Genomic DNA, 90,751 nt, shown 5'->3' with positions numbered 1-90,751 from the left:
CAGCGCCGCGCTAGTCGCGCCGTCAACGTCGTAATCGCCGAAGATGGCGATGGCCTCGCCCGCCTCGACCGCGTCCGCGAGGCGCTTGGCCCCCTTGTCCATGTCCTGGAAGACCGACGGGTCGGGGAGGAAGTCGCGGATGGTCGGCAGGCGGTGGCGGGCGAGGTCGTCGCGCTCGACGCCGCGGGACTGCAGCAATTCGTCGATCAGCGCATCGGGCGCCAATCCTGGCTCGGTCCCGGAGCGGCGCCAGCGCCACGGCTGGCCGCTGACCGACCGTTCGACGTTCAGTGCGAAATTCACCTGAGGATTGTAGCCCCGGGCGAGCGCGGGTCCAGAGCTAGCGATGATGTTCGGCGGTCACGCGGCGCACGGTGCCCGAGCTGGCGCGCATCACGATGCTCTCGGTGGTCACGCAAGCCTTGCGGACATGGACACCGGCGAGCAGCGAACCGTCGGTGACCCCGGTGGCGGCGAAGATGCAGTCGCCCTTGGCCATGTCTTCGAGCGCGTAGATGCGGTCGAGATCGTCGATCCCCCAACGGCGGGCGCGGGCGATTTCGTCGTCGTTGCGGAACAGCAGCCGGCCCTGAATCTGACCGCCGACGCAGCGCAAGGCGGCGGCGGCAAGCACCCCCTCTGGCGCCCCGCCGGTGCCCATATAGACGTCGATCCCGGTCTCCGGGTTGGCCACGGCGATTACGCCTGCGACATCGCCGTCGGGGATCAGCTGGATGCCGCAGCTTAAGGCGCGCAATTCGGCGATCAGCTCGGCGTGGCGCGACCGGTCGAGCACGCAGACGTTGATCTCCGACGGGTCGACGCCTTTCGCCTTGGCAACCGAGCGGATGTTGTCGGACGGGCTTCGAGCAAGGTCGATCGTCCCCGCGGCATAGCCGGGACCGATGGCCAATTTGTCCATGTAGACGTCGGGCGCATTGAGCAGGCATCCCTGCTCGGCGATGGCCAGCACGGCGAGCGCGTTGGGGCCACCCTTGGCGGTGATAGTCGTGCCTTCCAGTGGGTCGAGCGCGATGTCGATCTTGGGGCCGGAGCCCTGCGCGCTGCCGACCCGCTCGCCGATGAACAGCATCGGCGCTTCGTCGCGCTCGCCCTCGCCGATCACTACCGTGCCGTCCATCGGCAGTTCGTTCAATGCCGCCCGCATCGCTTCGACCGCCGCATGATCCGCCGCTTTCTCGTCGCCACGCCCGATCAGCTTCGCGGCCGCGATCGCCGCCGCCTCGGTCACCCGCACCATCTCCAGCACCAGCACACGGTCGAGGACGGACGAGGCGGTAACGTGCCGGTTCGACATGGGAGAAAGCGCTCCTTGATTGACGGCTGAGCGATAGGCAGCCGAAACAGGCTTGTCGAGGCGTCCGCGGGGCGGTCTACTCGGGCCGAGGAGGGCAAGCCGATGCGAATTTGGGTTGCCGCTGTGCTGATGGTGATAAGCGGGACTGCAAAAGCGGCACCGCCGCTGCCGGTGCTCGATGTCCACATGCACGCGCTCGCCGCCGACCCGCAGGGGCCTCCACCGATGGGGATGTGTACGCCGTTCGTGGAATTTCCGGCGTGGGATCAGCGCCATCCTTACTCCGAAGCGTTCATGGCCCGGCTGAAGCATCCCAAATGTCCTAACCCGGTGTGGTCACCGAAGACCGACGTCGAAGTGATGAACCAGTCGATCGCGGCCATGAGGCGGCGCAACATCTACGGCGTGTTGTCGGGAACCGCGGCGCGGGTTGCGACCTGGCGCGAGGCGGCGCCCGGCCGCTTCATTCCGGGCTTGTCGTTCGGCATTAGTGACCACATTTCGATCGGCGACCTGGAGCGGCTGCATGCGGCCGGGGCGCTCGACGTGATCGGTGAACTCACCACCCAATACGAAGGTATCGAACCCACTGACCCCCGGCTCGAACCCTATTGGGCACTTGCCGAGCGGCTCGATATTCCGGTCGCCATTCACGTCGGCCCGGGTCCGTTTGGAGTCATCTACATGGGTGCCAGCGGATATCGCGCGCGGATGCACAGCGCGCTGTCTATGGAAGAGGTGCTGGTTCGGCACCCGCACCTTCGCGTCGATATCATGCACGCCGGTTATCCGATGGTCGACGACCTACTGGCCCTGCTTTACGCTCATCCGCAGGTTCATGTGGACACCGGCGTGATCGTTTTTACCCAACCGCGCGCCGCCTTTTATCGCTTTCTTCAGCGGATCGTCGAAGCGGGGTTCGCCAACCGCGTGATGTTCGGGTCGGACCAGATGGTATGGCCAGTAGTGATCGAGCGTTCGGTCAAAGTGATCGAGGACGCACCATTCCTAACCGCGCGGCAAAAGCGCGACATTCTTTACAACAACGCGGCCCGGTTTCTGCGACTGACCCCGCAGGAGCGCGCGCGACAGGCGAAAGGCCTCTAGTCGCGCCGGACGTCCTTGGGGTCGATAGCTAGGAACATGCGCGGTCGCGCGGATCTAGCCGTCCAGCCCGCCGCGCTCGCAGCTCGCAACCTCAAGCAACAACAGGCCGGTGGCGACGAAACTCAGCGCGACGATCCAGGCGAAGCTGGCGACGACGGCCGGGGTCGGACCGAACAGCAGGACGACCACGCTGGACAGTGACAGGCCGACGATCAGGACCAGAGCGAGCAGGCAATCGGTCGCCGCCGCGACGCTAGTCCAGGTCCGGACGGAGCCGTGAACGCGGCGACTTTTGACGCCCAGGATGATGCTCCGCAAGGCCAGCCAGCCGATGACGATGTTGACGGTCGGGAAGAATTTCGATTCGCTATTGAGGAGGAACAGCAAGCCGGCGAGGACCGTGACGGCCCCGGCCAGGATGGCGAGGTAGCGGGTTTCGCGGCGTATCCGCCCGGCGGCAAGCTCGATCAGGCCGGCGAGCAGCAGCAACACGCCGACGACCGAGCTGGATATGCCTTTTTCGACCGGCAGCAGCGCGGCGCCGGCGCTGAGCACAATCATCGCCACGCCCGCCGCGCTGATCCACCGCGAGCGATTGTCGTCGGTGGTGCGGGTTTGATCGATGGCGGTCACCGGCCGCAGTGTAGCAAAGTCTCGCGCCGGCAACCATGCGGCTTGTCAGCTCTTGGCCAGCATCCGCTTCACGCCGCGCGCGGCTTGGCGCAGGCGTTGCTCATTCTCGACCAGGGCGATGCGGACGAAACCCTCGCCTTCCTCGCCGAAGCCGACACCTGGCGCGACCGCGACTTGCGCTTCGGTGAGCAATCGCTTGGCGAACGCCATCGACCCGAGCTCGCGGAACGCCTCCGGAATCGGCGCCCAGGCGAACATCGATGCTTGCGGCACCGGGATGTCCCAGCCGGCGCGGCCGAAACATTCGACCAGCACGTCGCGGCGCTTTTTGTAGAGCGCTCGGTTATAGGCGACGATTTCCTGCGGGCCATTGAGCGCGGCGGTCGCGGCCGCCTGGATGGGGGTGAAGGCGCCATAATCGAGATAGGATTTGACCCGCGCCAGCGCCTCGATCAGCCGCGCGTTGCCGACCGCAAAGCCGATCCGCCAACCGGCCATCGAATAAGTCTTGGACATTGACGTAAACTCGACCGCGACCTCCTTGGCGCCCTCGACCTGGAGGATCGACGGGGTCGGCACGTCGCCGAAGTAGATTTCGGCATAAGCGAGGTCGGAGATGACGATCAGGTCGTGCTCGCGGGCATAAACGACCAATCGCTCGTAAAAAGCCAAATCGGCGACGTAGGCGGTCGGGTTGGACGGATAGCCGATCACCAGCACCTTGGGCCGCGGGACGGTGTAGCGCATTGCCATTTCGAGCCGGCGGAAAAAGTCTTCGCCAGGCGCGGCGGGGATCGAGCGCACCGCGGCGCCGGCGATGATGAAGCCGAAGCTGTGGATCGGGTAGCTCGGGTTGGGCGCCAGAACGACGTCGCCGGGCGCCGTGATCGCCTGGGCGAGGTTGGCGAGGCCCTCCTTGCTGCCCAGCGTGACGATCACTTCCGTATCGGGATCGACGGAGACGCCAAACCGTCGCTGGTAATAGGCCGCCTGCGCCTTCCTTAAGCCGGGGATGCCGCGGCTCGCCGAATAGCGATGAGCGTTGGGCTTGGCCGCGACTTCGGCGAGCTTGGCGATGACATGGGCCGGCGGGGCGCCGTCGGGGTTGCCCATGCCGAGATCGATGATGTCCTCACCACGCGCGCGCGCCGCCGCCTTCATCGCGTTGACCTCGGCGAAGACGTAGGGCGGCAGGCGCCGGATGCGGTAGAAAGTCTCGTCCATCGCGCCATTCATAGAGATTATGCTGCAGTGCGAAAGGGCGGCTCAACCGTTGTAGGCAGGCAGCGACCAGCCCCTGTGGATTGCGGCGCCGCGCAGGGCGAATCCGGCCGCGGCGGCGATGATTGCGGCCAATATGCCGGAGGCCCCGAGCAGGACCAAAGCGACGAACAAGCCGGCAGACAGAGCGGCGGCGGTGACGTAAAGTTCGGGCTTCATCAGGATCGATGGCTCGTCGGCCAGAACGTCACGGATGATGCCGCCAGCACAAGCGGTCATGACGCCCATGGCGAAGGCGGGGACCGGCGCGATGCCGAAGCTCAAGGACTTGGCCGCGCCGAACGTGGCATAAGCGGCAAGCCCGGCGGCATCGAACCAGGCCAAAGCGCGGCCCCTCCATTTCTGCTGCGACGTCAGCCACACGCCGAGCGCGGCGAAAATGCACAGCAGCAAGGTCCAATTGGTATGGACCCAGAACACCGGGGCGCCGATCAACAGGTCGCGGATGGTGCCGCCGCCAACCCCGGTGACAACCGCGAAGAAGATGAAGGTGACGAGCGTCTGGCGTTTCTCGGCGGCGAGCAGCGCGCCCGATACGGCGAACACCAGGATACCGAAATAATCGAGCAGCTCGAGCGTACCGTGGATTGGTGTCAGGCCCATTGGCCGTCTTTTGCGAGGAGTGCCGCGGCGAAGCAATCCAGGATTGCGCTGGATTGCTTCGCTTCGTTCGCAATGACGCGTAAAGGGAAGGGCATGACCGAAGAAACAAAAGCCGGTGCGGCCGGCATGCCAAGCCTCGAGGATTGGCAGCATTGGACGCTGGTGATGGGCCGCGCCCAGCAAATGCTGATGCAGGCCTGGGCCGACAGCCTCGACAGCAGCAGCAGCAAGAGCCAGCCGTTCGCCGGCTGGGACGCGATGCCCGGTATGGCCAGCCCGAGTGCGTTCGGCTTCAGCATGCCCGGCGGAACTGGCGCCGAAGCAGGAATGACCCAGGACCCGATGGCCCTGATGACCGCCGGCGCCCAGGCGTGGGCCAAGGGTCTGGAAGCCTGGGGTCATATGCTCGGCGTCGATCCCGCCAAGGCCGAGGTGAAGGATCGCCGCTTCGCCGCGCCCGAGTGGCGCGACAACCCGCTATTCGACACCATTCGCCAGACCTATCTCGCGCTGTCGGACCGGATGCTCGGGTCGGTCGACGAGATCGAGAATGTCGACGACGAAACCCGTCACAAACTGAAGTTCGCGGCCAGGAATTTCGTCGATGCGATGAGCCCGTCCAATTTCGCGCTGACCAATCCGCAGGTTCTGAAGCGGACGATCGAAACCCGCGGCGAGAATTTGCTCAAGGGCCTCGCCAACATGCTCAAGGACATCGCCGCCGGGCAGATGACCCAGAGCAAGCTAGGCGCATTCGAAGTTGGCCGGAACCTCGCGACGACGCCGGGCAAGGTCATCCACGAAACACCGTTGTACCAGCTGATCCAGTACACGCCGACTACCGATACGGTGCTGGCAACCCCGTTGGTCGTGTTCCCGCCGTGGATCAACCGCTTCTACATTCTCGACCTCAACCCCGAAAAAAGCTTCGTCAAATGGTGCGTGGATCAGGGCCTGTCACTGTTCATGGTCAGCTGGAAATCGGCCGACGAAAGCATCGCCGACGTGTCGATCGACGATTATGTGCTGGGCGGGCAGATCGACGCGATCGACGCTATCCGCGACATTCTCGGCGTCGGACAAGTCCACGCCATCGGCTATTGCGTCGCCGGCACGACGCTCGCCGCGACGCTCGCTTACCTCGCCGCCAAGGGCGAGGCGGCCAAGGTCAAATCGGCGACCTTCTTCACCGCCCAGGTCGATTTCGCCGAAGCCGGCGATTTGAAGATGTTTCTCGGCCCCGAAGTCATGGGGCTGCTTGAGCAATTGACCACCGACAAGGGCTTCCTCGACGGCCGCTACATGGCCGCGACCTTCAACCTGCTGCGCGGCCGCGATCTCATTTGGAGCTATGTGGTCAACAATTATTTGCTGGGCGAGGAGCCGCCGCCGTTCGACCTGCTGCACTGGAACAGCGACACCACCAATCTGCCGGCCGGCTGGCACCGCAACTATCTCGAAACGCTATACCAGGGAAACAAGCTGGTCGAGAAAGGCGGGATCAGCGTCGCGGGGACGCCGATCGACCTCGGTAAGGTGGCGACGCCAAGCTACATCCAGGCCGGCCGCGAAGACCATATCGCGCCGCCGCAAAGCGTGTGGAAAATTATGAACCACTTCACCGGCGACAAGCGCTTCGTGCTTGCCGGGTCGGGCCACATCGCCGGCGTGGTCAACCCGCCTGCCGCGGGCAAGTATCAATATTGGGTCAATGACAAACCGGCCGGCACGCTGGAGTCATTCGTCGACGGCGCCACCGAGCATAAGGGCAGCTGGTGGCCGGACTGGCTGGCGTGGCTCAAGGAGCAGGATCCGAAGAGCGTCGCGGCCAAGGGCGCGCGGGTTCCCGGCAAGGGAAAACGCAAGGCCATCGAGGACGCCCCCGGCCGCTACGTCAAGGAGCGCTAGAAGATTCCACCGCCGAGCATAAGCCGGACGATGCCAACGACGATCACGAACAGGTTGAGGTTGCGCCCCGCCGTCCCGCGCGAGGCCATGCCGACGGCGGCGCCGATTACCGCCAATGGAATGATCAACCAGTTCGCCCAGCCGAGTAGGGGCAGGAAGGCGACCACCGCGAAAATGAGGGCGACGACACCGATGATCAGCGAGGCGAGGTTGAGCATGACGCGTTGCTTAGCAGCTAACGGGCGGTTGCCACAGGCGTGATGTTCGCCAGCGTTTCATTGCCGCAGCGAATTTCCACCGTCCTGATCGGCTGCCGCAGCGGCCATTCGCCGCGAAGGTCGTGGGTAACCGGGGCCTGGCCAGCGTCGCCCGACGGCGGATAAACGATCACCGTCGCGAAGGCTTGAGCTGGATAGGTCTTGCGGACCTGCAAGGTTCGATCGAAGGTGACTTGATAGCCCCCGGTTCGCGTTATCACTTTGCCAGTCACGATCAGGGTCGGCGCCACGCCTGGACCAGACGTCATATCGACCCGTGCCGTCCAGTCCCGCGAGGACGTTACCGGACAGCTTAGTTGCGGCCCCGGCGGATAGCCGGCCGGCGGATAAGGGTTGGGCGCGGGATAACCTGGACCCGGCGGATACGGGGCAGGCGGGTAGGCGTCGCCGGGATAGGCGGGCGGATAGGGCTGGCCGGACGGATAGGATTGGCCGGGCAGCATTGTGTCGCACCCGGCGAATAGCAGCGCCGCGGCGCTGACAAGAAGCATGCGTTTCATGCCGCTAGCAATGCGGCAAGGGCGTTACGGTTCCCTCATTCCGGTGCTTGCGGTGCCTGGGACGCACGCGGCGCGCGGATCAATTCGACCAGGTATAGCGCCAGCGCTGCCCAAATCGCCCCGAAGGCAATCGCATGGGCGCGGCCGAACGGTTCGCCATAAAGCCACACCGCGCACAGGAATTGCAGCGTCGGAGCGAGGAATTGCAGCATCCCAAGCGTCGAATAAGGCAAGCGCCGCGCGGCGGCGGTGAACAGCAACAGCGGCGTCGTCGAAACCACGCCGGCAGCGATCAGGAGCGTCGTGTCGCTGGTTGTGCTACCGAGTAGCGGTGCACCGACCGCGAAGCGCCAGGCCAGCCAACCGATCGCCAGCGGGAACAGCAATGCGGTTTCAATGCCGAGCCCGGCGACCGCGTCGACCAGGGCAATCTTGCGCAGCAGGCCGTAGGTGGCGAAGCTGACGCATAAAGTGAGGCTGATCCACAGCTGGCCAAGCGCACCGACGGCGAGGGCAAGAATGCCGGCGGCAGCGATGGCGATGGCGACCCACTGTAGCGAGGACAGGCGCTCCTTGAGGATAAATCTCCCCAGCAGGACGTTGGCTAGTGGGTTGAGATAATAACCGAGGCTCGCGGCGAGGATGTGACCGCTGGTCACGGCGTAGACATAGAGCAGCCAGTTGATGCCGATCAGCGTCGCGGTCGATAGCAGGAGCAGCAGCGTTCGACGGCGCCGGATGGCTTGCCGAATTTGGCTCCAGCCGCGGCTGACGAACAATAGCAGCGCAAGAAACGGCAGCGACCAGACAATGCGATGGGCGACGATGTCGACGGCCCCAACTGCGGTCAGCGCCTTGAAGTAGATCGGCAGGACGCCCCACAGGCTGTAGGCGGCGACGCCGAACGCAAAACCGCGCCGGGCTTCCGGATGCGGCTGGGCTCGAGTGGCGGCGGCGTTCATTCGACGCGCGCCTAGCCGCGCTCAGCGCGAAGTGAAAGCTCATGCTGAACGGGGCGTTGGTTGAAACCAGGGGCGCAGCCTGTCACTTTGCACCGTCGCGTTTCGTAATAAGGTCCGATGCCCGTGCAATTGCTGTCATCCTTCCTGCGAATCGCTTGCCTGTTGGGCTTCGTCGCCATCACGTCCGGGTGCGCCATGCAGCCCAAACCGGTGCAACGGACGGGCGCAACGGTGGTGGTTGAACCCCCGCCTAAGTCTGAAGCCTGGACGCAAATCGCCACGACGGCCGACGAGACTCGGATCTCGCGGCTTGGACTGGCTTGGCAGCAAGCGCTGGCCGAGGCCAAGCCGGGCTTTGCCGGAGATATTCGAAGAGAAGGGGTGTTGCTCGATCCGCGCGGTGCGCTGCCGCGCCCGGCGCCAACGCCTGGGAGCTATAATTGCCGCCTGATCAAGCTCGGCAAAGCCAATGCGAAGGCCGTGGCGTTCGAGCGCTTCAAACCGTTCTTCTGCTACGTCCAGGTCGAAGATGATTTGCTGACCATCGTCAAACAGACTGGCAGCCAGCGACCGGCGGGGCGATTGTGGGAAGACGACCAGCCAGACCGTCTGATCTACCTTGGCAGTCTGGCGCTCGGCGACCAGCAGCAGCCGCTGGCCTATGGCGACGATCCCAAGCGCGACATGGCCGGCGTGTTCGAACGCATTGCCCCGTTCCGCTGGCGGCTGGTGATTCCCTGGCCGCAAAGCACGTCGAAGCTCGATGTGTTCGAACTGACCCCGGTCGCCGACCAACCAAAATGAGTGCGGCGGGACGGCTCGCCGACCCCGCGGAAGTTCGCGCGCACTTGCTCGCCGCGGCGGCCGCCGGCGAATCGATTACTTACTCCGAACTGTTAAACCAGCTGGGCCACGCTTTCTCCCGGCCCAAGATGCGGGCGCTGTGCAAAGTGCTGGGCGCGGTCGATCGCGATGGCGCGGAGCGCGGCGAACCCGAGCTTGCGGTGCTGGTCGTGCGGCAGTCGGACGGCATGCCCGGCCAAGGCTGGTGGGTCGACGGCGGGGCGTCCAGCCATAATTATGCCGGTCCGTGGGAAGGCCCGCTGGCGCGACGGCTGATCGACAACCTGCAGCGCCAGGCGTTCGACTATTGGCGACACAGAAGCTAAGCGCGCGGCCATGGCCGACCCGCGCACCTTTACCATCACCGAGGACGATGACGGCATCCGCCTCGACCGCTGGTTCAAGCGCAACCTACCCGACGTCAGTTTCAACATCGTCTCGCGCTGGGCCCGCACCGGCCAGTTACGCCTCGACGGCAAGCGCGCCACGCCGGGCGACCGGATTGAAGCCGGGCAACAAATCCGCCTGCCGCCACCCGAAGCCGCGCCGGCGAGCGCGCCGCGGCCACAACGCAAGATCGAACTGCTGACCCCAGAAGAAATCGAACTGGTTCGCGAGATGGTGATCTACCAGGACCCGTACGCGTTCGTGCTCGCCAAGCCGCCGGGCCTCGCGACGCAGGGCGGCACCAAGACCCATCACCATCTCGACCGGCTGCTAGACGGGCTTGCCGACGATGCGGGCGCGCGCCCCAAGCTGGTCCACCGGCTCGACAAGGACACTTCGGGCGCGCTGCTGGTGGCGCGGACGGCGCGGGCCGCCGGCCATTTCGCCAAGGCGTTCGCCGGGCGCACCGCGCGCAAAGTCTATTGGGCGCTGATCGTCGGCGTACCGAGCCTCGAGGAAGGCCTGATCGACCTGCCGCTGGCCAAACAGCCCGGCACCGGCGGCGAGAAGATGCACGTCAGCGAAGAGGCGGGGCAGCCGGCCAAGACCCGCTGGCGGGTGATCGAGCGCGCCGGCAACCGCACGGCCTGGGTCGAATTGCAGCCGCTGACCGGCCGTACCCACCAGCTGCGCGCGCATATGGCGGCGATCGGTCATCCGATCGTCGGCGATGCCAAATATGGCGGACCGGAAGCGTTTCTGACCGGCGGGATCAGCCGCAAGCTTCACCTGCATGCCCGCCGTATCCGCATCGACTCACCCGACGGCAAAGCGATCGATGTCACCGCCGAGGTCCCGCCGCATTTCGCCGAAACGCTCGCGACACTGGGTTTCGAGCCGATGGCCGGCGACATGCTGCCGCTCGACCGCCCTGATCCGGCCAAGTCGCTGGAGGTCAAGCAGCGCCGCGAAGCCGCCGCCGCCAAGTCCCGTCGCCGCGAGCGCAAGGGCGAGCGGCGTAGCCGCGGTGGCGCCAAGCCGGCGCGGGGGTCGACTGGTCGAGGCAAAAAGACGTGAACCGCCTCGCGATTTTCGATTGCGACGGGACTTTGGTCGATAGCAGTGCAACGATTTACGCGGCGGTCACGGAAGCCTTTGCCGAACATGGCCTGGCCGTGCCCCCGCTCAACGAGAGCCGCCGGGTGATTGGCCTCAGCCTGATTGAAGCGATGGCGGCGCTGATCCCCGAAGCCAGCGGCGACGTGCATGCGCGACTGACCGAGACCTACAAGGCCAAATTCTTCGCCGCCCGCGCCGAAGGCCGGGTCGAAGAGCCCTTGTTCGACGGTATCGTGGAATTGCTCGACGCCCTCGAAGCGGACGGCTGGCGGCTCGCCGTCGCCACCGGCAAGTCGGCGCGCGGCCTCCAATATTGTCTTGAAAATCACGGGCTCACGCGGCGCTTCATCTCGCTGCAAACCGCGGATTTGCACCCGTCAAAGCCGCATCCTTCGATGGTGCTGCAGGCGATGGCCGACGCCGGCGCCAGGCCGGAGATGACCGTGGTCATTGGCGATACGTCCTTTGACATGGGCATGGCCCGCGCGGCTGGCGCGACGGGGATCGGCGCCGGTTGGGGCTATCATGACGCGCATGAATTGCTCGACGCCGGCGCGGCGGCGGTCGCCGATCACCCGCTCGACGCCCTCGCTGTGATCGAACGGGCCAAGGAAAAACTCTATGGATGACGAAGCCATCTGGAAGCGCCGCTTTCACCTTTTTGCCTTACTACGCTTGGCGGGGCTGGCCTTGATCTTCCTCGGGGTCGCGATCGCCTACACCGGCCTGTTACGCGAAGGCGGCTGGCCAGCGGTCGGCCTGATTGTTGCTGTCGGCGGGCTGATTGACGCCGTGTTCGCGCCGCGTTTCCTCAAGAAACTATGGGAGCGCGAGGACGTCCAGTGAAGCGGATCTGGCGGTGAAGCGTTTCTGGAAAGTCGCGCGGACGGTACCGGTAGGGAAGGGATGGGGCGTCGAGCTCGATTCCAAGCCATTGCGCACCCCGGGGCGAGCGATGCTCGCGGTTCCCACAGAAGCGCTCGGTCTAGCGGTCGCGCGCGAGTGGTCGAATGCCGAGACAACGATCAGGCCCCGCGCGATGCCGCTTACTGGCCTGGCCAATGCCGCGATCGATCGCATCGAGCCCGATCGCGCCACGTTCGCCGCTCACCTGGGCCAATATGCGCAAGGCGATCTCGCTTGCTATCGCGCCGAGGGCCCCGAGACTTTGGTCGGCTGGCAAAAAGACAGCTGGGATGCACTGCTCGCCTGGGCGCGGCGGCGCTATGATGTCGATTTCTCCACCACGACCGGCATCGTCCACGTCGATCAGCCGCAGGCGACGGTCGACCGGTTGGCCCATGCCGTCGGCGAGCTCGATCCATTCCATCTCGCCGGCCTGTCGCCGCTGGTGACGATCGGCGGTTCGCTGATCGCTGCACTGGCCGTGCTCGAGAGCGCGCTGACGCCCGAGCAGGCGTGGCATGCGGTCAGCATCGACGAGCGCTGGCAGATCGAGAAGTGGGGTTCAGACGCCGAAGCCGAGACGGCGCTGGCCAATCGGCATTCGGATTTTCTTGCGGCTGCCCGGTTCCTGGCGCTGCTCGCCTAAGCGGCGCCGCGAGTCCCAACCAGGTCGCGGACGAAGGTTACCAGCCCCGCCTGTCGAGACCGCTTCAGCCGTTCGGCGGCAACGATTGCCCGGACATCGGCGAGACAGGATTCGGTCTCACTGTTGACCAGGACATAATCATATTCGGCCCAGTGGCTGATTTCGCCGGCCGCGCGCGACATGCGATCGCCGATGACTTCGCCGCTGTCGGTACCGCGCTGGTGCAGGCGCCGCTCGAGCTCGGCTAACGACGGCGGCAACAGGAAGATCCGGACCAAATCCTCGCCCATCGCCGAATGGAGCTGCTGGGTGCCTTGCCAATCGATGTCGAACAAAATGTCGCGGCCGTCCCGCAATGCGTCCTTCACCGGCACCTTGGGCGTGCCATAGCGGTGGCCGAACACTGGTGCCCATTCAACGAAATCGCCGGCGGCGATCATCGCATCGAACTTGGCATCGCTGACGAAGTGATAATCGACATCATCCTGCTCGCCGGGCCGGATCGGGCGAGTCGTGGCGCTGATCGACATGGTGATGGTCGAGTCGGATTCGAGCAGCATTCGCGAAATCGTCGACTTGCCGGCCCCCGACGGCGACGACAGCACGATCAGCAGGCCACGGCGGCGGCGCCCGGATTGTTCGTCGATCGGCAGGTCCATGACCGCTCTTGCTTCGGGTGAGCCGTGGCCGTCAAGCGGTCAAATGTTGCACTGCACCATTTTTCGCTTGAAATGCCGCAGCGCAATGCTTATTGTGCACTGCAGCATATAGAGGAAATGACCATGACCACACAAACCCAGATTCAGTCCGACGCCGCCGTTGATGCACCTGCGAAGGTCGTCAAGGCCGTCACCGATACCGCCAAGCAGGTTGTCGCCGAGACGACCAAGACCGCCAAGATTGCCAAGCGGGCGACTGCTCGCCGCACCAAGCGGGTCGCCAAGCGCGTTACCAAGACCGCCAAGTCGGCCATCGCCGCTCGCAAGAGCCGTCGCGCCAAGACTGTTCGTACCACCAGCACTGCGGCTCGTAAGCCCGCCGCGGCCGCTTTCAACCCAAGGATCCCAACCATGAACTTCACGCCCACCAACATGTTCGAAGGCTTCAATGCTTTCACCGGCAATTCGCCCTTCCAGGCGATGTTCACCCAGACCGGTGAGCGCGGCCAGGAAGTCGCCAAGAAGTCGCAGAAGGTTGCTCAGGAACTGACTGAGCTCGCCCGCGCCAACGTCGAAGCAATCGTCGAGGCCGGCCGCGTGGCCGCCGAAGGCGCACGCTCGATCGGCCAGGACGCCGTTGCCCGCACCCGTGAGGGCGCCGAGCAGGCCGCCGACGCGATCCGTTCGCTCGCCGAAGCCAAGTCGCCGACCGAGTTCGTGCAGCTTCAGAGCGAGCTTGCCCGCACATCGTTCGACCGCATGGTCGCCGAGACCTCGCGCATGACCGAATCGATGGTCAAGCTCGCCGGCAAGGCGTTCCAGCCGCTGTCGAATCGCGCGACCGCCAATGCCGAGCGCATCAACACTATCGTTGCCTGACACCCTCCCCTCCTGAAGTCAGGTAATGCCGGCGGCCGCCCTTCCCCAAGGGCGGCCGCCTTTTTCATGTCCGCTTTGCCTGCTGTGGCTTGCAGCATGTTAAGCGGTTGCCATATTCATGGGTCAGGATGAGCATGCGCTGGACAATGATGGCCAACGAGCCCGGAAATGACGACGGCCTCGATGATATCGAGACCGGCGTCGCTACGAAGACGCGCCCGCGGACCAAAAAACCGTCCAATTACACGGTGCTGATGCTCAACGCCGACTATACGCCGATGGAGTTCGTCGTTCTGGTTCTGCAGAGCTTCTTTGCGATGAGTATCGAAGACGCGACCCGGGTGATGCTCCAGGTGCATCAGCAGGGACTCGCGATTTGCGGCGTGTTTACCTACGAAGTGGCCGAAACCAAGGTCACCCAGGTGATCGATTTCGCCCGCGAGAATCAGCACCCGCTACAGTGCACGCTGGAGAAGGCGTAACCTTCCCCTCTCCTTAAGGGGAGGGGCTAGGGGCGGGGAATCGATCGTGCGGCTCGATGCCGTTCGATCGATGACTTCCCAAGGCTCGCTGACCGCTCGCACCCACCCCCAACCCCTCCCTTGAAAGGGAGGGGAGTTCGACCTAGGCCGCGGCGGTGGACAGCATCTGGATCAAGGGCGGCCAGCGCCTCGAAGGTAAGATACCCATTTCCGGGGCCAAGAACGCGGCGCTGACACTGCTGCCCTGCGCGCTTCTGACCGACGAGAAGCTGACGCTGGGCAATCTGCCTCGATTGGCCGATGTCGACAGCTTCGGCCACTTGCTCAACCAGCTTGGCGTCTCGACGATGATCGAAGGCGTCAAGAAGGGCGAGATCGGCCGCAGGATGACGCTCCAGGCGGCCGAAATCGCTTCGACCATTGCGCCCTATGACATGGTCCGCAAGATGCGCGCGTCGATCCTGGTTCTGGGGCCGATGCTGGCACGGGCCGGCGAGGCGACGGTTTCGCTGCCCGGCGGCTGTGCGATTGGCGACCGCCCGATCGACCTCCACTTGCAAGCGCTCGAAGCGCTGGGCGCGGACATCGAGCACGCCGCCGGCTATGTGAAGGCGTCGGCGCCCAAGGGCCGTCTCGCCGGCGGCGACTTCAGCTTTCCGGTGGTGTCGGTCGGGGCGACCGAGAACGCGCTGATGGCCGCTGTCCTGGCCAAGGGCCGCAGCCAATTGTTCAATGCCGCGCGCGAACCGGAAATCGTCGATCTGTGCAACTTGCTGGTGGCGATGGGCGGCCAGATCGAGGGCATCGGCTCGGGCCATTTGATTATCGATGGAGTCGAGGGGCTCCACGGCACCGCCTACGAAGTCATGCCCGACCGCATCGAAGCCGGCAGCTATGCCTGCGCGGCCGGGATCACCGGCGGCTCGATCGACCTCATCGGCGCCCGGCCCGACGACATGCTGGCGATCACCAACGCGCTCGCCCACGCCGGGCTGATCGTCGAATTCCACGACAAGGGCATCAAGGTCAGCGCCGACGGGAAACTGAAACCGCTGGCGCTGTCTACCGCCCCGTTCCCGGGCTTTCCAACCGACATGCAGGCGCAGTTCATGGCCATGCTTAGCCTCGCCGAGGGTGAAAGCTTCCTCGAGGAAACGATCTTCGAGAACCGCTATATGCACGTTCCCGAACTGCGCCGGATGGGCGCCAATATCGAGGTCCGCGGTCGCTCGGCCTTGGTTCACGGCGTCGAAGGCTTGACCGGCGCCGCTGTGATGGCGACCGACTTGCGCGCGTCGATGAGCCTGGTGCTGGCCGGGCTGGCCGCCGACGCGGAAACCGAAGTGCTGCGCGTCTACCACCTCGACCGCGGCTACGAGCGGCTTGAGGAGAAACTCTCCGCCGTCGGCGCCACTATCGAGCGGCGGACGAGCGGCTGATTTTCCCCTCCCCTGAAGGAAAGGGGAGGCGATCTAGAGCCGGTCCAGCCCGTATAGGATCACCCCGACCAGGCCGCCGACCAAAGTACCGTTGATGCGGATGTACTGGAGGTCGCGGCCGACCGCGCTTTCCAGCCGGGCGGTGATCGTCCGGGCGTCCCAGCCGCGCACCGTTTCCGACACCAGCTTGACGATCGAGCTGCCGTAGCTCGCGGCCAGGCCGGCGACGGCGCGGCGGGCGAACTGGTTGATCGCGCCGCGGATGCGCGGGTCGCCTTCGAGTGTGGTTCCCATCGATTTGAGCACGTCGCCCAATTTGCCGGCCATCGCCGTATCGGGGTTGCGGGCGGCGCGGATGATCGCCTCGCGCCCCTTCTGCCACAACGTGTCGAGCCACAGGCTGATCGACCGGTTGGCGAGCAATTCATCCTTGAGAGCCTCGACCCGCTCGCGCGTTTCGGGCTTGGTCTGAAGATCGTTGGCGAGCTGCGCCAGCGCCTCCTCGATCTTCTGGCGTACCGGGTGGGCGGGGTCGGTCGACATTTCGACCGTCAGCTTGCGCAACCCGTCCATGATCGAATCGGCGAGCTTGGTGTCGATCCCGGCGAGCTTGAGGATCCAGCTGGTGCGCTTGCGAACCATTTCGCGGATCAGGCTTTCGTTCGAATCTAGCACGCGAGCGGACCAACGGATCGCGGCTTCGAGCATCGGCACGTGGCGGTCTTCGTTGATCGCCGATGCCAAAGCGTGGCCAAGCACCGGCGAAACATCCATGGTCTTGAGCCGCGACGAAATCGCGCTTTTGATGATCCCGCCCAGCCGTTCGTCGTCCAATCCTTCGAAAATGTCGGCGATCAGCCGCGACGCGCCATGGCGGATGCGGGTGCCTTCGCCTTCGGGCGCGCGCAGGAAGCGGCCGGCGGCGCCGGCGAGGTCGATGTGGCGCATGCGCCGCGCCACCACCGAAGCGATCAGGAAATTTTCCTTGAGGAACGATGCAAGTGCTTCGCCGATGCGGTCCTTGTTGCGCGGGATGATGGCGGTGTGCGGGATCGGCAGGCCGAGCGGGTGGCGGAACAGGGCCGTTACCGCGAACCAGTCGGCCAGCCCGCCGACCATGGCGGCCTCAGCGAACGCCTTGACCCAGCCCAGCTGGGGGTAGCCGGGTTCGAACGCGCGAGCGGCGACGAACACCACCGCCATGACCACCAACAGGCCGGTAGCGGCCGCCTTCATGCCCGCTGCGCCAGGCTGTGACGGGTTGAACCGATTGCGTGCGGTTGAGGTCATCGCATCGCCATAGCGGCGTCGATAAGTGAAATCACTCCGCCGGGACGGGGTCGCTACCGCGATGCGCGTCTTCGCCGACGAACCGGTTGAACAAGCGGGCGACCCGCGCTTCGACCGAGATCGCGATCGAGAAGTAGGCGGGCACCAGGAGCAGTGTCAGGATGGTCGAGAAGATCAGCCCGCCGATCACCGTGATGCCCATTGGGGCGCGCCAGCTATTGTCACCGCTGATCGAAATCGCGGTCGGCAACATGCCGGCCACCATCGCCACGGTCGTCATGACGATTGGTTGAGCGCGCTTGTGCCCAGCTTCCCAGATCGCCGCGTTCTTGGGCATGCCGTGGTTCATCATCTCGACCGCGAAATCGACCAGCAAAATCGAATTCTTGGCGACGATTCCGAACAGCATCAGGATGCCGATAAGCACGAACAGCGACACCGGCTGGTTGGCGATGTGGAGCGCCGCCGCCGCGCCGAGCGGCGCGAGCAGTAGCGATCCCATGTTCACGAACGGCGCGAGGAAGCGGCGGTAGAGGAGGACGAGCACTGCGAATACCAACAGCACGCCCGAGACGAGGGCGATACCGAAGTTGACCAACAGCTCCGCCTGCCATTTCTGGTTCCCCAGGTTCATCTTCTGGATGCCCTGCGGCAGGTTTTTCATCGTCGGCAGTTGATTGACCTTCGCCGACACGTCCCCTTCGACGACGCCCGGGGCGAAATCCGCTCCGACCGACAGCCGGCGAAGCTGATTGGATCGGTTGATCGCCGTTGGCCCAGCACCAAAGCCGATAGCGGCCACTGATTTTAGCGGCACGGAGCCGCCGGACGATGTCGGGACTGGCAGGTTTTCCAGAGTCTGAATGTCGCGACGAGCATTCTCGGAAAGCGACACGGTTATCGGGACTTGCCGGTCGGATAGCGAGAATTTGGCGCTGTTCTGCTCGATGTCGCCAAGCGTTGCGATGCGGATGGTCTGGCTCAACGCCGCGGTGGTGACACCAAGATCCGCGGCGAGATCGAACCGCGGCTTGATGGTGATTTCCGGCTGCGCGAGGTTGCTTCCAACCCGCGGCGCCCGAAGCCCTGGTACCGTGGCCATTTCCTTGACAAGCTGGTTGGCGACCTTGGTCAACTGATCCGGATTATCGCCGCCAAGGTACAGCATGATGTCGCGTGAATCCCGGTCCGGCCCGCCGCCGTTCTGACTTTCGAAGCTGACGCGCGCATCCGGAATTTCGGCCAGGGTTGGCGACAGCGACCGCTGCCATTCGGTGCTGGTGAGCTTGCGGTCTTTCTTGAGGACAATGCTAACCCGGCCATTGCCGACATTGACCCGTTCGAATACCCGCTCAACACTCGGATCTCTGCCAATGATCTTCGCGACGTTGTCGACCACAACCTCGGTCTGCTTGATCGTAGATCCTGGCGCCAAAGTGATGTTGACCCGCGCAAAGTCGTCATTCTCCGGCGGGAAGAATGATAGCGGCAACGTGCCGAAGAGGACGATGCTAAACAGGAGCGTGGCGATACCGCCGCCGACCATGGTCACGCGGTGGTCGTGCAGTCGCGCATTCCAACGCGCCGCCATCGTCGCTTGCCAATCGGCGAAATGACCGCCGACCATCTGGACCAGGAATCCGATCAATTTGCCGGCGCCGTAAGCAATAACGCCACCGACCAGCAGCGCGATCACGAACATGATCGCTCCGTTCCATCCCAGCGTGCCAAGCAGCTTCATCGCGCCGGCGGTTCCGGCCCCGAAGGTGCCAACGATGAGCAGCACCAGCAGCCCGCCAAGGACATAATAACCGGCCTTCCGCGCTGGCTTCGGCAGCCTTGCCAGCAGCTTATTCGCCTTGGACGTGTCGAGGCTCCAGTTGAGCACCTTGAGGTAGACGTCCATCCATTTGAACGCCGCGTGCGGCTGGACGCCGTGCGAGCGCAGGAAATAGGCGGCGACGAGCGGCGTGATCATGCGCGCGACGAGCAGGCTCATCAACACCGACAGGACGATGGTGAAGCCGAACGCCTTGAAATATTGACCGGCGATGCCGGGCATCAGCGCGACGGGCAGGAACACCGCGACGATCGCCATGGTGGTGGCCAGGACGGCAAGACCGATCTCGTCGGCGGCGTCGACCGACGCCTGATAGGCGGATTTGCCCATGCGCATATGTCGCACGATGTTCTCGATCTCGACGATCGCGTCATCGACCAGAACGCCGGCAACCAACCCCATGGCCATTGTCGACATGAAGTTCATGGTGATGCCCATCATGCTCATGAATGCGAAGGCAGGGATCGCCGACAGCGGGATTGCCAGCGCGGAAATCAGCGTTGCGCGGATATCCCGGAGGAAGAGGAACACGACGAACACCGCGAGGACGGCGCCGATGATCAGTCCTTCCATCGCCGATGTATATTGGGCCTTGGTATAGTCGATCCGGTTGACGATCTCCGTGAAGCGAACCTTCGGATTCTCCTTCTCGAGCTTCTTTAGCTCGGCCATTCCGGCGGTGTAGTCCGTCACCGCGGACGAACCTTTGGCGCGCTGGACGTAAAAGGTGACGACCTGGTGGCCGTTCATCTTGGTGATCGAGCGCTGCTCGGAGTTGCTATCCTTCACCTGGCCAAGGTCCACGAGCCTCACGAATCGGCCACCCGGCAACGAAATCTGCGTCTGTGAAAGCTGGTAGGCGTCCGGGGCATTGCCGAGCACTCGAACCGACTGTTCGGAACCGGCGATTTCGGCTCGGCCGCCAGCGCCGTTCATGTTGCTCTGGCGAAGCTGCTGATTGACTTGCGCGGCGGTAATACCCTGCGCCTGGAGCGCCGCCGGATCGAGGATAACGCGAATCGTGCGATCGACTCCGCCGCCACGCTGGACCGCCGCAATGCCTTCGACGCCCAGGAGGCGCTTGGCGATCGTGTTGTCGATGTACCAGCTGAGTTGCTCAAGGGTCATGTCGGCGGTTTGCGCGGACATGACCATGATCGGCTCGTCCTCGGCGTCGACGCGGGTGATCTGAGGCTCAACGATGCCGTCGGGAAGACTGCCGCGAATCTGCGAAATCGCATTTCGGACGTCGTTCACCGCCCGGTCCGTCGGCGTGCCGAGCGCGAAGGATACGAAGGTTGAACTGTTGCCTTCGCTAATGGTGCTGTTGATCTCGTCGACGCCGGTGATCCCGCGAATCGCCGATTCGACGCGCTGCGTGACCTGCGTTTCCATCTCGTTCGGTGCGGCGCCAGGCTGCGAGACCGAGACGATCGCTGCCGGGAAATCGATATCTGGCGCGTTGTTGACCTGCATCCGGGAGAACGCGATCAGGCCGGCAAGCATCAGCCCGACAAACAACACGATTGGAAAGACCGGGTTGCGGATGCACCACGAAGAGATGTTGCGAAAGTTCATGCGGTTTTAGCTCTTCTGTTCATGCCGGAAGGTCAGGGTGCGGCTTGACGTTTTGGTGAGATCTTCTGGCCGGGGTTGAGGAACGGGCCGGCTGACAGAACAACCGCTTCCTGGCCGCTCAGCCCTTCGATGATTGTCACTCCCGAATCGTCGACCGCCCCAATCTTGATTGGGCGTCGTTCGACTTCGTTCTTGGTGTTGATAACGTAGACATAATTGCCTTGCTCGTCGCTCAGCACGGCGCTCTGCGGCAGCAGAGGCGCGGTTGTCGTGCCGCTGCTGATCCGCGCTTCGGCAAAACCGCCCGGCCGGATCGCCGGATCGTAGGCCACGGCAATGCGAACTTCGCCCTGGCGCGACTGCGGATCGATCACCGGCGAGACGAGCCGTACCGTGCCTGCAAATGTGCGATCAAGCCCGATCGGGGTGACGCTGGCGGGCATGCCCACCCGAAGCGTGGCGATGTCCTGTTGCGGAATCTGCGCGCGCATCTCCATCGCGCCCCCAGCGGCCAGCCGGAACAGCGCGCCGGCACCGGCGCCGACGACCTGGCCGACTTCGACCGAACGGGCGAGGATCAGGCCGCTGGCGGGCGCCCGGATGTCGAGGCGGCCGACGCGGGCGCGACTCGCCCCGAACTGAGCCTGGGCGACGCGGACCCGTGCCGCCGCTGCGTCTCGGGCGGCACGCTTGCGATCGAGATCGGCCTTGGAAACGAACCCGCGGGAAACCAGTGCCTGGGCGCGTTCAAGCTCGTTCGCGGCCAGCGCGGCATCGGCCCGCGCGACCTGAATCTGGGCGCCGAGCTGGGCCGCTTCCTGGCTCTGCACCGAGCGGTCGACGGTCGCTAGTACTTGGCCTTCGCGGACCCAATTGCCGGCATCGACCAACACGCGCGTGACCAATCCGCCTTCGCCGGCAATACCGATCGGCTGATCGCGTTGCGCCGCCAGGGCGCCGCTGGCGGTGACGAGGCGGGCAACCTGGCTGCGGCCGGGGACGATCACCGTGACGGTAGGAACCTGGCCCTTGCTATTGGCGGCCTCGGCCGCGGCGGCGCTTTCCTTGCTGCTGCGCATCATCATCATCAGCGCGAACGCGACCACTACCAGGGCGGCCACGGCGACACCGATGATCCACATGCGCTTGCGGCGCGCGCCGTCGACCACGAGCAGCGTGTCGGACGAATGAAACCCCGTTTCCCGATTCATGTTCAAATCTCTAGCCCTGATCGCGAATCCCACGGCCTTGATGTGCCGCAGCTGTATTACCGCAATAACTCACCGACCGCAACCTCAGGATGGCCGGCTTGCTTTTGCCACGGTTTTTCTACCAACGGCGGCACTTGCTCCGCGAAGGCGCGTTGGCGCATGTACTAAATTCGACGCCGCCAATGTGGGGTGGTCGCCACGAAAGGGAAAGCACGATGATGGAGAATTACGGGATTATCGGCTGGATTGTCATCGGCCTTCTGGCCGGCGGTGTCGCCAAACTGCTGATGCCAGGGCGCGATCCGGGTGGCTGCATTGTCACAATCCTGCTCGGCATTGCCGGCGCGCTTGTTGCCGGCTTCCTCGGTCGCGCGATCGGCTGGTACAAGCCAGGCGACGGCGCCGGCTTCGTCGCGGCAGTCGTTGGCGCCTTCATTATCCTGTTGATTTACCGCCTGATCGTCACTCGTCGCCGCTAGCGCAAAGTCGTTTCACTACCGTTCAGGGAACAGCCATGGCACCTCGTCAAGGTCCGCCGGCAAGTTGAACTAGAGGATTGATTCGATGAAACAGCGATTCCTATTGGCTTTGGCGCTGGGCGCCTTGGCCATTCCCGCCTCCGGCTCCGCGCAAGTGACGGCAACTTTCGCGCAGCCGATTTCCGGCACCAAGCTAGATATAACCGCGACCGGCGAGGTCACGCGCGTGCCCGACTTGGCGACCATTTCGGCCGGAGTCGTGACCCGCTCGGTAACCGCAAGCGCCGCCATTCAACAAAATGCCAGTCGCATGGAGCGCGTTCGTGCGGCGCTGAAGAGTGCGGGTATTGCGGATCGAGATATTCAGACGTCGACCATCAGTCTCAACCCGGAATATCGTTACGAGAACAACTTGCCGCCCAAGCTCACCGGTTACACCGCGTCGAACCAGGTCAACATCCGTTTCCGCGACATCCGCAACAGCGGTCAAATCCTCGATGCGCTAGTCAGTGAGGGCGCCAACCAGATCAACGGTCCCAATCTGAGCATCGATCATCCCGAGGCGGCGCTCGACGAAGCGCGGGCCAAGGCGGCGACGGCCGGCCGCGCCCGCGCCGAATTATATGCGCGCGCATTGGGCATGCGGGTCGTCCGCTTGCTCTCGGTCAGCGAAAGTGGCGGCTATTCCGCTCCGCCACCTAGGGCGATGGAAATGCGCGCGCAGTCGGCGGATGCATCGACCAAGATTGATCCGGGTGAGCAGCAGCTCCAAGTGACGCTGGCGATGACGTTCGAGCTGCAATAAACAAAGAAAAAGGCCACGCGGCGGATACCGCGCGGCCTTCGATATGGTCGATTCAGTCGCGACTTAGCGGACGGAACCCCGGCGAACCAGGTTGACCACTGCCAGAAGAATGATCGCACCGAGCAGAGAATAAAGCATGTTGGTGAGATCGAGCGGGTCCGAATTGTTGATGTTGCCACCGCCAAGAATGAGACCGGCAATAACCGCGCCGACGATGCCGACAACGATGTTCAAGATGATGCCTTGTTGGCCGTCAGTTCGCATAACCAGACTGGCGAGCCAGCCGACGACACCACCAACGATCAGCCAAATGATGAAACCCATGAGCAATCCCTCCTGTTTCGTGACCGCCAATCGCTACGCGGCAGCCTTCCGGCATCAAGACGCGTGATGCACGAGTCTTGTTCCGGAATCCGAGGGCTGTGTCTAGGGTATGGTTAAATGGGACGGCCAAAAACAGTGGAAAACTCTCGTTCGATTGATATCCGTAACTGAGAATTCTTCAGTAGCGCTGCTGGCGCTCGTAAACGTCGCGATAATGCTTGATCCGGGTGACGCGCAGGCCGGGCATGCCGCTGCGATCAACCGCGCGCTGCCAGCCGGTGAATTCCTCAAGGCTCAGTGTATAGCGCTCGCAGGCCTCATCGACCGTCAGCAGCCCGCCGGAAACCGCGGCCACGACTTCGGCCTTACGGCGCACGACCCAACGGGTCGTCATGGGCGGCGGCAAACTGTCTAGCGTCAGCGGCTCACCGAGTGGGCCGATGACCTGGGCTGGCCGAAACTTCTGGTTCTCAAGCATCTGTGATCAAACCTGCTTAATCATTGTCGCTGGCAGCAGGCTTAAGCGCCGGCCATTGAAGATATTCTGAATTGTGCTGGTTAACGGCGCGCTTATTTGGCTTAACGTCTGCCACTTCGGCGCCTTCGGTGGCGTCGCTGGCGAACGCGCCGCGCAGGGTTTTCTGGGCCTCATCCCAGCCTTCGCTGGCCGAGAGGTAGCAGGCGATCGCTGCCTGGCGCTCGCGGCTGGTCAGGCCCGCGCTGGCGCTAAGCAGGTTCAACAGTTCGGCAGTGCTCAACGAAGCAGCGCCGGCCGCTGAAATATCGCCTTCGAAACGTGACAATTGAAGCCTCTCCCCGGCGCGAACGTCGCCAACCGTCTTCCCGTCTAGCGATGATGGGTGAACTTCGGGTAAAGAGCCGCCATGCCGATCAGCTTCGATCTTGGACGCCCAGCGGCGGATGCGCGAATTGTCGTCGCCATGTCGGGCGGCGTCGACAGCTCGGTTGTCGCTGCACTCGCGGCACAAAGCGGGGCGGAAGTGATTGGCGTGACGCTCCAGCTTTACGATCATGGTGAAGCGGCCAAGCGATCGGGATCATGCTGCGCGGGTCAGGATATCTACGATGCCAGGACGGTCGCCGACCGGCTCGGCTTTGCCCATTATGTGCTCGACTATGCCAGCCGTTTCAGGACCGGCGTCATCGACCTCTTCGCCAATGAATATGCGCTCGGGCGGACGCCAGTGCCGTGCAGCCTGTGCAACCAGGGCGTGAAGTTCACCGACCTGATCGCCTTCGCGCGTGAGCTTGACGCCGATTGCTTAGCCACTGGCCATTATGTGCGAAGGCTGGTCCGCAATGGACAGGCCGAACTCCACAAAGGTGCCGATCCGCACCGCGACCAGAGCTATTTTCTCTACGGCACGACGCGCGAGCAGCTCGACTTCCTGCGTTTCCCGCTCGGCGGTTTGGCCAAAAGCGAGGTTCGCCGGTTGGCGGAAGAAGCCGGGCTGTCCGTCGCGGCCAAGCCCGACAGCCAGGACATCTGTTTCGTCCCCGACGGCGACTATGCCAGCCTGGTGAAAAAGCTTCGCCCCGAAACCGCGGCGCCCGGCGACATCGTCGACCTTGAGGGGCGAGTCCTGGGGCAGCACCGCGGCGTCGTCCACTTCACCGTTGGCCAGCGGCGCGGCGTCGATGTCGGCGGCCAGTCCGAGCCGCTCTATGTCGTGCGGATCGAGCCCGACACCCGGCGGCTCATCGTTGGTCCGCGCCACGCGCTTGCGGTTGAAGCCATGCGCGTCGAGGATTGGAACTGGATCGGCGAGGAGCAGCGTTCGGTCAGCGTCAAGGTGCGCTCGCTGGCGCCGCCGGTCCGCGCCGAGATCGACGGCGATCGAGTCTGCCTCGATCGTCCCGAATATGGCGTCGCGCCCGGCCAGGCCGCGGTTTGCTATGATGGCTCGCGCTTGCTCGGCGGCGGCTGGATCGCCGAAACGGAGGCCGCGGACGCGAAGGTGGCCGCTTAATCTTAGGGCATGGTCGCTAAAGAACAGCCATCAGCACTGCGACGATCGCACCCAGAACCGCGACCGTTAAGACGATGGTGACGAGCCAGGCCGCCACTTGGCCGAAGCGGCCCTCAACCTTGTCGTAGAGCCATTCCAGCCCAAGCAAAGAGACGATATCCATCGGCTTATTCCAACCCCCCCATCGATTGCACTTGTCACCCTGAACTCTCAGTCAAATCCGATGACAGCATGGTTTCGCGGTCGGTGTGGCCTTCGGGGTCGAGGTGGATGAGGATCTCGGTCCCCGGAAAGCGCTGCTGAAGCTGCTCTTCGATATTGTCCATGCAATCATGGGCTTCGCGCACCGTCCAGTCGGCTGGCACCCAGACGTGGAACTGGGCGAAATGATGCGTGCCACTGGTTCGTGTGCGCAGATCATGCAGGCCGGCAAGCTCGGGATATTCGGCCGCGGCGGCGAGGAACGTCGCGCGCTCCTGTTCGGGCCATTCGCGGTCCATCAGCTGGTTGACCGCTTCGCCCGACGCGCGCCAGGCGCCAAACAACAGCCACAGCGCGATAGCGATGCCGAACGCCGCGTCGGCGCCGCTTATGCCCAGCCACTGGTCGAGCAGCAGCGCCGCGATCACCGCCGAATTGAGCATCAGGTCGGACTTGTAATGGACGTTGTCGGTCCGGATCGCGATCGATCCGGTGCTGGCGATCACCCGCTTTTGAAAAGCGAGCAGCGCGAATGTCGCGGCGATTGCAAACAAGGAAACGCCGATGCCGATCCCCATCTCCGCCGTTGTGCCGCCATGGATCAGCCGGTCGATCGCGCGCCAGGCGATGCCGATCGCGGAAACGGCGATCAGCACCACCTGGCCAAGCGCGACCAAAGCTTCGGCCTTGCCGTGGCCGAAGCGATGGTCGTGATCGGCCGGCTGGGCGGCGATCCGCACTCCTGCCAGCGTGGCGAGGCTCGCCACAAGGTCGAGCGCCGTGTCGGCGAGGCTGCCGAGCATTGCCGTCGAGTCGGTTGCCCACGCTGCCCAACTCTTGGCGATCAGCAGAGTCAGCGCGAGCGCCACGCTGGCCAGCGCCGCGCGCGTCGACAGCTTGCCCCGCAGGGCATCCAACGCCCGGGTCACGGGTACAACAACCCTTCGGCCCAGCCGTCTTCAGTCCGCACGAATAGCCGCCGTTCGTGGAGCCGGTGGGCGCCGTCGCTCCAGAACTCCATATGTGACGGGACCACCCGGCGGCCCTTCCAATGTGGTGGACGCGGCACTGGCTGACCTTCGAACCGCTTGGCTAGCTCAGCAAAACGGGCTTCCAGGGTCTCACGATGATCGAGCAACTGCGATTGGTCCGACGCCCAGGCACCGATCTGCGAATCCCGAGAGCGGGTTGCAAAATAGGCATCGGCCTCGGCGCCGAGCACAGGCTCTGCCAAGCCTTCGATCCGGACCTGGCGGCGCAGCGCCTTCCAGTGGAACAGCAAGGCGACATTGGGATTGGCGGCGAGTTCGTGGCCCTTACGGCTGCCGGCGTTGGTGTAGAATACGAAACCGTCAGGGCCGTGGCCCTTCAGCAGCACCATTCGTACCGACGGATTGCCGGCCACGTCGGCGGTCGCCAGCGCCATCGCTTCGGGATCGTTGGGTTCGCTGGCTTGCGCTTGCGCGAACCACTCTTCGAACAGGGCCAGGGGGTCGCTAGTCATTATCAGGTCCGCTTAGGCTTGGACCAAGCCGCGCCGCAACCCATCTGGAAACATCGCATTCGATACGGCATGGGGAAGCCATGGACCTTTACCAACGGCTCGGGATCAAGCGCGGCGCGAGCGAGGAGGAGGTCAAAAAGGCCTACCGCAGCCTCGCCAAGCAGCTCCACCCCGACCGCAACAAGGACAATCCCAAGGCGGCCGAGCGCTTTTCCCAGGTGACTTCCGCCTACGATTTACTGTCCGACAAGGACAAGCGTGCGCGCTATGACCGCGGCGAGATCGACGAGGACGGCAATCCCAAGATGCCGTTCGGGGCTGGCTTCGGCGGCTATTCGACCGGCGGCGGCGCCGGCCCGCGCCCGGGGCAAGGCAATCCGGGCGGCGGGTTCGAAGGTTTCCCGGGTGGCTTCGCGTCGGGCGAAACGGCCGATCTGAGCGACCTGTTCGAAGGCCTGTTCGGCGCCGCCAATTCGGCTCGGGGACGGCGGCCAGGCGGCCCCGGCGGATTTCGCCAGCGCGGCCGCGCGCCGCAAAAGGGCGCTGACGTCGCCTATCGATTAAAGGTTCCGTTTATCGACGCCGCGATCCTCGCGCCGCAACGGATCACGCTGGCCGACGGCAAGTCTATCGACCTCCAGCTGCCCAAGGGGCTCGAAGATGGCACGCGCATCCGGCTGACTGGCAAAGGCGAGGCTGGCCCGGCCGGCCATGGCGATGCGATCGTCACCATATCGATCGCGCCACATTCCTTTTTCTCCCGCGACGGCCACCAGATCCGCCTGACCTTGCCAGTGACGCTCAACGAAGCAGTGCTCGGTGCCAAAGTGAAGGTGCCGACGCCGGAAGGGCCGGTGATGCTGACCATCGCCAAAGGCACGACGTCGGGCCGGGTCCTGCGTTTGAAGGGGCGAGGGTTCACCGACAAGAATGGCAAGCGCGGTGATCAGCTGGTTACGGTCGATGTCGATCTGCCGCCGGCCAACGCCGAGCTCGAGGAATTTGCCAAGGGCTGGACCGACGACCGCAACCCGCGCGCGGCGCTGGGGGTTTAACCAGACCGAACCATGAAGGACATCTCCCCCCAATCACCGGAAGCCCGGCGCAAGCGGCTGGCCAGTATGGAAGCGGCGTTCGGCCATGACGTCGTCGTCAAGCTCAAGCCCCGCGCCCACGCGCTGGAAGTGCTCAAACGCGTCCTCATTGGGGTCTATAACGACGGCTTCATTCACGCCGGCAATCTCGCCTATCTCGCACTGCTGGCGATGTTCCCATTCTTCATCCTCGCCGCGGCCATGGCGCATCTCCTCGGCCGCACGGAGGATGGCGCGCTGACCGTGGCAACGTTCCTTGCCAAGCTGCCGCCGGGTGTGGCCGGGACTTTGCGCGGCCCGGTCCAGGAAGTGTTGACCGCGCGCACCGGGCCCTTGCTATGGTTCGGCGCGCTGGTTGGCCTGTGGACCGCGGCGAGCTTCATCGAGACCATCCGCGACATCTTGCGCCGCGCTTATGGCGTCAAATTCTGCGCGCCGTTCTGGGAATATCGCCTGGCGTCGATTGCCATCATCTTCGCTTCGGTGGTGATCCTGATGTTTGCCTTCGCGTTCACCGTGATGCTGAGCTCGCTGCAGCGCGCGATCGAACAATTGCTGCCGATTTCCGCCGAAGTCGGCAGTACGCTTGGCACCTTCCAGGCGGTGCCGGCGGCGATGATGTTCTTCACCTTCTACGTTCTGTTTTTCGCGTTGACGCCCGCCCGCTACCGCAAGCAGGGGTGCAGAAAATGGCCCGGCGCCTTGCTGATCACCACCTGGTGGCTGGTGACGGTCTGGCTGCTGCCCCAGGCGATCGGCCTGATCGGCGGCTACAGCTTGACCTATGGCAGCCTTGCCGGCGTGATGATTACCTTATTGTTCTTCTTCGTCATTGGATTGGGCGTCGTCACCGGGGCGGAATTGAACGCTGCCCTAGCGGAAAGCGGCGCGACGGCGCTAAAGGGTGAAATCTACAGCGGGCCGTTCAAGGACGAGCTCAAAGTCGAAGAACCGCAGCCCGGCGAGGATGTGGTTCCGGAACTGGTAACAGGGGAGCCACAGTTTTGACCAAGGCTGCGGGCGGACTGATGCAGGGCAAGCGCGGGCTGATCATGGGCCTGGCGAATGATCGATCGCTGGCCTGGGGCATTGCCAAAGCCTTGGGCGAACAGGGCGCTGAGCTGGCCTTCTCCTACCAAGGCGATTCGCTGGAGAAGCGAGTCCGCCCGCTGGCCGAGCAGCTCGGGTCCGACCTCCTCATCGATTGCGACGTCAGCAGCAACGGCGCCCTCGACAAGGCGTTCGCCGGCCTGCGCAAGAAATGGGACAAGCTCGATTTCCTGGTCCACGCGATCGGCTTTTCGGACAAGAATGAGCTGCGCGGCAAGTTCGTCGATACGACCCTCGACAATTTCCTGCTGACCATGAACATCTCGGTTTACAGCTTCGTCGCGGTCGCCCAGCGGGCGCGGGCGATGATGGACAGAGGCGGTTCGATGCTGACGCTGACTTATTACGGCGCCGAAAAAGTCATTCCGCATTACAATGTCATGGGGGTGGCCAAGGCGGCGCTCGAAACCAGTGTCAAATATCTCGCCATGGACCTCGGACCCGAAGGCATCCGGGTCAATGCCATTTCGGCCGGCCCAATCAAGACGCTGGCGGCCAGCGGCATTGGCGACTTCCGCTACATCATGAAGTGGAACGAATATAATTCGCCACTGCGCCGCAACGTTACGATCGAAGATGTCGGCGGCGCCGCGCTCTATCTGCTGTCCGACCTCGCCAGCGGCGTCACTGGCGAAATCCATCATGTTGATGCCGGCTATAATGTCGTGGGTATGAAGGCCGAGGACGCCCCCGACATCGCCACGGTCTAGCGTGGCCGACCCGGTTGGTCGCAAGGTCCGTTTGTACGGGCGCGTGCAGGGGGTTTTTCTTCGCCAGTGGACGGTCAACCAGGCCCGCGCGCTGGGCGTCGCCGGCTGGGTACACAATGCCCGCGACGGCTCGGTTGAAGCCCATCTCGCCGGCGACGAGGCAGCGGTCGCCCAGATGATCGAGCGAATGCGCCAAGGGCCGGCCGGCGCTCATGTCGAGGACTTCACCATCGAGGTCGTCGACCCCGAAGCGGTCGAAGGCTTCTCGGTCCGGCTCTAGCCCTCGAACGGGTCGCGGACGAGGATCGTGTCGTCGCGCTCTGGGCTGGTCGAAACCAAGGCCACCGGACAGCGGATCAGCTCCTCGATCCGGCGGATATAATCGATCGCCCGCGCCGGCAAGTCGGCCCAGCTGCGCGCCCCCCGGGTTGATCCGGGCCAGCCCGGAATCTCTTCATAGACCGGTTCGACCCGCGCCTGGTCAAAGGCGTGCGGCGGCAGATAGTCGTAATCCTCGCCGTCGATTCGATAGCTGGTACAGATCCGCACGCTGTCGAACTCGTCGAGCACGTCGAGTTTGGTGAGTGCAATGCCGGTAATGCCGGAAACCGCGACCGCTTGTCGCACCAGCACCGCGTCGAACCAACCGCAGCGCCGCCGGCGGCCGGTTACCGTGCCAAATTCGTGCCCACGCTCGCCCAAGCGCTGTCCGATTTCATCTTCGAGTTCGGTTGGAAAGGGCCCCGAACCCACCCGCGTCGTATAGGCCTTGGCGATGCCGAGCACGAAGCCGGCCCCCGACGGGCCGATGCCGCTACCCGCGCCAGTGGTCCCGGCGACCGTGTTTGACGAGGTGACGAATGGATAGGTGCCGTGGTCGACATCGAGCAGCACGCCCTGAGCGCCCTCGAACAGGATGCGCTTGTTGCCGCGTAGCGCGACGTCGAGGTCGCGCCACACCGGGCGGGCGAACGGTAGCACAAAATCGGCGATCGCGGCGAGGTCGCGGCGCAGTCGCTCACGGTCGACTGGGGGTTCGTTGAAACCCGCCCGCAGCGCGTCGTGGTGAGCGCACAGCCGATCGAGCTGCGGTTCGAGATCGTCGAGGTGGGCGAGATCGCACACCCGGATCGCGCGCCGCCCGACCTTGTCCTCATAGGCCGGACCGATGCCGCGCCGCGTCGTGCCGATCTTGCCGGCGCCCGACGCATCCTCGCGCAGTGCGTCGAGATCGCGGTGGATCGGCAGGATCAGCGGGCAGGTCTCGGCGATCATCAGCACGTCGGGCGTGATGGATATTCCCTGGCCGGCGACCCGCTCGACCTCGGCCTTTAGCGCCCACGGGTCGAGCACCACGCCGTTGCCAATCACCGACGGCGTGCCGCGGACGATGCCCGACGGGAGCAAGGACAATTTATAGGTCTGGTCGCCGACTACCAGCGTATGGCCGGCATTGTGGCCGCCCTGGAAGCGCACCACCATATCGGCGCGGCTGGCGAGCCAGTCGACGATTTTGCCCTTGCCTTCATCGCCCCACTGCGCGCCGATGACCGTAACGTTGCCCAAGTTGATTTCCTGTGTGCTGATCGGCCCCGCGCGCTCCTACGGGCCGGGCGGCAATGCGTCTAGGTCTTAGGGAGCGCCGTACCTTTCAGGCGCTCGCGCAATTCCGACAGTTCCCAATAATCGTTGCGGCTGAATGGCAGTAGCGGGGTCAGCGCCGTCAAGGTGCTGCGGCCAAGGTCGCGCTTCAGTTGGGCGAGGCGGGTGAAGCTGGCGCCGATGTCCGCCTCGACCCGGTCGGCATCCGCCGATTGCTGCAGCAAGGTCTCTTCCGAGGTCAGCACGAGGCGCGTCAGGACTTCCCAATATTCGCGAATGCGCTCACCGGTTTCGGCACCGGAGCGGGCGGCGAGGGCGGCAATGCGTTGGCCACCAGGATCGCCGGGAAACCGCCCCGCGCTTAGCGTATCGAGCATGGCGCGGTGGGCGTCGCGCTCGACCGTCAGCCATTGCTGGGCCTCGCCGGCGCCGAAGCGGAAGATGGCCATCAGCGCCAGCGGCGCGATGATCACGGTGCCCAACATGGCCAGCATCGGTTGGTTTGGGAACTGGTTGAATAATGTGTGGATGGCAATCGCAGCGAGGAGCCCGGGGACAAACCACAACGGGTTGAAGTCATATTCGCTGGCGGCGGCGCGCGTTTCGCGCTCGGAAAGTTCGTGGGCGATGGCGGCCATGATCGCCAGCGTCGTGCCGTGCATTACCGCGGTGCCCAAACCGCGCACCATCCATACCGCCGGTGGGAGGTCGGCAAAGCGCATCAGATAGAGAATGTTCTCGACGACCGAGAAACCGGCGCCGACGGCAAAGCCGGAAATAACGGCGTCAAGCTTGAAGCCGATGCGGTTGAACCGGAACAGGCTGATGATCACGATCGCCTTCAGCGCCTCCTCGATCCACGGCGCGACGAAGCGGCTGTAAAGGTTGAAGCCGATCGGCAAGGTATCGAGAAAGACGCCGCTCAGCGGGTAAGCGGCGGCGGCGGCAACACCGCCCATCAACAGTAGGCCAAGCGTTTCCCACCAGCTCATCAGCTTGAACACATCCAGCCAGATGAACACGGCGGTCAGCAACAGCACTGGTACCAGCGCGATTGACCAGTCGATGATGTCGGCAGTTCCCATCGCTTGCCTGACTACATGATTTTTAAGGAAGCGAGCAGTTCTGTCTTGCGATAGTCGCCATCGGCCCAGCCGCCGGCGGCGCCGATCGATAACACCATCGGCAAGCGCAGCGCGACATTGAAGTTGAAGTCGAGCTGGGCGCCCAAATTGACGTAGCGGTGCGACCGGCCGTCCGGTGACTGGGTCGCCAGCACGCCGGTGAACACCGCCGGCCGGACATAACTTAAGTAAAATGCCGGGGTGCCGATCTCGGCGAAGCGAATCGGGGGCAAGTTGATTTCACCGGTCACCTTGCCGAAACGGCGCGCGGCGATCTCGTCGATCGAAAACCCGGGGAAGCTCTCGACTTCGCGATATCGTTTCTCGGGGCGGTTATCGACGTAGTTGTTGCGGAACGAGCCGAAGTAGAAACTCGCCAACGGGTTCAGCCGATCGCCCCAGCCGAGCCCGCCATGGGCGTAAATCCACGCCGACATGTTGGCGACCGGCAGCGGGACGCCATAATCGACGCCGGCGCTGAGTTTGGGGAATAGCTCGCCTTGCGCCGCGTCGAGGTTGGCGATCGTTCGCCAGGCGATGCCTTTCTCATGATCGACGCCGCCCAATGACTTGCGGGTGTTGGTGTAGCGGGCGCCGGCCTCGAGCGAGAAGATGTTCTTGGGGCTGGCGACATTCTGCGCCCCGGGCAGGCGATCGAGCCCAAAATAGGCGGTGGCCGACCCGAACAAGTCGAGCTGGCGCGGCGGATCGTAGATCGTTGTCTTGTTGTAGGCAGCGCTCAATATGTCGCCGCGTCGGCTGCGCTCGACCGGTCCCAACAAGTCATAGAAATCGGCGGCGTTGTGGCGGTACCGAAGCTCCCAGTTGAGCGTCTTATAGTCGATTTCGGCGTGGAGCCGGTCCCGGGTCCGCATCTTGCCGAACGGCGACACGCTCAACGTTGCGCTCAGCTGGTGAAACTCCAGCGGGTCTTCGAAGTGGATGTAATAACCGGGTGACAGCTGCTTCTGGTAACCTTGCAGCATCGGGTAAGCCGCGGCGAGCTTCATCCGCTCCGTCGGACGATATTTGCCGCGCTCGGTAATCAATTGGTCGAGGGGGATCTTGGCCGGTGAGCCAACCCCCCATTGCTTGAGCTCGGGATGGGCGGCGATGACCTTCGTGCCGAGAAATTCCACGGTGCCCAGATCCTGTTGGACTTTCGGCTGGATGCGCACCGGCCGCAGCCCTTGCCCGGAATAATCGTAGACGATCAGCGAGCCGTCGGCCTGCGGCGTCGGCCGGAAGAAGCCGGTCGAAGCATTGCTGACGACGTCATATTTCTGGGTCGCAATGTCGAAGCGAAAGACGTTTGACACGCCGGTATAATAAGCGGTGCCGACTAGCGCCTTGCCGTCAGGAGTGAAGACGAATCCTTCGGGCGTCGCTGGCGGCAGGTCGAGCCGCGCGACCTGCTCTGTGCCGGCTCCCGACTGCAGCGCGTCGGTGTTCCAAACCCGCATCGACTGGGTGCCGTTGATTTCGCCGAACGAGGCCGAGATGAGCTTGCCGTCGGGCGAAATGTCGAGGTCGAACGGCACTTCGCCATATTTGAACGTGTGCATCTGGTTGAAGCCCGCATAGGGCTGCGGAATGCGAACGATCGTGGCGAAGCCGTTCTGGTGACGGATGCCCCAGATCGACTTGTCGGCGGGGTTGACCACCATGTCGCCGATCCGTGCGTCGCGAAGCAGCATGCGCTTCTTGCCGGTATCGACATTGACCGCGATGAGGTCGCGGAAGGCGTAATTATCTTCGGTATAATAGACCGTCCGGGAACTCTCGTCGAAGGCGAGACTGGTCACCTTGTAGAGCATCATGCCCTTGATTTCTTGCAGCTTGCGCAGATGGCCGGTGGCCAGGTCGAGCATGCCGACGAAGCCGATCGTGCCGGGATAGCGAAAGGCGGCGACCAGACTGTTGGTCTTGCTGTCGACGTAGCCGCGCGAAATCGAGCCCAGCCCCTGCCGGCTGAGCGGCACCGTTTCGGTCAGCGGATATTGCGACAGCTTGGCGAGGTTCGCCTTCTGAAAATCCTTCTCGAAGGCAATCCAATCGTTCCACACCGTATTGAGCGGCTTGCCGAACACGCGGCGGAACTGGCTGGCGTAGAACCCCGCGCTGCCGTCGCCGCGCCGCAGCCAGTCGACCGTTCGCTCGGGCCCGTAAGTAAGCGCGAGAAAAGAGAAGAAGCGGGTGCCATAGAGATAGTCGTTGACCCCGACCTGGAAGTCGATCGCGGTGCCTTCGGATTCGAGCCCCAGCGGCGAATAGAATTTGTCGCCGTCGCGGACCTTGGCCCGGAACACCATATCATCATAGGCGCCCTGGCCGCGCCCCAGGCCGCCCGCCATCCACGTCTCGAAGAACACGGCGCTGCCTTCCAAATACCAGCGCGGCACATTGGTTCGCGGTGTCGCCAGGTAACTGTACAGGATCGATTCCGGATGCTCCTGGATCGGCGGCGGCTTGCCTTGCAGGAAATTGCGCCAACCCGCGTCGTGCCGGTTCCACACGTCCATGGTCGCCACATGGGCAATTTCATGGTTGGTCATGGTGAAGAATCGTTCGCCCGGAGTGAACGTCTCCATCGACACCGACAGCGGCGCGACGTCGAGCAGAATGGCGTTATTCGGCACCGATCGCGCGCCCGCATTGCCATAGTCGCCAAAGTCCTTGAGCAGCAGCGTGGTCCGCTCCCACGGCGTCCAGTTGAACTTCTTCATGTGGAAGGCGAGCGCGTTTTCAAAACTGCGGGCGATGTACGGCGTCAGATAGGTTTGCACCGGGTCGAAATAGAGCAAGGAGAGGTTCTTCGTCTCCAACGTGGTCAGGTCGATGCCCGAAGCATCGGGCGGGACGTGCTTGGGTCCTTCGTCGGCCGGTGCCGGCGCGGGCTCACCGGGCGACTGGGGTTGTGGGGCATCCTTGGTCGACGCGGTTTCGGGCGTGGCGGTCGGCTCGACAACGGTCGTCGTATCCGGCGGGGGCGGCGGCGGGTCGGTCTGCTCTTGCGCCAGCGCGGCCGTTGCCGTGCTCCACAACAGCACGGCCATTACGCCGGATGCGGCCGTACCTGGCCGCCGCCATTTAGCCGTCATGCACCCCCCAGGCGGCCCGCCGGCCAATCACGTCAGTTCGCTTGGATCGCCTTCGCGAAACCGTCGGTCCGCATGGCCGCGGCGAACGACGGATTGGACGCTAGCGCCATGAACGACGCATTTTGGCCAAGCTTGGCAAACGCTGCCGAGTTGCGGGAGAAGGCCGCCATCGCGCTCGGGTTCTGGGCCAAGGCCGCGAACGCCGCCGGATTGGCGGACATGGCGGCGAACGCCGCCGGGTTGGCGTTCATCGACGCGGCCATTTGCGCATTCATTTTGCCTTGCGAGCTCAGGGCCGACGCCGCGGCGGCAGAGTTGAACGACTGGGCCGCCATGGCCGCTTTCGACAGGGCAGCGGAATTCTGGGCGAGAGAAGCAAAGGCAGCTTGATTTTGCGCCATCGCCGCAACCGCCTTGAAGTTGCTTTGCATCGCCGCGCTATTGGCCGTCAGCGCCTGGAACGCGGCGGCGTTCTGGGACAGCGACGCGAAGGCAGCGGAATTGAGCGATGCCATCGCTTTTGCGTCATTGGCGAGCGCATTGAACGCCTTGGCATTGCCCGCCATCGCCGGATTGGACCCGCTCAGAGCCGCAGCCTTGAAGGCCGCGAGATTGCTTCCATAAGCACTGAACGCGCTTGGATTCCCGGCCATTGCCGCGAACGCCGCGGGATGACTGGACAGCGCCGCGAACGCCACCGGATTGCCTGCCATCGCTGCGAACGCCGCAGGGTTCTGGGCCAGATTCGCATAGGCTTTGGAGTTGACGGCCAGCGCTTGCACCGCGGCGGCATTCATCATCTTGGCGCTGCCCAACTGGGCATTGAGGTTCGCCGCCGCGCCTATAGCGCTGGCGAGGGACGCCGGGTTTTTCGCCAGGGACGCAAAAGCAGCCTGATTCTGCGCCATCGAGGCGATGGCTTTGGCATTGCCTTGCATCGCCGCGCTGTTGGCGGTGAGTGCCTGGAAAGCCTTGGCGTTTTGGGTCAGTGCCGCGAACGCTGCGAGATTGAGCGCCGCCATCGCTTTGGCATCATTGGCGAGCGCATTAAACGCTTTGGCATTGCCGGCCATCGCCGCATTCGATCCGTTCAGAGCCGCAGCTTTGAAGGCCGCGAGATTGCTCCCGTAGGCGCTAAACGCAGCCGGGTTGCCGGCCATCGCCGCGAACGCCGCCGGATGATTGGACAGCGCCGCGAACGCCGCCGGATTGGCCGCCATCGCGGAGAAAGCCGCCGGATTCTGGCCAAGGTTAGCGAACGACTTGGCGTTGAAGGCCATCACGCCGAGCGCCGCCGCTTGCGAAGCGCTAGCCTGCGAAGCGGCCGAAACCGCCGAAGCGGCTTGCAGGGTCGCGGTGAACGCCGCCGGATTCTTGGCCAGTTGGGCGAAAGCCGCCGGATTGGCGGCCATTGCCGCCATCGCCGCCGGGTTCTGAGCCAAGGCGGCAAAGCCCGGGTCGCGCGCGAGGACGCGGAAATTGGCGTCCTTGGTCATGACCTCGAAGGCGTCGGTTTGCATCAGCAGAGGAACCCCGGTGTCGCCCAGGGTTACGTCGCCCTCGCCAACCTGGCTGGAAACATAGCGACTCGCCGGCGTGATCGTGCCCGATGTCGGACCGAGCGGCGGATAGACGCGCCCCAAGCCATAAGCACCAACCGCAACCAGCGCGACCGCTGCAACGGAGATCATATATTTGTTGTTGTTGGAAACGTTGGTGGCCACGGTGCATATCCCCCTGCAAAAAGCCCAATGGGAAATGGTGAACGCGAAGTTAACTGGAGTCAATCAAACATTGGAATTTGTTCGCTCAAATCCGGCGTAAAACGGACCCGGGCGGCGCGTAATCGAGGATATTAAAAACTTAACGGAACGACGTCGCGGACCCCTGGCAAGCGACACAATGCTTTGGTCAATTCGGGCGTGATCGGGTCGTCGACCGAGACCAAAGCGACCGCTTCGCCACCGGTTTCCCGGCGGCCGAGGTTAAAGGTGGCGATGTTGACTTTGGCTTCGCCCAGCGCGGTGCCCAGGGCGCCGATGAAGCCGGGCTCGTCGGTGTTGACGATGTAGATCATCTGGCCGGTGAGTTCGGCTTCGACCGGCACGCCGAAGATATCGACCAGCCGCGGCGCACGGTTGCCGAATAATGTACCGGCGACCCGCCGCTTGCCCTCGCTGGTGCCAACGGTGACCGCGAGCAAGGTGTGATAATCGCCCTCACGGTCGTGGCGGATCTCGCGCACATCCAATCCACGTTCGCGGGCCAGGAAAGGCGCGTTGACCATGTTCACGGTGTCCGAATAAGTGCCCATCAGCCCGGCCAGTACGGCGCCGGTGATCGGCTTAATGTTCAATTCGGCGGCGGCGCCCTCAACCTCCACGTCGATCGAGCGGACCCCGGTGCCGACGATCTGCCCGACCAACCGCCCAAGCTTTTCCGCCAATGCCATATATGGCTTCAGGCGCGGTGCTTCCGCGGCCGACAAGGACGGCATGTTGACCGCATTGGTAATCCCGCCAAGCAGTAGATAGTCGCTCATTTGTTCGGCGATCTGGATCGCGACATTGACCTGCGCTTCGCTGGTCGAGGCGCCGAGATGCGGCGTCGAGATAAATCCCGGTGTGCCGAACAACGGCGAATCCTTGGCCGGCTCGGATTCGAACACGTCGAGCGCGGCCCCGGCGATATGGCCGGAATCGAGGCCATCCTTAAGCGCCGCTTCATCGATCAGTCCGCCACGAGCACAATTGATGATGCGCACGCCTGCTTTGGTCTTGGCCAGCGCCTCGCGGCCGAGGATGCCGCGCGTTTGATCGGTCAGCGGCGTGTGGAGCGTGATAAAATCGGCCCGGCGGAGCAGTTCGTCGAGTTCGACTTTCTCGATGCCGAGCTCAACCGCGCGCTCCGGGGTGAGGAACGGGTCGAACGCCGCAACCTTCATTTTGAGGCCGAGCGCCCGCGCGGCGACGATCGAGCCGATGTTGCCGGCCCCGATCAGACCCAGCGTCTTGCCGGTGACTTCGACCCCCATGAAACGGTTTTTCTCCCACTTGCCGGCCTGGGTCGACGCATCGGCCTCGGGCAATTGGCGGGCCAGCGCGAACATCAGCGCGATGGCGTGCTCGGCGGTGGTAATCGAATTGCCGAACGGCGTGTTCATTACCACCACGCCCCGCGCGGTGGCGGCGGCAATATCGACATTGTCGACCCCGATACCGGCCCGGCCAACGACTTTCAGGCGTGACGTCCCCCCCAGCAAGGCCTTGGTGACCTTGGTGGAGGAACGCAGGGCAAGACCGTCGTAGTCGCCGATGATCGCCGCCAGTTCCTCGGGCGTCTGGCCGGAGATTTCGTCGACGTGGATACCGCGCTCGCGGAAAATTGCCGCGGCCTTGGGGTCCATCTGATCGGAGATAAGGACGCGTACCTGATCGCTCATTGTGTTTGCTCCCAAGCCCAGTCGAGCCAGGGCCCCAAAGCTTCAATGTCGGTGGTGTCGACGGTCGCGCCGCACCAGATGCGGAGGCCCGGCGGCGCGTCGCGATAAGCGCCAATGTCGAACGCCGCTTGCTCGGCTTCGAGCAACTTGACGATCGCTTTCTGCCGCGCGGCGTTCGCTTGCCCGTCGGCACGGTCAGCGAACTGGAGGCATACCGAGGTGTTGGATCGGATGGCCGGATCCTGCGCGAGATGCTCGATCCAGTCGGCTTGCTGCACCCAGAGATCGAGCGCCGCGGCGTTGGCGTCGGCGCGCGCGATTAGCGCTTGTAAGCCGCCGGTCTGCTCGGCCCAGCCGAGCGCGAACAGCCAGTCTTCGACCGCCAGCATCGAGGGCGTGTTGATCGTCTCGCCCTTGAAAATACCGTCGATCAGTGAGCCGCTTTTGGTCAGCCGGAAGATTTTAGGCAGCGGCCGGGGGGCCGCCTGGCTCTCGAGCCGCTCGACCGCGCTCGGCGACAGGACGATCATGCCGTGGCCGCCTTCGCCGCCCAGTGCTTTTTGCCAACTGAAGGTGCCGACATCGATCTTCGCCCAGTCGACGTCTTGCGCAAAGGCCGCCGACGTTGCGTCGCAGATGGCAAGCCCGGTGCGGTCAGCGGCGATCCAGTCGGCGTCGGGCAAGCGCACCCCGCTGGTGGTGCCGTTCCAGGTGAAGACGATGTCGTTGGCGGGATCGATCCCGGCCAGGTCCGCGATCTCGCCATAGTCCGCGGTCCGCACTTCGGCGTCGAGTTTGAGCTGCTTGATGACGTCGGTAACCCAGCCGGCGCCGAAGCTTTCCCAGCTGAGCATGGTCACGGCGCGCGGGCCGAGCAGCGACCACAACGCCAACTCCATCGCCCCGGTATCGGAGGCGGGGACGATCCCCAGCCGGTAGTCGGCCGGAAGCTTCAGCAGAGCATGCGTGCGGTCGATCGCGTCTTGCAACCGTGCCTTGCACAGCGCCGAGCGGTGCGATCGGCCGAGCGAGCGCGTGTCGAGCCGGTCCGCCGACCAGCCGGGCGGCTTGGCGCAGGGACCCGAAGAAAAGAAAGGACGCGCCGGAAGCGCGGCAGGACGATCAATCAAAACACTCTCCTCACAGAGAGCTCGCGCCGCGTTGGGACGGCGTGGCCCGCCGACAGCCCTACGGCAGAACCACCAAATGACAAGCTCGAAGGAGCGTGAAAGATTCGCTCCGCCCGACGCCGATGCGAATTCGCGGCCCAATTGCACTTCGTTCCGGCGCCAATACATCGGTTCACCGCAGGGAGCGGACGGTTCATCCCGACAAGCGGAACATATGGTTGATATCGTTAACCCGGGCGGGCCAGGTTCAACTTCGCCAGCACGGGTGGGCAAATCGGTGCGATGGCAGTGGGGCTGGGGAGCTCCTCTAATCGGTGGACTTACGAACGCGTTTTTTGCGCGCTCGCTATGGATTTGGAGCGAAGACACGATGGCGCAAACACTGGCCGCAACGCCCGCACTCTCCTTCTTCCGGGATCGCGACCTGTTCATCCACGACGGTACCAAGCTGCGCCGTTTCCGCCTGTCCGCGCCCGTCCAGGCCTTTTTCTTTGTCATCATGATGACGTTGGTTGCGTGGTCCGGCTACGCTGCCGCGCGCATGATCGTGTCGGGCCCGCAGACGCTCTCATTGAGCGACGCGACCGAAGCTCGTGCCCAGAAGATCGAGCAACGCCAGGCGCTGATCGAAGCGATCATCACCGGCAAAAATGTCGACGACGCGGCAATCGCCGCCGCTACCGCCGGTGGTCGTGCCTCGGGCGTTGGTCCGCTCGCCCGTGTCGAGGACGCGCAAATGGCGCAGGCGGCGTTGATCGCCCGGGCGCTCGACGTTCGCTATCAGACCACCGCTGCCGAACTCAAAAAGCTCGGCCTGACGCCGTCGCGCGTCGCCGCGGTTGGTGGCCCGTTCGAAGCGGTTGGCCGGGCTGACCCGACCTTCAAGCAATTATTCTCCAGCTGGAAGAAGCTCGAGACCCTGCAGGACGGAGCGATTGCGATTCCGTCCGACAAGCCGGTGCAGACCGCCGCTTTCACCAGCGGCTTTGGCGTTCGTTCGGATCCGTTTCATGCTGGCGCGGCGATGCATCCTGGCATCGATTTGGCCGGCCCCATGGGGACTCCGGTGTACGCGACAGCCGATGGCACGGTGATGCGCGCCGGCTGGAATTCGGGTGGTTACGGCAATCTGGTTGAACTCGACCACGGTCGCGGCATCGCCACGCGCTACGGCCACATGTCGGCCATTCTCGTGAACCCCGGCGACCACATCACTCGCGGTCAGCAAATTGGCCGGATGGGCTCGACCGGCCGTTCGACCGGCTGCCACCTTCATTATGAAGTGCGGATCGACGGTCGCCCGGTCAATCCGGTGCCGTTTATGAAGGCGACCGACTATCTGGTCGCAATGCAACGCAAGGCCAACGCCGCGCCGATGGAGCAGATCGCGCTGGGTGGCCCAACCGGCGGCGCGCGCCGCTAAGGTTGCCGCCAGGGCGCCTCATCCCTATCTCGTTCGCATGGACGAGCCGCAAATCATCCTGACCCAGAACGCCGCGACACGGGTTGCGGCCATCGCTGCGCGCCAGTCGAAGCCGGCCATTCTCCGCCTCGCGGTCGACGGTGGCGGATGCGCCGGCTTTACCTACAAATTCGAGCTCGCCGACGCGGCGGAAGCCGATGACACGATCGCGGAAACCGGCGGTGTCACGCTGGTCGTCGATCCGATCAGCCTCGACCTGGTGCGCGGCTCAGCCGTCGATTACGTCGAAGACCTTGGCGGCGCGGCCTTCAAGGTGACCAACCCCAACGCGGCCTCGGGCTGCGGCTGCGGCTCGAGCTTTTCCGTCTGAAGTGAGGCACGCGACTTACAACGTGAATGGCATCCGGGCGCGGCTGCCGCGGCTGCTCGAATGGCTTGAGCGCGAAAAGCCCGACATCGTCTGCCTCCAGGAACTGAAATGCGCCGATGAATCGCTGCCGATCGCCGATATTGAGGCGGCCGGTTACGGCGCCGTGTGGCACGGCCAAAAAGGCTTCAACGGCGTCGCCATTCTTGCTCGCGGTGACGCGCCCAAGTTACGCCGCGTCGGGCTACCCGGCGACCCCGACGACAGCCACAGCCGCTACATTGAGGCCGAGGTCGGGGACTATGTCGTCGCTTCGCTCTATTTGCCCAACGGCAACCCCGTCGGGACCGAGAAATTCGACTATAAATTGAAGTGGATGGAGCGGCTCGGCAGCCATGCACGCGTGCTCTTGGCCGAAGAGCGGCCGACGGTGCTCGCCGGTGACTGGAACGTCGTGCCGGAGGACCGCGACGTCTTCTCGGCCAAGGCGACGCGGCACGATGCCCTACTGCAGCCCGAGACCCGCGCGGCTTATCGCACTATTGTCCACCAGGGCTGGACCGACGCGCTCCGGGCGCTGCACCCCGGCGAAGACAAGCTCTACACCTTCTGGGATTATACGGCGGGCTGCTGGCAGCGCGATGCCGGCTTTCGCATTGACCATCTGCTGTGCTCGCCCGAGGCCGCCGACCGCTTGCGCGGCGCCGGCGTCGACAAATGGGCGCGGGACCAGGAGAAAGCCAGCGACCACGCCCCAGCCTGGGTCGAGTTGGTCTAAGCCAAAGCCTTTTCGTAAATCCGGTAGCGGTGGTTGACTTTGGCGCCCGGCAATTGGGCGATCGACAGCATCCCCTTATTGTCTTCGAGGATCCAGCCGAACTCGCCGATCTTGATGCCGAATTTGCCGACACAATCGCGGCGCGTGAACTCGATCAGCATGAACGCCAATTGGCTGGCCATGCGCGTCCCGTGCAGCTTCTTCGCCACGCCCATCAGCGGCACCCGCGCCCGGCGCGTCCTCGGATTGCGGAGCCGCCACAGCAGTTTCGCCCAGCCGAACGGGAACAAACTGCCGTTCAAATCGGCGATCATTTCGTTGATGTCGGGCAAAGTGATCATGAACGCTACCGGCTCGCCATGATATTCCGCGATCCGAACCAAATCCGCGTAGATAATCGGTTTCAATTTCTTGCCGGCGTAGGCGATCTCGGCCTCGGTCAGCGGGACATAGCCCCAATTGGCCGACCAAGCGTCGTTTAGCAGATTGAGGATCAGCCGCGCTTCATCGTTGAACTGCGACTTGTCGACCTTGCGAATGACTATGCTGGGATTGCGCTCGCCCATGGCGATCAGGCGGTCGATCATCGGGTCGTCCCAATGTTCGATGTTGACCTCATAGGTCAGCAAATCCTTGGCCTTGATATAGCCGGCAGCATTGATCCAGCCTTGGTACGCGGGCTTATGATGACCCATCATCACCGTTGGGGGCTGCGTAAAGCCTTCGATTTCGAGCCCCGGTTCGTCCCAGATCGACAGGCTGATCGGCCCCAGCGCGCGGGTCATGCCCTGACCACGCAGCCATTTTTCTGCCGCTGCAATCAGCGCCGCCGCGGTTTCCCCATCGAGCGCTTCGAACATGCCCCATTGGCCGGTGCCCTGACCCATATGCGTCTGGACCAGATCGTCGACCTGCGCGCTGATCCGCCCGACGACGCGCCCATCGCGCTCGGCCAGCCATAATTCGGCCCGCGCATGTTGGAACCACGGGTTTTTCTTGGGATCGAGCAGGCCGTGGACTTCGTCCTTTAACGGCGGCACCCACGCCGGGTCGTCCTGATAGACCTCCCAGGCGAAATCGACGAAGCGATTGCGATCGGCTTTGGAAGCGACAGGGCGAACGGTTGGCGGGGGACTCGGCATGCCTTCGGCTAGCGCGTCATGCCCTCCAGCGCCAGCCATGCGATCCCCTGGTTCATTGCAAGGCCATGATGGCGCCATTATCTCGGTCCAGCTTTCACGGGCACTTATGCGCGACATGGCAATCCTTGAACGAGCCGCCAGCGGCACTTCCGACGCGATCGGACAGCCCAGCCGTGCGCCGGTGGCGGACGACAAGGCGATGTTGCGCACCGCCGCCGACTTGACCCGCGATCTCAACGTCCCGCGCGCGACCATCTATTGGGCCGACATGATTGGTTCGGCGCTCTTCGGCTACGTCGCGCTGTTCACAGCGATGCTCGCACCGTCATCGCTGGTCGCAATTCTGGCCGGCGTCATTGCCGTTCTCGCCCTCTACCGCGCGGGCAGTTTCATTCACGAACTGACCCACATCAAGCAGGGCGCGATCCGTGGCTTCCGGCTGGTGTGGAACCTCCTCGTCGGCGTGCCGCTGCTGGTCCCCTCGTTCATGTATGAAGGGGTCCACAATCAGCACCACGCCAAGACCTATTATGGCACCGCCAACGACCCCGAATATCTGCCGCTGGCCCTGATGAAGCCGTCCACCCTGCCGATATTCCTGGTCGCATCGCTGCTGGCGCCGGTCGCCTTGCTGGTGCGGTTTGCGGTGCTGGCGCCGCTGTCGCTGCTTTTTCCCCGGCTTCGGGCGCTCGTCGTCGCGCGTTATTCGGGGCTGCAAATCAATCCGGCGTTCCGCCGCAGCCCGGCCGAAGGGGAGCTTGCCCGCCAATGGCGCTGGCAGGAAACCGCCACTAGCGTCTGGGCAATGGCGTTGCTGGCGATGGTTACGACTGGCGTCATTCCGCTGCGCGTTTTCGCCATTTTCATCGGCGTTGCATCGGGCGTGATGTTCCTCAATCAAGTGCGGACCCTGGTCGCGCATCTGTGGGAGAATGACGGCGAGCCGATGACCGTCACCGCCCAATATCTCGACAGCGTCAACGTGCCGCCGCCGGCGACTTTGCCGGCTCTATGGGCGCCGGTGGGCCTGCGCTATCACGGGCTGCATCATTTGCTTCCCGGGCTGCCGTATCACGCGCTCGGCGAGGCTCACCGCCGCATCTGCGCCAAGCTCGACCCCGCCTCGATCTACCACCATTCGAGCCACCGCGGCCTGACGCCGCTGATGGTGCGGCTGGCCAGGAGCAGTTGGGGCCGCTGAGTTCTATTCTTCCGAGCGGACCAGGACGGTTTCGCCGATCAACAGGAACAGGATGAACGGTGCCCAGGCGGCGAGGAGCGGCGGATAGGCGCCGACATTACCCATCGCCAGGCTGAAATTGTCGGCGACGAAATAGGCAAAGCCGAGAGCCATGCCAACAGTCGCCCGCAGCAGCACCTGGCCCGACCGGGCGAGGCCGAACGCGGCGACCGCCGCCAGCAATGGCATCAGCAGCGTCGACAGCGGCCCAGAAATCTTGTGCCACATTCCGGCGCGGGCTTCGTCGGCCTGCCGGCCTGCCCGTTCCAGCTGTCCGATTCTGTCCCGCAGGGTGAAGAAATCGAGCTGTTCGGGATCGACCTTGGCAAGCGTCAGGCGGTCCGGCTCCACCCCTTGCAGCGCGAACATTTGCCGCTTGCGGACCATCAGGTTCATGGTCGTGTCATAGATCCGCACATTTTCGAGCAGCCAGGCATTGCCCGCCGGCCGGGCGCGCTCGGCGTCGATCACTTGGCGCAAGGTGCCGCCCTCGCGATCATAAAGGGTGAGTCCAGTAGCCCGCAGCTGATTGCCCTGTCCGACCACGTGTCGGGCTCGCACCAGGTCGTCGCCGGCCAGCACCCAGACGTTGGACAACAGGTCGCTGGCTGGCGGAATCGGCCGATAGTCATTGTCGCTCCAGGCGGTGACCGTCCGCGCCGCTTTGACCACCACCGTTTCGTTGAAGGCAAAAGCGACGGCAGCAATGCCAAGGCTGGCAACGATCAGTGGGGCGAGGATTTGGTGCGCCGACATGCCCGCGGCCTTCATCGCGACGACCTCGCTGTGCTGGTTGAGGCTGGCAAAGGCGATCAACGTGCCGAGCAATACCGAAAAGGGCATGAACCGCGACACGAGCAGCGGGATGCGCAGCGCAACATATTGCCACAATTGGGCATCGCCATTGCCCGGGACGGCCAGAATCTTGCCCGATTCGCCGAGCAGGTCAAGGGTCATCAGGATAAGGACCAGCGATACCAGCACCGCCAGGCTGCGGGTCAGGAACAGCTTGACGGTGTAGAAGGCGATCCGCTTCGACGGGAAAAAGCGCAGGTTGATCATGCTCGCTGCGCCTGGGGCAACAGCGATCGCACGGCACCACCGATCTTGGCGAACGCGCGCTCAAGCGCGCCGATCGGCTGGCCGCCCGGTTTGTGCGCGAGCACATGATACATCCACCAGATCATGCTGGAGATCAGGATCAGCGGCACCCACAAGGCGATAATCGGTTCGATCCGCCCCTGGGCGCCGGCCTGCTCCGCATATTGGTTGACCTTGTGATAAGCGACCAGGATCACGATGCCGACGAAGATCCCGAGCGACGAGGAGCTTCGCTTGGGCGGCACGGCGAGGGCCACCGCCAGCAACGGCAGCATCATCATCATGACGACCTCGACCAAGCGGAAATGGAGATTGGCTTCGGCGGCGAGGCGATCCTTGCCGCCGGTACCGCCGCCGTAAACTTCGCGGACCAGCTCGTTGAGCGTCAGTTCTTCATGCGCGTGCCCGCGGCTTCGAAAACGGTCGACCGCCGGCAGGTTGATCGGCAAATCATAGCTGTTGAACGATAATGTTCGCGGCGCCGCAAATTTGGGCGATTGCTGGATCAGGCGTCCCTTGCCGAGCCGGAACAGGATGGTGTCGGGGTCATCGGTCGACAGGAACCGCCCCGTATCGGCGGTCGCCGCCACCGAAGTCCCCGAACGGTCGTCGACCTGGACAAAAATGCCCCCCAACTTGGTGCCTTTGTCCTCGCTGCTGTCGATCCGCAGTGTCAGCCGTTTGCCGAGGCGATTGAATTCCCCGACCTTGATTGATGCGCCGAGCGCCCCGGACCGCAAGTCGAACCGCAGGCCTTCATAGCGATAGCGCGAATAGGGCTCGATGTAGCCGACGATGGCAAGATTGAGCAGCATGAGCGCGGTAGCGTAAACATAGGGGACGCGGAGGAGCCGCCCGAAGCCAATGCCGATGCCGCGCAATGCATCGAGTTCGGACGACAAAGCGAGCTTGCGAAAAGCCAGCAAGATGCCGAGCATCAGCCCGATCGGGATGCCGAGCGAAAAATATTCGGGCAGCAAATTGGCCAGCATGCGCCAGACGACGCTGACTGGACCCCCGGCGGTGACGACGAAATCGAACAACCGCAGCATCTTGTCGAGCACCAGCAACATCGCAGCGAGAATCAGCGTGCCGAGCAGCGGAACTGCGATGGTCCGCGCCAGATAGCGGTCGATTAAAGACACGCGGCCCAAGTTTTGGTCGTCCCAACACCATGATTTGGCCGCAAAGCGAGCCGAGATTGCAATACGGGCGGCTCTACCCTTCCCGGCGAAGCCGCACCGTCACAGTGGGCGTAGAACAAACGTTTGGTAAAAGCATGTCGAAATCGTTTCTGCCGATTGGTCCCTGGCTTGACGTCGCGCCTGCGTCCGCGCCGGCGGCGATGGTCTTGCTGCAAACCGGCCGCGGCGGTCCGATTGGTTCAGTGAACGGCTGATGGCGCGCACCCGGATCGCCTTGCTGTCAAATCCGAAGTCGACCGGGAATCTGGCGCAGCTGCCGCGGATCCGCGCCTTTTGCGCCGAGCATCCGGACATCTTCCATTACGAGGTGGAGAAGGCCGACCAGGTTGGCTCCGCGCTCGAAACGATTGCCCGGGTGCGCCCCAAGATGCTGATCATCAACGGCGGCGACGGCACCGTCCAGGCGGCGCTGACCGAGCTCTACAACGGCGGCCATTTCGGGACGGAGCCGCCGCCGGTCGCCGTGCTGCCCAGCGGCAAGACCAACCTCATCGCGCTCGACCTCGGCTCGCAGGGCGACCCCATTATTGCGCTCGAGAAATTGATGGAGATCGCGCAGGCCGATCTCAGCCCGCACATCGTGGCGCGCGAGCTGATCGCGCTGCGTTGCGGGGCGGGCGAGCAGATGCCGGTGATCGGCATGTTCCTCGGCGGCGCCGGCCTCGCCGACACCATGCTCTACTGCCGCGAAAAGATTTATCCGCTTGGGCTTCCGAACGGGGTTAGCCACGCAATCACCGCTCTGGCGATGCTCGCGCAATTGCTGCTCCGGCTCAAGGCAAGCTTCCTGCCGCCCAACCCAAGCCTGGTCGCGGTGTCCTGGCGCAATAGCCAAAGTCTTTCGGGGCGGTTTTCGCTGCTGGCGGTAACGACGCTCGACAAAGTCCTAATGTCCGGTGAGCTTGCTGGTCGCAAGAGGGGCGCGTTGAAGCTGCTGGCGATCGAAGAGCGACCGGCGTCGATGCTGCGGGCCTTCTTCGCGACCTTGGCCGGCAAGCTCGGCCATTCGAAAATGCGCGGCGTCCATTTCGAACAAAGCGACGAGATCAGCATCGAGGGCGAAAGCTCGAAGGTGATCCTCGATGGCGAGACCTTCCGGGCGGAAATCGGCCGCCCGATCTTCCTCAAGCTGGCAAATCCCTTATCGTTCGTCCGTATTGCCGCCTGAGCGCTAAGACGACGGCCAATGGACGACCTTGAACAGCTGGTTGCGGCGGAACTTGCGACGCCCGTCGATTCCCGGGTGTCGACGCTGGCTGCCGCCATCGCCGCCAAGCACGGTAGCGCTTCGCGGGCAGTGCTATTTTACGGCTCATGCTTGCGCGAAATGCAGCTCGACGGGCTGATGCTCGATTTTTACCTGATCGTGTCCGACTACCGCGCCGCCTACGACCGCCGCTGGCTCAGCGTCGCCAACCGTTGGATTCCACCCAACGTCTTTTATTTCGAAACAACCGGCCTGACCGCGAAATATGCCGTGCTCAGCGAAGCGGATTTCCACCGGCTCAACGGGCCGGAGACGCGCAGCGTTTCGGTGTGGGCGCGGTTCGCGCAACCGTCGCGGCTGGTGTGGTCGGCCAATGAGCGTGCGCAACAAATGGCGATCGACGCGATTGCCCGCGCCGCACCGACGCTGCTGGCCGCAGCGGGCCGCGTCGATGGCGAAGCGCCGCTCGATTGGTGGCGTCGGGCCTTTGCCTTGACCTATTCGGCGGAGCTGCGCGCCGAGCGGACCGGGCGGGCCGGATCGGTCGTCGATGCCGACCCCAAGCGCTACCAGCGCTTTTCGCGTCCAGCGATAGCGGCAGTGTCCGCTGGCGCTGGCAGTGGGAGCTGGGCGCGACGGCGGCTGGAGGGAAAAGCGCTGTCGGTAGTTCGCCTGGCCAAGGCCAGCGCGACCTTCGCCGGCGGCGTTGATTACATCGCCTGGAAGATCAACCGCCACGCCGGCACGCAGATCGTGATCAAGCCGTGGCAGCGGCGCTGGCCCTTGCTGGCCGCGATCAGCCTCTTACCGCGCCTCCTGAAGTCCGGAGCGGTGCGCTAGTCGGCCGCGACAGCGCCGACGAGATGGCATTGGCCAGCGCGCCGACGGTGAACGGTTTGCGCAACAACTCATAGCCGACAAGGTGGTCGGTCTCGCCGTCGCCGACATAGCCCGTGACGAACAACACCGCGAAATCGTCGTGGGTGGCTTTCAAATGCCGAATTAACTCGGGGCCGGTCATTTCTGGCATAATGACATCGCTGACCACCAGGTCGAATTGCTGCTCCTCGAACAGCTTGATGGCTTCGGCGCCGCTCGCACAGGCGATCGGCTCATAGTTCAGATCCTCGAGGGCATCGACGGTCGCCGAGCGGACGCGCGGATCGTCCTCGACCAGCAAGATCCGCGCGCCCGGGACGTGCGCTTCGTCCTCGGTCCGCTGGACCGTGGGGTGCAGCCGGACCGGCGCGGTGGCGGACTCGCTGCGCGGTAAATAGATGGAAACCGTAGTGCCCCTCTCGAGCTGGCTTTCAATCCCGACTTCGCCGCCCGACTGGTGGGCGAAACCAAAGATCTGGCTCAGGCCCAGCCCGGTGCCCTTGCCGACCGGCTTGGTGGTGAAGAATGGCTCGAACGCCCGCTCGATCACTTCCTCGGTCATGCCGCAACCGGTGTCGCTGACGCTGATCCGGACATATTCGCCGGGCTGGACATCGCCGACCTCATTGGCCTGAAGCGTTACGTTCGACGTGCTGATTCGCATCATCCCGGTGCCGTCCATCGCGTCGCGCGCGTTGACCGCCAGATTGACGATCGCATTCTCCAGCTGATGCGGGTCGGCGTAGGTCGGCCAGGTGTCGGCGGCGAGGTCGACCTCGACCTGGATCCGCTCGCCCAGCGTGCGATCGAGCAGGTCCGACATGCCGGCGACGAGCGAACCGCTATCGAGCTTTTCGGGGAGCAGCGGTTCGGAACGGGCGAACGACAGCAGGCGCCGGGTCAGGGCCGCGGCACGCGTCGCGCCCTCCATCGCATTGGTGAGGTGGCTCATCACTTCGCGCTTGGGCCCATTCAAGCGGCGGCGGGCGAGGTCGATGCCTCCGACCACCACCGCCAGCATGTTGTTGAAATCGTGGGCGATGCCGCCGGTGAGTTGGCCCACCGCTTCCATCTTCTGCACCTGCCGCAACTGCGCTTCGGCGAGTTGGCGCTCGACCGCTTCGGCGCGCAAGGCCTCGTTGGCGGTCTGCAACTCCTGGGTGCGTTCGGTCACCGCTTGTTCGAGAGCCTCGGCGCGCTCGGACTGGGATTCGGCTTGGCGGCGAGCGGCGGCATTCTGGCGCAGGGCCTGGACGGCCACCATCCCCAGGAAGATCGCGCCCGCGCCAACGATCAGGCCGAGCCAGCTGAGGAAATCGGTCAGCCGGTCGGCCTGGGCCGAAAAAATCTGGCTTTGGGTAATGCGAGCGCTCAGCGATTGGCGTTCGCTGGCCGCGATTTCGTCGAGCTTGCCAATCACCGCCGGTCCCGTCGGCGACTTTCCGGCTAGGTAATAATAAGAGGTGCCGCCCTGGCCCTGCTTGGCGGCCGCGGCGCGCGCCGCCAACGCCAGCTCGGCGTCGCGCTGTGAATAGAGCTGCTGGAGCTCGGCGACGCGCCGCCGCTGATCGGGGCTGTTGCGCACCAGCCGTTCGAGCTCGCTGATCTGGCGGCCGGCGAGACGCCATTGGCTATAATAAATATTGCCGCTGGTGCGTACTTCCTCATCGAGGACAAAGCGGCCGAGTGCGGCTTCCGATCGCGACATGCTGGAATCGACGCTGCGCACGACCAAAGCAACATTATACGCCCGGCGTTCAGCTGCCAGCGCCCGTTCGCGCGAGCCATTGGACAAAGCTACCAAGACCACCATGGTGAGGAGGACCAGGGCCGCAATCAAGCCGCCCGCCGCCGCACCGCCGCGGCGCCAGTCGAAGTGCTGTTCGTCCCCCGATGGCGTCATCCAACCACCTTAGACCTGTATCGAGTCACGGGAAAGGCGGCTTTGCCCTAACTTATGCAGCCCGTCGCACGTCCGGCAGCAGCGAACATGCCAAGGATCTCGCCGACCTGCTCGCTGCTGTGCTCGGAGCACAGCGAACAGCGCAGGAGCGTCATGTTGGCCGGCGTCGCCGGCGGTCGCGCGAGATTGACGTAGAGACCTTCGTTCAACAGCGCTTCCCACATCGCCGCCCCGGCTGCGAGATCGGGCATCAGCACCGCGATGATCGCCGCCTGCGGCTCGTCGGTGCCAAGTTTGAACCCCAATTGCTTGAGCCCGGCATGCAGGCGCTTGGAGTTTTCCCACAGATGGGCGCGCTTGTCGGCCGTGTGCATCAGCTTGCGGATCGAGGTCGCCGCGGTCGCGACCACCGACGGCGGCAGCGAGGCGGTGAACACATACGGCCGGCACACAGCCGCAGGATTTCGAACTTGGGATGGTTCGAAACGCAAAAACCGCCGACCGTCCCGACCGACTTCGAGAAGGTGCCGATGATGAAATCGACATCGTCGATGACGCCCTGGGCTTCGGCGACGCCACGCCCGTGTTCGCCGATGAAGCCCATCGAATGCGCTTCGTCGACCAGCACCATGGCGCCATTGTCCTTGGCCACGCGGACCATCTCGGCCAGCGGCGCGACGTCGCCGAGCATCGAATAGACGCCTTCCAGCACGACCAGCTTGCCGGCGCCCTCGGGGATGCGTTTGAGCCGTTTTTCCATCGCTTCGATGTCGTTGTGGCGGAACGGCACGATCTGGGCGTTGCCGAGCGCGCAGCCGTCGTAGATCGACGCATGGCTGTCGATGTCGAGGACGATGTAATCTTCCTTGCCGGCGAGCGTTGAAATGATCCCGAGATTGGCCTGGTAGCCGGTCGAAAAGACCATCGCATGGTCCATCGCGTAAAAGTCCTTGAGCGCCTCCTCGCAAGCCCGGTGCCCCGAATAGGTGCCGTTGAGCACCCGGCTGCCGGTGGTCCCCGACCCAAATTCGTCGAGCGCCTTTTTGCCGGCCGCGATGACGTCGGGGTCGAAGGTCATGCCCATGTAATTGTACGTGCCGAGCAGGATCGTGCGCTTGCCGTTGCAGATTGCGACGGTCGGGCTTTCGACCTTCTCCATGACCAGGTTGAAGGGGTCGGTCATCCCGGCTGCGAGCAGGCTCTCGCGCTGCTGGATGATCGGGTCGAACTTCGAAAAGAGGTCGCTCACCGCTCGCCCTGGAGCTGGCCGACGGCGTCGATCAATTGTTCGACGGTTTCGATCTCGGCGGCGCGGTTCATGCTGATCAAGATGTCGAACTCGTCCTCGACGGAGGCGACGAAGTCCATCACCGTCAAACTGTCCCATTCGAGATCCTGCGCGAAGCGCGTCGCTGCGGTCACCGCGACGCCCTTCTTGTTGAACGGCTCGATCAGCGCGTCGATCTTGGTGGCGATGTCGTCTCGGTCAATCATATGGCGGTCCGTCTAGGGCTGGCCCACGGCTTTCGCAACGCAATGGGGCGCGATTGCGGCGGTCGTCGGGCGACTCATAGCCAGCCCAGTTCCGCGTACCAGGCGGCGGTGGCGGCGAGGCCTTCGCTGGTCGGAATTTGAGGTTGCCAGAGTTCAGGCGGCGTCGCCCTCGCCGGATCGGCCACCCAATCGGGGTGGGAGAAGTAAGCGGCGCGGTCGGGGGTTAATTTGGCTGTGTCGCCGCGCAGCAGCCGATCGGCGCGGGCGGCGAGCTTCAGCAGGCCGGCGGGAACTGACAGGCTGATACCGCGCCGGCCGACGGCGGTGCCTAACGCTGCGGCCAGCTCTTTGTGGCTCCAGCCGCCGTGACCATCGTCGGGTTCGAATATCTGCCCGCGTGGCGCGGCCGGCGCGGCCAGCGCGAGCAGCAGGCTGGCCAAATCATCGACATGGACCAGCGACAGGCGGCCCTTGGGGGGCAGCAACACGACGCCGAGCTTGGCCATCCTGAACAGCTCGAGCGTCTCCTTGTCGCCTGGTCCATAGACCGCCGGCGGGCGGACGATTGCCCAATCCAGCCCCGACCGTTCGACCAGCGTCTCGGACCTCGCCTTGGACGCGCCGTAGAGCGACAATTGCGGCTCGCGCGCCGCCAGCGACGAGACATGGACGAAGCGCTTCACCCCGCCAGCGGTCGCGGCGGCCAGCGTCGCCAGCGTGCCGGTAACGTTGCCGGCTTCAAATCTGGCCACATCGGGTGCGTTGATCACCCCCGCGACGTGGATGACCGCGTCGGCACCGTTGACGAGCGCTTCGAGGGCGCCACGATCGGCCAGCGAGCCGCTCACCCAATCGAGCGAGGATCGCGCTTCCTGCGGCCGCCGGGTCAACGCCTTGACCGTGTGCCCCGCTTCAATCGCCGCGTCGATCAACCGCGATCCGACGAAGCCGGTGCCGCCGGTGATCGCCAGCTTCAAAGCGGCGACCATGGCCGTTCGTCGGCCAGCGCGTCGCTGGTCTGTTGCTCAGGGACATTGCCAAGCCGCTCGACGATCGCGTCGAGCAGGGCCTCGATGCCCATGCCGGTCGGCGCGGAAATCGCGATCGCGTCGCTGCCGCTGGCCTTGTCGACCGCCTTCTTGACCTTGGCCAAGGGTTTGTCCTCGACCAAATCGGCGCGGCTCAGCGCGACGATTTCGGGCTTGTCAGCCAGGTCGGCGCCGTACGCGTCCAGCTCGCCGCGCACCACGCGCCACGCCTCGGCGGGGTTGTCGCCGGCGGCGTCGACCAGGTGCAGCAGCAGGCGGCAGCGCTCGACATGGCCGAGGAAGCGATCACCGACGCCGGCCCCTTCGGCCGCGCCTTCGATCAGCCCGGGAATGTCGGCCAAAACGAACTCGCGCCCCTTGTGGCGTACGACGCCCAGCTGCGGGCGCAGGGTCGTGAACGGATAATCGCCGACCTTGGCGGCGGCGTTGGTGGTGGCATTGAGGAAGGTCGATTTGCCGGCGTTGGGCAGGCCGACGAGGCCGACGTCGGCGAGCAGTTTCAGGCGCAGCCACACCCACATTTCCTCGCCCGGCCAGCCCGAGCCGTGCTGGCGCGGCGCCCGGTTGGTCGAGGTCTTGTAGCTGGCGTTGCCGCGACCGCCGTCGCCGCCCTTGAGGAAGCGGATGGTTTGCCCGACTTGGGTCAAATCGGCGAGCAAGGTCCGCTCCTCGTCGTCGGCCAGCACCTGCGTGCCGACCGGAACCTTGATGACGAGGTCGTCGCCGCCGCCGCCGGTGCGGTTGGAGCCCGCGCCGCCCTTGCCGCGCGGCGCGCGGAAATGCTGGGTGTAGCGAAAGTCGATCAACGTATTCAGCCCCGGCACCGCTTCGAAGATGATGTCGCCGCCCTTACCGCCTTCGCCGCCGTCGGGGCCGCCATATTCGATGTATTTTTCGCGCCGGAAGCCGACTGCTCCCGGCCCGCCCGCGCCGGAGCGAATGAAAATCTTGGCCTGGTCGAGGAAGTGCATGGGGCGCAGTTAGGCGGGCCGGCGGCGGATTGCCACCTCAGTGCCGCTGGTTGTCCGCCTTGGGGTGCATCGATTCCATATGCGAACGCAGGGCGTGCGCGGCGATCTCGCGCGATGCTTCGCGGGGCAGGCCGAGTGCCACTGCGATCGGCTCGCCGAGCAGCGAATCGCCAAGCGCGGCAAGGACCAGCGACAAGGTCGATTCGGGGACCTTATGGTCCTCGTGCGCGACGCTCAGCTGGTCGACCAGGGCACGGATCGCGCCGAGGATCGGGTTCAATGCGTCCGTGTTGCCCGACAGGATCATCCACGCCGCCAACGCACCGGCCCCTTCCTTGCCGAATGCATCGAAGGTCCGGTCGACGATCTCGCGCGAATCGGCTTCGCCGCGCCGAGCCAGCTCGACCGCTTCGCCGATGCTGGCGGTGACCTGTTCGGCGATCGCCCGGGCGAGCGCGGCCTGGAGTCCGGCGGCCGAGCCGAAATGGTGGAGCAAATTGGCGTGCGTCTTGCCGATCCTTGCCGCCACGGCCTTGAGGGTGACCGCCTGCGGTCCCTCGTCGATCAGCAAGTGGCGCGCGGCGTCGATTGCGGCCAACCGGCTCGCTCCCTGGCTGAGGCGTTCGCGGACTATTGACATCAGTGTAAGTTAATCTACTCCGGATGTATGACAACCGCTACCGCACCGACTCCGGCCGACCTCACGATCACGCCCCGCGACCGCCGCTTTGGCCGCGCCGACGGGCCGACCCGCTTGTGGCACGGCGGCGGCGTTGCCGCGACCGCAATCTACAATGCGCTGTCGGCGACCTTTCCGACCGGCGAGGCGTTCTTCGTCGACAGCGTGCGCGCCTTTCGCGACGGCGCGCTGCCCAAACTGGCGGAAGAGATCAAGGCGTTCACCACCCAGGAAGTGATCCACAGCCGCGAGCATTTGGCGTTCAATCGCCGCGCCGCCGATGCCGGCTACGATCTGTCGAAGCTCCAGAATCGCGTCGACGAGCGGCTCGCCATGACCAAATCGAAGCCGCCGATCGTCAGCCTGGCCGCGACCATGGCGCTCGAGCATTTCACCGCCATCCTCGCCCATCAATTGCTTGCCAACCCGCGTCACCTCGCCGGCGGCGAAGAGGAGACGGTGGCGCTGTGGCGATGGCATGCGTGCGAGGAGATCGAGCATAAGGGCGTTGCCTACGACACCTGGCTCCACGCGACCCGAACCTGGCCGCGCTTCAAGCGCTGGAAGGTTAAGGCGAAGGTGATGCTGTTCATCACCCGCAACTTCCTTGTCGACCGTACCGCCGGGGCGCTCGAACTGATGCGCCAGGACGGGGTCGAGGGCGCACGGGCGTGGGCCCAGCTGCTGTGGTACCTGTGGGCCAGGCCCGGCATGTTCCGCAAGATCGCCGGCGCGTGGGCGAGCTTCTTCCTGCCGGGCTTCCACCCGTGGAACCACGACGATCGTGAACTTCTGCGCCATTACGAGGCGAGCGCAGTGGCGATTGCGGCGCCCGCCCGGCAAGTTCGCCGGGCCCGCGCCTAAGCGGCGATCGACTCCCCGCGCCTAAGCGGCGATCGACTCCTCCAGTTGCTCGGCGCCTTCGTTCGCGAGTTCGAGCCGAAATAGCCTTGCCGGGGCATCCTCACCGCGCGCGTAACTCAGCCGTGGCGCGGTGATCCCGATCGGCTCGAAGCCCAGCTTCTCGAGCACCCGGCCGGACGCCGGATTGTCGAGAAAGTGCGAGGCCTGCAGCCGCGGTAGCCGTAGCGTGCGGGCGATGTCGAGCAGCGCGTGTGCCGCCTCGGTCGCAACCCCGCGGCCCCAATGCCGGCGGGCGATCCAATAGCCCAGCTCGACCCCGCCCGATGGCCGTCTCCCGAGCCCGCACGAGCCGAGCAGCTGGGGGTCCGCATCCGTGCGTTCGAAGATCAGGAACGTCGGCAGCAGCGGGTCGCGCGGCTGGGCAAGAAACGCCTCGGCATCGCGAAGGCGGTATGGCCAGGGCGCGGTGGCGAGGTTGCGGACGATCCGCTCGTCGCCGATCGCGGCGGCGAGGGCCGGCGCGTCTTCCGCCCAGCCGGGCCGGAGCAGCAGTCTTGCAGTTCTCGCGAACATCGTCCCTCTCCTTGCGCGGAAGGCCTGTAGCGGGCCTCCGTGACAGTTTCGGGAGAAGACAAAAGAAAAGGGAGGAGAGGGGGCTTCCCTCTTCTCCCTTGTGGCTTTGATCCTGGTCTGGTGGATCTCGTCCGGGCCGCCCCCTTGAGGGAACAGCCCGTGATCGACTGTTCCTATGTGTTCGCCTCCGCCGGCATAATATGGACAAATTTGCGTCCAAGCTTGCCGTCTCGGAAGGTGACCGCGCCGTCGGTCAATGCGAACAAGGTGTGATCCTTGCCGATGCCGACGTTGTCGCCGGGGTGCCAGCGCGTGCCGCGTTGGCGCACGATAATATTGCCGGCGCGGGCCGCCTGGCCGCCGAACAATTTGACGCCGAGGCGCTTGCTTTGACTGTCGCGGCCGTTGCGTGAACTGCCGCCTGCCTTTTTATGTGCCATCGTGAACTACTTCGCTTTAGTTGATTTCGGTTTCGTTAATTTCTTCGCGGCGCCCTTAGCAGGTGCAGCATTCTTTGTCGACGCCTTGGCTGCGGCCTTGGCCGCAGCTGGCTTGGCGGCGGCTTTGGCCGGAGCAGCCTTGGCCGGAGCAGCCTGCTTGGGCGCGGCGGCCTTGGCCTTGGGCGGCTCGACCTTGGGCTTGGCGGCCGAATCGCTCGCTGCCTTGGCCTCGGGAGCAGGGGCGGCCTTGGCCGGCTTTTCAGCCTTCGGGGCGGCGGCTTTCTTCTCGGCCCCCTCGACCTTGCTCGGGACATGCTTATGGTCACCAATCGCGACGATCCGCAGGATCGTATGCTGCTGGCGATGGCCTTTCTTGCGGCGGTAATTGTGGCGGCGGCGCTTCTTGAACACCGTCACCTTGTCGGCCTTGGCCTGGGCGATGATTTCGGCGCCGACAATCAGCCCCTTGACCGACTCTAGCTCGGAGCCTTCGCCGGCCAGCAGGACGTCGGTGATGTCGATCCGCTGGCCGGCTTCACCGGCCATCTTCTCGACGACGATCTTGTCTCCCAGGGCAACGCGATATTGCTTGCCGCCCGTGCGCACGACTGCGAACATTGGCTCTTCTCTTCTCTTCAGAATCTAGCTTCCACGCGCTTGTCAGCGCCAAGGCACCAAAGGTCGCGCGGAAACCGTGCCGCCTATGGCAGGGGCTTGGGCCTGTCAACCTGAAGGGGTTAGTGGCGGTGCTCGCGGCGGAGCAAATAGCGGCCTTCGTCGAAACGGTCGAACAGCGACCCGATCGCCGGGTGATCGATCGGCTCGTCGGTGTCATCGGCAACCAAATTCTGCTGGCTGACGTAGGCAACGTAGCTCGCCTCGCTGTTCTCGGCGAGCAAGTGGTAGAACGGCTGGTCCTTGGGCGGCCGCATCGCTTCGGGGATCGCCTCATACCATTCCTGGCTATTGGCGAACTCGGGATCGACGTCGAAAATGACGCCGCGGAAATCGAGCAGGCGGTGGCGCACGACTTCGCCGATCGCAAAGCGCGCCAAGGGCATCGCGAGGGGGTTGGCGGGCACGGGGCTGGACCGTTCAACTGTGGACATGGCTGCAATCTAGTGGACCTTGGCCGCTAGGCAAGGCTGATGGGCGCTGCTAGAGGCCGCGTCCGACCGAAAGCCGGCTTGCCCGGCCAGCATCCGGACCCGCGGAGAGGTGGCTGAGTGGTCGAAAGCACCGCACTCGAAATGCGGCGTGGGCGCAAGCCTACCGTGGGTTCGAATCCCACCCTCTCCGCCAGCGTCTAGCGTCCTGACCCGAGGGTCGCCGCCTGGCGCGCGCGTTGGGCGACAAGCGCCAGGTCGGATTCGCCGGTTTTGAGCAGCCAGCTGCCGCCGACACACAGCACGCTGTCCAGCGCGAGCCAGTGGGGCGCGCTATCCGCGGTAATTCCGCCAGTCGGGCAAAATCGGACGCCGCCAAACGGGCCGGACAGGGCCTGCAACGCGGGAATACCGCCCGAGCTTTCGGCCGGGAAGAATTTGAAATGGTCGAGGCCCAGGTCAAGGCCGCGCATGATATCACCGGCGGTCGCCACGCCAGGCAGGAACGGGACGTCGGCAACCCGCGCTGCGTCGGCGAGCGAAGGCGTCAGGCCGGGTGAGACGATGAAGCGTGAGCCGGCTTCCACCGCTTGCTTGAATTGGCCGGCGTCGAGCACCGTCCCGGCACCGACAATGGCGCCGGGAATCTCCGACATCGCCCGGATTGCGTCCAGCGCCAGTGGCGTGCGCAAGGTGACCTCAATGACGCGAAGTCCCGCCTTGACCAGCGTTGCGGCCAGCTCGGCCGGGTTGACCGACCCATCGAGCACCAGCACCGGGATGACCGGCGCGGTGCGCATGATCGCGTCGATGGTCATGGATATTCCCGCGCGAAAGCGGCGGCCGCCCCGAACAGCCCGGGCTGCGGATAGGTGATCAACCTGACCGGCATGTCATCCATGCGCCGTTCGAATCGGCCCTTGGCAATGAACCGGTCGCGGAACCCCGATTGCGGCAGATGGTCGGCAAGGCGCAGCCCGACGCCCCCGGCGATCACCACCGCCGATGCCCCGTGGGCCAGCGCCATGTCGCCGGCGACCGCGCCCAATGTCAGGCACAAGCGGTCGAGCGCCGCGCTCGCCAGGCTGTCGCTGCCATCGAGCGCGGCGGGCCACAGGTCCGCGTCATCGTGGAACGCCAGGTCGCGTTTCTCGATTGCGCCAAGCGCCTCGTAGAGGTTGCGCAGGCCCTGGCCGGATGCGACGCGCTCAACCGACACGCGGCGGAACTTGCGCCGCAATTGCTTGAGGATCTTGTCCTCCAGTGCCTCAAGCGGAGCGAAATCGAGGTGACCGCCCTCGGTTTCGATGACTTCATAGCTGCCGGCCTTCCTGAGCAGCGCCGCCACGCCCAGGCCGGTGCCCGGGCCGACGATTGAAATGACGCCGTCGTCGGGAAGGGCATAATCGGGGCCGCACAAGTGGCGAAAATGTTCGTCGCCAAGCGTTGCGACGGCGTGGCCGACGGCACCGAAATCGTTGACGATGATGAACCGCTCGACCCCCAGCCGCTCCTTCATCACATACGGCCGGATCATCCACGGATTGTTGGTTAGCTTCAGGACGTCGCCGTCGACCGGCCCGGCAAAGGCGATTGCCAGCTCATTGGGAAGGGCGATTCCGGCGCGGCGTCCGAACTCCTGCCAGGCCAATTGGAAACTGGCATGGTCGGCGGTCCTCAGCGTCACTGGTTCGCCCAGCGCAACGACCTGGCCGCCCCCGATCTCGGCCAGCGCGAAGCGGGCGTGGGTGCCACCGATGTCGGCGGTGACGATGGTCCTCATGGCAGTTCGGCGTCCATTGCGGCGAGCATCGCCGACGCGCCGCTTTCGGCATGATCGCAATGGCGCCGCAGCAGCGCGAACAGCTCGCGCCCGGTGCCGATCGGCGGAGCGGGGTGGGGCGCGGAGTCGCGCGCGCCAAGGTCGACGCCGACCGCGTCGAGGCGGCCGCTCCGCCCGCACAGTCGGATCATGTCGCCGTCGCGCAGCCGCGCCAGCGGGCCGTCGGGCAAGGCTTCGGGCGAGACGTGGATCGCGGCGGGGATCTTGCCGCTCGCGCCCGACATGCGCCCGTCGGTGATCAGCGCGACGCGGTGGCCGCGGTCCTGGACGACGCCGAGCGCCGGGGTCAGCTTGTGCAGTTCGGGCATGCCATTGGCGCGCGGGCCCTGGAAGCGGACGACGACGGCGACGTCGCGGTCGAGCTCACCGGCCTTGAATGCCGCGAGCACCTGGTCCTGGTCGGAAAAGCAACGCGCCGGCGCTTCGATGGTCCAGCGATCTTCGGCGACAGAGCTAGTCTTGAAGATCGCCCGGCCAAGATTGCCGGTGACCAGCTTCATCCCGCCGTCGGCGCGGAACGGGTCGCCCACCGGCCGCAGCATGTCGAGGTCGCGGCTGGTCGCGGTTTCTCGCCACACCAAGGCGTCGCCATCGAGCTCGGGCGTGGCGGTGTAGGCACTCAGATCGTCGGCGCCGGCGGTCATCGTGTCAGCGTGAACCAGGCCCTCGCTCAACAAGGTGGAAATGACGAACGCCATGCCGCCGGCGTGCTGGAAGTCGTTCACATCGCGCGCGCCGTTGGGGTAGATGCGCGCGATCAGCGGCACCGCGTCCGACAGTGCGTCGAGATCCTCCCAGTCAATCAAGATGCCCGCGGCCCGCGCGATTGCCGGCAAGTGGATCGCGTGATTGGTCGAGCCGCCGGTTGCCAGCAGCCCGACGGCGGCGTTGACGATCGCTTTTTCGTCGATGACGTGACCGAGTGGCCGCGCCTTGGCGGCGGACAGCGCCGCCAGTCGATGCACCGCGGCCCGTGTCAGCGCCTGGCGCAACGGCGTGTTGGGATTGACGAACGCCGCATTGGGCACGTGCAGCCCCATCAGCTCCATCATCATCTGGTTGGTGTTGGCGGTGCCGTAGAAGGTGCACGTGCCGGGGCCATGGTAGGAAGCGGCTTCGGCGGCGAGCAGCTCCTCGCGTGTCGCCTTGCCCTCGGCGAACAGCTGGCGGATGCGCTGCTTCTCGCGATTGGCGAGGCCCGACGGCATCGGCCCGCCGGGGATCAGCAGGGTCGGCAAATGCCCCAAGCGCAGCGCCCCGATCAGAAGTCCCGGCACGATTTTGTCGCAAATGCCGAGCAGCGCCGCGCCGTCGAACATGCCGTGGCTCAAGGCGATCGCGGTCCCCATGGCGATCACGTCGCGGCTGAACAGCGACAGGTCCATGCCCGGCTGCCCTTGGGTCACGCCGTCGCACATCGCGGGCACGCCGCCGGCGACCTGCGCCGTTGCCCCGACTTCGCGCGCGAAAATCTTGATCTGCTCGGGATAGCGCCCGTACGGCTGATGCGCCGATAGCATGTCGTTGTAAGCGGTGACGATGCCGATGTTGGGCCCGCGCAAGCCGCGAATGCTGTCCTTGTCCTCGCCGGCGGCGGCAAAGCCATGGGCGAAATTGCCGCACGATAGCCGCGGCCGGTCCATGCCGCGTTCGGCCTCGTCGGCAATGTGCTGGAGATAGCGCAAGCGCGTCGGCTTCGACCGCTCGATGATCCGGTCGGTGACTCTGGCGACGGTGGTATGCGTGGTCATGCGTGGCCCTTATTCATGCCAGCTGACGCCGTCGCGTTCGGTCAGCGCAATGGCCGCCGACGGTCCCCACGTTCCCGCCGCATAAGATTTTGGCGCGACCCCCGCGGCGGACCAGGCGGCGCGGATGCCGTCGATCCACGCCCATTGCGCTTCGACCTCGTCACGCCGCACGAACAGGGTCGGGTCGCCCTCGATCAAATCGAGCAGCAGCCGTTCATAGGCAATCCGCCGCCGTCGGTCGGCGAACGCGTTGGCCAGGCCAAGGTCGAGCGGCACTTCGCGCAACCGGATGCCGTCGCGGTCAAGGCCGGGCGTCTTGGCCATCACCAACAAGCGGATGGTCTCTTCCGGTTGCAGACCGATGATCAGCTTGTTGGGCTGCGTCCTGGCCCCGCGCGCGGCAAAGATCGAATAGGGCACGGATTTGAACTGAATGAAGATTTCGGTGTGCCGCTTGGGCATTCGCTTGCCGGTGCGGAGGTAGAATGGCACGCCCGCCCAACGCCAATTGTCGACGTGCGCCTTCACCGCGACGAAGGTTTCGGTCGTGCTGTCGCGGCCCAATTCCTCGATGTAGCCCGGGACCGTTTCGCCATCGATCGCGCCGCGGGTGAATTGGCCGGTGACGCAATGGGTGTCGATATCCTCGGCCTTGATCGGCCGCAGTGAGCGCAGGATCTTGACCTTTTCGTCGCGCACGCCGGTCGCGTCGAAATTGGTCGGCGGTTCCATCGCCACCAGTGCCAGCAACTGCAGCATGTGGTTCTGGACCATGTCGCGCAAAGCGCCGGCACCGTCATAATAATCGCCGCGGCCTTCCAGCCCGACGGTTTCGGCGACGCTGATCTGGACATGATCGATGTGCGAACTGTTCCACAGCGGCTCGAACATCAAATTGGCGAAGCGCAACGCCAGCAAATTCTGGACCGTTTCCTTGCCCAGATAATGGTCGATGCGGAACGTCCGCTCTTCGGGAAAAGCGGCGGCGACCGAATCGTTGATCTCGCGGCTGGAAATAAGGTCGGACCCGAGCGGCTTCTCGAGCGCCATCCGCACCCGCGCCGAGGTCAGCCCCGCGGCCTCCAACCCGGCGATCGTCGGGCTGAACAAGGACGGCGCCGTCGACAGGAAGATCGCCACCCCGCGATTAATATCGCCGATGGTTTGCGTCAGCTTCGCAAAGGACGCGGGCTGGGTGGCATCGAGCGCGACATAGCTCAGGCGCTTGAGGAAGCGCTCAACGACGTCGGTTTGGGCAAAACCCGCCGGCAGATAGGTCTCGAGCGCCTCGCGGGCGCGGCCGCGAAAGGCGTCGTCGTCGAGCTCGGTCCGCGCCGTTCCGATGATCCGCAAATCGTCGGGCAGCAATCCGTCCGAATCGAGCCCGTAGAGCGATGGCAGCAGCATGCGGCGGGCCAGGTCGCCCGTCGCGCCGAACAGAAGCAGGGTCGAAACCTTATCGGGCATCGTACTGGGCCTTAGCGTTCATTCCGCCACAGGGCGAATGTGTGGGGGTGGCGGGTCATCGAGCACCCCGCCGTTGCTGGCGATGACGTGCGTATAATATCGCGCGCTGTCCTTTGGGGTGCGTTCCTGACTGGCGAAATCGACGTGGACGATGCCGAACCGCTTCGAATAGCCCAACGACCATTCCAGATTGTCGAACAGCGACCAGGTCATATAGCCGCGGACGTCGACACCCGTGGCGATCGCGGCGCGAACCGCGCGCAGGTGTCGCTTGAGATAATCCACCCGCAGCGGATCTTCGACGCGTCCATCATTTGCCGTCGGCGGATCGTAAAAGGCCGAGCCGTTTTCGGTGATGTACAGCGGCACGTCGCCGTAGCGATCCTTCACCCACACCAGGATATCGGTCAGCCCCTGTTCGAAAACTTCCCACGACGTCTCGGTGTATGTGGCGTGGGGTTGGCGCACATAATCCGCGCATACGGGCGCCTTGGCGTCGTCATGCTTCATGACGCCGCGCGTGTAATAATTGACCCCCAGCCAGTCGATCGGCTGCGCTGCCAGAGCCAGTTCGTCAGCGGTCCAGTCACGCCACGCTGGCCCGAATATCTCGGCCATTTCCGACGGGCAGCCGAGGCCAAACGCGGGGTCGAGATACTGGCGGTTCATATAGGCATCGGATCGGTTTGCGGCCGCACGGTCCGCGTCTGAATCCGTGGCCGGAAATTTGGGCTCGAGGTTCACGACCAGCCCGATCTCATGGTTGCCGACTGCGCGATAGCGTTGGACCGCGGCGCCGTGCGCTAGCATCAGATTGCGCGATGCGATCGGCGTCTCGAATAGATTCCTGTGCCCGGGCGCCAGCGCTCCGTGGAGATAGCCGCCATCGGTTACCACCCATGGCTCGTTGAGGGTTGCCCAGCGTTTGACGCGCCCGTCGAGCTTGCGGAACATGGCCTCGCCATAATCGGCGAACCAGTGCGCAATCTCCGGATTGAGCCAGCCGCCGCGATCGTCGAGCGCCGCCGGCAAGTCCCAATGGTACAGCGTCGGCAGCGGCTGGATGCCCGCTGCCAGCAGCGCGTCCACCAGTCGGTCATAGAAATCGAGGCCAGCCGCGTTGATCGCCCCTGTTCCTTCGGGAAAAACGCGGCTCCAGCTGATACTGAACCGATACGCCTGCAGCCCCAGCGCCTTCATCAGCGCCACATCGTCCCGATAACGATTATAATGGTCGCAGGCGATGTCGCCGGTGTCGCCGTCCGCGGTCAGGCCGGGGGTATGGACGAAGCGGTGCCAGATGCTCGGCCCGGCGCCGTCGGCCAGCGGCGAACCTTCGATCTGATAGGCGGCCGTCGAGGCACCCCACAGGAATCCGTCGGGAAATTTGGTCATTCCTTGTCCTTGTTCATCGCCCGACCTCGATCCGGATCGGTTTGCCAGTCGCGTTAAAGGTCAACATCTTGTTGCGCCACGGCACGGCTCGGCCATCAATCCGCGCGGGTCGCGGATTGCTCTCGAATGGCCAGGCGAGCACGAAGCCGCCCGGCGGGTGAGCCGCGCCATTTATTGTCGCGACGAGACGATTGCCGTTGCCGCGCATCGCGAAATCGAGCCGACCATAGGCCGTCGCCAAGCCTACTATGCTCGATCCATCGCCGGTCAGCCAAGCCGCCGACAAGCCGCCGCCGAGCACCAGGGCGCGCTCGTCGCGCCGCTCCCAGGCGAACATGTCGAGCACGCCGCGAACGAAATCGGACGCGACCCAGGCGTGGGGCATATCGCCGATGAAGCGGATTTCGCGTTGGTCACGGCCGACCACTTCGGCCCATTGGTTCCACGCTGCCGGGCGTCGGTCGGCCATGAAGAAAGCGAGCAGGGGATCGATCCGGTCGTGCCAGCCCAGACGCACGAAGCTGCCGATCGTCCGCGTTTCGTAGGGCGTATAATCCTTCCACTCGCGTGACCCGGCGGCGCGAGTCTGGAACTCGCGCCAGTAACGCTCGAAGGTTGCGGCCAGCATCTTGGGGTCCAGTCTGGCCTGTTCGTTGCCGGGGTCGAGGGCGATGGTCGTCGAGGTCGCGTCGAAATCGCCGAGGCTCGTGGCGCCAGGGATGAAAGCAATCTTCCAATGATCGCGCGCGACGAGGATCGCGGCATGGAGGTCGGTGGCGAATTGGTCGCGCGATGCGGCGATGTTGGCGGCTTCAGGTTTGCCCAGGGTCTGCGCGATGTCAGCCGCGTCGCGATAGCCCCGCAGGGCCCAGAAATCGTCCCACAAGCTATACTGGGCCTTGGCCGAATAGCCTTCGTGGCTGATCGACGGCGGCATCAATCCGTAGAGCATTCGGCGGTCCGGGCTGAGGTTGGCCGGTGTTTGCTCGCTCAGGCGAAGCTGGTCCATATAGCGTGTTGCGGCGAGCACCGATGGCCAGTCGCGGTTGAGCGCGGCGCGGTCGCCGGTGAAGCGATAAAGTTCGCCGATCAGGAAAATATATTCGCCGTGGCTGTCATTCTCGGGCACCGGATCGGCGCCGCGAAAATCGACGCAGCACGGGATTTTGCCGCTTTTGAACTGGTTCGGCCGGTACCAGTCGGCGAAGCTGCGGGCGACGTCGGCGCGGCCCATGCGCAGCAGGGCTTCGGACATCATCGCGCCATCACGGATCCAGGCGCGGTCGTAGCTGCGCGTGCCGGGCTTGAGCATCGGCCCGTCGCGGCTGGTGAGAATGTGCGAGAAGGCCGTCGCGAGCGTGTCGGCGACCGCCCGCTTGGCCGGCGGAACGCGCAGCTTCACGCGGCCCAGCATGTCGCGCCAATGCGCCTTGGTCGCGGCCAAGGCGCTATCCCACGACGGAGCGGCGGCGTTGGCGCTGTGCATCGTCAGGACGATCCGCTCGCTCGCTCCCGGCGCCAGGTCGAGACGGTACACGAGGTCGGCGGTGGCCATGTCTTGGCCCGGCAGCGTGCCGATCGTCATGGCAGTGGTCGGGCGGCTGGCAAGCACCACGCGGGTCACCGGCGGATCGCCCTCGGTTTGCGGCTGGGTGATGGCTAACCCGGCGCCGTCCCGGACGATCCGCGCAATCGGGCTGGCCCCGCCTTGCTGGGCAAGGAATTGCGCCGGCGGGTTGACCTGCCACGGGCGAATCCCGAGCCGCACCTCGATCTCGCGGCGTCGCCCTGCGATATTGGTCAATTGGTAACCGGCCAGCACTGCGCGGCCGGCGCTGTCGGCGAGCAGCGTCGTATCGAGACGAAAGCCGGGCGCAATCCAGGTCACCGTCGGGATCGGCAGTCTGCCGTCGGCGAGCGAGTGGCTTTCCTCGACGGTTGCCCAATCGTACCGCTTGCCACCGTCGACCACCAATGGTTCGATCGAGAAGCTGCCCTTGGCCGGCTCGATGGCGGCGTCTTCGCTGATCAGCGCGGCGACCTTGCCGCCGTCGCTGCCCGCCAGCGTCCAATAGGGCTGCTCACCGATGAACGCCCGCGGATAGCCGCCGCGCGGGCTCGCTTTGGCCAGCGCCGCAATCGCGTCGTCGGCCGATGTCTCCTGCCGCGCCACGGCTGGAATGCCCGGCAGCGGAATGATCTGCAAATCATCGACCGAGATGCGCCCGGCGCCGCCGTCGCGATTGCGGGCAATAACGAACTCGATCCCGTCCGCATGGCTTAGGGTTTTGTCCTCCGCCGGACCCCAGGCAAACACGATTTCCCCCGCCGGAACAACGACTTGCTGCCACTGCTCCGGCGGGCGGAAATTGCGCCACACCTTCCACCACACGTTGTCGCCGTCAGTCAGCTTCAGCTGCAGGTCGTTGCGCCCACCCATACCTTTGATTTTGAACCGAATTTCGTAATTACCCGGCAGCGCGACATCGACCGCTCGGCGCATATAGCCATAGCCCGACACCTCTCCGAAATCGTAGCGCAATTCGACCGCGCCGTTGTTCGCGGCACTCGATGCAGCGACGCTGTCCGATCCTTTCGCCGGCCAGGCCGCGGCGTCGTCCATCGGATCGACCAGGATCGGCGCCGGTGCCGCGGATAGCACCACCAGCACTAGCAATACCGCAAGCCGTCTCACCCCTTGACGCTCCCGGCGAGCAGGCCGTCGAGGTAATGACGCTGGAGGACTAGGAACAGCACTAGCACCGGGAGCACCGTCACGACCGATCCGGCCATCATCAGCTCATTGTCCTGGACATGTTCGCGACTGAGCGCCGCCAAGGCCACCGGCAGCGTGTAGAGGTCCTGGTCGGCCAGCACGATCAGCGGCCACATGAAGTCATTCCAGCTGCCGAGGAACACGAACAGCGCCAGCGTGACGAGCACCGGCTTCAGAATCGGCAGGACAATCCGCCGAAAGATCATCCATTCGCTGGCCCCGTCGACCCGCGCCGCCTCGATCATCTCGGTCGGGATCGACAGGCAGAATTGGCGCACCAGGAAAATACCGAAGATGTTGGCGAGCCACGGCACCAGGACCCCGCCATAGCTGTTGACCAGCCCCATCGCCTTCAGCTCGAGGAACAGCGGCAGCATGCCAATTTGCCCCGGCACTACCAGCGCGCCGACCAGCGCCTGAAAGATTGCATTGCGGCCGGTGAAGCGCAACTTGGCGAAGGCATAGCCGGCCGGCACGGTGAACATCAGCGCCAACGCCGTCGCCAGGCACGACACGAGGAAGCTGTTGGCAAGGTAGCGGCCGACACCATAGGTGCCGAACAGAGTCTGGTAATTGGCCAGGGTTGGGCGTTTGGGAATGAGTGTCGGCGGAAATTGCCCCGCGCTGCCCGGTGGCATGAAACTGACCGAGACCATCCACGCCAGCGGCAACAGCACCACCAACGCCACCAATGCGGCGAGCAAAGTCAGGCCATTGCGCTGGAGCCAGGCCATCACACCGCCCCGCTGCGCCGGGCGATGTGCATCTGGATCAACGTGGTGACGAAGATGCACAGGAAGAGAATGAATGCGACCGCCGCGCCCGAGCCGAGGTTCCACCATTTGAACCCCTCTTCGAACATGAAATAGAGCACGGTGACGGTCGACTTGGCCGGGCCGCCCTGGGTCATGACATAGGGTTCGGCGAACAATTGGAACATGCCGGCGACGGTCAGGATCGCGACCAGCAGCATGGTTGGCGCGATCGCCGGCAAGGTGACGTGCCGGAAGCGGACCCAGGCGCCGGCACCGTCGACCCGCGCCGCGTCGATCAGGTCGGCGTTGACCGCCTGCAGCGCAGCGAGGAAGATGATCATGTTGTACCCGAAGGTTTTCCACGCGACGAACAACAGGATCGCGGGCAGCGCGGTGTGCGGGTTACCGAGCCAGTCGACCGGTGCGATTCCGACCCAGCCCAATGCATAGTTGATCAGGCCGTAGCGGGTATGCAGCAGATAATTCCACACCAGCGCGGTCGCCACCAATGTGGTCACGAACGGCGCGAACAATGCCACGCGCCACAGTGGTTTCCAGCGTAGCGTCTTGGCGTGCACCAGCAGCGCCGCGGCGAGCGAAAGCGAGACGATCAGCGGCACGCCGAGCACCACAAACCACAGGGTATTGCGCATCGCCTGCCAGAACAGCGGATTGGTCAGCAACCGCTGGTAATTCTCGAAGCCGATGAAGCGCAAATTGGCGAGGTCGGCGAGCGCATAAATGTCGAAGTCGGTGAAGCTCAAGGCCAGCGAGGCTACTGCCGGGACGACGAAGAACAGGCCGATGGCGGCAAGCGCTGGTGCCGTCATCGCCCAGCCGGCACGAGCCTCGGCGCGGACCGTGGGCTCGCTCATGCGCCCAAATCCTTCACGACCCACGCCCCTGGTCGATCATCCACCGGCGCTTTTCGAGCAAGCGGTCGGCGCGCTTGTCCATTTCGCGGGCACCATCACCAATAGTTGTTCGGCCGCGCACGACCAGTTCGGCGACATTCTGCATCTCGGTGACGATCCGCTCCCACTCGGGCACCTTGGGCAGCGCGCGGGCAAAATCGAGTTGGGTCGCAAAGGCGTCGGTGATCGGGTCGGCGATCAGGCCCGTTGCCGTCCACACCGAGCGGGTCGGCGGCAGATCACCGGTCAGACCCTGCAACGTCTGTTGGGTCGCGGGTGCCAGCAGTTGTGCGATCAGGTTCCACGCTGCAGTCGGGTCGCGCGCCGATTTGTAGACCACCAGGCTCGATCCGCCAGGCGTGCTGCTGCCGGTCCCGTGCGGACCCGGGAAAGGCGCGGTGGCCCAACTGTGCTGCATGTTGGGCGGCAGGCGTTTTTTCATGTCGCCGATGGTCCAGGGTCCCGATGGATAGACGCTGAAATAGCCCCGCGAGAATTCATTCCAGACGTTGCTGATCTGGGTCGAGGACGCCACCGGGGCAAGGCGCTCATCGTAGAGCGATTTGTAGAAAGCCAGCGCCTCGCGAAATTCGGGTGCGGCAAAGGCACCCCGTGTGCCCTCGGCGTTGAGTAGGCTGGCGCCCGCTGACAGCGCGATGCCAGTGAGATGCTCGGATTCGTTGAGCGGCATCAGCACCGCATAATTGCCCGGACCGGCCACGGCTTTAACCTTGTGCAGCGCCTGTTTCCAGTCCCCCCACTTGGGCGGCGGCGCGGCAAAGCCGGCGCGGGCGAACAGGTCGCGGCGATAGAATTGCAGCCTGGTGTCGACGTACCAGGGTAGCGCCATCAACCGGCCGCCGATGCGATTGGTGTCGACCACCGCCGGGAACTGGCCGTGCGTCAACGCGATCAGCGCGGGCGGCACCGGCAGGATCGCGTCGATCGCCGCCAGTTCGGCAATCCAGCTATTGCCGACCTGGCCGAGGTCAGGCAGCGAATCGCCGGCAAAACTGGTGAGCAATTTCTCGTGCGCGGCGGTCCACGGCAGCGGCTGCACCTGGATTTTTGGCAGGCCACGCAATGTCGCGAGAAGCGTTGGCAGGTTTTCGGCCTCCGCGCCCATGGCCCAGAATTCCAGCGTGCCGCTCGGTCGGCGCGCGCATCCCCCGACCAACGGCAGCGCCGCCAGGCCGGCGACGAATGTCCGCCGTGCCAGCTTCATCCGAGCCAGCCGCCGGAAAATCCGGCTGTGCGCAAGCCCGCGACGATGGGTGCCGACGTGCGCATCCGCCGCCAGACCAAACCGTCGCGATAATTGGCGATCATTGCCACGATCGGTCCCTGGTCGATGCCGAGGATGTCGTCGTCGACCCAGGCAACACCAGGCACGATTGCGCCTTCGCGGATCAATTCGGCCAGTGCCGGATCGGCCAGTGTCGGGTTAAAACTGTCGAAGAATCCGTAACGGCCGTAAATCGCCGAGCCGTAACGCGCCTTCATCGCCGCCAGCACGGGCAGTACGAGATTGGGTGCGAAGGCGATCGACCCCGCCGCCGCGGTCGGGGCCAGCGTGCCGTCGTCGCGGTCGCCCGGCCCGCGCGCCGAGTAACTGAAGAATTCGCGCGTGCGACCGTCCAGGCTGTGTTTGAAGTCGCCCGGCCCGTCGCAGGCCGTCATGCCCCAGACATCGCCGTCATAGCCACGCCAGCGCCCCGGGTTGGCGATCGCATAATTGCGCTGGGCGATGGTTGCGCGGCGACTGTTCTCGAACAGGTCGATGCCCTTGGCCCGCAGCCACGGGTCGGCGATGCCTTTGAAGTCGACCCAGACGTGGCTGTACTGGTGCCCGAACAGCGGCGGAAACTGGATGTGTTTTGGCCCCCAATTGCCGCCCCAGTTCAGGTCGAAATTGCCGGTGTAGCGAGTCCAGATGTTAGGCTTGATCGGGAAGGTCGGGCTGCCCAGCGCGAGCAAATAGAGCAAAGTTGCCTCATTATAGCGATCCCACTGGCTGGAGATGAAGCCGTCCTCCGGTTTCCAGCCCATCGATACGAACGGTCCGCGCCCGAACATCCAGCGCCAGTCGACCGCGTCATTAAGCCGCGCGGCGAGCCGCCGGATTTCCACTTCGTCGGCGTCCGGGCGGTCAAAATATTGGGCCGCGAAGAGAACGCCGCCGAGCAGTAAAGTGGTATCGATCGACGATAGCTCGGTGGTTTGGAACCGCCGTCCTTCATCAATGTCGATGAAGTGGTAGAAGAAGCCCTTGTACCCGGTCCGGCCGACGGCTTCCGGGCCCATTGGCGCGTTGGCGAAGAAGCGCAACGACGCCAGCGTCCGCCCGCGCGCTTGGGCCCGACTGATCCAGCCGCGCTCGGCGCCAATCGGGTAGGCGGTCAATCCGAAACCGACCGCCGCAATCGAGCTGAAGCTCTTGGTTGGCCAGCGATCCGGAACCAGGCCGTTGGCCGGGTTGCCGGTTTCCCAGAACCAGTTGAACGTCCGCCGCTCAAGGTCGCCGAGGTCGAAGGCCCCTGCTGCCGGAACCTGCGCGGAAACGCAGCCGGACATCGCCGCCGCGCCCAACGCCGCCGTATAACCGCCGAATTGTCGTCTCGTAATCAAACTGTCCGCCCGTCTACCCCCAGGAGTAACGCCCGCGCTTGCCTACCGGTCAAGCGCGGGCGGTGGAGGTTAGAAACGGTAAGCGGCGCGGAACTGCACTCGGCGGGGCAGCGTGAGCAATGAGTTGGGCTTGCCAAAACTGAACACGTTCGGATCGATTTGGCAGCACTTGAAGCCGTTGAACGAGGCGTAGTTCTTGTTGTTGAACAGGTTGAACACGTCGATTGCGAACGACGCTGTATGAGTGCCGAACAGACGGAACTCTTTTTCCGCCGTTACATCGACTTCACAACGGGCAAATAGGCCAAGGCAGTTTTTCTTCGGGAATGCCGAGGTGACATGCAGAGTGTTGATATCGAAATAGGGTGCGGTGTTGCGGTCCTCAACCGAGAAGGCCTGGCCGCTGCCCAACTTGGTAAGTGTCGAGAATTTCACCCCCCACGGAAGGTCGAGCAGGCCCGAGATGACAAGGGAGTGTCGCTCAATTCCTGGATTGTTGCGGAATCCGTAATCGTCGGGAGTCGGCTTATCGAGGCTGAACAGGTCATTGCCATTCTTCTCCGCTTTTTGCAGCGTGTAGGCGATATTAAGGCCCCAGCCGGAGGCGGGTGTATAGGCCCTGTCTAAAGTCACATAGAGCGCCTTGTAGCGCGTATCCAACCCGTCGAAGCCGATCAGCACGTTCGAGTAGCCAAACGCTCTCGCGGCCGTTGTGTCACAACAATCACCTATCCCGCCGTTTTGGCGTGTGGCGAACAGATGCGTGTAACCATTTTTGCCTCTGATATAGCTCCCCGTTACCGATGCGCTCCAGGAGCTTCCAAACTTCTGTCTCACGCCCAAGCTGAATTGGTCCGTACGAGGCGGCTTGGCATTATTTTTGACCGCGAACAGTTCGGGTTGGCCGGTGAGCGCGGTCGCCTGCAGCGCGATCAGTCCATCGCGGGTCAGATAGGCAGGATTCCAAAGCACCGTCGGGCTGCCGTTGCGCAGCGATCCATCTGACGAAAATTCGAACCGGCCGATGATGTATTGCGACCGGTATTTCTCATCGAGTGTGTTGTTGAACACGTTGCGATCGAAATAGCGCCCGAAGCCGCCGAAGATGACGGTCCGCTGGTCATCGTGGAGGTCATAGCTGAAACCGATACGCGGCTGGATCATGTTGTACACTGGCCGGTTGCTGCCGTCGGTGATGTAATCCTCGGGATTGAAATAGGCAGTTGGTGTCTGCGCTCTGAGCGCTGCCGCTGCATTGGCGGGCGTCACATATTTGTTGTTGAACATGTTACTTTCGCGGTCCCAGCGAATCCCGAGATTGAGCTGCAGCTTGTCGGTCACATCCCAGTCGTCCTGGGCGAAGATCCCAAAAATATTGTTGTTGGCCTTCAGATTAGGGTCGCCCAGGCCCAGAAAGGCCTGTTGGGGAAAGCTGAAATCGGGGCCACGGAAAATATACTTTGGCTGGAGTTCAAAAACTTTGACGAAGTCATATTTCTGGCGTGAATATTTGATACCGACCTTGAACGTATGCGTGCCCCACATCTCGACATTGGGAATCGTCAAATCGTCACGGAAGGTGAGCCCGCGCTGCTTGATATCCTGGGTGCCGTCCTTGCCGCCAAAGGTGATGATGTTGTCGTATTGAAAGGTTGGGCTATCTGGATTGAGAGACGTCGGATTGTAGTTGAAATTGAGGTAATCGATTGACGCCTCATTGAGGAAATTGTCGGCACGATAAGTCCATTTTGCGAGGTAAGTATCGACGGTGTTCTTCTTATTTTCGGCGACCTCGTAGCTGTTATGGCAGTCGGTATTGCAGCCGAAGCCTCCAATGTCGGTTTCTTTTCGGCGGCTGAATGATACGTCGAAGGTGCTCTTGTCATCGGGGATTAATGTCAGTTTTCCGAAGAACAGGTCGCCGCGGAACGGGCTGATGAAATTGCCAGCAAATTGTTGTGGATCAATTCCCAGATTCGCGCCCGGGGGCACAGGCCCCGGCGTGACCGTGCTGGCGCGGTCCTGGTCGTTGCCTTCGTAAGCGCCGAAGAAGAACAATTTGTCCCTGATGATCGGACCGCCAAGGTCGAGGCCATATTGAATGCGCTTGAAGGCGGGCTTGGGTCGGCCAGCGCGCTTGTCGAAGACATTCGCCTCCATCAAATGCTTGTCGGTGTAGGACACGAACGCATCGCCGTGGAACTGGTTGGTTCCTGACTTAGTAACCGACGTCACAATCGCTGCTCCTGCCTGTTCATATTCGGCCTTGAAGTTCTGCGTGAGGACGCGGAATTCCTGCACTGCAAGCTGGGCGAACGGGTTGCCGCGGCTGTCCTGCTGGCCGGCAACGCCTTGGTCGAGAACAGTGTTCTTGAGGTTGACGCCGTCGATGAAGACGTTGACCGCCGCGGGCGTCGACGCACCGCTTTGGAAGCCGCGATTGGTCTCGCTGTCGTTATATTTCACGCCCGGCGCGAGCTGGGTGAACGCAAGGAAGTTGCGATCGCCCTGCGGCAGTCGGCGGATCTGTTGCTGGCTGACGTTGGTGGCGACTTCGCTGGTCCGCGTTTCGACCAAGCGCCGGCCGGTGACGACAATCTCGCCTTCGGCGGCAGGCGCCGGCGGCTGTCCCTCGGCAACCGCTGCGGCCGGAGCAAGGTCGAGCGTGGCGGCCTGCCCGATTTCAACCGTCACATGATCGGTGACCGCAGCTCCAGCGATCTCGGTCGAGATCGTATAGGCTCCCGGCCGCAATCCGGAGAGCGTATAGTTGCCGCTGGTATCCGCCTTCGTTGTAATCGACTGATTGGTGCCTTCGTTGACCGCCGTCACATTGGCATTGGGCACTGCCGCCCCCTGCGCATCTCGTACCTGCCCGCTAATCGCGGCGGTGATCGTCTGCGCCGACGCCGGGACTGCCACGGCCGTGATCATCGTTATGCATGATACACCGAGCAACAGCGAACGCAGCATCTGGTTGCGGCCGATGCCTCGGTTTGAGTGTGATTTGGTCATGATAATTCCCCTGTTGAATCTGTGGTCGCGGCTCAGCTTCTCGCGGCTGATGACGCTCGGATGACGAGTACTGGCTTGAAAATGTGTTGCAGTTCGGGTTTGCGCCCGGCAATGAGGTCCGCGCAGCACTCAAGCGCCTGGCGCCCCATTTCGGCAATCGGCACCGCGGCGGTGGTCAGCGGTGGATTGACGTAGCGGGTGATTGGGATGTCATCGAAACCGGCCAAGGCGACATCGCCGGGCACCGTAATGCCGGTATCGCGCAAGCCTTCGAGGCAGCCGATCGCCATCATGTCATTGGCACAGAAAATCGCGTCGGGCGGGCCCGCGGCGGTAAGCGTTCGCGCCGCTTCGCGGCCCGATTCCTCGCCAAAGTCACCCTGCACGATCCATTCGGGAAAGGCGACGGTGGCGCGCTTGAGGGCCGCGCGATAGCCGCGGAGCCGTTCCTTGGCTTCGATATTGTCGGCCGGACCGGCAACAAAGGCGACGCTCCGTTTGCCGTCGCTGGCGAGGTGCTCGGTAATGGCAAAGGCACCGGCGTAATTGTCGATGACGAACGATGCGTGGCCGGCGCTGCGGCGGTTGCCGCCCAGCAATACCAGGGGCACGCCAGCGGGGGCGGCCGGGACAACCGCGTCATTGCCGGCGTTAAGCGACATCATGATGATCGAATCGACTCGGCTGCGCATCGCTCGCAGGGCGGCCGCGGCTTCGGCTGGATCGCCGTGCGAACTCGAAAGCAAAAGGTGCAGTCCGCGCGCCCGGGCGGCAAGGTCGATGCCGCGAATCAATTCGGAGAAGAACTCGCCGTGCAGATCGGGCAATAACACGCCGATCGTGTCTGTGCGCTGTGACGATAGCGACCGCGCGCCGCTGTGCGGAACATAGTCGAGTTCGTCGACAATCTTGAGAACATGGTCGCGAGTCGGACTGGCGACTTTTTCGATGCCGTTAAGCGCGCGCGACACCGTTGCCACCGAAACGTCCGCGGCTCGCGCCACGTCACGAATGGTGACGCCTTTCAGCACGGCTTTCGGTCGGTTGCGAGGGCGCGGGCAATGACCAAAGGATTGGTCCCGATCTGATCTATGTGGTTTTTGTGTAAACGGTTACATTCGCAACCTAGTCACCTCGATCAAATACTGCAAGCGACTCATTTTCAAAGGTTTGCCGTGCCTTAGGCGGCCATGGAATCCGGCGAGTTCGCGACGCGCGCAAAGGCGTGGCCGTTGCTGTCGAAGAGGTGGCAATCCCGCGGTTGCGCGCCAATCATTATGGCCTGCCCTTCGTCGAGTTTTTGTCCGGCAGGAAGCTGCATGATCAGTGGCTCGTCCGAAACTGCGGTGGTGACGTAAGCAAACTGCATGTTACCCAACCATTCGATCAGCGCCACTGTCGCCGGCAGCCCGTCCTTTTCTATGCGCACCAAATGCTCGGGGCGAACGCCAAGCGTTACCGAGTCGCCAACCTTGTGGGAGCCGACATTCACCGCCGCTTCGATCATCGATTCGTCGCGCAACTTGACGCGGGCTGTATCGTTGCCGCCGCGGTCGAGCTTCGCCTCGATGAAGTTCATTTGCGGCGACCCGACGAACCCGGCGACAAACTTGCTGGCCGGACGCTGATAGAGCTCCTCGGCGGTGCCCAGTTGGTGAATTTCGCCGCGGTCGAGAATGGCAATGCGGTCGGCCAGCGTCATCGCCTCGACCTGGTCATGGGTGACGTAGATCGTCGTCGTCTTCAGCCGCTTGTGCAGCCGGGCGAATTCATAGCGCATGCGGACCCGAAGCGCGGCATCGAGATTGGACAGCGGTTCATCGAACAGGAAAACAGATGGCTGGCGAACAATCGCCCGACCGATTGCAACCCGTTGCCGCTGTCCGCCCGACAGTGTCTTGGGCTTGCGGTCGAGCAAGTGACGAATGTCGAGCAGGTCCGCCGCCGCCGCAACCGCTGTGTCGATTTCCGAACGGGTCTTCCCGGCCAGCTTCAACCCGAACGCCATGTTTTCGTGCAACGTCATGTGCGGATAAAGCGCATAGGACTGAAACACCATGGCGATGCCGCGCTTGGCTGGCGGAACGCCGTTCATGCGCTCGCCACCAATGAATATGTCGCCCGAATCGACTTCATCGAGCCCGGCGATGCTCCTGAGGAGCGTTGATTTTCCGCAGCCCGAGGGTCCGACTAGAACCAGAAATTCGCCGTCCTTGACGCTGAGATCAATGTTGCGCAGCACGGGAGTTGTCCCGAACGCCTTGCTTACGTTGCGCAGCTTAACATCCGCCATTCGGTCGCCTCCTGGGGACAATCTAATAGAGGCCATGCATTTCGCTACAAGCCCGTCACCGGAATCGAGGCGGGATTCCAAAGGCCACCCGCGATAATTTACGCAACTTGAGAAGGGGGTGTCACCCGCGCAGCATGGCGGTCGCCAACAGGACGCCGGACGCGATTGCCACGCCATAAGGTATGCCGCCCTTCGGCTTGAGCAACCGAACGCGAGCAATTGCGGCGTCGCTCCAGTTGAACATGCGCAGTCCCAGGATCACCAGTGCGAGCACGCCACCGGCGAGCAATACCGAAGTCAGCATCACGACGCCGCTTCGGATATCAAACCAAAGCCCGGCCGACGCGAGCAATTTGACGTCGCCGCCGCCCAGCTTTCCCGATGCGAAAAGCAATGTTCCCATGCCTAATAGCGCGCCGAACACGACGATGTTCTGCCACAATGCAGATTGTGGCCCAGCGACGGCAATGGCGACGAAAGCCGCGCCGAGGATCAGGATGCAAATGATGTTCGAGATGCGCAATCGCACGGCATCTTCGATCGCCGCGGCGACGAGCAGCAACGCTAAGATCAGGGCCAGCCACAGTGGCGCCTCGGCGGCTAATCTCATTGCGCGGTCGGCGCGCTACCGGCTTGCGACAGCGCCAGATTGTTCGCGGCGCGTTCGTACCATTGGCTACGCGCTTCAATGGCCTGCGCGAACGCGGCAATCGCGCGCTTCTGGTCGCCGCGAAACCGGGCCATTACGCCCGCGTCGTTGAGCCGCGCCGACCAGTCACTGTCGTTTTCGGCCGTCCGTCTTTGCGGCAGGTCCTGGGTCGCTGCGGCTTGCGCAAGATCAAGGTTGTTGGCGATCCGGGCGTTCTTTGGATCGAGCGTCGCCGCTTTCTCAAGTTGCTCGGCAGCTTCCGCCCAGCGACCGCGCAACAATAACGACCATCCTAGATTATTGACGGTCTCGGCGCGACCGGGATTCAGCGCCAGCGCCTTGGAATAGGACAGGTCCGCGACGGTCCAATCGCTGCGGAAGTCAGCTGCGACGCCCCGGGCATTCCACGCCCGCCAGGACGCGGTGGGTGAGGTCGTCGCCCGTTCCAGCAGGATCGCGGCGCGAGCTATGTCGCCAGTGTGGACCGCGGCAATCCCGGCATGCTCAGCCAACCCCAGGTCCCCGCTGTGTTTGCCGAGCAGCAGTCCATAACGGACGAGCGCGGATTGAAAGTCGCCCGACTCAAAATCGAGATCGGCGAGTAGTCGGTCGATCGCGTCGCCCGTCGCACCGGCCTTGACCGCGTCGCCGATCATGATCCGCGCCTGGTCAAGCCGTCCGGCCTCAATGGCGTGCGCGGCTTCGTTCAAAGGCACGGCAGGCGGCGGAGAAATTACGGCAACCACCGCCGCTGCCAACAGCAATAGCGGCATCAGGTCCTTGCCCGGAGCGCGGAGTCGCGCGCCGCGTCACGGCCGAGCAAAATCGTCACCTGACGGGCGCCGGCGCGCTGTGCAATGGCAAATCCGAATTGCACGGAAAGCCGCTCTGCGACGCGGCGTCGGTTGGCCGGATATAGAATTATGCTGCGCATCCGGACCGCCGGCGCATCGCCAATCGAGACCGCGCGCCAGCCGCGATCCGCCAAATATATGCGGGTGCGCGCGGCCAGCCGATCAACCCGGGCGGCATTCAGAACGCGCACGCCGGCGGGACGCAATGCAGCCTGACGAAGCGGAATGAACCTGACGGTCGCGCTCCGCTGGGTGCGACCAACCGTCAGCGCGTGCCACTGCGGCGCGGTGGCGGTAACCAGCTCAACCTCCCGTAGCGACAGGCGCTCAATCCTCGGGCCAGACGTCACCCTCTCGTTGAGTTTCGCCATGTCGCGTTCGACGCGGGCCTTGATCACGGCGCTTTCGACCGCGACCTGCACCGGTATCGCCGCCGGCAAGGGCTGTGTCACCTTATTGGACGGCGACGATTTTGCCGCGGTTTCGACGGCAGCGACCGGTTGCAAAGTTGCGCGTTCGACCTGAGCCGGAACCATGGCAACCGCTGTTGACGGTTTCGCAGTTGACACAGGCATCGGCGCGGCGGCCATTGGTCGCGCCGGCGGTAGAATGACCGTCACTGAACGACCGATCGCCGGCTTGGCCGCCGGTATCACCGGTGTGATTTTGGCTATTGCGGCAACCTGAACGACCCGGGCTGGAACCGTCGGCACCGCAGGTGTCGGGATTGGCTGGCTTGCCGCGGCAAATTGCGGGGCAGGGACCGGGCGGATTGCCGGACCAACTGGCACAATTGGCGCGGGCGCTGTGGCCAAAACCGTGGCTGGCACCGGCGGTGGCGCGGAATCCTGCGCGGCGAGCGCAATTCGGTCTTTGACTTCCTGGCGCACCGAAGCGGCTTCGATTGCGCGGCCTTGCATGTCCAGGGAACCGGCGAGGGCGGTCAGCACTTGCGTGTTGCCGGGCGCAATCGCCAACGCGGCTTCGTAATTGCGTCGGGAAAGGTCGAAACGCGCCATCTGATCATAACAAGCGCCGACGCCGGCCATGGCGTCGATGCTTTCAGGATCTTCGCGCAACGCCATGCGGAAAGCTTCAAGCGCCAGCGCGACATTGCCCAGGGCGAGTTGTCCCCGTGCTTCGGCGATCCGGAATGGCACTGCCTTGGAACCGGCAGCCAACGGCGCCTTGATCGGGCGGATTTCAAGCTTGCCTTGTTGACCACCGCAGGCAGCGACTGAAAGCATCGCCGCCGTGCCAATGATTTTGCCCCCCCGGTTCATTTTATCCTCCCCCATTAAGCGCCGGCATGACCTGCCGAATCACGCGGATCGCCGCTGGCAGCATCAATACGCCGATCATTACCGGCAACATGCAAGCAACCAGCGGAATGGAAAGCAGTACCGGCAGCCGATGGGCCTTTTCTTCGGCCCGCATGCGGCGACGCTCGCGCATTTCTGTAGCATAGATTCGCATCGTCTGCGCGACTGACGAGCCGAGCTTGGTTGATTGAATCAGCAGCGTGGCGAAGGCGCGGATCTCGTCCGCGCCAGCACGGTCGGCCATCCGTCGCAAAGCATCCTCGCGACTGCGGCCGGCGCGCAATTCCAGCACCACCGCGCCCAGCTGTTCGGCGAGGCGGGGATGCGAATTCGTCATTTCCTGGCCGACGCGGGCGAACGCCGCTTCCAGGCCGAGGCCTGCCTCGACGCAGACGAGCATCAGATCGAGCGCATCAGGAAATCCGTTGATGATCTCGCGCTGGCGGCGGTCGGCGCGAGCGCGAATGAAGATGCTGGGGAGGTAGAGGCCAAGCGCGGCGGCAATGGACAAAGTGATGTAAAGTTTCGTCAGGCTCGGCGATGAGCCCATCACCCGGTAGAGCCCGAGCAACATGACCGGCAACACCACAACCAGTCCAATCCGCGTCAGCGTATACAGCCGCGGCCCATAGGGTGCGGTATAACCGGCCGCGATCAACCGCTGCCGCAGCGCCTTGTCCTTCGTGTCGACCAGCGACAGGCCCGACTTCTCGATGGCGTTAACCAGCTTCAGCCAGGTGCTTTGGGATTGGTCGGTGCGCAATGTGCCGGCACTTCGTGCCACCGCCACTTGAGGCCCGTCTTCAACCAGGCGGCGACGCGCCAGCTGCCTTACGGCGACACCAGTTGCAACGAAATAGACGATCGCCGCAACCAAAGCGAAAAGAGCTAACAACAGCAGCCTTCTCAGGAAGGCATTCTCGGCTATCAGCCCAAACATATCGCTATACCTTCAAATCGACCAAGCGCCGGATACTCACGAAACCGATGATGTAGAGTAGGATCAGTCCGATGAATCCGGGCAGGAAGGCGGGATCGTCCGAAACATCGAGATAAAAGGCCGGATTGGCTATGAATAGCGTGGTGAAGGCGAAAATCGGCAAGCCCGTCAACATGATCGCGGTCATTCGCCCTTCGCTCGACAAGGCCCGAACCTTCATCATCATCGATGCTCTTTCGCGGATTACCGTCGAGAGATTTTCGAGAATTTCTGCGAGGTTTCCCCCCGTCTCGTTTTGCACCGAAAGCGAAACGACGAACATGCGCATATCATCGAGGTCCCAGCGATTGGCCATCGCCTGCAACGCATCGCGAAGATCTGCACCGTAGGTCACTTCGTCGACGACAATGCCGAACTGACTGCCGATGGGATCGGCCATTTCCTCGGTCAACAGGTCTAAGGCGGCGGCAATCGGGTGCCCGGCGCGCAAGCCACGCACGAATACATCAACCGCGACAGGAAACTGTTCCTGCATCTTCTTGCGCGTCCGGTTGGCTTTGAACTGCAACACCATGAGCGGAATGGCCGCGCCCAATAGCCCGCTGAACGTTGCGATCAAAAACAGACGGCCAAAGGCAATCGGCACACCTGTCGCCGCCATGATCATCAAGATCACGAAGAAGAGGACGATTGGGCCAAGCAGAACGAACAGCATCAAACGTCCGGTCGGCATGGTAATTTGAGCGGCCATCAGCATGCGCTCAAACTTGCCGGCCGTTCCGGCGAGGATTGGCGGGAGCCATGTCGGCAGATCGCTGTCGGCGCGGCGCAGCAAGTTGAGCGCCTCGCCGTGCGTACGGCCCTGGCCGATCAACTTGAGCCTCAGATTGATCGCTTTGCCTTCGGACCGGCTGCTCGCGAGCCAGCCGACGATCGACTCAATGGCTAACACGACCGCCCCAAAGATGCAGGCGAGGATGAGGGCCTTGAGCCAGCTATCGCTCATTGCTCGAACTTTGAGTCGGGCCGGAATAGCTCGGACGACAGCGTCAGTCCGTGCGTTTCGACATGATCGAGGAAGCGGGGGCGAATGCCAGTCGCCTCGAAGCGCCCCAGAATCTGGCCGTCGGCGGAAACGCCGGTTTGCCGATAGCGGAAGATATCCTGCATCGTCACCACATCGCCTTCCATCCCGGTCAACTCGGACAGGCTGAGCAACTTGCGCCGTCCGTCGGCGAGGCGGCCGACCTGGATCACGACGTTGACCGCCGATGCGATTTGCGCACGCGCCGACCGCGGCGGAATGTCGATGCCGCTCATGCCGATCATTTGCTCGACGCGTGACAGCGCATCGCGCGCGGTATTGGCGTGGACCGTCGTCATGGACCCGTCATGGCCCGTGTTCATCGCTTGCAGCATGTCGAACGCTTCGCCGGCGCGAACTTCGCCGACGATAATCCGATCGGGCCGCATGCGCAGCGCGTTCTTGACCAGGTCGCGCTGCAGAATCTCGCCCTTCCCTTCGATATTGGGCGGGCGCGTTTCCAGGCGCACGACGTGCCGCTGCTGCAGCTGAAGTTCCGCTGAATCCTCGATTGTCACGATGCGCTCGCGCCCGTCGATAAACGCCGACATCGCATTCAGCATCGTCGTCTTACCGGAGCCGGTGCCCCCCGAAATGAGCACATTGCGCCGGGACCCGACAACCGCCTGCAGCACTTCGGCTACTTGCGCGGGCACGCTGCCAATTTCGATCAGACGGTCCATGCTAATCGGTACGCGCGCGAACTTGCGGATCGACAGCAGTGAGCCGTCAATCGACAATGGCGGAACGACCGCGTTGACCCGGCTTCCGTCGGCCAGTCTGGCATCGACCATCGGTGCCGATTCGTCGATCCTGCGGCCAACCGCGGAAACAATCTTCTGGATGATGCGCAGCAAGTGCCGCTCGTCCTTGAACCGCACCGGGGTCGGCTCGAGGACGCCGTAGCGTTCGACGAAGACGTGAGCGTGCCCGTTGACCAGGATGTCGGTGATGGTCGGATCTTTGAGCAACGGCTCCAACGGTCCAAGGCCGAGGAGCTCGTCGAGGACGTCGCCGACCAGTTGCTTGCGTTCCGCCTGGTTGAGCGCCTGATTCTGCTTCGTCAGCTCTTCGTGGACGATGTCGCCAACTTCCGCCTGAATCTGTTCGCGGGACATTTTGTCGAGCGCCGACAGGTTGATCAGGTCGAGCAAGCGCTGGTGCAACTCCACCTTGAGGTCAGTGTGAGTGTCACGCTTGGCGAAGGCCCCGGCATCTCCCGTCGTGACCAGCCGATGCTCTTCGAGCGTGCGCGGGGCCGTGGTCTCTCGCGTTGCGCCTCGCGCGGATTTTTTAACTTGCCACATGGTTAGCGATCCAGCCCGAGCGCAGCAGCGATACCGGCGTCGAGCGATTCGATATCCTTGCCGACGCTGCTTCTCCGCTTGATGGCGCTGATCGGCACCCCTTGTTCGACCGCCGCGGACATCACGGCATGGTCATTGGCAATCGTATAACCGACGTCGCGTCCAAGTGCCTGACGCACGTCCGCCGGCTTGATCGATTTAAAAAGGCCCTTCTCAAAGCGGTTGACGACAATGCGCAAATCCAATGCAGCGAGATCCTGGCTGGCAATCAAGTCGAGCTGCCGGCGCGAGCGGTTGAGGCTGGTCACGCTGAGCTCGGTGATCAAGAGTACCAGGTCTGATCTCGCCAGAACCGATAGTGACCAATTCGTCCAATTGGTCGGCAGTTCGACGAAGACCGTGCCAAACTCGCGGGCCGCGAGGTCAACGATGTCGATCAGCTGCTCGCTGGAAAGAGCTTCAAGCGGCATCATGTCGGTTGGCGACGAAATGACATGCAAGCCGCTCGGATGGACGACGGTGGTTGCGCGGAGCAGGTCCCCGTCGAGCCGCGAACCGGCATCCAGCAAGTCGCTGAGTGACAGCTTCGGCCGCAGACCAAGCTGGAAGGCGGCATCGCCGAACTGGACGTCCAGATCGAGCAAGCACACTTCGCGCCCGGCGACCGCCTCCTTCTGCGCGAATTGGATGGCAAGTTGGCTGAGTAATGCGGTTGCGCCGACGCCCCCGACACTCTTGATCACGCTGACCTGCTTGCCGATCGCAGCCCTCGCATGACTTTCGATGGCAAGCGCGTCCCGGATGGGGGCCAGCGAGGCCTCCAGATCCTCGACATCGAGCGGCAACGGCACAACATCGTGGGCGCCGGCTCGTACCAGCGATCGAACGAACGCAAGCGGCGGTTCAAAGGCCGCGGCGATCAGCGGGGTCTTTGTCGCCGCGGCAAGTTTCTGAAAGCGCTTGACGGACGCGGGGGAGTCGCGATCGACTTGAATGACCGCGGCCGCGGCAAGCGCCACGTCTTCGGGATCGATCCAGTCCGTCTCGGCCAGCAGGCTGAGCGCCAGCGGGAAACCCGCGATGCGCGCGCCGACCAGTTCGGCGGCATCGCCGTGCGCACCGGTCAAATACAAATGGACGGCCACCTCACGCCGGTGGGTACGCCAACTCTTCCCGGTTTCGTTAGGATTGATCACAGACATTCCCGCTTACCCGTTCCTCGTTTCACTTACCGTGCTCGAGCTTGGCCCAAGCGTTCTCGTAAGTGACTGAAATGCCATGTCAGTCAACCGGACCATTCCCACCGGTGCCACTTCGGGACGATACGGGTTTGGCAAATCGATCATCCCAGTTCGCCACGGTTCCGGATCCGTCCGCCGGCGTCCACGCAGCACTGGTGACCTGCGGGGCGATGGAAGTTCAATCGCTTGAAACGCCACCGGGAACGACGCTTTTGCTTTCGCGGATGGGCGCGCAATCGTGTCGTTGAAGTTTCGTTGATCAAACATGGCGCCTTCCTAATTCGAACTTCCGCAGTCTCCGGTGGTCGAGCATTCGCCATCCTCGAGCGTCAGAGATGCTTTGACAACTGGCAGATTTATTGTTCCGCCAAACAGAATCAGCGGCTTAAACGTCAAATTCCTGAGTTCGACTGTCGTTAGCGGGGACACGTCGGGGCCTGTCGGATCGCCGGAATAGCCCAGACCGACATTTTGGTAAGTCACCCAAACATTTGACGACTGAATTTCCGGATACATGTTCTGCATCCAGGTCACGATGTATTGGAATGCGGCTGCGTTTCGCCCGGATACGCCGCTTGCGGCCCCGGTTACGGTGCAACTACCTGTGTTGTTACAGACGGCGCTATCGAATGTGGCGGTGGGCACCGCGTCGCCTCCGGGAATGCTGTAACTACTGACGAAATCAGTGTTAATGACGTTTGCGACAGGATCGCTGACAATAGCGTATCGGACGCCCATTTGGGTGGCTTTTTCGGCCCGATTAAGGGTCCACATGTACCGACCCACATCAATGGTGCCCAACAGGAATAGCAGCAGCAATGGCAGAACCATCGCGAACTCGACCGCAGAGGCCCCCTCGTCGTTTCGGGCGAAGATAGCGAAACGCGCCATCACAAGCCAAAAACCGTCGCTTGGCTTGTCGCGTTGAGGGACAAGCCAGTGCTCTGAAACCCGATCGCGCCAACTAGAGGGCTATAAGGTACGGACGCCGTCACAAATACCCGCGGTACAGTTGCACGAGCAGTATACAGGCCGTCATAAACACGCGCGCCATTCACACCGGCATTGGCATAACAGTCAATTGTAACGGTTATTGTGGCCGGGTTTGTCCAATAATATAGCAAGGGCAGGTCAGCGACCGTCACAACGGGTTTCCCGAATCTTACGACATTCTTGATTTGATTTTCATTTGTCGCGGGGCCGCCGCAGGGCATGGAAGCAAAACTCTGGCGCGATGCATAGCGGGCACCGTCGCGCGCGGCTTTGACCACCACATTTTCGTCCCAAAAAAACTTCCCGATCTCGAGGGAGCCAAACATGAGAATGACAAGCAGCGGCGTGACCAAGGCCATCTCGGCAGCCGCGGCGCCGCGTCGATCCGACCAAACTCTGGCACGCAATTTTGTCATCTCACAAGATAAGGCACGTCGCGGCGCACAAGCTGCGGTGCGGCCCCGCCGGGGTCCACGCTCCCGATGACCTCAAGATAGATCTCGTTCCCGCTATCGCCATTACCGCGCCCCGTTGTCCCGGGTTCAACCAGGAACATGTTGACATAGCTGCCGACCTGGACCGGGGTCGATGTCCCACGAAGGTCGCCGCAGTTCGAGCCGACCGCGACTTGGAGTACGCGGCGGTCGCGCGACGGATCGGGCACGGTGGTGTTGCACACTGGGCGAGCTTGCTGATTATCGACCCCTGCCGCCCCTGTCGGGAAATAGCCGTTCGCAATTTCCCACAAATAGGTTTCATACCGGGTCATCGTCGCGGCATTGGCAGGGATGCGGCCGCTATGATATTTATTGAAATAGTCGCCTCGGGCCCAAACGCCATCGCCGAAACGGCTATTGGTTCCACATGACGAGCCATAGCTGGTATAATGGCAATCGTCTCGGGGGAGGCCCATAGCGTCAATTACACCGTTCGCATCGATCTGTGTCATCGCTGTGTCAGCCGCATTCTTTACCCGTGGCGAAAAACGGTTCGCCGCAGTGGCAATCAGGTGCCAACCCTCGTTGTTAATGTTGTTGGCGTGGCCGTTCTTGATACCGCACTGACCGCCGCCAGTCTGCCGGACGAGATCCTTGGTGACGTTGAGCGCTGGCGGGCAGGCACTGCCCAGGCAGGGGGCGAGGGCAACTCCACCGCCGCCACTCATATCGTAAATATCGAACCGCGTGTTGATCGCGACGATGGCAGGCGTCGGCGCGCCCGAGCTGACTGGTTGCGTACTGCCGATCAGCTGGCATTGGAAAACTGGGTTCTGGAATGCCAGGCCAATCTGAGTCGAATTGGAATCCGAGGGACCAACATAGCCGAAATCACCCGGTGCCCAGTTGGACCCGCTATTCGAAACTGCCCTGATTCCGTGCCCCTTCAGTGTGTCCCAATCGACTGCCGCGCCAGTGGGAGGGCAGATCATCAGCGGCGGAACCTTGCATAACGCCGTACCGAGACCGGCCCGGGCCTTGGCGCTCAAGTCTCCGGAAGTTAGCGCTCCAACGACCGGGGTCAGGGCAAAATTGGCCTTCCGGCTATTGACCGTGACCTCAACGAATTTCGCTTCTCCGTTGGTTGTGGCAGGCACCGCGCCTGCTTTATCTTGAAAGAAACGAACGCTGGCAGCGGAGTCATCCTGAATCACAGTGTCTGACACGCACACAGCCGAGGCGGCGACGGTTACGCCCAGACCGCCGGCATCATTGGCGAACAACGTTTGATTGTTCAAAAGCGAACGTGCCGCCTCGACAGCCCGACCACAGGACCCAGACTCCCCATCCAATTGGCTCGCCGCGGCAAGAGCAGCCTGGTCAGCGGCATTTTGCAGCTCGGTGTCGAGGCCGGCCAGGCGGGCATAGTCAAAGGCGATCCCGCCGACGGCAACCAGCGCGAAGAGCGAGAGTCCGACCGTGGCGGCGACAGCACCCTCAGTGTTCTGGGATAGGCTCCTTACCGACCGCTTCATCGCCCATCTTCCTTATCGTGGACCGGAGGAGCCGCCGGCGCTCGAGGAGGTACTCATGACCTCGACCTGCTTAACCGCGTCTGTCCGATACCGTTTGACAGCCGCCGCGCCCTTGGCGCCGCTGTCTCCGGGCTGAGAGCCGTTAGCGGCATAGACCGGATCCGGATCGATGACTTGGACCGCGGCATTATACTTCGTCGATTCGCCGAACGATGGATCGGGTGAAATCGGGTTCTGGTTCATGTTCGTCAGGCAACCACTCAATAGTATTGCTACCAGCGGCGTGGCGATCAGCAACTTAGAGCTCATGGCCATAATCCTTCTCAAATCCGATCGGCTGGCGTTGCGCGCTGCCGCCCGGACCGGGCGCAGGTGCGCGCGGCTGGGTGACGAATGGCGCCGACGACGGCGGCACGCCGGTATCGGTGCGTCCGTTGAGGAACAGGTCGGCTTCGTTGGGCGGCCCGACGCGGTCGGTCGGCGCGCGCAGGTTTGCGGATCGCACCGGCCGCACTAGGTGCGGGGTGACGATGATCACCAGCTCGGTCTCTTCCTTCTGGAAGTTGGTCGAGCGGAACAACGTGCCGATGATCGGCAGCGAGCCGAGGAATGGCAGCTGGCGAATGGTGTCCTGGAAATCGCGGCGCAACAGGCCGGCCAGCGCAAAGCTTTCGCCATCGCGGAGCTCAATGGTGGTTTTGGCGCGCCGTGTCTGCAACCCAGGAATGGTCAAATTGTTGATGACGATCGAGGCGGTTGGGTCGATCGAGCTGACTTCCGGCGCGACGACCAAATTGATGACGCCGTCGGCCAGGACCGTTGGTGTGAACGCCAGGCTGACGCCGAACGGTTTCCATTCGACCGTGAAGGCGCCATTGTTGCCGCCACCGCTGCCGCCACCGCCGCCGGAATTTTGCACCACCGGCACCGGGAATTCGCCGCCGGCGAGGAAGCTGGCGGTTTCGCCGGACAGCGCGACGAGGGTCGGCTCGGCCAGCGTCGTGATCGCGCCCTTGCGCTCGAGCGCGTCGAGCGTGACATCAAAGTTCGTGCCCAGCGCCCGGAATGCGCGCGAAACGATGCCGAAACTATTGGTGATCGAACCCAGAGCGAGGACGGATTTCCCGGGAACCGTTGTCGTCACGCCACCGATGGTGGATGTAATCGGCACGCCGGGCGACAGGCTGGCGCCGCCGCCGATCGCACCCTTGAGCGCGCCGCCGTCACTGCCTAAGAACCAGCTGACACCCAGCTGTTTCAGTGCCGAACGCTTCACTTCGGAAAAGCGGACTTCGAGCATGACTTGCTGGGCCGAGCCGATCGACAGCAAATTGACGACCTTGCCCGGGGCGTAGGTTTCGGCGATCTGCACCGCGCGGTCCGCCGCCGGGGCGTTAGCGACGATGCCTTCGAGAACGATGGAATCGTTCGAAATCCGGGCCCCAACATCATCGGTCGGCATCAATTCCGACAGCTGGCGCTTGAGCGAGGTGACGTCCGGACCCACCACCACATCGACCACCGCCAGCAATATATTGCTGCGATCATAGAGGGTCAGGCTGGTCGTCCCCATTTTCTTGCCGAGCACGTACAGCGACTGGTTGGTCAGCGGCAGGATGTCGGCGATGTCGGGATTGCCGATCAGCGCCTTGGCGTAGGGCCGATCCGACCGGATTACCTGGCTTTTGTTGACCGGCACCGCGACTTCGCCAGCGTGCACTTCGTCGGCGACGCTGATCCCGCTCGATTGGGCGGCGGCGGGCGCGGCCGCGCTCGCCAGGGCCAGGGCCGCAACGCTAAGCGCGAGCCTGCCGTACATGTTACGAGCCATAGTTCCCCACCTCGTAATTGCTGCCCTCGGTCCCCCGAATGACCTGGATGCTGTTGGTTGGCGGCTGTCGGAACACCGGCCCGGTCGGTTTGGCCGGCGCCGTGCGCCGCGGCGCTGGGCGTCGCGCGCCCTGGTTGTTGGCGGCATTGATGCGATCCGCCGCGCCATACATCGCGCCCGCCATCGCTCCGTCCAAACCGCCACCGGTCGCCCGGCTCGCCATCGTCGTCTGCGGATAGCGCCCGCCGGTCCCGCCGCCGTACAGGCTGAAGCGCAGGTCGGCGAGGCTGACCGTCCGGGCGGTCGGGCCGTTCTGATCTTCACCGGGCTTGCGCAGCACCAGGCTCAGCTGGCCGACCTGCTGGCCGAGCGCGAGTTTCTGGGCGTCGATCGGATTGACCTCGAGCGTCGCGGTCTTGGCCAGGACCGGCTTGCCGTCGGCGCCCTTGGCGTCCTGATCGGTGGCAATGACGCGGATGTTCTGCAGCAGAACATCGGTCAGCTGGGCGTCGCCACCCGGCGCCTGGTGGGTAATCAGGACATCGACGGAATCATTGGGCTGGACGAAGCCGGCGACCCCGGACACGTCGTTGAGGCGAACGGCGGCGGCGCGCATGCCGTCGGGTAGCAGCGACGCGACCGACGCGCCCTGGCCTTCGCCGCTAATCTTGCTGGCGAGGATTGGTTCGTTGACCAGCATTGGCCGCAACGCGACCCGGCGCTTGCCCGCGGGCAGCAGCTCGGCGAGGCTGCGGAAGCTGCCTGGCGGCACGCTGGCGATCGGGTAATCGGCGAAGCGGATCTTGTCGGGGGT

86 protein-coding genes, 1 tRNA gene and 2 pseudogenes are annotated in these 90,751 nt (G+C 63.8%); 26 read left to right on the top strand and 63 right to left on the bottom strand.

Annotated elements, in window-relative coordinates; genetic code table 11:
• Positions 1 to 303, bottom strand: a pseudogene (locus tag RMO25_RS11040) (single-stranded-DNA-specific exonuclease RecJ); the annotation flags it as partial.
• Between the two features lie 37 nt (positions 304 to 340).
• Positions 341 to 1,318, bottom strand: coding sequence for a class II fructose-bisphosphatase (gene glpX, locus RMO25_RS11035; protein ID WP_309662649.1), 978 nt, complete (start codon positions 1,316 to 1,318; stop codon positions 341 to 343).
• A 102-nt stretch (positions 1,319 to 1,420) separates the two neighbouring features.
• On the opposite strand from glpX, the gene RMO25_RS11030 reads away from it, so the two are divergent.
• A complete protein-coding gene (locus tag RMO25_RS11030) occupies positions 1,421 to 2,425 on the top strand; it encodes an amidohydrolase family protein (protein ID WP_309662648.1) in 1,005 nt (334 codons plus the stop codon).
• 54 nt (positions 2,426 to 2,479) lie between these two features.
• Here RMO25_RS11030 and RMO25_RS11025 read toward each other — a convergent pair whose 3' ends face one another.
• From RMO25_RS11025 to RMO25_RS11015, 3 genes are read right to left on the bottom strand one after another with little or no spacing between them, the layout of a single operon-like run.
• Positions 2,480 to 3,058 carry a hypothetical protein gene (locus RMO25_RS11025; RefSeq protein ID WP_309662647.1) on the bottom strand — a complete coding sequence of 193 codons (579 nt, stop codon included), beginning with the start codon at positions 3,056 to 3,058 and terminating at the stop codon, positions 2,480 to 2,482.
• 45 nt (positions 3,059 to 3,103) lie between these two features.
• Entirely contained in the window at positions 3,104 to 4,282 is a 1,179-nt protein-coding gene (locus tag RMO25_RS11020; RefSeq protein ID WP_309662646.1) for an LL-diaminopimelate aminotransferase, read from the bottom strand.
• A 42-nt stretch (positions 4,283 to 4,324) separates the two neighbouring features.
• A complete protein-coding gene (locus tag RMO25_RS11015; RefSeq protein ID WP_309662645.1) occupies positions 4,325 to 4,942 on the bottom strand; it encodes a trimeric intracellular cation channel family protein in 618 nt (205 codons plus the stop codon).
• 93 nt (positions 4,943 to 5,035) lie between these two features.
• Between RMO25_RS11015 and RMO25_RS11010 the strand changes: the two genes are divergently transcribed.
• A complete protein-coding gene (locus RMO25_RS11010; protein ID WP_309662644.1) occupies positions 5,036 to 6,850 on the top strand; it encodes a class I poly(R)-hydroxyalkanoic acid synthase in 1,815 nt (604 codons plus the stop codon).
• Here RMO25_RS11010 and RMO25_RS11005 read toward each other — a convergent pair.
• Genes RMO25_RS11005 through rarD form a run of 3 tightly spaced genes read right to left on the bottom strand, consistent with a single transcriptional unit; the run spans position 6,847 to position 8,590 of the window.
• A complete protein-coding gene (locus RMO25_RS11005; protein WP_309662643.1) occupies positions 6,847 to 7,068 on the bottom strand; it encodes a hypothetical protein in 222 nt (73 codons plus the stop codon). The two genes, RMO25_RS11010 and RMO25_RS11005, sit on opposite strands and share 4 nt — an antisense overlap.
• A 17-nt stretch (positions 7,069 to 7,085) precedes the next feature.
• The gene (locus RMO25_RS11000; RefSeq protein WP_309662642.1) at positions 7,086 to 7,628 is read right to left on the bottom strand and encodes a hypothetical protein; all 543 of its coding nucleotides are present in this window, start codon (positions 7,626 to 7,628) and stop codon (positions 7,086 to 7,088) included.
• Positions 7,629 to 7,663: 35 nt separating this feature from the next.
• The gene (gene rarD / locus RMO25_RS10995) at positions 7,664 to 8,590 is read right to left on the bottom strand and encodes an EamA family transporter RarD (protein ID WP_309662641.1); all 927 of its coding nucleotides are present in this window, start codon (positions 8,588 to 8,590) and stop codon (positions 7,664 to 7,666) included.
• 123 nt (positions 8,591 to 8,713) lie between these two features.
• Here rarD and RMO25_RS10990 point away from each other — a divergent pair, with 123 nt between their 5' ends.
• Genes RMO25_RS10990 through RMO25_RS10965 form a run of 6 tightly spaced genes read left to right on the top strand, consistent with a single transcriptional unit; the run spans position 8,714 to position 12,491 of the window.
• Entirely contained in the window at positions 8,714 to 9,394 is a 681-nt protein-coding gene (locus RMO25_RS10990; RefSeq protein ID WP_309662640.1) for a DUF4893 domain-containing protein, read from the top strand.
• A complete protein-coding gene (locus RMO25_RS10985) occupies positions 9,391 to 9,759 on the top strand; it encodes a ribose-phosphate pyrophosphokinase (RefSeq protein ID WP_309662639.1) in 369 nt (122 codons plus the stop codon). Before RMO25_RS10990 ends, RMO25_RS10985 begins: the two co-directional genes overlap by 4 nt.
• 10 nt (positions 9,760 to 9,769) lie before the next feature.
• The gene (locus tag RMO25_RS10980; protein WP_309662638.1) at positions 9,770 to 10,897 is read left to right on the top strand and encodes an RluA family pseudouridine synthase; all 1,128 of its coding nucleotides are present in this window, start codon (positions 9,770 to 9,772) and stop codon (positions 10,895 to 10,897) included.
• The gene (locus tag RMO25_RS10975) at positions 10,894 to 11,568 is read left to right on the top strand and encodes an HAD-IA family hydrolase (RefSeq protein WP_309662637.1); all 675 of its coding nucleotides are present in this window, start codon (positions 10,894 to 10,896) and stop codon (positions 11,566 to 11,568) included. The genes RMO25_RS10980 and RMO25_RS10975 overlap by 4 nt, the downstream gene beginning before the upstream one ends.
• Positions 11,561 to 11,785 carry a hypothetical protein gene (locus RMO25_RS10970; RefSeq protein ID WP_309662636.1) on the top strand — a complete coding sequence of 75 codons (225 nt, stop codon included), beginning with the start codon at positions 11,561 to 11,563 and terminating at the stop codon, positions 11,783 to 11,785. The genes RMO25_RS10975 and RMO25_RS10970 overlap by 8 nt, the downstream gene beginning before the upstream one ends.
• Positions 11,786 to 11,798: 13 nt before the next feature.
• Entirely contained in the window at positions 11,799 to 12,491 is a 693-nt protein-coding gene (locus tag RMO25_RS10965) for an ATP12 family protein (RefSeq protein WP_309662635.1), read from the top strand.
• Here RMO25_RS10965 and gmk read toward each other — a convergent pair.
• On the bottom strand, positions 12,488 to 13,150 hold the full coding sequence (gmk, locus tag RMO25_RS10960) for a guanylate kinase (protein WP_309662634.1): 663 nt from the start codon (positions 13,148 to 13,150) through the stop codon (positions 12,488 to 12,490). The genes RMO25_RS10965 and gmk overlap by 4 nt on opposite strands.
• Positions 13,151 to 13,273: 123 nt before the next feature.
• Here gmk and RMO25_RS10955 point away from each other — a divergent pair, with 123 nt between their 5' ends.
• The 3 genes from RMO25_RS10955 to murA all read left to right on the top strand — a co-directional run bounded on the left by RMO25_RS10955 (position 13,274) and on the right by murA (position 15,950).
• Complete coding sequence (locus RMO25_RS10955; RefSeq protein ID WP_309662633.1) at positions 13,274 to 14,029, top strand: phasin family protein; 756 nt, start codon at positions 13,274 to 13,276, stop codon at positions 14,027 to 14,029.
• 149 nt (positions 14,030 to 14,178) lie between these two features.
• On the top strand, positions 14,179 to 14,511 hold the full coding sequence (gene clpS / locus RMO25_RS10950) for an ATP-dependent Clp protease adapter ClpS (protein ID WP_309662654.1): 333 nt from the start codon (positions 14,179 to 14,181) through the stop codon (positions 14,509 to 14,511).
• 155 nt (positions 14,512 to 14,666) lie between these two features.
• Complete coding sequence (gene murA / locus RMO25_RS10945) at positions 14,667 to 15,950, top strand: UDP-N-acetylglucosamine 1-carboxyvinyltransferase (RefSeq protein ID WP_309662632.1); 1,284 nt, start codon at positions 14,667 to 14,669, stop codon at positions 15,948 to 15,950.
• A gap of 33 nt (positions 15,951 to 15,983) precedes the next feature.
• Here murA and RMO25_RS10940 read toward each other — a convergent pair whose 3' ends face one another.
• Genes RMO25_RS10940 through RMO25_RS10930 form a run of 3 tightly spaced genes read right to left on the bottom strand, consistent with a single transcriptional unit; the run spans position 15,984 to position 21,869 of the window.
• The gene (locus tag RMO25_RS10940) at positions 15,984 to 17,240 is read right to left on the bottom strand and encodes a DUF445 domain-containing protein (protein ID WP_309662631.1); all 1,257 of its coding nucleotides are present in this window, start codon (positions 17,238 to 17,240) and stop codon (positions 15,984 to 15,986) included.
• A 31-nt stretch (positions 17,241 to 17,271) separates the two neighbouring features.
• Complete coding sequence (locus RMO25_RS10935) at positions 17,272 to 20,658, bottom strand: efflux RND transporter permease subunit (RefSeq protein WP_309662630.1); 3,387 nt, start codon at positions 20,656 to 20,658, stop codon at positions 17,272 to 17,274.
• A 32-nt stretch (positions 20,659 to 20,690) separates the two neighbouring features.
• Complete coding sequence (locus tag RMO25_RS10930) at positions 20,691 to 21,869, bottom strand: efflux RND transporter periplasmic adaptor subunit (RefSeq protein ID WP_309662629.1); 1,179 nt, start codon at positions 21,867 to 21,869, stop codon at positions 20,691 to 20,693.
• Between the two features lie 215 nt (positions 21,870 to 22,084).
• Here RMO25_RS10930 and RMO25_RS10925 point away from each other — a divergent pair, with 215 nt between their 5' ends.
• Both RMO25_RS10925 and RMO25_RS10920 read left to right on the top strand, forming a co-directional pair.
• Positions 22,085 to 22,348, top strand: coding sequence for a GlsB/YeaQ/YmgE family stress response membrane protein (locus RMO25_RS10925; protein ID WP_309662628.1), 264 nt, complete (start codon positions 22,085 to 22,087; stop codon positions 22,346 to 22,348).
• A gap of 85 nt (positions 22,349 to 22,433) precedes the next feature.
• Positions 22,434 to 23,153, top strand: coding sequence for an SIMPL domain-containing protein (locus RMO25_RS10920; protein WP_309662627.1), 720 nt, complete (start codon positions 22,434 to 22,436; stop codon positions 23,151 to 23,153).
• A 63-nt stretch (positions 23,154 to 23,216) separates the two neighbouring features.
• Here RMO25_RS10920 and RMO25_RS10915 read toward each other — a convergent pair whose 3' ends face one another.
• The 3 genes from RMO25_RS10915 to RMO25_RS10905 all read right to left on the bottom strand — a co-directional run bounded on the left by RMO25_RS10915 (position 23,217) and on the right by RMO25_RS10905 (position 24,235).
• On the bottom strand, positions 23,217 to 23,477 hold the full coding sequence (locus RMO25_RS10915; RefSeq protein ID WP_309662626.1) for a GlsB/YeaQ/YmgE family stress response membrane protein: 261 nt from the start codon (positions 23,475 to 23,477) through the stop codon (positions 23,217 to 23,219).
• Positions 23,478 to 23,655: 178 nt separating this feature from the next.
• A complete protein-coding gene (locus tag RMO25_RS10910) occupies positions 23,656 to 23,955 on the bottom strand; it encodes a DUF1153 domain-containing protein (protein ID WP_309662625.1) in 300 nt (99 codons plus the stop codon).
• Positions 23,956 to 23,971: 16 nt separating this feature from the next.
• On the bottom strand, positions 23,972 to 24,235 hold the full coding sequence (locus RMO25_RS10905) for a hypothetical protein (protein WP_309662624.1): 264 nt from the start codon (positions 24,233 to 24,235) through the stop codon (positions 23,972 to 23,974).
• A gap of 126 nt (positions 24,236 to 24,361) precedes the next feature.
• Between RMO25_RS10905 and mnmA the strand changes: the two genes are divergently transcribed.
• Positions 24,362 to 25,468, top strand: coding sequence for a tRNA 2-thiouridine(34) synthase MnmA (gene mnmA, locus RMO25_RS10900; protein WP_309662623.1), 1,107 nt, complete (start codon positions 24,362 to 24,364; stop codon positions 25,466 to 25,468).
• 16 nt (positions 25,469 to 25,484) lie between these two features.
• On the opposite strand, the gene RMO25_RS10895 is transcribed toward mnmA, so the two are convergent.
• The 3 genes from RMO25_RS10895 to pdxH are packed head-to-tail and all read right to left on the bottom strand — an operon-like array spanning position 25,485 to position 27,173.
• Positions 25,485 to 25,631, bottom strand: coding sequence for a hypothetical protein (locus tag RMO25_RS10895; protein ID WP_309662622.1), 147 nt, complete (start codon positions 25,629 to 25,631; stop codon positions 25,485 to 25,487).
• Between the two features lie 34 nt (positions 25,632 to 25,665).
• Positions 25,666 to 26,598, bottom strand: coding sequence for a cation diffusion facilitator family transporter (locus RMO25_RS10890; RefSeq protein ID WP_309662621.1), 933 nt, complete (start codon positions 26,596 to 26,598; stop codon positions 25,666 to 25,668).
• Positions 26,595 to 27,173 carry a pyridoxamine 5'-phosphate oxidase gene (pdxH, locus tag RMO25_RS10885; RefSeq protein ID WP_309662620.1) on the bottom strand — a complete coding sequence of 193 codons (579 nt, stop codon included), beginning with the start codon at positions 27,171 to 27,173 and terminating at the stop codon, positions 26,595 to 26,597. The genes RMO25_RS10890 and pdxH overlap by 4 nt, the downstream gene beginning before the upstream one ends.
• Positions 27,174 to 27,253: 80 nt before the next feature.
• Between pdxH and RMO25_RS10880 the strand changes: the two genes are divergently transcribed.
• From RMO25_RS10880 to RMO25_RS10865, 4 genes are read left to right on the top strand one after another with little or no spacing between them, the layout of a single operon-like run.
• Positions 27,254 to 28,228 (top strand): DnaJ C-terminal domain-containing protein, encoded by a 975-nt coding sequence (locus tag RMO25_RS10880; RefSeq protein WP_309662619.1) that lies wholly within the window; start codon positions 27,254 to 27,256, stop codon positions 28,226 to 28,228.
• Positions 28,229 to 28,240: 12 nt separating this feature from the next.
• Positions 28,241 to 29,275 (top strand): YihY/virulence factor BrkB family protein, encoded by a 1,035-nt coding sequence (locus tag RMO25_RS10875; RefSeq protein ID WP_309662618.1) that lies wholly within the window; start codon positions 28,241 to 28,243, stop codon positions 29,273 to 29,275.
• 20 nt (positions 29,276 to 29,295) lie between these two features.
• Complete coding sequence (fabI, locus tag RMO25_RS10870; RefSeq protein ID WP_309662653.1) at positions 29,296 to 30,087, top strand: enoyl-ACP reductase FabI; 792 nt, start codon at positions 29,296 to 29,298, stop codon at positions 30,085 to 30,087.
• A gap of 1 nt (position 30,088) precedes the next feature.
• Positions 30,089 to 30,367, top strand: a complete 279-nt coding sequence (locus tag RMO25_RS10865; protein WP_309662617.1) for an acylphosphatase — start codon at positions 30,089 to 30,091, stop codon at positions 30,365 to 30,367.
• Here RMO25_RS10865 and RMO25_RS10860 read toward each other — a convergent pair.
• The 6 genes from RMO25_RS10860 to RMO25_RS10835 form a co-directional block, all read right to left on the bottom strand.
• The gene (locus RMO25_RS10860; RefSeq protein WP_309662616.1) at positions 30,364 to 31,653 is read right to left on the bottom strand and encodes an adenylosuccinate synthase; all 1,290 of its coding nucleotides are present in this window, start codon (positions 31,651 to 31,653) and stop codon (positions 30,364 to 30,366) included. The genes RMO25_RS10865 and RMO25_RS10860 overlap by 4 nt on opposite strands.
• A 59-nt stretch (positions 31,654 to 31,712) precedes the next feature.
• On the bottom strand, positions 31,713 to 32,774 hold the full coding sequence (locus RMO25_RS10855; protein ID WP_309662615.1) for a PrsW family glutamic-type intramembrane protease: 1,062 nt from the start codon (positions 32,772 to 32,774) through the stop codon (positions 31,713 to 31,715).
• A gap of 11 nt (positions 32,775 to 32,785) precedes the next feature.
• Complete coding sequence (locus RMO25_RS10850) at positions 32,786 to 35,914, bottom strand: hypothetical protein (protein ID WP_309662614.1); 3,129 nt, start codon at positions 35,912 to 35,914, stop codon at positions 32,786 to 32,788.
• A 32-nt stretch (positions 35,915 to 35,946) separates the two neighbouring features.
• Positions 35,947 to 37,638: a hypothetical protein gene (locus RMO25_RS10845; protein ID WP_309662613.1), complete on the bottom strand. Its 1,692-nt coding sequence runs from the start codon at positions 37,636 to 37,638 to the stop codon at positions 35,947 to 35,949.
• 131 nt (positions 37,639 to 37,769) lie between these two features.
• On the bottom strand, positions 37,770 to 39,356 hold the full coding sequence (serA, locus tag RMO25_RS10840; RefSeq protein ID WP_309662612.1) for a phosphoglycerate dehydrogenase: 1,587 nt from the start codon (positions 39,354 to 39,356) through the stop codon (positions 37,770 to 37,772).
• Complete coding sequence (locus tag RMO25_RS10835) at positions 39,353 to 40,486, bottom strand: phosphoserine transaminase (RefSeq protein ID WP_309662611.1); 1,134 nt, start codon at positions 40,484 to 40,486, stop codon at positions 39,353 to 39,355. Before RMO25_RS10835 ends, serA begins: the two co-directional genes overlap by 4 nt.
• 370 nt (positions 40,487 to 40,856) lie before the next feature.
• Between RMO25_RS10835 and RMO25_RS10830 the strand changes: the two genes are divergently transcribed.
• The 3 genes from RMO25_RS10830 to RMO25_RS10820 are packed head-to-tail and all read left to right on the top strand — an operon-like array spanning position 40,857 to position 43,054.
• Positions 40,857 to 41,909, top strand: coding sequence for a M23 family metallopeptidase (locus RMO25_RS10830; protein ID WP_309662610.1), 1,053 nt, complete (start codon positions 40,857 to 40,859; stop codon positions 41,907 to 41,909).
• Positions 41,910 to 41,946: 37 nt separating this feature from the next.
• The gene (gene erpA, locus RMO25_RS10825) at positions 41,947 to 42,279 is read left to right on the top strand and encodes an iron-sulfur cluster insertion protein ErpA (protein WP_309662609.1); all 333 of its coding nucleotides are present in this window, start codon (positions 41,947 to 41,949) and stop codon (positions 42,277 to 42,279) included.
• 1 nt (position 42,280) lies between these two features.
• Positions 42,281 to 43,054, top strand: coding sequence for an exodeoxyribonuclease III (locus RMO25_RS10820; RefSeq protein WP_309662608.1), 774 nt, complete (start codon positions 42,281 to 42,283; stop codon positions 43,052 to 43,054).
• Here RMO25_RS10820 and RMO25_RS10815 read toward each other — a convergent pair.
• Entirely contained in the window at positions 43,051 to 44,235 is a 1,185-nt protein-coding gene (locus tag RMO25_RS10815) for an N-acetyltransferase (RefSeq protein WP_405051875.1), read from the bottom strand. The two genes, RMO25_RS10820 and RMO25_RS10815, sit on opposite strands and share 4 nt — an antisense overlap.
• A gap of 67 nt (positions 44,236 to 44,302) precedes the next feature.
• Between RMO25_RS10815 and RMO25_RS10810 the strand changes: the two genes are divergently transcribed.
• Entirely contained in the window at positions 44,303 to 45,397 is a 1,095-nt protein-coding gene (locus tag RMO25_RS10810) for a fatty acid desaturase family protein (protein WP_405051874.1), read from the top strand.
• 3 nt (positions 45,398 to 45,400) lie between these two features.
• On the opposite strand, the gene lptG is transcribed toward RMO25_RS10810, so the two are convergent.
• Together lptG and lptF are read right to left on the bottom strand one after the other, a co-directional pair.
• Positions 45,401 to 46,498 carry an LPS export ABC transporter permease LptG gene (lptG, locus tag RMO25_RS10805; protein ID WP_405051873.1) on the bottom strand — a complete coding sequence of 366 codons (1,098 nt, stop codon included), beginning with the start codon at positions 46,496 to 46,498 and terminating at the stop codon, positions 45,401 to 45,403.
• Entirely contained in the window at positions 46,495 to 47,691 is a 1,197-nt protein-coding gene (gene lptF, locus RMO25_RS10800; RefSeq protein ID WP_309662607.1) for an LPS export ABC transporter permease LptF, read from the bottom strand. The genes lptG and lptF overlap by 4 nt, the downstream gene beginning before the upstream one ends.
• A 244-nt stretch (positions 47,692 to 47,935) precedes the next feature.
• Here lptF and RMO25_RS10795 point away from each other — a divergent pair, with 244 nt between their 5' ends.
• Positions 47,936 to 48,910 carry an acylglycerol kinase family protein gene (locus RMO25_RS10795; protein ID WP_309662606.1) on the top strand — a complete coding sequence of 325 codons (975 nt, stop codon included), beginning with the start codon at positions 47,936 to 47,938 and terminating at the stop codon, positions 48,908 to 48,910.
• Between the two features lie 18 nt (positions 48,911 to 48,928).
• On the top strand, positions 48,929 to 49,789 hold the full coding sequence (locus RMO25_RS10790; protein ID WP_309662605.1) for a hypothetical protein: 861 nt from the start codon (positions 48,929 to 48,931) through the stop codon (positions 49,787 to 49,789).
• Here the strand turns inward: RMO25_RS10790 and RMO25_RS10785 are convergent.
• The 6 genes and pseudogenes from RMO25_RS10785 to RMO25_RS10760 all read right to left on the bottom strand — a co-directional run bounded on the left by RMO25_RS10785 (position 49,746) and on the right by RMO25_RS10760 (position 55,885).
• Positions 49,746 to 51,731, bottom strand: a complete 1,986-nt coding sequence (locus RMO25_RS10785; protein WP_309662604.1) for an ATP-binding protein — start codon at positions 51,729 to 51,731, stop codon at positions 49,746 to 49,748. The genes RMO25_RS10790 and RMO25_RS10785 overlap by 44 nt on opposite strands.
• Positions 51,732 to 51,778: 47 nt before the next feature.
• Positions 51,779 to 52,980, bottom strand: a pseudogene (gene spt, locus RMO25_RS10780) (serine palmitoyltransferase).
• Positions 52,977 to 53,225, bottom strand: coding sequence for an acyl carrier protein (locus RMO25_RS10775; RefSeq protein ID WP_309662603.1), 249 nt, complete (start codon positions 53,223 to 53,225; stop codon positions 52,977 to 52,979). Before RMO25_RS10775 ends, spt begins: the two are co-directional and overlap by 4 nt.
• A 74-nt stretch (positions 53,226 to 53,299) precedes the next feature.
• On the bottom strand, positions 53,300 to 54,214 hold the full coding sequence (locus tag RMO25_RS10770; RefSeq protein ID WP_309662602.1) for an NAD-dependent epimerase/dehydratase family protein: 915 nt from the start codon (positions 54,212 to 54,214) through the stop codon (positions 53,300 to 53,302).
• Entirely contained in the window at positions 54,199 to 55,245 is a 1,047-nt protein-coding gene (obgE, locus tag RMO25_RS10765; protein WP_309662601.1) for a GTPase ObgE, read from the bottom strand. Before obgE ends, RMO25_RS10770 begins: the two co-directional genes overlap by 16 nt.
• Positions 55,246 to 55,282: 37 nt before the next feature.
• The gene (locus RMO25_RS10760) at positions 55,283 to 55,885 is read right to left on the bottom strand and encodes a helix-turn-helix domain-containing protein (RefSeq protein ID WP_309662600.1); all 603 of its coding nucleotides are present in this window, start codon (positions 55,883 to 55,885) and stop codon (positions 55,283 to 55,285) included.
• A 27-nt stretch (positions 55,886 to 55,912) separates the two neighbouring features.
• Here RMO25_RS10760 and RMO25_RS10755 point away from each other — a divergent pair, with 27 nt between their 5' ends.
• Positions 55,913 to 56,788 (top strand): metal-dependent hydrolase, encoded by an 876-nt coding sequence (locus RMO25_RS10755; RefSeq protein WP_309662599.1) that lies wholly within the window; start codon positions 55,913 to 55,915, stop codon positions 56,786 to 56,788.
• Between the two features lie 21 nt (positions 56,789 to 56,809).
• On the opposite strand, the gene RMO25_RS10750 is transcribed toward RMO25_RS10755, so the two are convergent.
• The 4 genes from RMO25_RS10750 to hspQ all read right to left on the bottom strand — a co-directional run bounded on the left by RMO25_RS10750 (position 56,810) and on the right by hspQ (position 58,910).
• The gene (locus tag RMO25_RS10750) at positions 56,810 to 57,361 is read right to left on the bottom strand and encodes a GNAT family N-acetyltransferase (RefSeq protein ID WP_309662598.1); all 552 of its coding nucleotides are present in this window, start codon (positions 57,359 to 57,361) and stop codon (positions 56,810 to 56,812) included.
• Positions 57,362 to 57,534: 173 nt separating this feature from the next.
• A complete protein-coding gene (gene rpmA / locus RMO25_RS10745; protein ID WP_309662597.1) occupies positions 57,535 to 57,801 on the bottom strand; it encodes a 50S ribosomal protein L27 in 267 nt (88 codons plus the stop codon).
• Between the two features lie 6 nt (positions 57,802 to 57,807).
• Positions 57,808 to 58,419: a 50S ribosomal protein L21 gene (rplU, locus tag RMO25_RS10740; RefSeq protein WP_309662596.1), complete on the bottom strand. Its 612-nt coding sequence runs from the start codon at positions 58,417 to 58,419 to the stop codon at positions 57,808 to 57,810.
• Positions 58,420 to 58,538: 119 nt separating this feature from the next.
• Entirely contained in the window at positions 58,539 to 58,910 is a 372-nt protein-coding gene (gene hspQ / locus RMO25_RS10735) for a heat shock protein HspQ (RefSeq protein WP_309662595.1), read from the bottom strand.
• A gap of 103 nt (positions 58,911 to 59,013) precedes the next feature.
• On the opposite strand from hspQ, the gene RMO25_RS10730 reads away from it, so the two are divergent.
• A tRNA-Ser gene (locus tag RMO25_RS10730) sits at positions 59,014 to 59,103 on the top strand.
• A gap of 4 nt (positions 59,104 to 59,107) precedes the next feature.
• Here the strand turns inward: RMO25_RS10730 and eda are convergent.
• The 26 genes from eda to cpaB form a co-directional block, all read right to left on the bottom strand.
• The gene (eda, locus tag RMO25_RS10725) at positions 59,108 to 59,725 is read right to left on the bottom strand and encodes a bifunctional 4-hydroxy-2-oxoglutarate aldolase/2-dehydro-3-deoxy-phosphogluconate aldolase (protein ID WP_309662594.1); all 618 of its coding nucleotides are present in this window, start codon (positions 59,723 to 59,725) and stop codon (positions 59,108 to 59,110) included.
• The gene (glk, locus tag RMO25_RS10720; RefSeq protein ID WP_309662593.1) at positions 59,722 to 60,690 is read right to left on the bottom strand and encodes a glucokinase; all 969 of its coding nucleotides are present in this window, start codon (positions 60,688 to 60,690) and stop codon (positions 59,722 to 59,724) included. The genes eda and glk overlap by 4 nt, the downstream gene beginning before the upstream one ends.
• Positions 60,687 to 62,501, bottom strand: coding sequence for a phosphogluconate dehydratase (gene edd / locus RMO25_RS10715; protein WP_309662592.1), 1,815 nt, complete (start codon positions 62,499 to 62,501; stop codon positions 60,687 to 60,689). Before edd ends, glk begins: the two co-directional genes overlap by 4 nt.
• A gap of 9 nt (positions 62,502 to 62,510) precedes the next feature.
• Positions 62,511 to 63,968 (bottom strand): glucose-6-phosphate dehydrogenase, encoded by a 1,458-nt coding sequence (zwf, locus tag RMO25_RS10710; RefSeq protein ID WP_309662591.1) that lies wholly within the window; start codon positions 63,966 to 63,968, stop codon positions 62,511 to 62,513.
• Positions 63,969 to 63,986: 18 nt separating this feature from the next.
• A complete protein-coding gene (locus RMO25_RS10705; protein ID WP_309662590.1) occupies positions 63,987 to 65,363 on the bottom strand; it encodes a GH1 family beta-glucosidase in 1,377 nt (458 codons plus the stop codon).
• 13 nt (positions 65,364 to 65,376) lie between these two features.
• Complete coding sequence (locus tag RMO25_RS10700; RefSeq protein WP_309662589.1) at positions 65,377 to 68,058, bottom strand: carbohydrate binding domain-containing protein; 2,682 nt, start codon at positions 68,056 to 68,058, stop codon at positions 65,377 to 65,379.
• Positions 68,055 to 68,873, bottom strand: a complete 819-nt coding sequence (locus RMO25_RS10695; RefSeq protein WP_309662588.1) for a carbohydrate ABC transporter permease — start codon at positions 68,871 to 68,873, stop codon at positions 68,055 to 68,057. The genes RMO25_RS10700 and RMO25_RS10695 overlap by 4 nt, the downstream gene beginning before the upstream one ends.
• Positions 68,873 to 69,769: a sugar ABC transporter permease gene (locus RMO25_RS10690; RefSeq protein ID WP_309662587.1), complete on the bottom strand. Its 897-nt coding sequence runs from the start codon at positions 69,767 to 69,769 to the stop codon at positions 68,873 to 68,875. The genes RMO25_RS10695 and RMO25_RS10690 overlap by 1 nt, the downstream gene beginning before the upstream one ends.
• A 13-nt stretch (positions 69,770 to 69,782) precedes the next feature.
• Positions 69,783 to 71,033, bottom strand: a complete 1,251-nt coding sequence (locus RMO25_RS10685) for an extracellular solute-binding protein (RefSeq protein ID WP_309662586.1) — start codon at positions 71,031 to 71,033, stop codon at positions 69,783 to 69,785.
• Positions 71,030 to 72,436, bottom strand: coding sequence for a glucoamylase family protein (locus tag RMO25_RS10680; RefSeq protein WP_309662585.1), 1,407 nt, complete (start codon positions 72,434 to 72,436; stop codon positions 71,030 to 71,032). Before RMO25_RS10680 ends, RMO25_RS10685 begins: the two co-directional genes overlap by 4 nt.
• 69 nt (positions 72,437 to 72,505) lie before the next feature.
• Positions 72,506 to 75,370, bottom strand: a complete 2,865-nt coding sequence (locus RMO25_RS10675; RefSeq protein ID WP_309662584.1) for a TonB-dependent receptor domain-containing protein — start codon at positions 75,368 to 75,370, stop codon at positions 72,506 to 72,508.
• Between the two features lie 113 nt (positions 75,371 to 75,483).
• Complete coding sequence (locus RMO25_RS10670; RefSeq protein WP_309662583.1) at positions 75,484 to 76,482, bottom strand: LacI family DNA-binding transcriptional regulator; 999 nt, start codon at positions 76,480 to 76,482, stop codon at positions 75,484 to 75,486.
• A 149-nt stretch (positions 76,483 to 76,631) separates the two neighbouring features.
• Entirely contained in the window at positions 76,632 to 77,744 is a 1,113-nt protein-coding gene (locus RMO25_RS10665; RefSeq protein ID WP_309662582.1) for a sn-glycerol-3-phosphate ABC transporter ATP-binding protein UgpC, read from the bottom strand.
• Positions 77,745 to 77,865: 121 nt separating this feature from the next.
• On the bottom strand, positions 77,866 to 78,354 hold the full coding sequence (locus tag RMO25_RS10660) for a prepilin peptidase (protein ID WP_309662581.1): 489 nt from the start codon (positions 78,352 to 78,354) through the stop codon (positions 77,866 to 77,868).
• Positions 78,351 to 79,166: a tetratricopeptide repeat protein gene (locus RMO25_RS10655; protein ID WP_309662580.1), complete on the bottom strand. Its 816-nt coding sequence runs from the start codon at positions 79,164 to 79,166 to the stop codon at positions 78,351 to 78,353. The genes RMO25_RS10660 and RMO25_RS10655 overlap by 4 nt, the downstream gene beginning before the upstream one ends.
• The gene (locus RMO25_RS10650; protein WP_309662579.1) at positions 79,166 to 80,530 is read right to left on the bottom strand and encodes a LytR C-terminal domain-containing protein; all 1,365 of its coding nucleotides are present in this window, start codon (positions 80,528 to 80,530) and stop codon (positions 79,166 to 79,168) included. The genes RMO25_RS10655 and RMO25_RS10650 overlap by 1 nt, the downstream gene beginning before the upstream one ends.
• Position 80,531: 1 nt before the next feature.
• Positions 80,532 to 81,509 carry a type II secretion system F family protein gene (locus tag RMO25_RS10645; protein ID WP_309662578.1) on the bottom strand — a complete coding sequence of 326 codons (978 nt, stop codon included), beginning with the start codon at positions 81,507 to 81,509 and terminating at the stop codon, positions 80,532 to 80,534.
• 4 nt (positions 81,510 to 81,513) lie between these two features.
• Positions 81,514 to 82,344: a type II secretion system F family protein gene (locus RMO25_RS10640; RefSeq protein WP_309662577.1), complete on the bottom strand. Its 831-nt coding sequence runs from the start codon at positions 82,342 to 82,344 to the stop codon at positions 81,514 to 81,516.
• Between the two features lie 167 nt (positions 82,345 to 82,511).
• Complete coding sequence (locus RMO25_RS10635; protein WP_309662576.1) at positions 82,512 to 83,900, bottom strand: CpaF family protein; 1,389 nt, start codon at positions 83,898 to 83,900, stop codon at positions 82,512 to 82,514.
• A 2-nt stretch (positions 83,901 to 83,902) separates the two neighbouring features.
• Positions 83,903 to 85,045, bottom strand: a complete 1,143-nt coding sequence (locus RMO25_RS10630) for a pilus assembly protein CpaE (RefSeq protein WP_309662575.1) — start codon at positions 85,043 to 85,045, stop codon at positions 83,903 to 83,905.
• Between the two features lie 372 nt (positions 85,046 to 85,417).
• The gene (locus RMO25_RS10625) at positions 85,418 to 86,032 is read right to left on the bottom strand and encodes a TadE/TadG family type IV pilus assembly protein (protein WP_309662574.1); all 615 of its coding nucleotides are present in this window, start codon (positions 86,030 to 86,032) and stop codon (positions 85,418 to 85,420) included.
• A complete protein-coding gene (locus RMO25_RS10620) occupies positions 86,032 to 86,550 on the bottom strand; it encodes a pilus assembly protein (RefSeq protein WP_309662573.1) in 519 nt (172 codons plus the stop codon). The genes RMO25_RS10625 and RMO25_RS10620 overlap by 1 nt, the downstream gene beginning before the upstream one ends.
• The gene (locus RMO25_RS10615) at positions 86,547 to 88,106 is read right to left on the bottom strand and encodes a pilus assembly protein TadG-related protein (RefSeq protein ID WP_309662572.1); all 1,560 of its coding nucleotides are present in this window, start codon (positions 88,104 to 88,106) and stop codon (positions 86,547 to 86,549) included. The genes RMO25_RS10620 and RMO25_RS10615 overlap by 4 nt, the downstream gene beginning before the upstream one ends.
• Positions 88,107 to 88,118: 12 nt before the next feature.
• On the bottom strand, positions 88,119 to 88,415 hold the full coding sequence (locus RMO25_RS10610; protein ID WP_309662571.1) for a hypothetical protein: 297 nt from the start codon (positions 88,413 to 88,415) through the stop codon (positions 88,119 to 88,121).
• A complete protein-coding gene (locus tag RMO25_RS10605) occupies positions 88,405 to 89,925 on the bottom strand; it encodes a type II and III secretion system protein family protein (protein WP_309662570.1) in 1,521 nt (506 codons plus the stop codon). The genes RMO25_RS10610 and RMO25_RS10605 overlap by 11 nt, the downstream gene beginning before the upstream one ends.
• 1 nt (position 89,926) lies before the next feature.
• Positions 89,927 to 90,751: Flp pilus assembly protein CpaB (gene cpaB, locus RMO25_RS10600; RefSeq protein ID WP_309662569.1), on the bottom strand; the 825-nt coding region annotated here is incomplete at its 5' end.

Origin of the sequence: Sphingomonas sp., assembly GCF_031361285.1 — a bacterium.
GTDB lineage: Bacteria > Pseudomonadota > Alphaproteobacteria > Sphingomonadales > Sphingomonadaceae > Sphingomicrobium.
Note: the sequence above shows the minus strand (reverse complement) of the source record. Positions and strands in the feature narration are given on the sequence as shown.

What these genes read in the sequence shown, in the direction of transcription:
- glpX (WP_309662649.1), bottom strand. Translation starts at nt 1,318, where the DNA reads ATGTCGAACCGGCACGTTACCGCCTCGTCCGTCCTCGACCGTGTGCTG.
- RMO25_RS11030 (WP_309662648.1), top strand. Translation starts at nt 1,421, where the DNA reads ATGCGAATTTGGGTTGCCGCTGTGCTGATGGTGATAAGCGGGACTGCA.
- RMO25_RS11020 (WP_309662646.1), bottom strand. Translation starts at nt 4,282, where the DNA reads ATGGACGAGACTTTCTACCGCATCCGGCGCCTGCCGCCCTACGTCTTC.
- RMO25_RS11015 (WP_309662645.1), bottom strand. Translation starts at nt 4,942, where the DNA reads ATGGGCCTGACACCAATCCACGGTACGCTCGAGCTGCTCGATTATTTC.
- RMO25_RS11010 (WP_309662644.1), top strand. Translation starts at nt 5,036, where the DNA reads ATGACCGAAGAAACAAAAGCCGGTGCGGCCGGCATGCCAAGCCTCGAG.
- RMO25_RS11005 (WP_309662643.1), bottom strand. Translation starts at nt 7,068, where the DNA reads ATGCTCAACCTCGCCTCGCTGATCATCGGTGTCGTCGCCCTCATTTTC.
- RMO25_RS11000 (WP_309662642.1), bottom strand. Translation starts at nt 7,628, where the DNA reads ATGAAACGCATGCTTCTTGTCAGCGCCGCGGCGCTGCTATTCGCCGGG.
- rarD (WP_309662641.1), bottom strand. Translation starts at nt 8,590, where the DNA reads ATGAACGCCGCCGCCACTCGAGCCCAGCCGCATCCGGAAGCCCGGCGC.
- RMO25_RS10985 (WP_309662639.1), top strand. Translation starts at nt 9,391, where the DNA reads ATGAGTGCGGCGGGACGGCTCGCCGACCCCGCGGAAGTTCGCGCGCAC.
- RMO25_RS10980 (WP_309662638.1), top strand. Translation starts at nt 9,770, where the DNA reads ATGGCCGACCCGCGCACCTTTACCATCACCGAGGACGATGACGGCATC.
- RMO25_RS10970 (WP_309662636.1), top strand. Translation starts at nt 11,561, where the DNA reads ATGGATGACGAAGCCATCTGGAAGCGCCGCTTTCACCTTTTTGCCTTA.
- gmk (WP_309662634.1), bottom strand. Translation starts at nt 13,150, where the DNA reads ATGGACCTGCCGATCGACGAACAATCCGGGCGCCGCCGCCGTGGCCTG.
- RMO25_RS10955 (WP_309662633.1), top strand. Translation starts at nt 13,274, where the DNA reads ATGACCACACAAACCCAGATTCAGTCCGACGCCGCCGTTGATGCACCT.
- clpS (WP_309662654.1), top strand. Translation starts at nt 14,179, where the DNA reads ATGGCCAACGAGCCCGGAAATGACGACGGCCTCGATGATATCGAGACC.
- RMO25_RS10940 (WP_309662631.1), bottom strand. Translation starts at nt 17,240, where the DNA reads ATGACCTCAACCGCACGCAATCGGTTCAACCCGTCACAGCCTGGCGCA.
- RMO25_RS10935 (WP_309662630.1), bottom strand. Translation starts at nt 20,658, where the DNA reads ATGAACTTTCGCAACATCTCTTCGTGGTGCATCCGCAACCCGGTCTTT.
- RMO25_RS10930 (WP_309662629.1), bottom strand. Translation starts at nt 21,869, where the DNA reads ATGAATCGGGAAACGGGGTTTCATTCGTCCGACACGCTGCTCGTGGTC.
- RMO25_RS10925 (WP_309662628.1), top strand. Translation starts at nt 22,085, where the DNA reads ATGATGGAGAATTACGGGATTATCGGCTGGATTGTCATCGGCCTTCTG.
- RMO25_RS10920 (WP_309662627.1), top strand. Translation starts at nt 22,434, where the DNA reads ATGAAACAGCGATTCCTATTGGCTTTGGCGCTGGGCGCCTTGGCCATT.
- RMO25_RS10915 (WP_309662626.1), bottom strand. Translation starts at nt 23,477, where the DNA reads ATGGGTTTCATCATTTGGCTGATCGTTGGTGGTGTCGTCGGCTGGCTC.
- RMO25_RS10910 (WP_309662625.1), bottom strand. Translation starts at nt 23,955, where the DNA reads ATGCTTGAGAACCAGAAGTTTCGGCCAGCCCAGGTCATCGGCCCACTC.
- mnmA (WP_309662623.1), top strand. Translation starts at nt 24,362, where the DNA reads ATGCCGATCAGCTTCGATCTTGGACGCCCAGCGGCGGATGCGCGAATT.
- RMO25_RS10895 (WP_309662622.1), bottom strand. Translation starts at nt 25,631, where the DNA reads ATGGATATCGTCTCTTTGCTTGGGCTGGAATGGCTCTACGACAAGGTT.
- pdxH (WP_309662620.1), bottom strand. Translation starts at nt 27,173, where the DNA reads ATGACTAGCGACCCCCTGGCCCTGTTCGAAGAGTGGTTCGCGCAAGCG.
- RMO25_RS10880 (WP_309662619.1), top strand. Translation starts at nt 27,254, where the DNA reads ATGGACCTTTACCAACGGCTCGGGATCAAGCGCGGCGCGAGCGAGGAG.
- RMO25_RS10875 (WP_309662618.1), top strand. Translation starts at nt 28,241, where the DNA reads ATGAAGGACATCTCCCCCCAATCACCGGAAGCCCGGCGCAAGCGGCTG.
- fabI (WP_309662653.1), top strand. Translation starts at nt 29,296, where the DNA reads ATGCAGGGCAAGCGCGGGCTGATCATGGGCCTGGCGAATGATCGATCG.
- RMO25_RS10855 (WP_309662615.1), bottom strand. Translation starts at nt 32,774, where the DNA reads ATGGGAACTGCCGACATCATCGACTGGTCAATCGCGCTGGTACCAGTG.
- RMO25_RS10850 (WP_309662614.1), bottom strand. Translation starts at nt 35,914, where the DNA reads ATGACGGCTAAATGGCGGCGGCCAGGTACGGCCGCATCCGGCGTAATG.
- serA (WP_309662612.1), bottom strand. Translation starts at nt 39,356, where the DNA reads ATGAGCGATCAGGTACGCGTCCTTATCTCCGATCAGATGGACCCCAAG.
- RMO25_RS10830 (WP_309662610.1), top strand. Translation starts at nt 40,857, where the DNA reads ATGGCGCAAACACTGGCCGCAACGCCCGCACTCTCCTTCTTCCGGGAT.
- erpA (WP_309662609.1), top strand. Translation starts at nt 41,947, where the DNA reads ATGGACGAGCCGCAAATCATCCTGACCCAGAACGCCGCGACACGGGTT.
- RMO25_RS10815 (WP_405051875.1), bottom strand. Translation starts at nt 44,235, where the DNA reads ATGGCTGGCGCTGGAGGGCATGACGCGCTAGCCGAAGGCATGCCGAGT.
- RMO25_RS10810 (WP_405051874.1), top strand. Translation starts at nt 44,303, where the DNA reads ATGCGCGACATGGCAATCCTTGAACGAGCCGCCAGCGGCACTTCCGAC.
- lptG (WP_405051873.1), bottom strand. Translation starts at nt 46,498, where the DNA reads ATGATCAACCTGCGCTTTTTCCCGTCGAAGCGGATCGCCTTCTACACC.
- RMO25_RS10795 (WP_309662606.1), top strand. Translation starts at nt 47,936, where the DNA reads ATGGCGCGCACCCGGATCGCCTTGCTGTCAAATCCGAAGTCGACCGGG.
- RMO25_RS10790 (WP_309662605.1), top strand. Translation starts at nt 48,929, where the DNA reads ATGGACGACCTTGAACAGCTGGTTGCGGCGGAACTTGCGACGCCCGTC.
- RMO25_RS10785 (WP_309662604.1), bottom strand. Translation starts at nt 51,731, where the DNA reads ATGACGCCATCGGGGGACGAACAGCACTTCGACTGGCGCCGCGGCGGT.
- RMO25_RS10775 (WP_309662603.1), bottom strand. Translation starts at nt 53,225, where the DNA reads ATGATTGACCGAGACGACATCGCCACCAAGATCGACGCGCTGATCGAG.
- RMO25_RS10770 (WP_309662602.1), bottom strand. Translation starts at nt 54,214, where the DNA reads ATGGTCGCCGCTTTGAAGCTGGCGATCACCGGCGGCACCGGCTTCGTC.
- obgE (WP_309662601.1), bottom strand. Translation starts at nt 55,245, where the DNA reads ATGCACTTCCTCGACCAGGCCAAGATTTTCATTCGCTCCGGCGCGGGC.
- RMO25_RS10760 (WP_309662600.1), bottom strand. Translation starts at nt 55,885, where the DNA reads ATGTCAATAGTCCGCGAACGCCTCAGCCAGGGAGCGAGCCGGTTGGCC.
- RMO25_RS10755 (WP_309662599.1), top strand. Translation starts at nt 55,913, where the DNA reads ATGACAACCGCTACCGCACCGACTCCGGCCGACCTCACGATCACGCCC.
- RMO25_RS10750 (WP_309662598.1), bottom strand. Translation starts at nt 57,361, where the DNA reads ATGTTCGCGAGAACTGCAAGACTGCTGCTCCGGCCCGGCTGGGCGGAA.
- rpmA (WP_309662597.1), bottom strand. Translation starts at nt 57,801, where the DNA reads ATGGCACATAAAAAGGCAGGCGGCAGTTCACGCAACGGCCGCGACAGT.
- rplU (WP_309662596.1), bottom strand. Translation starts at nt 58,419, where the DNA reads ATGTTCGCAGTCGTGCGCACGGGCGGCAAGCAATATCGCGTTGCCCTG.
- hspQ (WP_309662595.1), bottom strand. Translation starts at nt 58,910, where the DNA reads ATGTCCACAGTTGAACGGTCCAGCCCCGTGCCCGCCAACCCCCTCGCG.
- eda (WP_309662594.1), bottom strand. Translation starts at nt 59,725, where the DNA reads ATGACCATCGACGCGATCATGCGCACCGCGCCGGTCATCCCGGTGCTG.
- glk (WP_309662593.1), bottom strand. Translation starts at nt 60,690, where the DNA reads ATGAGGACCATCGTCACCGCCGACATCGGTGGCACCCACGCCCGCTTC.
- edd (WP_309662592.1), bottom strand. Translation starts at nt 62,501, where the DNA reads ATGACCACGCATACCACCGTCGCCAGAGTCACCGACCGGATCATCGAG.
- zwf (WP_309662591.1), bottom strand. Translation starts at nt 63,968, where the DNA reads ATGCCCGATAAGGTTTCGACCCTGCTTCTGTTCGGCGCGACGGGCGAC.
- RMO25_RS10705 (WP_309662590.1), bottom strand. Translation starts at nt 65,363, where the DNA reads ATGACCAAATTTCCCGACGGATTCCTGTGGGGTGCCTCGACGGCCGCC.
- RMO25_RS10695 (WP_309662588.1), bottom strand. Translation starts at nt 68,873, where the DNA reads ATGGCCTGGCTCCAGCGCAATGGCCTGACTTTGCTCGCCGCATTGGTG.
- RMO25_RS10690 (WP_309662587.1), bottom strand. Translation starts at nt 69,769, where the DNA reads ATGAGCGAGCCCACGGTCCGCGCCGAGGCTCGTGCCGGCTGGGCGATG.
- RMO25_RS10685 (WP_309662586.1), bottom strand. Translation starts at nt 71,033, where the DNA reads ATGAAGCTGGCACGGCGGACATTCGTCGCCGGCCTGGCGGCGCTGCCG.
- RMO25_RS10675 (WP_309662584.1), bottom strand. Translation starts at nt 75,370, where the DNA reads ATGATCACGGCCGTGGCAGTCCCGGCGTCGGCGCAGACGATCACCGCC.
- RMO25_RS10665 (WP_309662582.1), bottom strand. Translation starts at nt 77,744, where the DNA reads ATGGCGGATGTTAAGCTGCGCAACGTAAGCAAGGCGTTCGGGACAACT.
- RMO25_RS10660 (WP_309662581.1), bottom strand. Translation starts at nt 78,354, where the DNA reads ATGAGATTAGCCGCCGAGGCGCCACTGTGGCTGGCCCTGATCTTAGCG.
- RMO25_RS10655 (WP_309662580.1), bottom strand. Translation starts at nt 79,166, where the DNA reads ATGCCGCTATTGCTGTTGGCAGCGGCGGTGGTTGCCGTAATTTCTCCG.
- RMO25_RS10650 (WP_309662579.1), bottom strand. Translation starts at nt 80,530, where the DNA reads ATGAACCGGGGGGGCAAAATCATTGGCACGGCGGCGATGCTTTCAGTC.
- RMO25_RS10645 (WP_309662578.1), bottom strand. Translation starts at nt 81,509, where the DNA reads ATGTTTGGGCTGATAGCCGAGAATGCCTTCCTGAGAAGGCTGCTGTTG.
- RMO25_RS10635 (WP_309662576.1), bottom strand. Translation starts at nt 83,900, where the DNA reads ATGTGGCAAGTTAAAAAATCCGCGCGAGGCGCAACGCGAGAGACCACG.
- RMO25_RS10625 (WP_309662574.1), bottom strand. Translation starts at nt 86,032, where the DNA reads ATGGCGCGTTTCGCTATCTTCGCCCGAAACGACGAGGGGGCCTCTGCG.
- RMO25_RS10620 (WP_309662573.1), bottom strand. Translation starts at nt 86,550, where the DNA reads ATGACAAAATTGCGTGCCAGAGTTTGGTCGGATCGACGCGGCGCCGCG.
- RMO25_RS10615 (WP_309662572.1), bottom strand. Translation starts at nt 88,106, where the DNA reads ATGAAGCGGTCGGTAAGGAGCCTATCCCAGAACACTGAGGGTGCTGTC.
- RMO25_RS10610 (WP_309662571.1), bottom strand. Translation starts at nt 88,415, where the DNA reads ATGAGCTCTAAGTTGCTGATCGCCACGCCGCTGGTAGCAATACTATTG.
- RMO25_RS10605 (WP_309662570.1), bottom strand. Translation starts at nt 89,925, where the DNA reads ATGTACGGCAGGCTCGCGCTTAGCGTTGCGGCCCTGGCCCTGGCGAGC.